88 protein-coding genes (2 of these 88 cut by a window edge) are annotated in these 115343 nt (G+C 45.4%); 45 read left to right on the top strand and 43 right to left on the bottom strand.

Going from position 1 to position 115343, the window contains the following annotated elements; all coding sequences use genetic code 11:
- The 6 genes from L5M28_RS00890 to L5M28_RS00865 all read left to right on the top strand — a co-directional run.
- Positions 1–1741: the 3' portion of a glycogen/starch/alpha-glucan phosphorylase gene (locus L5M28_RS00890; protein ID WP_263196255.1), read on the top strand. The gene continues 794 nt to the left of window position 1, outside the view; only the last 1741 of its 2535 coding nucleotides appear in the window; the start codon falls outside the window, past its left edge; its stop codon occupies positions 1739–1741.
- 192 nt (positions 1742–1933) lie between these two features.
- Positions 1934–3196, top strand: a complete 1263-nt coding sequence (gene glgC / locus L5M28_RS00885; RefSeq protein ID WP_006085131.1) for a glucose-1-phosphate adenylyltransferase — start codon at positions 1934–1936, stop codon at positions 3194–3196.
- 103 nt (positions 3197–3299) lie between these two features.
- Positions 3300–4919, top strand: coding sequence for a glycogen synthase (locus L5M28_RS00880; RefSeq protein WP_263202123.1), 1620 nt, complete (start codon positions 3300–3302; stop codon positions 4917–4919).
- A 128-nt stretch (positions 4920–5047) separates the two neighbouring features.
- Positions 5048–8095: an EAL domain-containing protein gene (locus L5M28_RS00875; RefSeq protein ID WP_263202122.1), complete on the top strand. Its 3048-nt coding sequence runs from the start codon at positions 5048–5050 to the stop codon at positions 8093–8095.
- A 129-nt stretch (positions 8096–8224) separates the two neighbouring features.
- Positions 8225–9643, top strand: coding sequence for a DEAD/DEAH box helicase (locus tag L5M28_RS00870; protein WP_263202120.1), 1419 nt, complete (start codon positions 8225–8227; stop codon positions 9641–9643).
- A gap of 255 nt (positions 9644–9898) precedes the next feature.
- On the top strand, positions 9899–11005 hold the full coding sequence (locus tag L5M28_RS00865; RefSeq protein ID WP_219250126.1) for a CobW family GTP-binding protein: 1107 nt from the start codon (positions 9899–9901) through the stop codon (positions 11003–11005).
- 78 nt (positions 11006–11083) lie between these two features.
- Here L5M28_RS00865 and L5M28_RS00860 read toward each other — a convergent pair whose 3' ends face one another.
- Positions 11084–11845: a substrate-binding periplasmic protein gene (locus tag L5M28_RS00860; RefSeq protein ID WP_263202118.1), complete on the bottom strand. Its 762-nt coding sequence runs from the start codon at positions 11843–11845 to the stop codon at positions 11084–11086.
- A gap of 384 nt (positions 11846–12229) precedes the next feature.
- Here L5M28_RS00860 and L5M28_RS00855 point away from each other — a divergent pair, with 384 nt between their 5' ends.
- Positions 12230–12754, top strand: coding sequence for a DUF3087 domain-containing protein (locus L5M28_RS00855; protein ID WP_219253093.1), 525 nt, complete (start codon positions 12230–12232; stop codon positions 12752–12754).
- 99 nt (positions 12755–12853) lie between these two features.
- Here the strand turns inward: L5M28_RS00855 and L5M28_RS00850 are convergent, their stop codons facing one another.
- Positions 12854–14395, bottom strand: coding sequence for an MFS transporter (locus L5M28_RS00850; protein ID WP_028760700.1), 1542 nt, complete (start codon positions 14393–14395; stop codon positions 12854–12856).
- Positions 14396–14795: 400 nt separating this feature from the next.
- On the opposite strand from L5M28_RS00850, the gene L5M28_RS00845 reads away from it, so the two are divergent.
- From L5M28_RS00845 to L5M28_RS00830, 4 genes are all read left to right on the top strand, one after another.
- The gene (locus L5M28_RS00845) at positions 14796–16151 is read left to right on the top strand and encodes an MATE family efflux transporter (RefSeq protein WP_028760699.1); all 1356 of its coding nucleotides are present in this window, start codon (positions 14796–14798) and stop codon (positions 16149–16151) included.
- A 388-nt stretch (positions 16152–16539) separates the two neighbouring features.
- A complete protein-coding gene (locus tag L5M28_RS00840; RefSeq protein WP_263145081.1) occupies positions 16540–18051 on the top strand; it encodes a hypothetical protein in 1512 nt (503 codons plus the stop codon).
- 121 nt (positions 18052–18172) lie between these two features.
- Positions 18173–18640, top strand: a complete 468-nt coding sequence (locus L5M28_RS00835) for a DUF6386 family protein (protein ID WP_263202117.1) — start codon at positions 18173–18175, stop codon at positions 18638–18640.
- Positions 18641–18752: 112 nt separating this feature from the next.
- Positions 18753–19103, top strand: coding sequence for a hypothetical protein (locus tag L5M28_RS00830; RefSeq protein ID WP_249195660.1), 351 nt, complete (start codon positions 18753–18755; stop codon positions 19101–19103).
- Positions 19104–19114: 11 nt separating this feature from the next.
- Here the strand turns inward: L5M28_RS00830 and L5M28_RS00825 are convergent, their stop codons facing one another.
- The 7 genes from L5M28_RS00825 to nadK form a co-directional block, all read right to left on the bottom strand.
- Positions 19115–20293 carry an AAA family ATPase gene (locus L5M28_RS00825; RefSeq protein ID WP_263202115.1) on the bottom strand — a complete coding sequence of 393 codons (1179 nt, stop codon included), beginning with the start codon at positions 20291–20293 and terminating at the stop codon, positions 19115–19117.
- Between the two features lie 635 nt (positions 20294–20928).
- On the bottom strand, positions 20929–21498 hold the full coding sequence (locus tag L5M28_RS00820) for a lactate utilization protein C (RefSeq protein WP_263200278.1): 570 nt from the start codon (positions 21496–21498) through the stop codon (positions 20929–20931).
- 1 nt (position 21499) lies between these two features.
- Positions 21500–22894: a lactate utilization protein B gene (locus tag L5M28_RS00815; RefSeq protein WP_131522986.1), complete on the bottom strand. Its 1395-nt coding sequence runs from the start codon at positions 22892–22894 to the stop codon at positions 21500–21502.
- Between the two features lie 10 nt (positions 22895–22904).
- Positions 22905–23648, bottom strand: coding sequence for a (Fe-S)-binding protein (locus L5M28_RS00810; RefSeq protein ID WP_113941022.1), 744 nt, complete (start codon positions 23646–23648; stop codon positions 22905–22907).
- Between the two features lie 310 nt (positions 23649–23958).
- Entirely contained in the window at positions 23959–26763 is a 2805-nt protein-coding gene (locus L5M28_RS00805) for an FAD-binding and (Fe-S)-binding domain-containing protein (protein WP_263202112.1), read from the bottom strand.
- 77 nt (positions 26764–26840) lie between these two features.
- Positions 26841–28484 carry an L-lactate permease gene (locus tag L5M28_RS00800; protein ID WP_049821741.1) on the bottom strand — a complete coding sequence of 548 codons (1644 nt, stop codon included), beginning with the start codon at positions 28482–28484 and terminating at the stop codon, positions 26841–26843.
- A 1016-nt stretch (positions 28485–29500) separates the two neighbouring features.
- A complete protein-coding gene (gene nadK / locus L5M28_RS00795; protein WP_081729057.1) occupies positions 29501–30379 on the bottom strand; it encodes an NAD(+) kinase in 879 nt (292 codons plus the stop codon).
- Positions 30380–30479: 100 nt separating this feature from the next.
- Between nadK and grpE the strand changes: the two genes are divergently transcribed.
- Positions 30480–31100 carry a nucleotide exchange factor GrpE gene (gene grpE, locus L5M28_RS00790; protein ID WP_028760692.1) on the top strand — a complete coding sequence of 207 codons (621 nt, stop codon included), beginning with the start codon at positions 30480–30482 and terminating at the stop codon, positions 31098–31100.
- 127 nt (positions 31101–31227) lie between these two features.
- Here grpE and dxs read toward each other — a convergent pair whose 3' ends face one another.
- The 3 genes from dxs to xseB are packed head-to-tail and all read right to left on the bottom strand — an operon-like array spanning position 31228 to position 34241.
- Positions 31228–33096 (bottom strand): 1-deoxy-D-xylulose-5-phosphate synthase, encoded by a 1869-nt coding sequence (gene dxs, locus L5M28_RS00785; protein WP_263196244.1) that lies wholly within the window; start codon positions 33094–33096, stop codon positions 31228–31230.
- 21 nt (positions 33097–33117) lie between these two features.
- Entirely contained in the window at positions 33118–33999 is an 882-nt protein-coding gene (gene ispA / locus L5M28_RS00780) for a (2E,6E)-farnesyl diphosphate synthase (protein WP_263196242.1), read from the bottom strand.
- Between the two features lie 2 nt (positions 34000–34001).
- Entirely contained in the window at positions 34002–34241 is a 240-nt protein-coding gene (gene xseB, locus L5M28_RS00775; RefSeq protein ID WP_006080884.1) for an exodeoxyribonuclease VII small subunit, read from the bottom strand.
- 296 nt (positions 34242–34537) lie between these two features.
- Here xseB and pomA point away from each other — a divergent pair, with 296 nt between their 5' ends.
- From pomA to thiI, 3 genes are all read left to right on the top strand, one after another.
- Entirely contained in the window at positions 34538–35305 is a 768-nt protein-coding gene (gene pomA, locus L5M28_RS00770) for a flagellar motor protein PomA (protein ID WP_173497062.1), read from the top strand.
- A 3-nt stretch (positions 35306–35308) separates the two neighbouring features.
- Positions 35309–36235, top strand: coding sequence for a flagellar motor protein MotB (locus L5M28_RS00765; RefSeq protein WP_113941028.1), 927 nt, complete (start codon positions 35309–35311; stop codon positions 36233–36235).
- 449 nt (positions 36236–36684) lie between these two features.
- The gene (gene thiI, locus L5M28_RS00760) at positions 36685–38139 is read left to right on the top strand and encodes a tRNA uracil 4-sulfurtransferase ThiI (protein WP_028760687.1); all 1455 of its coding nucleotides are present in this window, start codon (positions 36685–36687) and stop codon (positions 38137–38139) included.
- 135 nt (positions 38140–38274) lie between these two features.
- On the opposite strand, the gene L5M28_RS00755 is transcribed toward thiI, so the two are convergent.
- Positions 38275–38511, bottom strand: a complete 237-nt coding sequence (locus tag L5M28_RS00755; RefSeq protein ID WP_028760686.1) for a hypothetical protein — start codon at positions 38509–38511, stop codon at positions 38275–38277.
- Positions 38512–38738: 227 nt separating this feature from the next.
- On the opposite strand from L5M28_RS00755, the gene L5M28_RS00750 reads away from it, so the two are divergent.
- The 4 genes from L5M28_RS00750 to rlmM all read left to right on the top strand — a co-directional run bounded on the left by L5M28_RS00750 (position 38739) and on the right by rlmM (position 41989).
- On the top strand, positions 38739–39650 hold the full coding sequence (locus L5M28_RS00750) for a transcriptional regulator GcvA (RefSeq protein ID WP_105249769.1): 912 nt from the start codon (positions 38739–38741) through the stop codon (positions 39648–39650).
- Entirely contained in the window at positions 39631–40305 is a 675-nt protein-coding gene (locus L5M28_RS00745; protein WP_263202110.1) for an alpha/beta family hydrolase, read from the top strand. Before L5M28_RS00750 ends, L5M28_RS00745 begins: the two co-directional genes overlap by 20 nt.
- A 28-nt stretch (positions 40306–40333) precedes the next feature.
- Positions 40334–40726, top strand: coding sequence for a DUF423 domain-containing protein (locus tag L5M28_RS00740; protein WP_011918954.1), 393 nt, complete (start codon positions 40334–40336; stop codon positions 40724–40726).
- A 177-nt stretch (positions 40727–40903) separates the two neighbouring features.
- The gene (rlmM, locus tag L5M28_RS00735) at positions 40904–41989 is read left to right on the top strand and encodes a 23S rRNA (cytidine(2498)-2'-O)-methyltransferase RlmM (RefSeq protein WP_011846285.1); all 1086 of its coding nucleotides are present in this window, start codon (positions 40904–40906) and stop codon (positions 41987–41989) included.
- A gap of 220 nt (positions 41990–42209) precedes the next feature.
- On the opposite strand, the gene L5M28_RS00730 is transcribed toward rlmM, so the two are convergent.
- The gene (locus L5M28_RS00730) at positions 42210–43217 is read right to left on the bottom strand and encodes an isocitrate dehydrogenase (protein ID WP_113941031.1); all 1008 of its coding nucleotides are present in this window, start codon (positions 43215–43217) and stop codon (positions 42210–42212) included.
- 254 nt (positions 43218–43471) lie between these two features.
- Here L5M28_RS00730 and L5M28_RS00725 point away from each other — a divergent pair, with 254 nt between their 5' ends.
- Entirely contained in the window at positions 43472–46306 is a 2835-nt protein-coding gene (locus L5M28_RS00725; RefSeq protein WP_263202109.1) for a S9 family peptidase, read from the top strand.
- 99 nt (positions 46307–46405) lie between these two features.
- On the opposite strand, the gene L5M28_RS00720 is transcribed toward L5M28_RS00725, so the two are convergent.
- From L5M28_RS00720 to L5M28_RS00700, 5 genes are all read right to left on the bottom strand, one after another.
- Positions 46406–46828, bottom strand: coding sequence for a DUF3192 domain-containing protein (locus tag L5M28_RS00720; RefSeq protein WP_263196234.1), 423 nt, complete (start codon positions 46826–46828; stop codon positions 46406–46408).
- Positions 46829–46938: 110 nt separating this feature from the next.
- Positions 46939–47745, bottom strand: coding sequence for a flap endonuclease Xni (gene xni / locus L5M28_RS00715; protein ID WP_263196233.1), 807 nt, complete (start codon positions 47743–47745; stop codon positions 46939–46941).
- A 21-nt stretch (positions 47746–47766) separates the two neighbouring features.
- A complete protein-coding gene (gene ppnN, locus L5M28_RS00710) occupies positions 47767–49122 on the bottom strand; it encodes a nucleotide 5'-monophosphate nucleosidase PpnN (protein WP_263196231.1) in 1356 nt (451 codons plus the stop codon).
- Between the two features lie 56 nt (positions 49123–49178).
- Entirely contained in the window at positions 49179–50735 is a 1557-nt protein-coding gene (locus L5M28_RS00705; protein WP_113941035.1) for a GGDEF domain-containing protein, read from the bottom strand.
- 151 nt (positions 50736–50886) lie between these two features.
- A complete protein-coding gene (locus L5M28_RS00700; protein ID WP_263202106.1) occupies positions 50887–53049 on the bottom strand; it encodes a tetratricopeptide repeat protein in 2163 nt (720 codons plus the stop codon).
- Between the two features lie 134 nt (positions 53050–53183).
- Between L5M28_RS00700 and L5M28_RS00695 the strand changes: the two genes are divergently transcribed.
- Complete coding sequence (locus tag L5M28_RS00695; protein WP_263202105.1) at positions 53184–54995, top strand: M61 family metallopeptidase; 1812 nt, start codon at positions 53184–53186, stop codon at positions 54993–54995.
- A gap of 171 nt (positions 54996–55166) precedes the next feature.
- On the opposite strand, the gene rdgC is transcribed toward L5M28_RS00695, so the two are convergent.
- The gene (gene rdgC / locus L5M28_RS00690) at positions 55167–56081 is read right to left on the bottom strand and encodes a recombination-associated protein RdgC (RefSeq protein ID WP_113941038.1); all 915 of its coding nucleotides are present in this window, start codon (positions 56079–56081) and stop codon (positions 55167–55169) included.
- Between the two features lie 291 nt (positions 56082–56372).
- Here rdgC and L5M28_RS00685 point away from each other — a divergent pair, with 291 nt between their 5' ends.
- The 5 genes from L5M28_RS00685 (at position 56373) to L5M28_RS00665 (ending at position 63530) form a co-directional block, all read left to right on the top strand.
- The gene (locus tag L5M28_RS00685; protein WP_263202104.1) at positions 56373–57341 is read left to right on the top strand and encodes a porin; all 969 of its coding nucleotides are present in this window, start codon (positions 56373–56375) and stop codon (positions 57339–57341) included.
- A 186-nt stretch (positions 57342–57527) separates the two neighbouring features.
- The gene (gene phoB / locus L5M28_RS00680) at positions 57528–58217 is read left to right on the top strand and encodes a phosphate regulon transcriptional regulator PhoB (RefSeq protein ID WP_006085167.1); all 690 of its coding nucleotides are present in this window, start codon (positions 57528–57530) and stop codon (positions 58215–58217) included.
- An 80-nt stretch (positions 58218–58297) separates the two neighbouring features.
- A complete protein-coding gene (phoR, locus tag L5M28_RS00675) occupies positions 58298–59596 on the top strand; it encodes a phosphate regulon sensor histidine kinase PhoR (RefSeq protein WP_105249762.1) in 1299 nt (432 codons plus the stop codon).
- 495 nt (positions 59597–60091) lie between these two features.
- Positions 60092–61063: a PstS family phosphate ABC transporter substrate-binding protein gene (locus L5M28_RS00670; protein ID WP_113941039.1), complete on the top strand. Its 972-nt coding sequence runs from the start codon at positions 60092–60094 to the stop codon at positions 61061–61063.
- A gap of 613 nt (positions 61064–61676) precedes the next feature.
- Positions 61677–63530: a M1 family metallopeptidase gene (locus L5M28_RS00665; RefSeq protein WP_219234251.1), complete on the top strand. Its 1854-nt coding sequence runs from the start codon at positions 61677–61679 to the stop codon at positions 63528–63530.
- 1015 nt (positions 63531–64545) lie between these two features.
- On the opposite strand, the gene L5M28_RS00660 is transcribed toward L5M28_RS00665, so the two are convergent.
- The gene (locus L5M28_RS00660; RefSeq protein ID WP_263196789.1) at positions 64546–65031 is read right to left on the bottom strand and encodes a glutathione peroxidase; all 486 of its coding nucleotides are present in this window, start codon (positions 65029–65031) and stop codon (positions 64546–64548) included.
- Between the two features lie 151 nt (positions 65032–65182).
- Here L5M28_RS00660 and L5M28_RS00655 point away from each other — a divergent pair, with 151 nt between their 5' ends.
- From L5M28_RS00655 to L5M28_RS00645, 3 genes are all read left to right on the top strand, one after another.
- Complete coding sequence (locus L5M28_RS00655; protein WP_263202103.1) at positions 65183–66553, top strand: magnesium transporter; 1371 nt, start codon at positions 65183–65185, stop codon at positions 66551–66553.
- Positions 66554–66644: 91 nt separating this feature from the next.
- Positions 66645–67163 carry a GNAT family N-acetyltransferase gene (locus tag L5M28_RS00650; RefSeq protein WP_263202102.1) on the top strand — a complete coding sequence of 173 codons (519 nt, stop codon included), beginning with the start codon at positions 66645–66647 and terminating at the stop codon, positions 67161–67163.
- A 166-nt stretch (positions 67164–67329) separates the two neighbouring features.
- The gene (locus L5M28_RS00645) at positions 67330–67869 is read left to right on the top strand and encodes a YfaZ family outer membrane protein (protein WP_028760670.1); all 540 of its coding nucleotides are present in this window, start codon (positions 67330–67332) and stop codon (positions 67867–67869) included.
- An 81-nt stretch (positions 67870–67950) separates the two neighbouring features.
- Here the strand turns inward: L5M28_RS00645 and L5M28_RS00640 are convergent, their stop codons facing one another.
- The gene (locus L5M28_RS00640; protein ID WP_263202101.1) at positions 67951–68784 is read right to left on the bottom strand and encodes a DMT family transporter; all 834 of its coding nucleotides are present in this window, start codon (positions 68782–68784) and stop codon (positions 67951–67953) included.
- Between the two features lie 245 nt (positions 68785–69029).
- Between L5M28_RS00640 and L5M28_RS00635 the strand changes: the two genes are divergently transcribed.
- Positions 69030–70703 (top strand): diguanylate cyclase, encoded by a 1674-nt coding sequence (locus tag L5M28_RS00635; RefSeq protein ID WP_263202099.1) that lies wholly within the window; start codon positions 69030–69032, stop codon positions 70701–70703.
- Between the two features lie 163 nt (positions 70704–70866).
- Here the strand turns inward: L5M28_RS00635 and L5M28_RS00630 are convergent, their stop codons facing one another.
- The 5 genes from L5M28_RS00630 to L5M28_RS00610 all read right to left on the bottom strand — a co-directional run bounded on the left by L5M28_RS00630 (position 70867) and on the right by L5M28_RS00610 (position 77678).
- Positions 70867–73989 (bottom strand): NAD(P)-binding protein, encoded by a 3123-nt coding sequence (locus L5M28_RS00630; protein WP_263202097.1) that lies wholly within the window; start codon positions 73987–73989, stop codon positions 70867–70869.
- Positions 73990–74224: 235 nt separating this feature from the next.
- The gene (locus L5M28_RS00625) at positions 74225–74386 is read right to left on the bottom strand and encodes a hypothetical protein (RefSeq protein ID WP_006080915.1); all 162 of its coding nucleotides are present in this window, start codon (positions 74384–74386) and stop codon (positions 74225–74227) included.
- 288 nt (positions 74387–74674) lie between these two features.
- The gene (locus tag L5M28_RS00620; RefSeq protein ID WP_263196784.1) at positions 74675–76066 is read right to left on the bottom strand and encodes an RsmB/NOP family class I SAM-dependent RNA methyltransferase; all 1392 of its coding nucleotides are present in this window, start codon (positions 76064–76066) and stop codon (positions 74675–74677) included.
- Positions 76067–76304: 238 nt separating this feature from the next.
- A complete protein-coding gene (locus L5M28_RS00615; RefSeq protein WP_113941046.1) occupies positions 76305–76973 on the bottom strand; it encodes a glutathione S-transferase family protein in 669 nt (222 codons plus the stop codon).
- A 78-nt stretch (positions 76974–77051) separates the two neighbouring features.
- Positions 77052–77678, bottom strand: coding sequence for a glutathione S-transferase family protein (locus tag L5M28_RS00610; RefSeq protein WP_263196782.1), 627 nt, complete (start codon positions 77676–77678; stop codon positions 77052–77054).
- Positions 77679–77873: 195 nt separating this feature from the next.
- Between L5M28_RS00610 and L5M28_RS00605 the strand changes: the two genes are divergently transcribed.
- Positions 77874–78470, top strand: coding sequence for a TetR/AcrR family transcriptional regulator (locus L5M28_RS00605; RefSeq protein ID WP_131525344.1), 597 nt, complete (start codon positions 77874–77876; stop codon positions 78468–78470).
- A gap of 93 nt (positions 78471–78563) precedes the next feature.
- On the opposite strand, the gene L5M28_RS00600 is transcribed toward L5M28_RS00605, so the two are convergent.
- Complete coding sequence (locus tag L5M28_RS00600; RefSeq protein ID WP_263202095.1) at positions 78564–79277, bottom strand: DUF2461 domain-containing protein; 714 nt, start codon at positions 79275–79277, stop codon at positions 78564–78566.
- Positions 79278–79629: 352 nt separating this feature from the next.
- On the opposite strand from L5M28_RS00600, the gene L5M28_RS00595 reads away from it, so the two are divergent.
- Together L5M28_RS00595 and L5M28_RS00590 are read left to right on the top strand one after the other, a co-directional pair.
- Positions 79630–81849, top strand: a complete 2220-nt coding sequence (locus L5M28_RS00595; protein WP_263196780.1) for a TonB-dependent receptor — start codon at positions 79630–79632, stop codon at positions 81847–81849.
- A gap of 134 nt (positions 81850–81983) precedes the next feature.
- Positions 81984–82547 (top strand): PhnA domain-containing protein, encoded by a 564-nt coding sequence (locus tag L5M28_RS00590; RefSeq protein WP_011790067.1) that lies wholly within the window; start codon positions 81984–81986, stop codon positions 82545–82547.
- A gap of 98 nt (positions 82548–82645) precedes the next feature.
- Here L5M28_RS00590 and L5M28_RS00585 read toward each other — a convergent pair whose 3' ends face one another.
- Entirely contained in the window at positions 82646–83851 is a 1206-nt protein-coding gene (locus L5M28_RS00585) for an MFS transporter (protein WP_263196778.1), read from the bottom strand.
- A 230-nt stretch (positions 83852–84081) separates the two neighbouring features.
- Between L5M28_RS00585 and L5M28_RS00580 the strand changes: the two genes are divergently transcribed.
- The gene (locus tag L5M28_RS00580; RefSeq protein ID WP_173497081.1) at positions 84082–84660 is read left to right on the top strand and encodes a MarR family winged helix-turn-helix transcriptional regulator; all 579 of its coding nucleotides are present in this window, start codon (positions 84082–84084) and stop codon (positions 84658–84660) included.
- Positions 84661–84785: 125 nt separating this feature from the next.
- Positions 84786–85799: a succinylglutamate desuccinylase/aspartoacylase family protein gene (locus tag L5M28_RS00575; RefSeq protein WP_028760658.1), complete on the top strand. Its 1014-nt coding sequence runs from the start codon at positions 84786–84788 to the stop codon at positions 85797–85799.
- A 26-nt stretch (positions 85800–85825) separates the two neighbouring features.
- On the opposite strand, the gene L5M28_RS00570 is transcribed toward L5M28_RS00575, so the two are convergent.
- Complete coding sequence (locus tag L5M28_RS00570) at positions 85826–87853, bottom strand: methyl-accepting chemotaxis protein (RefSeq protein WP_263196776.1); 2028 nt, start codon at positions 87851–87853, stop codon at positions 85826–85828.
- 207 nt (positions 87854–88060) lie between these two features.
- Here L5M28_RS00570 and L5M28_RS00565 point away from each other — a divergent pair, with 207 nt between their 5' ends.
- The 3 genes from L5M28_RS00565 (at position 88061) to L5M28_RS00555 (ending at position 89971) form a co-directional block, all read left to right on the top strand.
- Positions 88061–88687 carry a fumarylacetoacetate hydrolase family protein gene (locus tag L5M28_RS00565; RefSeq protein WP_131525338.1) on the top strand — a complete coding sequence of 209 codons (627 nt, stop codon included), beginning with the start codon at positions 88061–88063 and terminating at the stop codon, positions 88685–88687.
- Positions 88688–88710: 23 nt separating this feature from the next.
- On the top strand, positions 88711–89322 hold the full coding sequence (locus L5M28_RS00560) for a Crp/Fnr family transcriptional regulator (RefSeq protein ID WP_263202094.1): 612 nt from the start codon (positions 88711–88713) through the stop codon (positions 89320–89322).
- A gap of 139 nt (positions 89323–89461) precedes the next feature.
- Positions 89462–89971: a YgjV family protein gene (locus tag L5M28_RS00555; RefSeq protein ID WP_028760654.1), complete on the top strand. Its 510-nt coding sequence runs from the start codon at positions 89462–89464 to the stop codon at positions 89969–89971.
- A 130-nt stretch (positions 89972–90101) separates the two neighbouring features.
- Here L5M28_RS00555 and L5M28_RS00550 read toward each other — a convergent pair whose 3' ends face one another.
- The 4 genes from L5M28_RS00550 to L5M28_RS00535 all read right to left on the bottom strand — a co-directional run bounded on the left by L5M28_RS00550 (position 90102) and on the right by L5M28_RS00535 (position 95375).
- A complete protein-coding gene (locus L5M28_RS00550; protein WP_263202093.1) occupies positions 90102–90344 on the bottom strand; it encodes a hypothetical protein in 243 nt (80 codons plus the stop codon).
- A gap of 161 nt (positions 90345–90505) precedes the next feature.
- Positions 90506–93247, bottom strand: coding sequence for a family 20 glycosylhydrolase (locus L5M28_RS00545; RefSeq protein WP_263202091.1), 2742 nt, complete (start codon positions 93245–93247; stop codon positions 90506–90508).
- Entirely contained in the window at positions 93244–94086 is an 843-nt protein-coding gene (locus tag L5M28_RS00540; protein ID WP_263196767.1) for an ROK family protein, read from the bottom strand. The genes L5M28_RS00545 and L5M28_RS00540 overlap by 4 nt, the downstream gene beginning before the upstream one ends.
- Positions 94083–95375, bottom strand: coding sequence for an MFS transporter (locus tag L5M28_RS00535; protein WP_263196766.1), 1293 nt, complete (start codon positions 95373–95375; stop codon positions 94083–94085). Before L5M28_RS00535 ends, L5M28_RS00540 begins: the two co-directional genes overlap by 4 nt.
- A 467-nt stretch (positions 95376–95842) precedes the next feature.
- Between L5M28_RS00535 and L5M28_RS00530 the strand changes: the two genes are divergently transcribed.
- The gene (locus L5M28_RS00530) at positions 95843–96772 is read left to right on the top strand and encodes an AraC family transcriptional regulator (RefSeq protein WP_263196764.1); all 930 of its coding nucleotides are present in this window, start codon (positions 95843–95845) and stop codon (positions 96770–96772) included.
- 9 nt (positions 96773–96781) lie between these two features.
- On the opposite strand, the gene L5M28_RS00525 is transcribed toward L5M28_RS00530, so the two are convergent.
- Together L5M28_RS00525 and L5M28_RS00520 are read right to left on the bottom strand one after the other, a co-directional pair.
- The gene (locus tag L5M28_RS00525; RefSeq protein WP_263196763.1) at positions 96782–98332 is read right to left on the bottom strand and encodes a tryptophan halogenase family protein; all 1551 of its coding nucleotides are present in this window, start codon (positions 98330–98332) and stop codon (positions 96782–96784) included.
- A gap of 69 nt (positions 98333–98401) precedes the next feature.
- Positions 98402–101038: a TonB-dependent receptor gene (locus L5M28_RS00520; protein ID WP_263202090.1), complete on the bottom strand. Its 2637-nt coding sequence runs from the start codon at positions 101036–101038 to the stop codon at positions 98402–98404.
- Positions 101039–101369: 331 nt separating this feature from the next.
- On the opposite strand from L5M28_RS00520, the gene L5M28_RS00515 reads away from it, so the two are divergent.
- From L5M28_RS00515 to L5M28_RS00505, 3 genes are all read left to right on the top strand, one after another.
- Positions 101370–102509 (top strand): polysaccharide deacetylase family protein, encoded by a 1140-nt coding sequence (locus tag L5M28_RS00515; protein WP_263202088.1) that lies wholly within the window; start codon positions 101370–101372, stop codon positions 102507–102509.
- A gap of 213 nt (positions 102510–102722) precedes the next feature.
- The gene (locus L5M28_RS00510) at positions 102723–103499 is read left to right on the top strand and encodes a hypothetical protein (protein ID WP_105249748.1); all 777 of its coding nucleotides are present in this window, start codon (positions 102723–102725) and stop codon (positions 103497–103499) included.
- Between the two features lie 129 nt (positions 103500–103628).
- Complete coding sequence (locus L5M28_RS00505; protein WP_263138089.1) at positions 103629–104033, top strand: DUF3224 domain-containing protein; 405 nt, start codon at positions 103629–103631, stop codon at positions 104031–104033.
- A gap of 249 nt (positions 104034–104282) precedes the next feature.
- On the opposite strand, the gene L5M28_RS00500 is transcribed toward L5M28_RS00505, so the two are convergent.
- Positions 104283–104837, bottom strand: coding sequence for a BON domain-containing protein (locus tag L5M28_RS00500; protein WP_105249747.1), 555 nt, complete (start codon positions 104835–104837; stop codon positions 104283–104285).
- A 294-nt stretch (positions 104838–105131) separates the two neighbouring features.
- Entirely contained in the window at positions 105132–105587 is a 456-nt protein-coding gene (locus L5M28_RS00495) for a hypothetical protein (protein WP_028760642.1), read from the bottom strand.
- Between the two features lie 246 nt (positions 105588–105833).
- Between L5M28_RS00495 and L5M28_RS00490 the strand changes: the two genes are divergently transcribed.
- From L5M28_RS00490 to L5M28_RS00480, 3 genes are all read left to right on the top strand, one after another.
- On the top strand, positions 105834–107204 hold the full coding sequence (locus tag L5M28_RS00490) for a sigma-54 interaction domain-containing protein (protein ID WP_263202086.1): 1371 nt from the start codon (positions 105834–105836) through the stop codon (positions 107202–107204).
- Positions 107205–107313: 109 nt separating this feature from the next.
- The gene (locus L5M28_RS00485; protein ID WP_263202085.1) at positions 107314–108390 is read left to right on the top strand and encodes a major royal jelly family protein; all 1077 of its coding nucleotides are present in this window, start codon (positions 107314–107316) and stop codon (positions 108388–108390) included.
- 213 nt (positions 108391–108603) lie between these two features.
- On the top strand, positions 108604–109263 hold the full coding sequence (locus tag L5M28_RS00480; RefSeq protein WP_263196759.1) for a hypothetical protein: 660 nt from the start codon (positions 108604–108606) through the stop codon (positions 109261–109263).
- A gap of 50 nt (positions 109264–109313) precedes the next feature.
- On the opposite strand, the gene L5M28_RS00475 is transcribed toward L5M28_RS00480, so the two are convergent.
- The 5 genes from L5M28_RS00475 to L5M28_RS00455 form a co-directional block, all read right to left on the bottom strand.
- Positions 109314–110993, bottom strand: a complete 1680-nt coding sequence (locus tag L5M28_RS00475) for a diacylglycerol kinase family protein (protein WP_263196757.1) — start codon at positions 110991–110993, stop codon at positions 109314–109316.
- A gap of 144 nt (positions 110994–111137) precedes the next feature.
- Complete coding sequence (locus tag L5M28_RS00470; RefSeq protein WP_028760637.1) at positions 111138–111332, bottom strand: hypothetical protein; 195 nt, start codon at positions 111330–111332, stop codon at positions 111138–111140.
- A 23-nt stretch (positions 111333–111355) separates the two neighbouring features.
- Positions 111356–111532 carry a DUF1328 family protein gene (locus L5M28_RS00465; RefSeq protein ID WP_028760636.1) on the bottom strand — a complete coding sequence of 59 codons (177 nt, stop codon included), beginning with the start codon at positions 111530–111532 and terminating at the stop codon, positions 111356–111358.
- Positions 111533–111887: 355 nt separating this feature from the next.
- Complete coding sequence (gene pfaD, locus L5M28_RS00460; protein WP_263196756.1) at positions 111888–113534, bottom strand: eicosapentaenoate synthase subunit PfaD; 1647 nt, start codon at positions 113532–113534, stop codon at positions 111888–111890.
- A 119-nt stretch (positions 113535–113653) separates the two neighbouring features.
- On the bottom strand, positions 113654–115343 hold the 3' portion of the coding sequence (locus L5M28_RS00455; protein ID WP_263202147.1) for a beta-ketoacyl synthase N-terminal-like domain-containing protein. It continues 4196 nt past the right edge of the window; only the last 1690 of its 5886 coding nucleotides appear in the window; its start codon lies off the right edge, out of view; it ends in the stop codon at positions 113654–113656.

Genomic DNA, 115343 nt, shown 5'->3' with positions numbered 1-115343 from the left:
GAGATTGTGGAAGGCTGAAGCGACCGATGATTTTGATTTAGCTGAGTTTAACCAAGGCGACTACACGGAAGCCGTGGCCCGTAAAAACTTGGCCGAGCAGATCACTATGGTGCTCTATCCAAATGATGCGAGCGAGAACGGCAAAGAGCTGCGATTACGTCAGCAATACTTTTTATCCTCCGCTAGCTTGCAGGATTTACTCAAACGTTGGGTGAGTCGTCATGGTCATGATTTTACGCAGTTTGCCGCTAAAAATGTCATGCAGTTGAATGACACTCACCCTAGCATTGCCGTGCCTGAGTTGATGCGGTTATTGATCGACGAATACAGTTTGGAATGGGACAGTGCATGGGCTATTACCAGTCAGACCATGGCTTACACTAACCATACCCTGTTGCCTGAAGCACTAGAGCGTTGGCCCGTGCGTATGATGGCGCAAATGCTGCCACGCATCTTAGAAATCATTTATGAAATCAACGCCCGTTACTTAGATATAGTCGCCCACCATTGGCCAGGAAATAGTGAGAAATTGGCGAGTATGTCAATTATTCAAGATGGTCCACATCCCCATGTGCGTATGGCGTATTTGGCGATTGTGGCGAGTTTCTCGGTCAACGGTGTCGCGGGTTTACACACGCAACTACTCAAATCTGGGTTGTTTAAGGATTTCTATGAGTTGTGGCCGCATAAGTTTAATAACCGCACTAATGGTGTGACGCCAAGACGTTGGCTTGCCCATTGTAACCCTGCCTTAGCTAAGTTACTGACCGCCCATTTAGGTCAAGAATGGGTGACAGACTTAAGCCAGTTAACGGCGCTCAATGCCCTCACACAGGACAATGCGTTTATCCAAAAATGGCGTGATGTGAAGCAAGCCAACAAGGCTTTGCTGGCTAAGATGATTGTTAAGGAATGTGGAGTTGAGTTCGATCCGGCTATGCTGTTTGACGTGCAAGTGAAGCGTATTCACGAATATAAACGTCAGTTACTCAACATATTGCATGTGATTCATCTCTATCATCAGATCCAGCAAGGCCACACCGAAAACATGGTGCCACGTTGTGTATTGATCGGCGGTAAAGCGGCGCCCGGTTACTTTATGGCTAAGTTGATCATCAAGCTCGCCAGCAATGTTGCTCATATGGTCAATTCCGATCCTATGGTGACGCCTTACCTACGCTTTGCTTTCTTACCAAACTACAACGTCAGCGCCATGGAAAAAATCTGTCCGGGGACTGATTTGTCCGAGCAAATTTCAACCGCGGGCAAAGAGGCATCGGGCACGGGCAATATGAAGTTCATGATGAACGGCGCCCTGACAATCGGCACTATGGATGGCGCCAATATCGAGATGTTAGAGGAAGTGGGCTCTGAGAACTTCTTCCTGTTTGGACTCAATGCGGAGCAGGTCTCGCAGGTACGTAGTCACTATCATCCACGCAGTATTATTGATGATTCACCGGCGTTATCTGAGGTGATGAAGTTACTCAAAAGTGGTCACTTCAATCTGCTTGAGCCGGGGATTTTCGATCCCATTATTGCCGCCATCGAAAGTAGCGACGATCAATGGATGACGGCCGCCGACTTTGACAGTTACCGAGTCGTGCAAGAAGCCGTGGCGCGGGCCTATAAAGATCCGCAGGTTTGGACGCAGATGAGTATTCGCAATACCGCCGCCAGTGGACGTTTTTCGAGTGATGTGACGATCGCAGGTTATCGCGATGAAATTTGGAAACTGTAAGGGTTGGGCTCTTGGTTATAAGTCTCTTGTTATAGCGGATGAGTATAAGCGTTAAGTGTTTGAAAGGAATGCAGCAATCAATGGAAGGAATGGGGAATGCAAGTGAGAAATACTCAGGGGAGTATGGCAGTGTCTGCCGTATCGATAAGCCATTTATGGGCAATCAGTTTGCCGATTTCGGAGTAAGAGCCTATGTCTAATGTTCGTTATATCAGTAATTTAACTCGTGAAACATATGCGTTGATTTTAGCTGGTGGGCGCGGGTCTCGCTTGCATGAACTCACGGATTGGCGTGCTAAACCTGCACTGTATTTCGGTGGTAAGTTTCGTATTATCGATTTCCCGCTCTCAAATTGTATTAACTCGGGTATTCGTCGTGTCGGGGTTGTGACTCAGTACAAGTCGCATTCTTTGATCCGCCATGTGATGCGCGGTTGGGGCCATTTTAAGAAGGAGCTGGGCGAGTCGGTGGAGATTTTACCCGCTTCACAACGCTATTCGGAAAACTGGTACCAAGGCACGGCCGATGCGGTATTTCAAAATATCGATATCATTCGCCACGAGCTGCCTAAATACGTGATGGTGTTGTCTGGCGATCACGTGTATCGCATGGATTATGCTGGGTTATTAGCCGCGCATGCCGAGTCGGGCGCAGATATGACAGTCTCTTGCCTTGAAGTGCCGATTGCCGAAGCTGCGGGTTCGTTTGGGGTGATGGAAGTCGATGAAGAGATGCGCATTTTAGGCTTTGAAGAAAAGCCGCTGCAACCTAAGCATTCTCCGGGTAATCCTGAAATGTGTTTAGCGTCTATGGGCAACTATGTGTTTAACACAGAGTTTTTGTTTGACCAGCTCAAGAAAGATGCCTTAAATGAAAGCTCAGATCGCGATTTTGGTAAGGATATTATTCCTGCGATCATCGAAAAACATAATGTGTTCGCCTATCCCTTTAAGAGCGCTTTCCCGAACGAGCAAGCCTATTGGCGCGATGTGGGTACGCTAGACTCTTTCTGGCAAGCGAATATGGAACTGTTATCGCCTACGCCAGCACTGAATTTGTACGATGCGAAATGGCCAATTTGGACTTTCCAAGAACAATTACCACCCGCTAAATTTGTGTTTGATGACGATGATAGACGCGGTATGGCGTTGGACTCGATTGTTTCGGGCGGTTGTATTATTTCGGGGGCGACAGTGCGCCGTAGTGTATTGTTTAACGAAGTGCGCGTTTGTTCTTATTCGTTAGTTGAAGATTCAGTAGTGCTACCCGATGTAGTCGTGCTGCGCCATTGCAAAATCAAGAATGCGATACTTGACCGTGGCTGCATTATTCCCGAAGGCATGGTGATAGGTTATAACCATGATCACGACAGAGCTAAAGGCTTTAGGGTGTCGGAAAAAGGCGTCACCTTAGTGACCCGTGACATGCTAGGTTTGCCTGTAGGCTATGAATAGTGCTTTGATCATTAAAGTAAACTGATCATTAAAGTAAAAATGGCTTAGGTATAGGCAGCTTAATAAAAGCTGCACAGTTGAAGTAGCGGGAGTATCCAATTAATTGAAACAACGCATTTTGATGGTCGCGGCTGAAAACGGTGCCCTTGCGGGCGCCAAGGTTGGCGGTATGGCGGATGTCATCCGTGATTTACCCGCCGCTCTGGCGGGTGTTGATTTGTGCGCCGATGTGATCATGCCAAGCTATGGCTTTTTAACTGCGGTAGCGAATCAACCCCAAGATCTGGGTGAGTTAACTGTGGCCTTTGGTGGTCGCTTGGAGCGAGTGCATTTGTTTGCCATGCCCCATCCCCATGTGCCAGAGGCGATGATTTATCTGCTCGAACATGCATTATGGCAATCCGTACCTGGGCAGATTTATAGCCAAGGCAGTGCCGAGCGTCCTTTCGCCGACGATGCGACTAAGTTTGCTTTCCTTTGCGCGAGCGTCGCGACAGCATTAGTTACTGGCCGAGTGCCTATGCCGACTGTGCTGCATTTACATGACTGGCATGCGGGCTGCTTAGCCATGTTAAGAGCATTCGTGCCTGAGTTCAGTGCTCTCAAAGACATTGAGTGTGTGTTCTCTATCCACAATCTTGCACTGCAGGGGATACGTCCCTTAAGCCAAGACTCATCCTCCTTTGCGGCTTGGTTTCCCGAGCTGTTTGCCACTTTGACGCTGGGGCAAAAACAGTTAATTACTGATCCCCGTTATCCCTACTGTGTTAACCCTATGCGTATGGGCATAGTGCTGAGCGACAAAGTGCATTTAGTCTCGCCCAGTTATGCCAAAGAAGTGTTGCAGCCCTCCAAACCAGAGGCGGGATTCTTTGGTGGTGAAGGGCTAGAACATGACTTACAGGTCAAGGCCAATGACGGCAAAGTGGTGGGGATTTTAAATGGCTGTGTATATTCGTCAGTATCGGATTTACCCGCTAAGCCACCTGCGCGTATTCAAGTACCCGAGTTCAAGCAATTGCTCAGTGCGATTGAAACTGCGTTAGTGCAATGGCAGGGGCATCAAACGCAAGTGAGTGGCGTGGACATGATTGCTTTTGCCCGCACCCAAGCCCATTGGCGTCAAGCAATGGCGGAGCAAGTACCGAATCTGTTATTGACTTCGGTGGGCCGTTTGACCGATCAAAAAGTCTTACTGCTGCGCCATCAATTGCCCTCGGGTTTATCTGTGCTTGAAACCTTACTTAAAGCATTGAAGCAAACAAAACCGACGGCGCTGCTGATTTTACTCGGCAGTGGCGATGCATCGATTGCTAAGTCTTTTCAAGCGTTAGGGGCTAAATACGATAACCTATTATTTTTGCAGGGATACAACGAGGCGTTATCCGAAGCGCTGTATCAGCATGGCGATCTGTTTTTGATGCCAAGTTCCTTTGAGCCCTGTGGCATCAGTCAAATGTTGGCCATGCGCGCGGGACAGCCATGTTTAGTGCATAGTGTAGGCGGTTTAAAGGATACCGTTGAGGATGGCGTTAATGGTTTTGCTTTTAACGGCAATAGCTTAAATGAGCAGGCCGAAGCGTTTCTGCAAAGGTTGACGCAAGCCATTGCTTGTTTCGAGGGGAAAACATGGCCACAAGTGCGTGCTGCGGCCATGGCACAGCGTTTTGACTGGCATTCTATTGCAGAGCAATATCGTCAACAACTCTATTGCAAAATGTAATGTGGTAAGTCCAAAGTGTGATGCGGCAAAGGGAATTAACGCATGATTTCTAAGTGATTCTGCTACACTTGTGGGGGAATGTTAAAATGGTATCAAGCCCCCTCATTTTTGGAGTCGCTCTCTGAGTTATGGATAAAGGTATTCTCTTTCCGTTAGTACAAAATGCGGCTTTATTGCTGGCGTTGGTCTTTTTGTACGACGTGATTCCTAAAAAGCATCAGCGGCAGTATTTTTTACTGTGGCGCATCATTATTGGGATGCTCATCGGTGGTATTGGTATCACTATTATGAGTACGCCTTGGGTATATTTGCCTGGCGTTTTCTTTGATACCCGTTCAGTTATTCTCTGTATTTCTGGTCTATTTTTCGGTGGTTTACCGACCTTAGTGGCTGTCGTGATGACGGCGCTGTATCGCATCAGTATCGGTGGCGCTGGTATATGGATTGGCGTCGGCGTGATAGTGTCATCCGGTTTAATCGGGGTGATCTGGCGTCAATATCGTAAGTCTCTGTTAGCCAATATTTCAGGTGGAGAAATTTTTCTCTTTGCCTATACCGTTCATATCGTGATGTTGTTGTGGTTCTTATTTCTACCCGATGGCATAGCAATGCCATTGCTCGCCAAAGTGACCCTCCCAGTATTGACCATTTTCCCGATAGCGACTTGGCTATTGAGCCGCTTGTTATCGCGACGTTTTGAATTAGAGCGTGATGAACAAATTCGTCTGCAGGATGATTTCCTTTTTCGGAGCCAATTCAACGCGGGCAATATTGGTATTGCAATAACGGGGATAGATCAAAAGTGGATAAAGGTGAATCCACGGTTATGTCAAATGCTCAAGTATTCAGAAGCTGAATTGCTACGGATGACGTGGGCACAAATTACTCATCCCGATGATTTAGAAGCGGATGCCCTGAAATTTGAGCTTATGCTGCGGGGGGATATCGATAATTACGAGATGGATAAACGTTTTATCGTTAAAGACGGTAGCGTGGTTTACACCCATATGACAGTCGCCTGTAAGCGTGGTGGTAATAATGCCGTGTTGCTTGTTATTGCTGGATATTTAGATATCACCTCACAGGCCATTGCTGACCAAGAGGTGCTCGCTAGCCGTGAACAACTCGAACTGGTGTTAAGCAGTAGCGATCTTGGGGTGTGGGATTGGGATATTCGTCATGATCGTATTGAACGTAACGCCCGCAGTGCCGATATTCTTGGCTGCGATGTTGATATGCTCAACGCTAATAGTCGCCAATGGATGGATGCGATAGTCGCCGAAGACAGGCCTAAAGTGCTGCATTCGATTGAGGCCCATATTCGTGGCGAAACGGCGCAACATAAGATGGAGTACCGCTTAAATACCGTAAACCGTAAGGTGCGGTGGATCCTTGATACAGGTAAAGTCGTGAGCAGAGATGCAAACAACAATGCTCTGCGTATGTGCGGAACCTATACCGATATTACCGACGCAAAACTTATCGAAGAATCCTTAAAATTGTCGGCACTGGTTTACGATAACAGCTCAGAAGCCATGAGTGTCCTCGATGAAAAGGGTGTGATTATTACCGTCAACGCCGCCTTTAGTGTGATGACGGGTTATCGCGAATTTGAAGTGCGGGACCAACATATTCGGCTGCTTTATTGTGACCTCAATGGCCGCGATTTTTACACCAAAATGAATAATGATATCCGCGAGAAAGGCCAATGGCAGGGGGAAATGTGGCAGCGGCGCAAAAATGGCGAGGAATATGTCATCTGGTTAACCATCAATACGATTAATGATAAAGAAGGCCATCCCTATCGACGTGTTGCCCTGTTCTCAGACATTACCGATAAGAAGCAAAATGAACATCTGATTTGGAAACAGGCTAACTACGATACGCTGACGGGGTTGCCTAATCGGCGCATGTTGTTGGAGTATTTAAGCAGTGAAGTGAAAAATGCCGACCGCAATCGCAACCACTTTGCCTTATTGTTCTTGGATTTAGATTTCTTTAAAGAAGTGAATGACACCTTAGGCCATGCCATGGGCGATTTACTGCTGATAGAAACCGCGAGTCGTTTGAAATCCTGTGTGCGTGATGCCGACGTCGTGGCGCGTCTTGGCGGCGATGAATTTACTGTGGTGTTAAGTTCGATGGAAGACCATAAGGGGATTGAGCGCGTCGCCGAGAATATTTTGCGACGAATTGCCGAACCCTATGTGTTAGGGGAAGAAACCGCTTATATCAGCGTCAGTATTGGGATTACTTTATATCCCGATGATTCGACCAGTATTGAAGGGCTTCTCAAGCATGCGGATCAGGCTATGTATGCGGCGAAAGATCAAGGGCGTAATCGCTTCAACTATTTCACCCCATCGATGCAGGAATACGCCAAATACCGCATGCGCTTGATCCAAGACTTACGTCAAGCGGTCGTGAATAAAGAATTTGAACTGCATTATCAGCCGATTGTTGCCTTAGCAACGGGTGAAGTGACCAAGGCTGAAGCCTTGATCCGCTGGCATCATGCGGAGCGTGGTGCTGTGTCGCCTGCAGAGTTTATTCCTGTTGCGGAAGACACCGGCTTGATTGTTGAAATCGGCAATTGGGTGTTCGAGCAAGCCGCTCGCCAGAGTGCGGCGTGGCGTCATGAATTAGGGGTTGAAATCCAAATCAGCGTCAATAAATCCCCAATCCAATTTCGTGATGAAGGCACGCTGCTCAATGATTGGTTGAAGTTATTGCAAGATCTTAATATTACAGGCGCGGGAGTCTGTGTTGAAATTACCGAAGGCCTGTTATTGGACGCCAGTATGGGTGTAACCGAAAAACTACTGGCCTACCGCGATGCGGGTGTGCAAGTGTCGCTGGACGATTTTGGTACGGGCTATTCGTCACTCGCCTATTTGAAAAAGTTTGACATTGATTATCTTAAAATTGATCAATCTTTTACCCGCCATATCGATACCGATTCAAACGATCAAATTCTCTGTGAGGCGATAATCGTGATGGCCCACAAGTTGGGAATGAAGGTGATTGCCGAAGGTGTCGAAACCGATGCGCAGCGGCTAGTCTTGTTGGCTGCAGGTTGTGACTACGGCCAAGGTTACTTGTTCTCAAGACCTGTGCCTGCGGGTGAATTTAGCCAAAAATACTTACAGGATCCGCTTTTAGTCTCCCATGTCTGAGGAGATATTAACTTAGTGGCGATAATTGCCTATAAAAACGCCGCGGATTTTGCTAGACTCCGCGGCCCCGCGTTGGGGCATTGAGTATCACCTCGCATCAAAGTTTTACTACTTAGCTAAAGAGTCCCTATGAAATTTGAAACACTCGGTTTATCTTCTCCTATTTTGAATGCGATAACTGAGTGTGGCTATCAGCAACTCACTCAAGTGCAAGAGAAAGTGATCCCGCTTGCCTTTGAAGGCAAAGACATTATGGCCTGCGCCCAAACGGGTACAGGTAAGACGGCTTCCTTTGCTCTGCCTGTACTTGAAAAGTTGGCGGCTGAGTCTTTAACAAACGACAGCAATGATAAACCGATTTTACGCGCGTTGGTGATGACGCCAACCCGCGAACTTGCGATTCAAGTCTGCGAAAATATCCAAAAATACAGCCAGTTCCTACCACTGAAAACCTTAGCGGTTTACGGCGGCGCCAACATGAATCCCCAGCGTAAAGGGGTAGAGCAGGGCGTTGATATTTTGGTGGCAACTCCTGGTCGTTTATTCGATATTATCGGCCAATTCCAGTTAGATTTATCGAGCGTTACCACATTAGTGATCGACGAAGCCGACCGCATGTTAGACATGGGTTTTGTGCGCGACATTGAAAAAGTGAAACGCTTAATTGCGCCGCAGCATCAAACCATGTTGTTTTCAGCCACATATAGCGATGCTGTCAAACAACTCGCCGAGAAAATGCTGAATGAACCTCAGTGGGTGAATGTTGCTGACACGACTACCGCATCCACAGTTGTGCAGGAAGTCTATCGCGTTGATAAACGCCGCAAAGCCGAGCTGTTGTCAGAACTCGTTGGCCGCAACAATTGGCGCCAAGTGCTGGTGTTTGCCAGCACGAAAGAAAGCGCCGAGCATTTATTACAAGAATTAAAGCTGGATGGCATAGCCGCAGGTGTATTCCACGGCGATAAAACACAAGGCGCCCGTAATCGGGTGTTGGAAGAGTTTAAAGCCGGTAAATTGCGGGTGCTGGTGGCGACCGATGTGGCCGCTCGTGGTTTAGACATTCATGCCTTGCCTATGGTGATCAACCTTGAATTACCTTTCCTCGCCGAAGACTATATCCATCGTATTGGTCGTACTGGCCGAGCAGGATTAACGGGTCGCGCGATTTCGTTTGTTTCACCTTCTGACGATGAAATGCTCGCTGAAATTGAAGCCTTGATTGAGCAGAAACTGCCCGTGTCGGTACAACCGGGTTATGAAGAAGGCACGCCTTTGCCTGCCCGTTACCGTGATGCGCCCGCGGCACCGATTAAGCCGATTGGAAAGTGGAGCCATAAGGCGCCGCAGGATCGTACTATTGGCCAGTCTCGTCAGGGTAAGTACGCGAAAGGTAAAGCGCAGGACAGCAAAACCGGTGGCGATAAATCCTCTAGCCGTGCTAAGCCAGCTTCTGGCTCAGGTAAGCCGTTTAATGCGACTAAACCTAAGTCGAATTTGGTGAGCAATAAGTCAGGTTTTGGCTCTCGCACCAATAAGTCAAAATAGGCTAAGTCAAAATAAGTTAAGTCAAAATAAGCTAAGCCCAACAATCAAGGCTAATAAGTGCAAAGTGCCTATTAGCTTAGCCGTCTAACGGTTGCCTAGTTTGTTGATTTGACTGTTGGATAGTCAGTTGCATATTTTGCTACATAGCCTGTCGCTATTCTAAAAGCGCATCCTCACCGATGCGCTTTTTGTTGAGCTTCGGAGCCAATACTTCTACACTCGAGCGCCAAGCTTTCTATTCGAGCGAGTTTCCTTATGATTATCAAAGCGATTCCCACCAATATCATTACAGGTTTTTTAGGTGTAGGTAAAACCTCTCTGATTAAGCAATTGTTGGCGACTAAACCCGCGGATGAAATTTGGGCAGTGCTGGTCAATGAATTTGGTGAGGTCGGCATTGATGCGGGGTTACTGAACTCCTCCGATAACGGCATACAAATTCGTGAGGTTGCGGGTGGCTGTATGTGCTGCGCAGCAGGCGTACCGACACAAGTGGCCATCAATCAGTTGATTGCGAAAGCGAAACCTGACCGCTTATTGATTGAACCGACTGGGCTTGGGCATCCTAATGAAATCATTAAAGTATTGAGTGCGCCCCATTATCAGAATGTGATTTCACTGCGTAGCACCCTATGTTTGGTGGACGCGCGTAAGATCCACGATCCTCGCTATCGCGAACATGCAAATTTTATCCAACAGTTGCAAGTGGCCGATGTGATCATCGCAACTAAGTCTGACTTGTATGATGCTGAAAATACTAAGTTACTCTATGAATTGCAGACTTATTTAAGCCATATTGAACGTACTGATATTCCTGTAGTGAGCCACTCAAATCAACAGCCTTTACCTAGCGCTTTGCTGGACTATCTTAACCAACCAAGGCGCGTGTCACTCAATATAAATGGGCATGCTAGCGCGGGCCTAAAGCTGGGCAGCCTACCGACGACGGCTCCAAGCTTGTTTCGTGCTGGTGGTTCTCGCTTGAGTGAGTTGAGCCTCTTTGCCGAAGGTGCAATCGAAGCCGCACTTGATTTTGATGATCGCGGTATAGTGCGAAAGCAGAATCAAGGTGAAGGTTGTTTTAGCTGCGGCTGGGTGTTTGAACCGAGTCAAGAATTTGATTTTGATAAATTAATGGATTTTATTCAGCGGCAAGCTCAGTCATCCAACGTTGGGCAAGTGTTGCTTAGATTAAAGGCCGTGATGATCACTACTGATGGAATTGCAGGATTTAACTGGATTGACCATGAGTTTACTGTGGTTGAACTCGATGACACCTTAGATTCCAGACTAGAAATGATTACCATGGACGACGTCAATTGGAACGAGATTGAGCTGCAGTTGATTGCTTGTCTTAGCTAACAGAGTTCCCCATCACTCTTTATTACAGGTGTGAGCAAAGATAAGAGGGGCGGGTTTGGTGGGAACAGTAAGATTGGATCAGTAAGGCAAGGTCACGCGGTATTTTTGGCCGAGTGTAGTGAGTGTGCCATTTTGGATCATCTCCTCGAAGAAGCTGTCAAAACGAGTTCTTAGCGGATCAAATTTAGCTTGTTTCGGAAAAGCCATAAAGCCGTCTCGCACATCGATTATCGGCATGATTGGCGTAATTGCTTTAGGGATTTTGATTTGGGCGAGCACTGCATTTGTATTGCGACTATTGGTGGCGAGTAAATCTAAATCACCCCGCGAAAGCCGTTCTATGCCACTTTTAATATCGACAAATTCATTGATATTTAATGATTTAGTTTGTTCAGTAAACCTTGTGCCATAACTCCAGCCCTGCATTTTTCCAATCCGTTGTGTTTTAATACTGGCATAGTCGCCATTCCACACTATTTCATTGTCTGCCCGAGCATAAAACACCATATCATCGCGGTAAAATGCCTTCGCCGCAAAAACCAAGTTGGCATTACGCTCTGGGGTATCGTAGGGACCAATAAGAATATCCGCTTGGCCACGTTCAACCATAGAGATAGCGCGGCGCCATGGGGTAATTTGATAGTGAATGTTCACACTTTGCTGCTGGGCGAAGCGATTCAAAATATCGACACCTAAGCCGGTATATTCGCCATTGGCTTGTAGTTCAAAAATTTGACTGAAACTCGAACCCACTGCGAGCAGGTCTTTAGCCTGTGCAGTCAAGCAAAGGCTGCTGAGCGCCAAAAAGACGACCTGTGCAAAGCCTTTGCTGAGTATCATGGTATTCCTTGTGTGGTTTGAATGCGGGAGGTTAGAACACAGTCTCTCGTAAAAGCGGCGATATTATTATGCAATTCACTAGGGTTAAGGTTAGCAAATTTTACCCAGATTTGATTGAACGTTAACATTTTAATGTTTTGAAATAACTGGAAGATAAATCGTAAGGGCATTAAGCCGTTGATCTTCAATCGATACATCATCCTATCCCTCAGCCTGCTTAGTTACGCTTAAAGGTTTCAGTTTGTATCATTTGTAAGTGAGGATGAGAAATGTATTTTCCTTATGCGTTTAAATCAGTTAAGGCCGAATAAAGGGGATTGGGGTATGCTCTGCCATTCATTGATTTATACGCCAATGCTGGGCGGTTTATTTGAGCGGGATGTTATGAAGCTGCAGGAAATAGATAAAACCTTGTATCGTAAAAACATGAATTTATTCATTGTTATTCTAGTTGTTAGTTTAGTCGTGTTATCACTGATTTTTGGTACTGGACTTATTGCGCTGTTTGGGGCGACGCCAGTGCCAGGTGAGCCAACAGGTAATTTTCACTTGAATCTCTTAGGCGTGATTTTCAGTCTGGGTCTGTGTAGCGCAGTGATTTACAACTTGAAGGATAAATCCTTCTTCAGCGAAATTTATTATGTGTGGCAATTAAAGCAACTCCATAATCGTATCTATCGCAAGTTGATAAAGATTAAAGCCGCTGCGGCGCAAAATGATGTTAATGCTTTGATTATATTGCTTTTTTATTACACCAGTTTAAGGCAAGTGTATGTACTCGATGACAATACGCTGACCTTGCCGGCACTGACTCAAGATCTCAATCGTCTGAATGCACAAATCGAAAGCCTAGGCTTATTGTTGTCGCCTGAACAATTTACGCCTGAGCTGCTGACGCGTCCTTTTTGATACTGATATGGCAAGATGAGGATCGCTCCTCACCTTGCCATATCTAGCCCTTATCTTGTCTTTGTCGTCCTTGCCCAAAATGAGGTCAGCGAGTGTCACTTAGGCGGCTTGCTGGGCTCTTTGTAGTGTGAGTAACCACTTACCATAGATGTAAATCCCTACCGCTGAGATAGTCCCTATGGCGGCTATGATGTACCACGCCATGCCAATGTTATGGCTGTGGTACAGCAATTGGGTGAGATCGTGTGCGTTTTCACCTGTGTAACTCACCAAGGTAGTAAAGGCTTCACCTTGAGGAATGGCGCTGACCTCAGTGCTGTTCATGCCACGCTCTAGCAATAAATCCCGCGAAAACAATTCCTTTGATGCATAAATCTCGTAGAGTTTAGGGCCAAAGTAGCCTTCTAATCCCCAGCCGATCCCTTGGGGCAACATCACAAATCCCAAGTACATGGCTTTTTTGCCTTCGGGAGCAATATTACCCATAAACTCGTTTTTCTTCGGGCTAATCATCATTTCGCCAATGGAGAACATGGCAATCGCGAATACGATAAACCATGCCGCATGGAAAGCACCGATAAACACAAAAGCTAAAATACTCAGCAAACAACCAATAAACATGGCGGTAGTGATACGGTATTTAGCCGTCAGTGCCGCGACGATAAAACAGCAGGTCATAATCAGGCCCGCATTAAGGTTGAGCATGCCTTCGGGCATCACCTTAGTGCCTTCGTTATTGAGGCCAAGCCAAAATTGCAGAATGCCGTTACTGGTGCCTTCGCTGCCAAAGAGGGAGGTGACGATTACGCTGGTATCGACCCATTCGGAAATATGGATAGGCAGCACATCGAATAGGGCATTAAACAAGAACCAAAATCCTGAAAAAACGAGCATATAGTAGATCACAATGGGCTTTTTCAGCTCACGCCAAGCATCACGCCACAGGGATTCTTGTTCGACTTCACCCGATTTTATTTGCTTATTGCGTTCCAGTCGCTCGGCTTTACCTGGCTCGGTATAGGTGAGTAAGAATAAGAAGTTGAGTGAGATAATCGCGGCGCAGGCGAAAAATACATTGTCCCACGACAATTGGCGCATATGCACAGCAACTAAAGGCCCTAGGAAACCGCCAATGTTTACAACTTGGTAAAAAATGCCCCAAGCCATTGAAGTGTTGTTGCGATTAGTGGACAGCACTAAGGTGCCTTGAATGCCCGGTTTAAATATCCCTGTGCCTATGGCAAGGAGTAATGCACCGACAAGGAAGCCCCAAAAGCTGGGGAAGAATGCCATGACGAGATAGCCAAAGATTTTAATGATGGTGGAGCCGAAGATGGTTTCTTTGTAGCCCACTCGGTCAGACATGCCACCGGTGAACACGGGCACAAAGGTTTGCATGATCGCCCAGAGGGAAATAATAATGCCGTAGTCACTCAGGCTGATCCCAAGGCCGCCCGCAGACTCTGGCGCTTTAGCGTACAGTCCAGCACTGGCTTTAACACCGTAGTAGGCGATACGCTCGACTAACTCCATACCACCAACTAACCAAAACACATAACCTAAGCTAGTAATGGAGGCCCACATGCCGAGCTGTTTGACTTCTCGCAGATCGTTGCCTGCATTTGGACTATTCTGACTCATGTCCTTCCCTTATTATTGTTATTGAATTTATTTCTGTTTAACCCATTAATTATCAAAAGCTTAAATTTATAAAGTTAATGATTTCATCTTGCTTAAATACGTTAATGGGCTTGCTTGAACGGATACTTTACCTAATTCGGCCTTAAACACCAAAAAAGTAGCAGAAAATGATGAATTAACCCACATCTGTTATTGAACTGTACTGAGTTTGTCATTTGGCTGAAATTGGACTGTTTCCGCTTAAGTCATTGTGATGATTAATCTTTATTGTTAATTATTCATAATGAACATGCTTTGAGTTCTCGCTATTTTTAGGTACAATCCATTGTCGCATTTTTGTTCACCCGATCATTTTTCTAAATAGATACGACTCTAGCCCCCCTTTTTGTGAGAAACGCTAATGACAGCAACAACATCTAATCATGCTCCTGCGGATATGAGCTTGCTCGAGGAGCCGATTGCGAAGCTTTTTTGGCGCTATACCATACCCACCATAGCCTCTATGTTGGTCACGGGCGTATATGTGACAATTGATGGCATCTTTGTTGGCCATTATTTAGGTGAAACAGGGCTGGCGGGGATGATGCTAGCTTACCCTGTTGGCGCGATTTTATACGCTATTGGCGCCATGATAGGTATGGGTAGCGCGGCATTAGTGTCAATCAATCTTGGCCAAGGTAATGTAGTCAAGGCCCGTAAACTACTGGGTAATGCCTTTACGTTATGTTTATTAACGGGATGCTTTTTTGCCCTTGTTGGTGGGATATTTTCGCGAGATATTTTGGTTGCTCTCGGGGCGCAAGGGGAGATGCTCGAAAACGCTAACGAATACTTATTCTGGTATTTTGCACTGTGTCATTTCCCCATAATTTCAATGACCTTTACCACACTGCTGCGTAATGATGGCAGGCCATCTATGGTGACTTGGGTGCTGATTTTGGGTGGTGTATTAAACACTTTCTTAGACTGGCTGTTTATTGTGGTTTTCCCCTTTGGTTTAGCAGGTGCAGCGATTGCGACTATGTTGTCGCAGGCGGTAACGGGGCTTTTGTGTTTACAGCATTTTTTCAGTCCGCGCACTCAGCTTAAAATCACTTTTGAGCAGATGAAGCTCAAGCTCGATAATTGCCTTAATATAGCCCGCGTTGGTTTCCCCAGCTTTTTGATGAATCTGTATTTGTCGATAGTGTTAACCCTGCATAATACGGCTTTTTTGTGGGTTGGCGGTCCATTACATGTGGCCGCCTATGGTGTGGTGAGTTACACCGAAGCGTTTTTCTATCTGATTTTTGAGGGCATTGCGCTTGGTACTCAACCCATTTATAGCTTTAACGCGGGAGCTGGGCGTTTTGACAGGGTTAAACAAGCGCGCAATATTGCCTTTGGTATGACGTTACTTACCGCAGCTTTAGGTTTAGCGCTGATTTATTCTCGCCCTGAATGGTTAGTGTATTTGTTTGCCGGTGATAATCCGAATTTAACCCCAGTGGCGATTGAAGGTATGCGCTGGTATTTTTGGGGCTTGCCTATGGAAGGCTTAATCTTAGTCGGTGCGAGTTTCTTCCAAGCGATTAACTGTTCGAAACAAGCTTCTATGCTGACGGGCGCTAAGCTTATTCTTATCGCTGCGATCATCTACTGCTTTGCATGGGCGTTCGGCGTGATTGGTGTGTGGGTGTCGCTCGCGACCTGTAGCACTATCTTGACGATATGGATGTTTTACGCCATGAAGCGAGTCGAGGCACGTCTGCATTAATCCTTGCTTTGGGTTGTATTGGTTTCGCCTGATATATTGACAAGACAAGGGGCGAGGCAAGTAACCTTTAGCCGAGGTATAAGTGTTTATTTTTACGTAAATTTTACAATTGGGGCGATTAATGGCCCCGATTGTAATTGCCCACATATCTTTCGTCGTTAAACATGACTTAGGGCTAGCGTGGGATGATGGCCTCTGGTACATTTCGCTGGTTTAATCTGCAATCAAAAATGACTTATCCATGCGTGCTCTTAAGTCGAGGCTATAGTCCTCAATTAATAGACTGAGTTCGCTTAGGCTTTTGGGTCGATTGATCGTTGATATAACTGGGTATTGAGCCGAATGACTCGCTCGTTGATTTTAGTAATTTATGTTTTATGAGGCCCTTATGCGCACCACTTCAGTCATTTCTATGCTGTTGCTTGGCGTGTTAACGACAGTTAATGCCAGTGCCAAAGAGAATGAGTTAGTGTTTGCCAGCGACTTCGAAGGCAATCGTTTATCTCAACCTTGGTCGTGGATCATGGGTTGTCAATTTGAAGGCGCTGAACCTCACACAGGTGAAAGTGCGCTGCTTTGCGTCGAAGGCAATAGCAGTATCGTCAGTAAGTACCCTATTTCTGAAGCGGGTCTATTAGAGTTTTGGGTCAAAACCCAGAATACTCAAACCCAATATCGCATCAATGTATTGACCTCTCCAGTATTAAAGCTCGATGCCCAGTGGCAGCATGTTGCTTTAATCGATATCACCCCTGGGGCTAACGAATATTTAGCACACCGAGTGTCTATTGATGATCCGAGTCGCCAATATATCCGTCTTGATATTGAGGCTATTAATGGCCCTATCAGTTTGGACGATTTGAGCTTAGGTAAAATTCGCCTTGATATGGCCCTGCAAAAAAATGAGCAGAAAATTATCGGCGGGATTTTAGATAAGCTGAAAGCTGATAAGAATTACGAAGTGCAGTCTGAGTCATTTCGTACTTTAGGTAAAAATTATGCCGCCCAGCTCGAGAGCCAAAGACAATACCTCGAGTACTCGAATGCTATTTATTCAAGTATCACCTTTGTGTTGGCGACGTCTGAGCGCAATAAAATGTCTAACCCTATGGGATATAACACCTTTAGGTCGGTTTTAACTGACGCTAAACGTGTGGCATCGCCTCTCCAACAGGCGCGTTTAGGCTCTATGGTGAAACCCTTTGGTGACTTAGCTACTGCCACCTTAAACGTGGTTAGTGCCGGTGCGTATTCCGCCTTTGCCGAACCCTTTAAGTCATTCTTAGCTGCGACTTTTGATCGCTCTAATTATGACAACAGTGACTTAAGCCGTAGTGATAAAAAGTTTGCTGAAGAAAATGGCCTGAAAATTTATCAGCAGGCCGAACGGTTTATGTCTGAAATCGAAAAAGAACTGCAACAAGTCACTGCACTCGACAATGATTTAGTCAGTATGCAGAAGAACTTAGATAATTTCCGTAAGGATCTCGATAAGCATCTGCGCAGTTACTTACAGCATGCCAGTATTGCCCGCACACCTGAAAATTACAGCCGAGTGATGAGTAAAGACGAGCAGGCACGCGCGCTGGTGATTGCTGAGGCGAGTGCCAATATCAGTGCTAAAGCTGAGGCGCTATTGGCTTCGAACAGCAATGCAGAGTTAGTGCAGTACATGATTAAAACCACTGAGAAGATTGATGAATTTCAAGAGTTCAAGGAACGTTTTAATCAGATCACTTCGGCCATGCTGACCTTCTACGACAAATTTGAGCGCTCAATTGCCGCCGAGCAAAACCCCTTTACCGATCCTAGCGACCGCGCCGTGTGGGAGCAGCACGCCAAAAGCGCCCGTAACTACATTCGCCAGTCGAAGGAAGCGTTCACTAAAGCCTTTATGTAAAGGATTGTTGTAAGTAAGTGGTAGTAACGGCCTAAAATTATGGCGATTTTTCTATTTTAGGTTTGGAGTTATCAAGGATAAAACAGGTAGTCAGAATCATTTCTGTTAGTGGGCAAGGATGATGAGTAAACCCTATACAACAACTCGGTTTGACACAGATACCGCCACAATGGCGATATTTGATCCCGCGGCATTAACTCATCGCTGTGAAGATACGGCTGATTGGTGGTCTGTGCCGAGTGACGAAATTTTGGAAATCAATCAAGGTCATGTGCTATTCGTAGGACTTGGCGCCGATGGCTGTTATGAGGTTGAAATTTTCCTTAAGCTAGGTGAGGCTGGGCTCAATTCGAATTATCTCTCTGCAAACTTAACAGTATTGTCAGGGTGCCTGTATATTGGCGCCGCCGAGCAAGTTCCAGCAGGAGATCTTGGGCCTGAAACAACCTATGGCGGCGCTTTAATTTATGCTGTGCGAGGGAATATTGAGGTGAGAGTGTATCGGCTTACACCCCATAAACTGGTGGTTGAATATGAGTCAACCTCAGAAGATGTACTAAACGAGTTTACGTCTAGCCCATTACTTTAAGCGGCTTACTTTATTCGCTACCATTTTTAATCCCTATACGGGCTGTTAAACACCAAAGGTAACTTGTTAATCATCAGGGGTAAAAAAGCAATTTAACATTATGAGTTCTATGATGAATAATACTAAATGGCGTGAATGTATGACGCTGTTAGCTTCTCGTCCTGTGTATTTGCAACTACAGTTGGTCGGTGAAGAGGACTTTCCTCTCGATTATGAAGCCTCAAATCAAGTGTTATCCGAGATCATGGCTACTGATTGTCTTTTTGTGCAAAGGCGTATTCGCTATAAATCCATTAACGCGATTAGAATTGCGAAAACCGTTTTTCCCGCCGGTTTGGCGGATGACAATGTATTTCTGCTTGCTGAATTAAAAATCAGATTACAGCAACTCGGCCAGTTACCACTAATTGAAGACGATCAGTTTATTGTTATTCATGGCTATCATGACCTCATGGTTTGTTGAATCCAGAGCATCTACACTGGCTTACAACACACACCATATCTTAAGTTCGCTCTGCGATGGAGTTCATAGACTTCACAACCTAACAATGGCTCAGTTCTATTAAGAACTGCGCCAAAACGTTCAAAGTAGTCTTCATTAACTTGTTTTGCACTTATAAGTGGTACTTCAATACTGACATCTACACGACCTTTACGTATCAACGCTGGGTCAAGATTATCAGGATGATTTGTGGTCATGATTACAAGGCAGTCATCAAGAGGAATGATTCCGTCTAACGCGTTTAGAACGCCACCTAAAGTGAGTGGTGGGTTATCTGCATTGCTTTCTGCAGTACGTGATACCGTAGCCTTTACACAGTCACAGTCCTCTATTAACAACATAGCTCCGGGCGGTACCTTTCTAATAGCCTTATGAATAGTGGCATCATTTACAGTCGATAGATTCAATATGTATAGATCGCGATGATACTCAACAGCTAAGGCTCTCGCTATACCCGTCTTACCAGTACCCGTTTTTCCATGTAACAGTATGGTTAGCTTACTTACAACCGATTTCCCTCTACTTGCGAAGTTATCAACTTCTCCCATCAACTTCTGCTTAAACCCTTCATCTAGCACTAATTCACTAAAACCCGATGATTTCAATGTGCCATAGCGACACCATTCGGTTTCTTCGAAAATATTAACTTTTGGCTCTGTAGAGATGTCTCCACGAGTATCTTCTAAAAAACTATATAGTTTATCTTTTGCCCACCATGGTGCACTTACAGTAATAGTATCGTATGCCATCGTACTATCGACCTTAGAGCGGGTAGCCAACATGAAACAACCACCGTATTTAAATAGGTGCATACCGTAGCCGATAGACTTAACACTGACACGCCCGTCGTAACTCACACTATAGTCATAGTACACAGCCTCAGAGATAGAGCGTGAAAAAAACGGAATGGTAGTATTACTGATCAAAAAGGACAGTTTATTGAATACCTCTGTGCGCGCCTGATGGCTATCGTCTATAGTGAGCCGCACAAACAGCAGACTACTGAGCCAACTTAACAGCTTCGCGGGGACATCTTTTAGCATATAGCCTACGAGTCCAATTAACGTTAATGTTGATACTCCAACAATGACAGCCGTCAATAAAGGATCACCATTGGTGAGCGCCTTTATTTGTAGTAATACCTCGTTCATTTACTCACCTTTACTATAAATGCCTCATGGACATAATCGAGAATACTATCAACCGAGTCGAGGATACTACCAAGGTATCCTCAGTATGTGCGCTATCGCACGTGGTTAAAGCGACTTGATAAAGATCCCCTGCTTATCACTAACGATTGTCTTAGAACGTAGTGATATCACAATTTAAATCAACATCTTAATGTTGGATTTATATTTAAGTGTTCACTAACGTACGCAGATAAATATCAGAGATGGCGCCGTTCATCAAAGAGCAGGACGGGGCGACCCTGCATCCACGGATTGACTTGAACAACATCCGCGTTTAACTGCCAGTTCGCCATCTGACAGGCAGGACGCCTGAATGTCGTGCAATGCAGGGATGCATGAGAACTACCATGGCTCTCGTTCATAAGCTTAGAAACCCTAGGTTTCTATTCACCGAGTCGGCGAGTGAATGCCATGGCAAGCCTGTAAACTGTTAGTCAATAAACGTTAATTGGTAAGCTGTGTTAGTGGTTTATCAGCCTACAACTCAAATATCATTCAGCGAAGTCTCAATAAGAAAGCCGCTAATGAAGGCGGCTTTTGTGTTTCGATTATTCCATAACCCTTGAATTTTCTTGGTTACATTAAATCTCGAGGCATTAGAGCAAATACACGTTCAAGCTGCAGGCGCCGTGGGCGCCGACGACGAGGGCTTGTTCGATATCGGCGGTTTTTGATGGACCCGCGATAAACACCCCGAACTCACCTGAGGCTAACGTGATTTCTTTAGCTGCCTGATGTAGGGTCGGCACAATCTTATTCGTTGGCAGGGCTAAGATCAGGTTTTCACAGATAAAAGGTGTCACTCTGTGGCCTAGATTCTTATTGTTAACCCAAATGGCACCGTTTTCGGCAACGCCAATGTCACCTGGGATCACTGCATAATCTATGTTTTTGAGCTCGTGGGCAGTGGGTGGCATTTCACGGTTTGCCGTGACACCCTCTACAAGGGAGATGACCTGTAACCCTTGGGCGATAAGTTCATTGACTTTGGCTTGCAGGGCTTTGATGCCACCTTCTTTATGCAGCGTACCCGCGACAGTATTGAGGTTGGTCTCGAACTGGCCGACGAGATTTTCGACTCTTGGCGTCACATCTATGCTTGGCATAGGATGATTTGTTAAGGCCGACAGTTTGAGCGCATTGAGAATTTCAAGTTTACTAGACATCTTATAGGCTCCTGTGTTTCTTAAACCAAGCTTCGAAGCTGGAGTTCGGGGCAACGGGCAGTTCACGGTATTTACCCCATGCACCGCTAAAGGGTTTTAACAGACTACCCGGTAGAATGCGCAGCGCAGTTCTCGCCACACTCATAGAGCAGTTCAGCATGGTTTCGCTTGCCATAAATTTACCCACTAATGGCATGTAACTGTTTTTGCCATAGGGGAGTTTTCCGGCTTCAGCCTTAAGGCGTCTGTGGTGGAAAATAATCTTATCGAGCGGCACCTTAGTTGGGCAGATATAGGTACAGCTGCCACACAAGGTACAGGCCCAGGCAATCGAGTTCGTGTCATCAATCTTAGCGCCCACTGCGATACCAATTGGGCCAGGGATAGTGTAGTTGTAGCTGTAACCGCCGGAGCGACGATACACAGGACAGGTATTGAGGCAACCACCACAACGAATACACTTCAATGATTCTGCGAGGATTTTATCCTTGAGCATCTCAGTGCGGCCATTGTCGACGATAATAATGTGCATCTCACCTTCGGGCTGTGGGCCACGGTAAAAGGCGCTATAAGTCGTGACAGGTTGGCCTGTGGCGTTGCGTGCCAGTGTTCGCAGTAAAACGGCTGCGCTATCGATATCGGGCACCACTTTGTCGATGCCCATTGAATGCAACTGCAACTTAGGCAGGTTAGCACCCATGTCGGCGTTGCCTTCGTTCGTGCAGACCACCACGGCGCCTTTATCGGCAATTGCCATGTTCACGCCTGTCATCGCGGCATCGGCGCTAAGGAACTGTTCACGCAGGTGGGCACGGGCGGCGCGGGTTAAATACAAGGGATCGGCTGCCCCCGCTTTAGTGCCGAGTTTTTCATGGAAGAGTTCGCCGACTTCTTCCTTTTTCATATGGATAGCGGGCACCACAATATGCGATGGTGGCATTTTAGCGAGCTGAATAATCCGCTCACCTAAGTCGGTATCTATGACCTCAATGTTACGTTGTTCTAAGTACGGATTGAGGTGACATTCCTCGGTCAGCATAGACTTAGACTTCACCAACTTTTTGACTTTATGGCGGGATAAAATGTCATGCACGATACGATTGTGCTCTGCGCCATCTTTCGCCCAATGGACTTGTATGCCGTTGGCGATACAGTTTTGTTCAAAGGTTTCAAGATATTGAGCAAGATGGGTTAGCGTGTGGAGCTTAATTTCTGAGCCAAGCTGGCGCAGTTGTTCCCATTCTGGGATGCTACCCGCGGCGCGGTCGCGTTTTTCTCTGAGCATCCATAGTGCTTTTGAATGCCAGTCGACACGGGTTTCGTCGCGGCAAAAAATATCGGCTTTATGGGCATGGACTTGGGAGCCATTAGCTCCGTGATTATGATTGTAAGCCATGGTGAGTCTCCTAGAGCGCGGCGTTTAGCACTTGCGCTATGTGGCGAATTTCAATCGGCAATTGCTGTCTGCGGATCATGCCATCGAGGTGCAACAGGCATGAGGGATCAAAACCCACCACATATTCAGCACCCGTTGCAGCGTGGGCTTGGGCCTTGTCTTTCCCCATCTTAGCCGACACTGCGCCTTCATCGACGGCGAAGGTGCCACCAAAGCCGCAGCATTCGTCACGGCGGTCTGGATACACTATGTCTATGCCTGCAATATTGGCCAATACAGCTTCGACTTTGTTGAATCTTGGTCCCATTTGCTCACTTGGGGTGGCAAGGCTTAACATGCGAATGCCATGGCAACTCAGTTGCAGGCTAATTTTGTGCGCGAAGGGCTTGGTAAAGGCGGGGATCGGCGCGATATCGTGTAAAAACTCAGTCAGTTCATAGAGTTTGTTGATCACAGCTTGTGCTTCTGGGCTGCTATCAAACTCGTGGAAGTTTTCTTTGGCGGCCACTAAGCAAGAGGCGGCAGGGCAAACAATAGCGTCGCATTCCACTCCCTTAAAGGCGTTGAGCAATTTAAGGGTGGTGCTGCGCGCTGCATCGAAGCAACCCGAGTTTGTCATCGGCTGGCCACAGCATGTTTGACCCGCGGGTAGAATCACTTGGTGCCCGAGTTTCTCTAATAATTCCAAGGTGGCAATCGCGACCTCTGGCATCATTTGATTGACTAGACACGGGATGAAAAGGGCGATTTTCATTGTGTTTTCTCTTTCTTGTTAGTGAACGACATTGCCTTGCAGTGTGACCCAATATCCACACTAATGCTAAGGTAGTTGATCAAATATAGGCCTATCTTAGCGGAATAAGTAGCCCTAATTTAGTAAATGAGTTTGTAGATTTTTTCAAAAATGAGAATATTTTAACTTGATGATTACATTGGTTTTAAAATGTATTTATTCAGGTTTGAAATTCTCAAAAAATACTTAATGACAAATAAATGAGAATAGTTCGCTTATATAAACAAACGGGGCTAAAAATAGCCCCGTTGTTTACTACTGACATACCAGATTAGCGGCTGCACTCTTCGAGCAGATAAGCTAAGTGGCGGTAGGAAATGCCGCTGTGTTGGGTCAAACCGACTTCGCACATACGGTTGGCGTAATAGCCTTCCTTAATCTCGACAGGAATGAGCTTTTTGATATTACGCAGTGCGCTGGCGTTGATTTCAGGCTTATACAAGCCTTTTTCACCCGCGTAACCGCAGCAGTCAATTCCTGCAGGTTTGAGCACTTGTGCAGAGCAGGCATCAGCGATTGCTTGCATCTTAGGTTCAAGTTTCATCTTGCGTGCGCTACAACCTAAGTGCAGTGCCACATTGACTTTTTTGCTGATGTTGAGCTTAGTCAGTAGCTTGTCGTGCATAAACTCAACTAAGTCGATAATTTGTACTTTTGGATTACCTGACAAAGTGCGGTAGGTGCAAGACAGGGCATCGACGATCACTGGCAGCTTGCCACCATTAGTCATCTTGCTCACTGCATCGATAAGTTCTTGGCGTTTGGCATCGGCGTTTTTAAAGTCGCCCTTAGATTCCCACATCTGGCCGCAACATAAATCGCGGGTTTTTTCTGGCGTGATGACGTTATAGCCAGCACGTTCCAGCAGCGTGACAACCACCTCTGGCAAAGTGCGGTTATCGGGATCTTTTGGCGTCGGACCAAAGGTTCTGCCGCCACAGGCTGGGAAGTAAACCACTGTTTCTTGGCCAACTTTAGCGGGTGATGGTTTTGGCAATTTGCCGCCTTTCGGGAAATCGGGGTTCCAATAAGGCACTTCTTTTGAAATCAAACGGCCGGTTTTCATTAGGGCACTGGTAATGCTATCGCCAGTGATCTTGTGGATCACGCCAAGCATGTCAAAACCTGAACTGATAACCTGGTTAACTGCGCCAAAGTGTTTGGCTTGGAAATCTAAGACTTTTTGTTCAGTAGTGCTGATGTACGGCGTGCGCAGTTTACGCACCAGTTGGCCCATGCTGTTATCCACTGGGCAAGCAATAGTACAAAGCTGGCAGGCGGCACAGGTATCAACTACATCGTATTTAGCGGCGGCGCGCATTTCTGCTGCGGCGGCTTTATCACCGGATTGTTCTAAACGTTCGATTTCACGCAGAGTCGCAATACGCTGACGAGGTGAGAAGTTGAGTGCCGATGTTGGGCAGGTTTTTTCACAGAAACCACATTCGATACATTTATCAACAAAATCATCGACCACAGGGCAGGGCTTGATGTTTTTAACGTGGACATTGCTATCGTCGTTAAGAATAACGCCTGGGTTTAGAATACCCTGTGGATCAAATACTTGTTTGATGCTCTTCATCAAAGTGTAAGCATCTTGTCCCCATTCTTTTTCGACGAACGGCGCGACAGCACGGCCAGTACCATGCTCGGCTTTCATTGAACCGTCGTACTTGTTAATCACCATGTCGGCAATATCATCCATAAAGGCATGGAAACGATCGATATCGGCTTGAGTCGAGAAGGTGGGGGTAATGATAAAGTGGAAGTTACCCGCAAGAGCATGGCCATAAATACAGCCTTCAGGGTAACCATGTTTATGGAAAAGCTCAGTGATATCGTGCGCCGCAGCAGCAAGGTGCTCTAGTTCAAAGGCCACGTCTTCGATGATAACTGAGGTTCCCTTTGGACGCTCACCACCTACAATCGGGAACAAGCCTTTGCGCATTGCCCAGTATTTGTCATAAACCGCTGGATTAGTACTAAATTCCATTGGGCGGATAAAGTCAAAGCCGACGAGTTTCGCGGTGACATCTTGAGTATAATTTTCTAAGGTTTTGTCGTCATCAGCACGGGATTCTATCAGTAGAATAGCGGATAGGGCCGGTAATTCTGATAACCAATCTGGCATGCCAGGCTTGCCCGTTACTGCTTTGATTGATGGCCAATCAAGGAGTTCAGCAGCAGAAACGCTTTCACCGTTTATCAGTGGTATGGCTCGTGCGGCATCTTCCATATTATGGAATACGGCCATAGCTGAGGCTTTAAATTTAGCTTCATTCACTGTGTGATAAGTGACTTCATTAATAAAGGCTAAGGTGCCTTCCATCCCCACCATTAAGTGGTTGATGATGTCAAATGGGTCGGTAAAATCGAGTAACGAATTGATGCCGTAGCCGGTGGTATTTTTAATGGAATACTTTTTACGAATTCTGTCCGCTAACACTGTGTTATGGCGAGTCATGTGCGACAGTTCTGTCAGCGCATCCAGTATTTTTCCATGGGATTTAACAAAGGCAGCTTTTGATTTTTCACAGCCTGTATCGAGTTCAGTACCATCTGCAAAAAGAAGTTTCGCGGAAGCGATAGTTTGGTAACTGTTTTGCGCAGTACCACAGCACATTCCCGAAGCATTGTTTGCCACAATACCACCAATTTTGGCGGAGCCTATGGTGGCGGGATCGGGACCAATTTTGCGGTTAAGCGGCGCGAGTACGGCGTTAGCGTCGGAACCAATGACTGCAGCACCTAAGGTGATCTGTTTGGCATCGCTACTGACTTCAATCTTTCTAAAACCATCATGGCCAAGGATCAACAAAATACCTTCACCGATAGCTTGGCCAGATAAACTGGTTCCAGCGGCCCTAAACGTGACTGGTGCATCATGCTTACGGGCAACGGCTAATGTGAGCTTTACCTGTTCTAGGGTTTCTGCATGGACAACCACTTCTGGGACTATCCTGAAGTAGCTTGCATCGGTGGACCAGGCAAAACGGCGAACGGGATCATCCGTCACGGGATGATCACCTAATTGCGTTCTTAGATCATCGATGACCAGTTTATAGTTAATCGACATAGCATCACTCTCTTTATTAATAGATTAAAGCCGAAGTCACTGGGAGTGACTTCGGGCATTCAATAAAATAAAACGGCTTAGAATCCACCCCACAGGGTAGCTATTGTGCCCGCCAGTAAGGCATAACCAATGGCAACAGGCATTGTTTTACGGATAATTTCTGATTCTCTACCTGCCATACCCACTACCGTTGCAGCGGCAACCACGTTCATTACGCACATCATGTTACCGGCGTTTGCACCGATACCTTGTAGTGCCAATACCAGTGTGTGGTTCATGCCAATATTGTCGGCAACGCTGTATTGTAGGCTGGAGAACATCATGTTTGAGAACGTGGCGGAACCCGATAAGAAGGCACCAAAAATCCCCACGATAGGCGCCATCCAAGCCCACACAGCGCCCATGGAACCTGCCAACATATCCGCTAAAGCGACAGGCATTGAGGCAAGACCTGCACCATTCGCGCCTGAGTTTAAGAAGATTTTTACCATAGGCACTGATGCGCCTAATGAAATAATGGTTGGCAACATGGACTTACATGAAACACCGACCGTTTGCTGAATCGCAGGGCTTTTCATTTTGAACAGGAAGAAACCTAAAATACACACGGCAACAAAGAAGGCACCTGGTGCATATAAGGTTGCGAAGCTGGCTTTAAGCTCAGTGCCCATTAGGCCTGTCCAGCTGATGTTAAAGCTTGATAACCATGCTTTTAACGGTGCCACTGTACGCGACAGTACCAAAAGCGCAGCCATGATGATGTAAGGTGTCCAAGCGGCAATTTGGGAAAACTTAGCCGTTGTTTCGACTTTTCCGCTTTCTTGACTGTCATTCTCTGCGAAATCATTCCATGGCGTTTTAGGCAGTAAGTAGCCTTTACGCGCAACGGGGATCACTAAGGCCATACCGATCAATGAACCGATAACCGAAGGGAATTCTGGGCCTGCAAGGTAGTTGATGATCCATGCGGGGACGGTAAAGGCAAGACCTGAGAAAATCGCAAATTTCCAAATTGCTAAGCCTTCCTTAAAGGATTTATTGCGACCAAAGAATCCTGTCAGCATGGTCACCATTACGAGAGGAATTAATGAACCTGTGATTAAATCGATAGTGATCATATGCATGACGATATATCGAGCATAACCAGCATAGTTACCGCCATGGGCAGCAAATTGCTCCGCCGCCATGCTCACGCCACCTTGGATCAGACCCTGTTCCATCCCAAAAAGTACGGGTAGACCAATCGCACCGAAGGATACACAGGCCGAGTCAGCAATTAAAGCCACGACAGCTGCGGCAACGGGTGGTACACCAAGCAATACCAGTAGTGGTGCGCCAATGGCTGCGGGAGTACCAAAACCAGCACTACCTTCAATAAAGGCACCGAATAACCAACAGATGATGATGACTTGTACACGGGCATCGGCACTGATGTTAGTAAACCCAGCACGGATAGTGTCCATGGCACCTGAGTATTTCAGGGTATTGAGTAGGAATACGGCGCCAAAAATGATGGTTAACGGTGTGATGGCTGAGAGCAGTCCTTCGAGGACCGATGCCGCCAGTAATGTGGTATCCATTTGCCAAATAAACACGGCGGCGAGCGCTGTGATTATCATGGAGATAGGCATAGCCTTAGATGCAGGCATTCTGAGTAACACTAGAAATAGCATTACACTGAGCACTGGCGTCAAGCTAGCGAGGAGTTGAAGTATTGTCATGCTTGCCTCTTCATAAAGTGGTCTGTCTTATTATTGATATTAGGATTTTTCATCTGCCTTCATGTCGACTTCCCAGACCAATAAATCAGCAGTTAATACTGCAAGTACTTACGGTCTCGACATTCTGTGTTGTGTACTAGACGCTATTGTGAGCTTGACTAATATGATCTAGATCATCTTGGCTGTTATATGAAATGCTAATTTACAGTGCTGCGGGGTGCTTCTCTCGGGGGATTTTCTTATATGTGACAATGATCACTTAGACTGTTGGGTGTATATCTACTTTGGTTATATTAAATTAAATTTGTTGTTTTTCTGGTTATTAAAAGTAGAGCTATCACTCATATTCATCGTCATTATTGCAATTAACTGATCCATTTATTTCATTAATAGTCTGTTATTGGTTTTTTCAGTCATTTTTAAGGTGTGATTAAAGTCGCATAGATTGTTGTGGCTAGATTAACTCATTTACTTCTATTTTCATCAAGCTATTGTAATGTTTGCCTAATATGTCCATTTTGGAATGGTTTTTTATAGTGATCTAGAGCACGTTTTAAAATGGTGGGATTTTATTGTGATGGATATCACTTAATGAATTTTACTTTAATATGAAATTTAATAACCATTGTTTAATTTAGTTTCAGTTTATTTGAGCGAACAGCCAGCCCAAATATTCAAGTATATTGAGCGAATAACAGAAAAGTTGAAATAAAAAGTGACCGCTTCTAATGGGTTAAGAGGAGAAATTGAGAGAACAGGGTGAAATTGAAGCAGAAATTTTAAGTAACAAAACTAAAAAATACTGTTTGAACTTTTATCAAACTGGTTAGTGTCATTAATGCTTAAACGTCATTAATGTGAATACCTGCCGTTTGTGAGAGGTGCTAAAAAGTTCACCAAAGACTGTGCAGGGGAAAAGATAAGGCTTTAATGGCAACCTTTTAGGTTAAATTTACAAAATAAAAAAGAGACGTGATATGTCTCTTTTATTGGGGATTTAATCAAAAGATACAGACTTAAAACAACTTGCTGCCCCAGCCTAATTTGGTCCGCAGCACGTGGAAATAGTTGTGTCCTTTAGGATGAATAAGCCGTAAACGTTCAGAGCTGCGGCGCACTATAATTTCATCGCCGGGTAACACGGCTAAATGCACGTGGCCATCACAGCTGACTTCGAGGTTTTCGCCATTTTCAGGTGACACAACCATTTTTATCGTGCTGCACGCATCGACAACAATCGGGCGACACGACAGAGTGTGCGGGAACATAGGTACTAAGATTAGGGCCTGTAAATTAGGCGTCAGGATAGCGCCGCCAGCGGAGAGGGCGTAGGCCGTTGAACCGGTAGGTGTTGACACTATCATGCCGTCGGCACGTTGGCTGTACATGAACTGATCGTCAATATAGACCTCAAACTCAATCATGTGGGCAATTTTACCCGGATGGAGTACGGCTTCGTTGACGGCGGTGTTGCTCGCCTTGAGCATACCGTGGCGATAGACTTCGGCTTCGAGTAAGAATCTATGCTCGGTATCGAACTCTCCATCGAGTACCTTGGCGAGCGCCTCTTCGAAGGCATCGGGCGGCAGATCGGTTAAAAAGCCTAAATTGCCGCGGTTAACCCCAATCACGCCTAAATCGAAGCGGGCTAATACCCTTGCCGCGCCGAGCATGTTACCGTCACCACCGACGACTATGGCTAAGTCGCAACGCGCGCCAATTTCTAGTAAATCGACCGCTATGATATTGGGTCCTAATTCGGTAGCAACACGCTCTTCCACTAAGACTTCAAAGCCCTGCATTGTCAGCCAATAATGCAGACGTTTTAAGGTTTGGTTGGTCCCTTGGTGGTGAGGTTTGCCGATAAGGCCGATAGTATGAAACTTTGTGGTCATATTTATGCTAGATCTGGCCTTAGGCCTTGAAACGTCAAAATTGATCCCCATAATATGCCCAGAGTATTTCAGAAACAAAGCATTTTTAGCTGGAGTGAAAATGAGCAACGAATCGATTAAAGCAGAACAGGATCTGATCCAAGAGGGTGTAGAGTCTGAAGTATCTACCGCAGAAGCAAGTCTGATCGATGAGCTTACCCAGGCCAATTTCCGTATTGAAGAGCTGGAACAGTTACTCGCTGAAGCTTTGGCGAAAGTTGAAGAGCAGAAGGATTCAGTCATCCGCGCCGCAGCCGAGGTCGATAACATTCGTCGTCGTGCCGCAATGGATGTGGAAAAGGCGAACAAGTTTGCCTTGGAAAAGTTCGCCAATGAGCTTTTGCCTGTGCTTGATAACATGGAGCGCGCGCTAATGGGTACAAACCCAGAAGATGAAGCGACTAAAGCGATTTATCAAGGTGTTGAGTTAACTCAAAAAAGCTTACTCACTGCGGTGGCTAAATTTGGTGTTAAGCAAATTGATCCACAAGGTCAGTCATTTAACCCTGATCAACATCAAGCGATTGGCATGCAGCCAAGCGCCGAGTTCCCTGCGAACACTGTGATGTTGGTGATGCAAAAGGGTTATGAGCTGAACAGTCGCTTGCTGCGCCCTGCTATGGTGATGGTGTCACAGGGTGGCCCTAACCAAGAAAGCGCAACGATAGATATCGAAGCTTAAGCTTTATTGGATCAGCCGCGGTTATATAAAGACAGCAACAAAAAAGGACTGCAATAGCAGTCCTTTTTTATGGGCGGAATTTTTTATTGATAAGATTTAGCGTCTTAACGAGATAAGCAAGTTCAGCCTATTGCGCTAGATAAGCATTGATTTGCGCCAGTATGCCTTTGGCATCCAGTTGCAAATCGTGGATGACTTCCTCTGGCGAGCCATGTTTAATGAACTCGTCTGGCAAACCAATTTGGAGTACGGCTTTAGGCATTTTTAGCTTTTGAAGCTGTTCAAGCACTCCGGCACCCGCACCGCCTATAATGGCATTTTCCTCCACAGTGACTAACACTTCATGGGTTAGTGCCATTTCTTTTATCAGATCAACATCAAGTGGTTTCACAAAGCGCATATCGACAACCGTCGCATCTAAGCTTTCGGCAGCGGTTAATGCTGATGCGAGCAAGGTACCAAAGTTAAGTATGGCAATACGCTTACCGATGCGCTTAATGACACCTTTACCAATTGGCAACGCAGTCATGGACTCGACTTGCATCGCTCCCGTGGCACTACCCCTTGGGTAACGCACCGCACTTGGGCCCGCATCATAGCAATAGCCAGTGTAAAGCATTTGACGACATTCGTTTTCATCGGACGGCGCCATGATCACCATATTAGGGATACAACGCATAAAACTTAAATCGAATGCACCTTGGTGGGTTGGACCATCGGCACCGACGATACCGCCACGGTCAATGGCAAATAACACGGGCAATTGTTGTAGTGCGACATCGTGAATAAGCTGATCATAGGCGCGTTGCAGGAAAGTCGAGTAAATCGCGACGACAGGCTTGAAACCTTCGCAGGCAAAACCCGCCGCTAAGGTGACTGCATGCTGCTCGGCAATCGCTGCATCGAAATATTGTTTCGGGAAGCGCTGGGAAAACTCCACCATGCCAGAACCCTCACGCATCGCAGGAGTAATCGCTAACACTTTCTCATCTTGTTCGGCAATGTCGCACAACCATTTACCGAAGACTTGAGAAAAGGTCGGCAAACCGGGTTTGGTGGCCGGCTTTTTAAAGAGTGATGGGTCAAACTTAGGCACAGCATGCCAACCAATAGGATCTTTTTCAGCAGGTTCATAACCACGACCTTTTTTGGTCATGATGTGCAGCACCTGTGGACCTTTCAGATTACGCATATTGCGCATGGTCTCGACCAGAGCGTCTACATCGTGGCCGTCGATAGGACCTATGTAGTTGAAACCTAACTCTTCAAATAGAGTGCCAGGAACGACCATACCTTTGAGGTGTTCCTCAGTGCGCTTGGCCATTTCTTTGATGACTGGCATACCTTTCAACACTTTTTTGCCGCCTTCGCGCAGTGTGGTGTAGAAACGGCCTGACATCAGTTGTGCTAAATGATTGTTGAGGGCGCCGACATTTTCTGAAATCGACATTTCGTTGTCGTTCAGTACCACGAGCATGTCATTGTGCAAGTCGCCCGCGTGGTTCATGGCTTCAAACACCATGCCGCCGGTCATAGCGCCATCGCCGATGACAGCGACAACTTTACGACCTGCTTGTTCTTTTTCTGCAGCTATCGCCATCGCCAGTGCGGCGCTAATCGACGTGCCTGAATGGCCAACGCTGAAAGTGTCGTATTCACTTTCTTCACGCCATGGGAAAGGATGTAAGCCATCTTTTTGCCGAATGGTGTGCATTTTGTCACGTCGACCCGTGAGAATTTTATGGGGGTAGGCTTGATGGCCTACGTCCCAGATCAGTCGATCAAAGGGGGTATTGTAGACATAGTGCAGTGCCACAGTGAGTTCTACTGTGCCGAGCCCAGAGGCAAAATGTCCGCTGGACATGCCAACAGACTTAAGAAGGAACTCGCGCAGTTCATCGGCTACTTGTGGTAAAAGTGCCTGAGGAAGCTGGCGGAGCTCATTGGGGGTGTTGGCCTGCGCCAACACGGGAAACTGAGAAATGTCCAAACTCATAGCGAGATACTTCGACTCTTATTATATTCTTCGCTCAATGATATAGCGGGCGAAGTCTGCAATTAACTGGCTATTGTATGGCAATTTAGCCAGCGCTGATAGTGCCTCTTGGATCAGTTGTTTGGCGGTGTCTTGTGCACCTTGTAGTCCAAGTAGTTGTGGAAACGTACTCTTATTCGATTCAGTATCAGAGCCTTGCGGTTTACCTAGCTCTTCGGTGGTGGCTACGATGTCAAGGATATCGTCTTGTACTTGGAAGGCGAGTCCGACCGCACGAGCAAAATCCATCATAGCAGCATACTGATCTTTTGGCGCGTTTGCGGCGATCAAAGCTAACTCAACGGCGCAGCTGATAAGGGCGCCAGTTTTCATATTATGTAGCTGAGTTAACGCTTTAAGATCAATATGTTTATCGGTCGAGGCTAAGTCTATCGCTTGGCCTCCACACATACCACGATAACCTGAGGCTTTGGCTAATACTCTTACCATAGCAATATGTTGTTCGCTGCTGATCCCTGCTACGGCTTCGGTGACAATTTCAAAGGCTAAGGTTTGCAGAGCATCCCCCGCTAAAATGGCCGTCGCTTCATCAAAGGCGATATGCACTGTCGGCTGGCTACGGCGCAGCTCGTCATCGTCCATGGCGGGTAAATCGTCGTGGATTAATGAATAAGCATGGATACATTCAATGGCTGCGGCGCAAGCATCTAACTTTTCGAGTTCGACCCCAAACATGCGTCCTACACTGTATACGAGGAACGGTCGAATGCGCTTCCCTCCCAATAAGGCACCGTAAGTCATAGCGGCTTTTAATTGGGGAGCGGTATCTTCAAGCGTACTAAAACGCTGTTTTAATTGATCATCAACTCGTTGTTGATATTCTTGAATGGTACTGACTAACACGCTTATTCGCCCTCAACGGCATAGGGGGATAGGGGCGCATTTTCGTCTTGTTTCAGTAAAATGGCCACTTTTTGTTGGGCTTGTTCGAGTTTTGCTTGGCTATTTCGAACGAGATTGATGCCACGTTCAAATTGTTTTAACGCGTCATCGAGGGAGATATCGCCTTGTTCTAGATCGGCAACGATGCGTTCAAGTTCGCCAAGGGATTCTTCAAAACTAAGATTTTCGGGTTTCTTCGCCACGTTCAGGTTTCCTTTGATTTAGCGGACACAAGGTATATCAGGGCGGCGTAAGGGTCAAATTCAGACTAAAGATATTTGCTCAATAGCACGCTTTGTTACTGAAATTTTTCCAGAAAATATAAATTGTCGCTAAACTTGCTTAGTGTGTGTCCGATAACTGACAATAGTATCATCATTTGTATGGTAATTTTTAACTGGATAAACAAGGCTCGTATGTGTGTCGGTAGAATAACTGAGTGTTCTTGCTTACCCAGAGTAAGTATTATGTCGTTTATTACGAAAATTGAGGAGCCGTTGTGGATTTAGCAACAATAATCGGAATTGTGGGAGCCTTTGGTTTTATTCTCGGCGCTATGGTGACCAGTGGCGGCTTGATGATTTTCGTTGATGTGCCCTCGATCCTGATTGTGTTCGGTGGGTCCTTCTTCGTGGTAATGATGAAGTTCACTCTTAAACAGTTTTTAAGCGCCGTTAAAATTGCTTTGAAAGCTTTTGTATTTAAGATTGATAAACCAGAAGACTTGATTGAACAGTCAGTGACTATGGCAGATGCTGCCCGTAAAGGGGGGTTTTTGGCATTAGAAGAGGCGCAAATTAGCAATACTTTTATGCAAAAGGCTGTCGATATGTTAGTCGATGGTCATGATGGTGAAGTAGTGCGTGCAGCTCTAGAGAAGGACATCGCTCTAACGGAAGAACGTCATCGTACGGGGATTGGCATATTTAGAGCCTTTGGCGATGTTGGGCCAGCGATGGGGATGATAGGTACACTCGTTGGTCTCGTGGCCATGTTATCAAATATGGCGGATCCTAAATCTATTGGTCCTTCGATGGCGGTTGCGTTGTTAACCACATTATACGGCGCTATGGTTGCTAACATGGTTTGTCTTCCTATCGCGGATAAGCTAACGCTTAGGATGGGGGAGGAAATGCTCAATCGTAACCTTATTATGGATGCGGTATTGGCGATTCAAGATGGACAAAACCCGCGGGTGATTGAAGGCTTTTTGAAAAACTATCTTGCTGAAAAAAATCGTAAAATCGATACAACGGACGGAGAGTAGCCCATGGCTAAGTGCAATTGTCCACCGCCCGGAGCACCGCTCTGGTTGGCAACATTTGCCGACTTGATGTCGCTGTTGATGTGTTTCTTCGTATTGTTATTGTCATTTTCTGAAATGGACGTGATGAAGTTTAAGCAGATCGCGGGCTCAATGAAGTATGCCTTTGGTGTGCAAAATAAGGTGGAAGTTAAAGACATTCCGAAAGGGACTTCTGTCATTGCCTTAGAATTTAGACCCGGTCGCCCCGATCCGACTCCGATTGAAATCATTAACCAGCAAACGAATGAAATGACTGAACCTGTATTGGATTTCCAAGCGGGTGAAGACGATAGTGCTGGCGGCGTGCAGCAGCAAAATGGTTCTCAGCGGGGTGGCGAAGCGAGTGCTACGGCGCAAGAAGTGGCCGATGCGGTTAAAGCGGAAGCAGCAGCGGCGCAAGAAAAGATCAATCAGCAAGTGAAGAAGATGGCGCAGGAGCTCAATAAAGAGATCACCGATGGAGCGATTGAAATTGAGTCATTAGGTCAGCAGATTATTATTCGTATACGTGAGAAGGGGTCATTTGCTTCTGGCTCAGGTTTCTTACAGCCTCGATTTAAACCTGTGGTGCGCTCAGTCGGCGAATTGTTAAAAGATGTGCCAGGTGTCATCACAGTGTCAGGTTACACGGATGATATGCAAATAAGCGATGAGCTCTATAGTTCTAATTGGGATTTATCCAGCAAACGTGCCGTAGCAGTGGCCCATGAGTTAGTACAGGTCAGCGGCTTTGATTCTAATCGAATGAAAGTGGTTGGTATGGCGTCTAACAATCCGATTGTGCCTAACGATTCTCCGGAAAATCGTGCCCGTAACCGCAGGGTTGAAATTGCTATTGAGCAAGGTAAAGCGAAGGAGTCTGAAGAAATTCAGATCGGTAATTCGCCTTAAGTGTTTAGATACTCCCAATCTAAAGCCGCAATAATCTTGCGGCTTTTTTATCGAGCTAATGTGGACTTTTCCCTTTTTAGTTAACGTGTTATGCATCAAATCGCTGTGGTTGATTTAAATCCATTTGGGCTTTACGTTAATCACATTGAGTGTGTAATCCCTAAGTTTCCTTAACCATCCCTCAACGACTTATTGTTAATGATTCATCTCAAATCACTTATTTTAAGCAGAGCAATTCAAACCACTCGAATAGGCTTTAGTAACATTATTTCAGCCTAATTAGCTGCCGTGATTTAGTCATTAATACGCAATGAATACGCCACAAATATGGCCTGTGTCGCTGTTGGCTATGTGCGCTGAAACTCGCCTTTTTAGGTTGCTTGGGTATATAATCCCCCGATTATTCTTTTAACCAATTTTGCTGTTTTAAAATTGCCCGCGGAAATCCCATGAAGTTTATTGTAAAGCTGTATCCAGAAATCATGATGAAGAGCAAGCCTGTACGCATGCGCTTCACCAAAATGCTCGAAACTAACATCCGTAATGTGCTTAAAAAAGTTGACGAAGATGCAAAAGTGCAGCGTCAATGGGACCGCATTATGGTGATGGTACCAAAGGATAAGCCTGAATTGGCACAAGCTTTCGGTGAGCGTCTGGCGTGTATTCCTGGCATTGCACACGTAGTGCAAGTGGATGAGTACAGCTTTGAATCTGTTGATGATATTTATCAGCAAGTCTTGCCTGTTTACCGTGACCAACTCGCGGGTAAAACCTTCTGCGTGCGAGTAAAGCGTACTGGCGATCATGATTTTAATTCTATTGAAGTTGAGCGTTATGTCGGTGGTGGCTTAAACCAGTTTACAGATGCGCTGGGCGTGCGTTTAAAGAATCCGGACATTACCGTTAATTTAGAGATTGAGCGCGATAACCTTTATATGGTGACTAAGCGTATTGAAGGTCTAGGCGGTTTTCCGATGGCAACACAGGAAGATGTATTGTCCTTGATTTCGGGTGGTTTTGACTCTGGCGTCTCTAGCTATCAATTTATCAAAAAAGGCGCTCGTACCCACTACTGCTTCTTCAATCTGGGCGGTGCACAGCACGAAATTGGTGTTAAACAAGTGGCTTACCATTTGTGGAAAACCTACGGTGAATCCCACAAAGTGAAGTTTATCTCTGTGCCTTTTGAGCCTGTGGTTGCTGAGATTTTAGAGCGTATCGATAACGGTCAAATGGGCGTTGTATTGAAACGCATGATGATGCGTACCGCGGCGCGTATCGCCGAGCGTATGGGCATTCAAGCCTTAGTTACCGGTGAAAGTTTAGGCCAAGTGTCTAGCCAGACCCTGACCAACTTAAACGTCATCGACCGTTGTACTGAGTTATTGATTCTACGCCCCTTAATCGCCATGGATAAGCAAGACATTATCAACGAGAGCCGTAAAATCGGCACCGAAGATTTTGCTAAATCAATGCCTGAATATTGCGGCGTAATTTCGCAAAAGCCGACGGTAAAAGCGGTATTAGCTAAGGTTGAAGCGGAAGAGAAAAAGTTCTCTGAGGATTTGATCGATCAGATCATCGCCCAATCTGTCACTATCGATATCAGGGAGATCGCAGAACAAATGGATACTCGGATTACTGAGACAGAAACGGTTGCCAGTATCGATACTAACCAAGTGGTCATTGATATTCGTGCCCCTGAAGAAGAGGAAAGCAAACCGCTGCAAATTGAAGGTATTGAGATAAAGCGCATCCCATTCTTCAAGTTAGCGACTCAGTTTGCCGATCTCGATAAGCAAAAGACTTATTTGCTCTATTGTGAGCGTGGGGTGATGAGTAAATTGCAGGCATTGTATTTAATCGAGCAAGGCTACACGAACGTGAAAGTGTATCGTCCATAAGTCGGGCGAAAACTTGCCCATTGCCGTATATCGTCAGTGGGATTGATTTGCTATTCAAGTACAAAAAAGCCGCATATTAATGCGGCTTTTTCTTTGGTCTTACTGAGCGCGACCTGAGTTTCAGTGTCGTTTAGGTTATTCGGCTTTAACGACTTGCTGATGAGATGCGACATCGTCTGTGGCAATCAACAGAGTGGCTTCTTGTAGCACTTCTTGGTGCATTTTATTCATTGCAGCGGTTAAATCTGCAGTGATATTGGCTTGCAAGTCGCTTGTGTCAATGACGATTTCGTCAACGAGTACATTTGCACTGGCATTAAAGCTGAGTGCTGAGACTAATATTAACGCAAATGCCGATTTTAAATTGAACATAGTCGCCTCCGGGCTGACAAATTAACGCTGTCAGACATTCCCATCACCAACTTTGAGATTGTCTAACTTAGGTATTTCATAGCTATGGATGTTTCATCGCTATTGGTGTTTCGTTGATAAGCTGTTTCATTGGCGCAAAATTTAACCAAAAACGCTGGCCTTTACAAACGATTAAATGTAACAATAAGGATTAGAAAAACTAATTAAAAAACGAGACTGAGATCACTATGTCGAGACGATTACCACCGCTTAATGCGGTTAAAGCTTTTGAGGCAGCCGCGCGGCATTTGAGCTTTACGCGGGCAGCGGAAGAATTGTTTGTTACACAGGCTGCGGTGAGCCATCAAATAAAGGCATTAGAAGATTTCCTCGGATTAAAATTATTTCGTCGAAAGAACCGTTCTTTGCTATTAACCGAAGAAGGGCAAAGCTATTTTCTCGACATCAAAGATATCTTTATTCAGCTTGCCGATGCTACCGACAGATTACTCGCCCGCAGTGCGATTGGTTCGCTGACGGTCAGTATGTCACCCAGTTTTGCGATTCAATGGCTAGTGCCACGTTTGGCTAAATTCAGTGAGAAAAATCCCGATATCGATGTGCGAATAAAGGCCGTTGATACCGAAGCGAGTTCATTAACCGATGATGTGGATGTGGCTATTTATTATGGCTTAGGTAATTGGCCTGGGCTACGTGCAGATAAGCTCAGAAACGAAGTGCTTATTCCCGTGTGTTCGCCCATGTTGCTCAACGGTCCTAAACCACTCTCAAAACCGAGCGATTTAAAGTATCACACGCTATTACATGATATGAATCGTCACGATTGGCAGGCGTGGTTTAGGCAATGTGGCATTACCGATATTAATGTGAATCAAGGACCTATTTTCAGTCATTCGTCTTTGGTATTGCAGGCGGCGGCCCACGGTCAAGGGGTTGCTCTGGGTTACAGCGTGCTGGCTCGCCCCGATATCAAAGCTGGGCGACTTGTGTGCCCATTCCAAGAAGTCTTGGTCAGTAAAGATGCTTACTACTTAGTTTGCCAACAAAACCATGCTGAGCTGGGTAAAGTGGTGGCGTTTCGTGAATGGATGTTAGACATGTTTGCCGAGGAGTCTCGCAGTGAGTTGTTGCCTGGATAAGCCGAGTTATGTATTAGAAGGGGAGACTGCGAGTACTTTGATTTTATTGGCCCACGGTGCGGGTGCTAACATGGATTCTGATTTTATGCAGGCCATGTCGGCGGGATTAGTTGCTCAGGGCTTCCGAGTGATGCGCTTTAATTTTCCTTATATGCAGGCTAATGCAGTCGATGGTAAACGGCGTCCACCGGACCGTGCGCCTAAATTGCTCGCGTGTTTTACACAGATGCTCGATATCGCCCGCTCACAACCACAAGTTGAACGTGTGATGTTAATGGGGAAATCTATGGGCGGTCGTATGGCGGCCCTATTAGCCTGCGATCCTGCATTAGCGGCGCACATCGATAGGGTGATTTGTTTAGGTTATCCTTTTGTGCCACTCAAAGGCGGCGAGCCTAGATTGGAACCTTTGAATGAATGCCAAGTCCCAGTATTAGTCGTACAGGGTGAGCGGGATAAGTTTGGTGGCAAAGCGCAGATCCCAAGCTGGCCCTTGAAAGCTGAGATAGGATTGGCTTGGATAACCGACGGCGATCATAGTTTTGTCCCAAGAAAGTCGTCAGGCACCAGTGAAGCCGCTAACCTTGCACGTGCTATTGATTTATCAAGTGATTTTATTCGTGAGCTTGATGTTGAGCGAATAAATGTTGAATGAGTTAATCCCATTCCAGCAGGAGCGTTAAATGCGTAAAGGTTTATTGTTACTCGCCGCCGTGAGCGGATTCTTAGCCGTCGCCTTAGGGGCTTTTGGTGCCCATGGTTTAAAAGCGGTCGCGCCACCAAACTTAATTGAAGTCTTTAACTTAGGTGTGCAATATCATTTCTACCATACCTTTGCCCTCATCATGGTTGCCTTCTCGGGCCAATGGTTAACCTCGCGTTTACTGGACTGGTCGGCATATCTCTTTGTCGCAGGCATAGTCCTATTTTCGGGCTCACTATATGGACTGGCCTTGTTTGGGACTAAGTGGTTAGGTCCTATTACGCCTATGGGTGGTGGTTGTTTCTTACTCGGTTGGTTATTATTTGCCGCCGCGGTATGGCGTCACAAAGTTATCGACGGCCATGAGTCTTAATCGCTGATGCTTATGTGAGTTAACAGGCTTAGGGCGCACCTAAGCCTTTTTTATTTCTCTAATCGCAATTCAAGGTTCAGCAGTAGGCAAATAGGGCATTTGTGGATTGAAATTGGTATACTGGCGCCCAAATCGATAGTCAGCCAATGCTTTGGCTTGGATTTCTCAGGGATCCCCATGAAAAACCTATTTTTATTTTGCCGCGCAGGCTTTGAAAAAGAATGCGCTGCAGAAATCCAACAGCGAGCCGGTGAGCTCAATGTGGGTGGCTTTGTTAAGGCCAACAATAACGACGCTTATGTTGTATACCAATGTTTTGAAGACGACGCTGCCGATACGTTAGTCAAACAATTACCTTTAGATTCGCTCATTTTCGCCCGCCAGATGTTTGCTGCTAGCGACTTGTTAGTCGACTTGCCTGAAAATGACAGAATAAGCCCAATCGTTGCGGCGCTCAGTGACGTCAGCAAAGCGGGTGAAGTGCGGGTTGAAACACCTGACACTAACGAAGCGAAAGAGCTCTCGGCTTTTTGCCGTAAGTTCACTGTGCCTTTACGCCAGCATTTGAAAAAATCGGGTAGCTTGCTCGCGCAGGAAAATCCAAAACGTCCGATTATCCACGTGTGTTTTATTGGCCCCGGCCGTGCCTATGTGGGTTATTCCTATAGCAATAACAGTTCGCCACATTTTATGGGCATTCCACGCCTTAAAATGGCGGCGGATGCACCGAGTCGTTCTAGTTTGAAACTTGACGAAGCCTTTGGCCAATTCGTGCCTAAGGAAGAGCAAGAAGAGCGTATTCGCAGTGGCATGAACTCAGTGGATTTGGGCGCTTGCCCTGGTGGCTGGACTTATCAACTGGTGCGTCGCGGCATGTTTGTGTCGGCAGTTGATAATGGCCCTATGGATGAAAAACTGATGGAAACGGGCCAAGTGAAACATTACCGTGAAGACGGTTTCCGTTTCGAGCCACAGCGCAAAAATATCTATTGGCTAGTGTGCGACATGGTTGAGAAACCAGCGCGTGTTGCCGAACTGATTGAAGCTTGGGCGATTAACGGTTGGTTTAAGGAAGCGATTTTTAACCTTAAATTACCGATGAAGAGCCGCTATAAAGAAGTGACTGCTATCCTTGAGACCATGCAGACGATTCTTAAAGAGAATGGTGTGACCGATTTTAAAGTACAGTGTAAGCATCTTTATCACGACCGTGATGAAGTGACAGTGCATTTATGGCTACGTCCTAATACCGCGTGGAATTAATTCCAGTGCTAACCCTGCGATGATCTTGTTGTCGCTAGAATGGTAATAGTCATGCGGGTTTAAAGCCACGCAGGTTTAAAAGCTAGATAACAAAAAGCCCCAAAGGAAACTTTGGGGCTTTTTCGTGTTTATTCATTTGAGTTTCAAGCGCTTGCTTCTTTTAAACTTTTGCATGAACAAGCGCGTTATAGACTCGTCTTAAACGCGCTCAGCATTGAGATCACAGACGCTCAAGCACAGCTTGCGTGAAGTCAGTCGTGCCGTGAGTGCCGCCTAAATCGCGAGTCGTACGGTCGCCTTCTTCAATGACTGCAGATACCGCTTTACGGATTTGCTCAGCTTTGTCAGCCATACCTAAGTATTCCAGCATTTGGATAGACGCTAAAATCACTGAGGTTGGGTTTGCGAGGTTTTTGCCAGCGATATCAGGCGCACTACCGTGAACGGCTTCGAAAATCGCAGCATCACGGCCAATGTTTGCGCCAGGTGCCATACCTAAACCACCCACTAAACCGGCACACAGGTCCGATAAAATGTCACCGAATAGGTTAGTCGTCACGATCACATCGAAGTTTTCTGGGTTCATCACTAACTTCATGCACGTTGCATCGACGATCATTTCTTCTGTCTTGATGTCTGGGTAACGTAGGCTCACTTCGCGGGCCACTTTCAGGAACAGGCCTGACGTTGACTTCATGATGTTAGCTTTGTGTACAATAGTGACTTTCTTACGGTTTTCTTTACGGGCCAGTTCATAGGCGAAAGTGGCGATTTGCTCAGCACCTTGGCGAGTGACGATACTGGTCGCTTCTGCCGTTAAACCATCTTCAGACACTTTTTGACCATGGCCAGAATACATGCCTTCGGTGTTTTCACGTACTGTGATGATATCGATATTTTCGTAACGGGCTTGGGTACCTTTGAAAGACAGTACTGGGCGTACGTTAGCATACAGACCGAATTTCTTACGCAAGGTTACGTTGATAGAAGTAAAGCCTTCACCAACAGGAGTCGTCAGCGGCCCTTTCAGTGTGATACGGTTTTTTTCAATGAGTTCTAAAGTGCGTGCTGGCAGTAACTCGCCTTGCTTTTCAAGTGCAGTCAGGCCGGCATCGGCAAATTCATATTCAAAATCACAGCCCGCTTTATCAAGAATTTTTAAGGCTGAATCAATAATACTTGGGCCAATTCCATCACCTGGAATTACGGTTATCGTTCTTTTTGACATGGAGAAGTCCTTCCACGGTTCGTCGTTACTGCAATTGTCTGCCCCAGTGCTAACTGGATAGCAGGACTATGAATTTGGTATTTTTTCTGCCTATTATTTTAACCATCTTTGGTCAAACTTCACAGGAAATAGTGAGCAATATCACGATTTTTTATGTGGTATAACTTGTAAAAATACTGGGTTCTCACCATGATGGAGAGCCAATGGTTAAAAAAGTCTACTTTAGTCTAACAAATATATAAAAGAGGAAGACATTGAAGTTAATCCCTATCACATCTCTGGTTTTGTTATCCCTTGGAATATTGCCAGCAGTGCAGGCTGAAACCAGCACTAAACCGCTCACCCTAACAGACATTATGCATTTTGAATCCCTTGAAAAGCCGGTTATCTCAGATAAGGGGCAAGTCATCGCGGTCGAGTCTGCGCCCGATCGCGGGGATAGTCACGTCATTGTGAAAAATGTCCTGTCGCAGCAAAGCTATCAAATCGCGGGGGGGTCAGATCCCTTGGTGAACCACGATGGTCGTTATGTAGCTGTGGTGGTTAAACCGAGTTTGCTCACGCGTGAAACGAGTGATGCCAAGGCGAAGAAAAAACTCAAATCCGACATGGTGTTGCTCGATACTCAAACTGGCACGCAAACTCGCTTCGAGCGTGTGAAGGAATTTGTGTTCAGTGATGACGGTAAGCATCTGGCGATTTGGTTTGAGGCTGATGAAGAGTCCAAAAAAGATGCTGAGCCTAAAACTACCGAAAAACTCGCTGAAGCAGGCACACAAAGCCCTGCGAATATTGATAAGCCAAAGGTCGATAAGTTTGACCAAGGTCGACGTTTTACGTTGCTCAGTTTAGAAGACCAAACAAAGCGAATTGATGTCGAGCAGGTTACTGGCTATGTTTTTGATAAGGCAAGCCGTAGACTCGCGCTGGCAGTGAACGATATCACCAATAAGCAACATCAATTGCAGTTAGTCGATTTAAACACTCACAAAAAAACCGTTGCCTTTGATTCGCCTAGCCAACAGATTGGTGCGTTAGCGCTGGCTAAAAATGGTCGTTGGCTTGCATTTACGCAGGGCAAAGACAGCGAGTTACCTTATGGCCGCACCTATCAGTTATCGCTGGTCGATTTGCAGTCTGGCAAAATCAGTACCCCCCCTGAGTCACCCGAGTGGAAACTTAATCGCTACACAAGTTTAAGCTTCTCATTGGACAGCGAACGGTTGTTTTTTGGCCGCGTACCTGAGGTGAGTCAGCTGCTCAGTTTGCAGAAGATCACCGAAGAAAAAGACCTGTTCGATACAAATATTGTCACCGGACAGCGTGGACTTAAGGTATGGCATGGGGATGATCCTCGTATTAAGCCTAATGAAATCAAGCAATATGAGGATGAGCAAAAACGCACTTACCTTGCGGTATTGCATTTAGGCTCAAATAACGTGGTGCAGCTTGGCGATAAAACTGTTCCAGATGTGACGATTTCACAACATAAACGTTTTATGTTGGCCAGTTCAGATTTGCCCTATCGCAAGATGGCAACTTGGGCAGGGTTCTACCAAGATTATTATCTGGTCGATATTAATACTGGCAGTAAAGTGCCATTTTTGACACAACAGCCGAGTGATGCCGAGCCTACGCTGTCGGGAAATGGCAAGTATGTGGCTTATTATCAGCAAGGTAATGTGTATCTCTATGATATTGCACAGGACCGTCGCACTAATCTCACAAAATCCCTAAAGGTCAGTTTTGCCGATGAAGACCACGATTATCCATCCAGTGCTCCAGGATATGGTTTTGGTCCTTGGCTTAAAAATGATGCGGGTTTCTTGGTTTACGACAAATACGATGTTTGGCAGTTTAATACCGAATCTAAGGCGGGTTTTGCCTTAACCGCAGGTAAAGGACGCACCCAGAAAATTCAATATCGGCTTGAGGGCTTAGTCGATAATCCCGATGAGCCGACAGAGCTTGCCTATAACGCCACGGTTTTACTCCACGGTTATAGTGATAAAACCAAGGCCGATGGTTTTTATCAAGCCACCTTGGGCGAAGCGGGTGTGAAGACGTTGATGCAAGGTGAGTATAAGCTGACAGTATTGGGACGCAGTAAAGACGGCGATACTATCGTGTTTTCTAAGGAGCGTTTTGACTTATTCCCTGACGTGTATACGGCCAGCTATAGCGCACCGCAAAATGCAGTTAAGCAAACCGATTTAGATAAGCAGCGTCAAGCCTTTAACTGGAGCCAATCCGAGTTAGTTCACTGGACAAATGGCGATGGTAAACTGTTAGATGGCGTGCTGATTAAGCCGACGAATTATCAAGAGGGTAAGCGCTATCCTGTACTGGTTTATTACTATCGCTTTATGACGGATAGACTGCACGCCTTCCCGCAGATGAACATTAACCACAGACCTAACTTTGCTTGGTACATCAATAATGGCTATGCGGTGTTCCTACCGGACATTCGCTTTGAAATTGGTTACCCAGGGGCGAGTTCAGTACAAGCGCTCACGTCTGGCGTGCAAAAGCTGATTGAGATAGGCATTGCCGATCCCGATGCTATTGGTTTGCAAGGTCATTCTTGGAGTGGCTATCAAACGGCGTTTGCCATTACTCAAACTAGGATGTTTAAGGCGGCGGTTGCAGGTGCTCCAGTATCGAACATGACCAGTGCCTATAGCGGTATTCGCCACGGCACAGGTATTGCGCGTCAGTTCCAATATGAAACCGGACAGAGTCGTATTGGAGCAAGTTTGTTTGCCGCGCCGCAAAAGTATATTGAAAACTCGCCAGTATTTTATGCTGACCGTATTCAAACGCCTTTGATGATCATGTTTGGTGATAAGGACGATGCAGTGCCTTGGGAACAAGGTGTTGAAATGTACTTAGCCATGCGCCGTGCGGGTAAAGAGGTGGTGTTCTTACAATACGAGGATGAGCCGCATCACTTGAAAAAGTACCCGAACAAGCTCGATTACAGCATTCGCATGATGCAATATTTCGACCATTATCTGAAGGGAAAACCCGCGCCAGAATGGCTCAGCAAAGGCGAAGCCTATGTTGAGTATAAGGCCGATGATGAATAGGAAATTGGCTTAGTTGTTTTACAATTGAGTCAATTCGTTGATTGTCAAAATAAAAACGCTACCGATTCGGTGGCGTTTTTATTTAACTGTCAGTCGTATTTATTTACTGGTTAATGTCTCTTGGGCAGAGTTGAGGGCTGTGTCAGTATCTGCATCGAGATATTGCTTATAGGTATCTTGACCCCAAGCAATCAATTGATCATTTTTAAAAATAAGTGGGGTACATTCCTCTTTCGTGGTCACACCGTCTGATTTTTCATGGTGAGTGCGATAAAAGAGCACCTGTAGCTTGGTTTCTTTTACGGCTTTGGCCTCTGAAAAGTCAGCTTTACCTAGTAACTGTTTTACTGAAATGATATTTTGCCCTAGCGCTAACTCGTTCATTTTTTGGCTGTTATAGGATTGTCTGTCCTCCCAACTCATGTCATCTGGCGTAGGTTCATAAACGAGTACCACCACCGCGACAAAGGCGACGTAGGCGGCGAAAATGCTACCGATGATTACCGAAACTTTTGATTTCATTTACAGTTATTCCTTTACCTCATTAAATGAGTCACGTTATTACGTCCATAAAATACGCTTTTGTTGTTCTAAGGTAAATGCGTTAATTGCAACTTTATATTAACAGATGTTTAGGCTGGATTGATTGGGCTTTCAGGCAGGCAGTTATTATCAGGCAAGGAGTTCATCACGCGAAAATCTTTTAAATTAATATTGAGTGGCAGGTCTGTTTGTAACTGCGCGAGTTTATAGCTGAGTCTTGCCATCTCCTTACCTTCGGCAAGTTTTTTGGCTTGTTTAGCGCCTAAGTTAGATAGCGATGAAAACAAGGTTGGTAAGCTTCTAAAGGTTTTCAATAATTCGGCGGCTGATTTAGGGCCAATGCCTGCAATACCGGGAATTTTATTACCGCTATCGCCCGCTAATGCCATCAAGTCGAGAAATTGACTGCGTTCGACACCGAGTTTTTGTTCCAATGCAGCGATATCTAAGTACTGCTGATTAAAGTGATCCCACTGGCTGATTTGGCGATGATTGAGCTGACTAAAACCTTTGTCGGTGGACACAATTATGGCTTCACCCTGCGCTTTGGCGGTTTTTATCGCTAGAGTGGCAATCACATCATCGGCTTCAGCCGCCGCATAAATAGAGCCAATGTTCATCATGGTTAAGTGATCTTGCAGCGCAGCAAGGCCTTTTGCCAGCGGCTCTGGCATAGGTTTACGGCCTTTTTTGTAATCGGGGTAAAGCTGTTTACGCCATGAGATTTCATCACCGTCCCACACGATAGCTACATGGGTAGGGCGATGCACCCGCAGCAGTTTAGTACACGCCAAACTGACGCGCTCTGTGAGGCTTTGCATATCGGATTCATCGGGGATCGCCGCATAGATGCGGCGAACCAAGTTGAGACCATCGATGATTAAAAACTTGTTCATGGGGTGTTGTTGCTTCGCTCTCTATTTCACTATTTGATAGCAAGGAATATAGGCGCTTCCTGGAAGCTTCATTCTTTGTTGTTGTACAAATGCACTCAAGAGTTTATCCATCATATCCATGAGCTTGGGATCGCCTTTTAATTGGAAGGGTCCATCACGCTCTATGTGCTTGATTGTTTCCGACTTGACGTTACCCGCCACTATACCCGAAAACGCTTTACGCAGGTTGGCGGCTAATTCGGCTTTGTTGGTTTGGAAGTGTAGATCTAAGTTTGCCATCACTTCGTGGCTTGGGATAAAAGGTAACTGAAACTCAGACTCTATCTTCAGTGCCCACTGATATTGGTAAGCATCACCTGTTGAGCGGCGATAGGCTTTTACTTGCTCCATTCCTTGCTTCATGATGCGTGCCACTTCAGTGGGATTATCTATGATAATTTGGTACTTTTTCTGAGCTTCGGGTCCTAAGGTTGAGGCAATAAACTCATCAATCTTAATGAAGTAATCTGCGCTCTCCGTTGGGCCTGTGAGTATCAGCGGGAAAGGCGTTTGTTGGTTTTCTTCGTTAAGTAAAATACCCAATATATAGAGCAATTCTTCAGCTGTGCCAGCACCGCCAGGGAAGATAATAATACCATGACCTAAGCGCACGAAAGCTTCGAGGCGCTTTTCAATATCGGGTAAGATCACCAGTTCATTGACAATTTGATTCGGTGGCTCGGCGGCAATAATACTTGGTTCAGTTAAACCAATATATCGTGCATTTTTAATCCGTTGCTTGGCATGGCCTATCGCCGCACCTTTCATCGGACCTTCCATCGCACCTGGACCACAGCCAGTACAAATATCTAATTCCCTCAGGCCAAGTTGATAACCTACCTCACGTGTGTACTGGTATTCGATGGCATTAATACTGTGTCCGCCCCAACAGACGACCACATTAGGGTCTTTCATCGGTGCTATTGCCCGCGCATTACGCAGAATATCAAACACCACATTGGTGATATGGTGGGCATTGGTCAGATTAATGTGTTTTAGTGAGTCATATCTATCACTGATATAAAGGATATCGCGTAAGACTGAGAACAGATGCTCTTGAATTCCCGTGATAATTTGACCATCGACAAAGGCTTGTTCGGGGGGATTGATCAGTTCTAATTTTACCCCGCGCTCCCGTTGTAGAACGTTGATGTCGAAATCATGGTATTGCTCGAATAGGGCTTTAGAGTTGTCGTTTTTTAAACCCGCGGCAAGCACTGCTAAGGAGCAGTTGCGGTACAGTTGGTATAGGGCACTTTTGGCACTATTTTTGAGTCGATCAACTTCAAGTTGCGAAAGCTGATCCATGCTGCCTTTTGGGCTGACTTTTACTATCATTTACCACTCCTTCGTCATGACAGGAGTGATTAGAGGAGGCGTATAGTGGGGCTTAATTATACGTCAATCACAACCCTGTCTCTGCTTTCGTGTTTCGCTTTGTAGAGTGCTGCATCGGCGCGTTCAAAGGTCTCATGTATGAGTTCACTTCCCATAACTTGCGCAGCCCCTATAGATACTGTAACTGTAATTCTCTGATTTTTAAATTTAAATGGAATATTTTTTACTTTCTCGCGCACTCTGTTTAAAAGTTGAGCGATATCAGCAGGGGCCACATCAGGTAATAGCAGTACAAATTCTTCGCCGCCATAGCGGGCTACAAATTCTGTATCTCGCAGGGAGTTTTTCAATGCCATTGCTATAACTTGCAAGGTTTTATCACCTGTGCTGTGACCAAAACTGTCGTTGATGGTTTTGAAGTGATCGATATCGGCAACGGCAACCCACAACGGGGACTTATGCCGTTGATAGTTACGGTATTCTAGCTCCATGCGCTCTTCTAATGCAGCACGGTTAGGCAATTGAGTTAAGCTGTCGAGTAAGTTGAGTTTTTGTTGTTCAAACAAACGCTCTTTGTAGGTGTTAGCCTCACTACTTAACTCATTAAGCTCTTTGCGCATTGTCTCCATCGACTTGCGAAGCAAGGCTTGCTCTCTTTGCTCTAGGGCTTCTTTACGGGCTAATGCCGAGCGGATAGAGTTAAGTTGCTCTGTTAGTTGAGCTTTAAGGTCAACGACGTCTTCCACATCGATAATGATTTCACCTGCGTTATCGACGCGGGTGTTAATCTCACGATTTAGCTGGGTTTTTAATTGGAAGCTACGTTGATTGTGATTGTAAGATTCGCTCACCACCTCACGCACCGCGGTTAAGGCATCATTGAGTGCAAACAAAAACTCTTGGGATGCCGATTTCTCGCGGGCGATGTTATCAAGCAATAACGCTAAAATGGTTTGGTAGGCTTCGAGCAAGCTATCAACTTCAATCTCAGAAGAGAGTACTTCTTTGATCACTAATACTTGGTCACGTTGATCTTTACGGAACTCGATTTCCGAAATCATCTGCGCCAGCTCATGGGCTAGCTGCCTGTGTTTTGGTAAGACATCAAGTTTTTCAGATTCGCTAAATTGTAGCTGTAATATGGTTTCGTAGAAGCCAATGATTTGCTTAACTTTAGGTATATATTCCCACACAGTATGAAAAGGTTTTGCTAGATCTTGCTTGAAGTAATTGACTTCTTTTTTGAGCTTTTCAGGTGCAGAGTTAACGCGTTGGATCTGACGGATCACCTGTGATAAACCAGTACGACTCTCTTCGAGTTGTACCATCACATGGTGATATTGGCCTTTTAGCAGGCGCTCGACATCAACTAATTCTGGCAATGCCTCATCGACTCGCTCAAACGTATTTAAGTTATGGCGAAGTTTGGCGAGTTTATTATCCAGCTCAAGATTTTGCCCTTTACAGGCGAGGCTTAAGTGACCAATAAATTGGAGTAATGTCTGTAACTTTGCATTTCTATCTTCATTAACTTCATCAAGGGCAAGTTTGGCCGAATGGAGTTTCTGTTGCAGCAAGGCAAGTTGTGAAACTGTAGCGCTTGAATCCTTCATCCTGAGTATTGTCCTAACTCTGCAAGGCTAAAAAACATGACAATCCTATGTCCAGATTAGCTGTTAACTCATATGATACTAATGTTATAACACTGGGCGTAGAGTGCAAATGCGATTTACCAGTGACTCTGTGATTAATTACCGATATTGATCAAATATTTTCCAGTAATTGCCTATCTTGGTTATTTTCCCAGCAAGGCCAGCGAATATCCTCTTTATTGCCGTTGGTCTCTAATCTGATTAATCCACGCTCAATGCCTTTTTCAAGGTGCAAAAATAACGGATTTGCAAATAAGCTCAAAGGAACAAAGTCGAGGGCTCTGAGAGCGACATAATAGTCGTTATTACCACCTAAACTACGGGCACAGGCAAGCGCCATCTGCACTGTTTCAAATTTTAATTTCGCGGCCATTTTAATTTCTGATTTAGCTAAAAGTGGCAAATGCGCAAAGCCAAGACGGAAATGATGTGTGATTTGCTGTTCATCGAGTTTCAGGCGTACTTGGCTGAGTATTTGTGTCGGCTCAATAGGTTGCGTGAACCGAACCGCAAATACCCCTTGGCGTACCACATAAACAGATGCTGCAAGTGCATCCGTTAGATGATTGGCAATTTGCGCTGTTACTGCATCACTAAAATATTGGCCATAGTCCAGATCCGCCGTAAGTTGGGTGGGAAAGGCGATAATCGCGAGTGCCGTTGTGGATTCCTGACTTTGATTATGGCTTAAGTGCGCTAATAATGCGGCATACCCTAAATTGTGAGTGAAGGGTTCCTGCAGCGTTAATTGAGTTAATGCCGCGTTTTTAGCCATTATTTTGCGACGATTTTGTAGCATGAAAATAATCACGAGCAGCAAGAGTCCGGCAATAAGGCTGCAAATGAGCAGTAGCGTGTGAGTGTTGTTGCTTTCTTTCACTGTCTCAACGAGTTTTCCCTGTAGCATGTTGAGCTCAAGTTTTAGCTGTTGCTCTGCAAGGGCAGAGGCCGACATTGGGGAGTCTTTATCTGTCTCAGCTGGCTTTTTACCTAGCTCAATGATACGGGCTTGGGCATCGATGGTTTTTGATAATTCACCTAATTTCTTCGCCGCCGAGGCGATAAGTGTGAGTGCGGATTTTTGTTCATCGACCAGTTTTAAATCGACCGCGAGTGCTAATGCGATATCGGCATGGGCCATCATCAGCGGCCAATCTTGGTTGGTTTGGGCGATTTCACCAATTAAGAGTTCGTTATAAACTTGATAGTGATGGCTTTGTTTTTCTTTGAATATTTGATTGGCCATCAGTAAATATTTTAGGGCGTTAACATTGTCTTTAATATTTGAGTAGGCTTGTCCTAAATTATGGAAATTAAGCCCCTGTGCGATGTAGTTACCGCGTTTTGCATCTAATTGCTGGGCATTTAGGTAGTAATCAATCGCTTTATGCCAATCCCCTTGTTCGCCATAGACCATAGCGATCACTGTCATACAACTTGAAAGATAAGTGTCATTGCCCATTTTTTTAAATCCAGCCGCGGCTTCATGAGCGTTTTTAAGCGCTTCATCCCACTGCTTTAAATCACGATATACCTTAGAAAGTTGTAATTGCAGATTGGTTTTCATTGATGGGTAATTAGAACGATTGGAGATCCGAATCGCTTCACTATAATGCTGTAATGATTTTGTAAGCTGCTGATTAAAATTGTAATAAAAGCCAAGCCTCGCTTCAGCCGCCGCGATTAAGTAATCGTTTCTGAGTTTATAGGCAATGTCGCGGTATGTGTGGAAGTGCATCAGTGCAGGCACTTCCTGGCGGATCAATAAATGTAAGCCACCTAGATGTTCATGAATATTGTGTTTAAGAATTAATGCTTCGATGTCATAGCTGTCGTTGATGCGGGTGAGCGCTTCATTATAAAGACCAATCGCTTCTTGATATTTCTGTTCCGTACGGCCAAGGTAACGGCCATTTAACATGGCGACCATGGCAAGTTCGTAGGGCGATTGCGCCGCAGTCGATAGGAGTTCAATCAAGCTTTTTGCGTTTTGAAAATCGACCTTGGTTTTAACGTTTGGCTCCATATTGAGGCGGGCCAGCAAATACAAAATCTGTTCAAATTCGAGTGGATTGTAGCCTTGCTCTTGGGCTGCGCGCTCAAATTGGTCACGGTTTTGAAAAGCGAGGGGAAAGGAAATCGTTTTGTTGAGCGCATCATACATTTGCTGTGGTGATTCTCTTAACTCAACCTCATCCGCTTCGAGATCTCGGCTTTGGACTGTAAAAGGCAGTGACAGCAACAAAGTAAATAAAATAACCGTGAGTTTTTGCATTTGAACTGTGATTCCTCATTCCTTTAGTCAAGGAACTTATTTTGTTAGCTTTTGTTAGCGCCTAATGAGGATGCTACATCGACTTGTTATACTTGGAAAAATCATAAGAAGCATAATAACAGAAGGAAGCAAGAGTGAAACCCAACAGACTATCAATCTTGATATTGAGCGCATTATTTTCGGGTCAAGTATTGGCCGATGTGAAATACCAAATCGACCTTATTAAACCCGAACACCATATTGCCCAAGTGAGTGTCACTTTTCCTGAAGTGAAGACGAACGATTTTACGGTGAATCTCCCTGTGTGGCGGACGGGCAAATATCAAGTATTGCCTTTGGCCGATGGTGTGCGCTTATTTAGTGCTAAAGATAGTCAAGGTCATGAACTGCAATGGAAGCGCACCGCGAGCGGTGAATGGCAAGTGGCGCTCACGCAGCCAACCCGTGTTACCGTCAGTTATCAATTGTATGCTAATGAATTAGGCCAAAGGGTGCGCCATATTGACGCGAGCCATGCCTATTTAGATGCTAGCGGTGTGTTCATGTACAGTCCGCAATTTCGCTCTGAACCAATATCCGTAGAATTAAAAGTGCCTAAAAATTGGCAAAGTTACTCTGGGATGTCATCGGGTAAGGCCGCTCATTCCTTTATTGCCCCTAATTATGATGTGTTGATCGACTCCCCGATTGAAACTGGTGTGAGTACTCATAAACAATTTAGTGCTAATGGTAAAAACTATGAATTGGTGTTTTGGGGGGAAGGTAACTATGACACGGATAAAATAGTAAAGGATCTTAAAGCCTTAAGCGGTCAAGCTAAGGTGATTTGGGATGATTATCCTTTTGATCGTTACGTTTATATGGTGCATGCAACGAGTGGTGCCAGTGGCGCGACAGAACATTTAAACTCTACTGTCATTCAACTGCCGCGCTTTAGTTTCCGTGAACGCAAGGACTACCTGCGCTTTATTAGCACTGCATCCCATGAGTTTATCCATACCTGGAACGTGAAGGCTTATCGCCCCGAGGGATTAGTTCCCTACGATTATCAACATGAAAACATGACGGAATTACTGTGGATGGCTGAAGGTTCTACCAGTTATTTTCAAGATCAGTTGCTGTTGCGGGCTGGAGTGATAACAGTTAAAGAGTTCCTCGAAGATTTAGCCAAGCGCGTCGAGAAAAACCAACTCAATCCAGGTCGTGAAACTCAATCTGTGGCAGAGGCGAGTGCAGGGGAGTGGAGCAGTATCGGTGGCGATTATGCCATTAACCACAGTGTAAATATTTACTCAGAGGGTTACTTAACCTCTTTAGCCTTAGATTTTTCATTACTGCAAGACTCCGAGCTTAAGTATTCATATCGCGATGTGCACCGTCGTTTATATCAAGAACATCGCGTACCAAAAGGCTATGGTGTTAGTGATGTTCAGTACATTCTTAAAGACTTATCCGGCAAAGATTATGCACCTTGGTGGCAAGTCAATGTGAATAGTCCCATGAGTTTAGATTTCCCAGAATTATTATCACAGGCTGGGTTAAATCTGTCCTATGGTAAAGATTCAAAAGCTGAGGCATTTGCGGGAATGACCTTGAGCAGCACCCATGGCTCTTTAGTGTTAGACCAAGTGTTGCGTAATGGTCCTGCTTGGCAAGCGGGCATAGTTGCGGGGGATGAAGTATTAGCGATTAATGGTCTCAAGGTGACTGCTGCGGGTTTCTATAAGCGCATCAAAGACTTTAAGGTTGGCGATAGTGTAGAGGTGACATTATTTAGCAACGATAAAATCAAGCAAGTACAGCTCACCCTTGGCGAGCAACAAAGCGGTAAGCTAGTGCTCAAGGGGGATGCAAAAGCGACTAAACAGCAAAAAGCTTTCTTCAAGACTTGGTTAGGCATTGATTGGCCGTTTGACAATAAAGGCGAGTTAGCGACTAAAGCTTAATGTGGTTATGACTTCATATTTAGCATCTAAATGCCTTTGTCTTAAAGCCACCTAAAGTAAAATCGTCATAAAAAAGGCGCAACCATTATTTTGATGGGGGCGCCTTTTCTTATCTTGTACGGCTCAGTCTAACAAGCGAGTTGCAGAACTCGTCTGCTTAACGAGTTTTGCTTAAACTTGTGCGTCTTCGAGTCCACCAAGGGCGGCCACGAGTGCATGCATCAAGGCGACTAACTCGCTGCCCATTAGGGCAAAGTCTGCATCTAAACGAGCCATAGGATCGTCAGTGCCGACTTCATCGTTCCCTGCTCTAAATTCTTCAGAGAATTTAAGGCGCTTCACGCTGGCATCTGATTGCAATAATAGTGCAATCGATTGGCCGAAATGCAGCGCTAACTTGTGTACTTGCTTACCTGTAGCTAAGTGAGCTAACACTTCGTCTTCTTTCAAATCCTGCTGCTTAAAGCGCACAATTCCGCCTTCATCAGCTTCAGATTTTAGCTCGGCTTCGTCTTGCATTTCAAAGGGTAATGGTGCGCTGCCAAGTTTTAGCCATTCAGTTAAATTGGATTCGACTGGCGCTTTAAAGCTCAGTGGGATCACAGGTAAACTGCCGAGCGCTTTACGTAATAACGCTAATAATTCTTCGGCCTTAGTAGCACTTGAACTATCAACGAGGATCATTTCTAGCTCAGGCAAAATCAAGGCGTGGGTTTGGCTTCGGCGCGAGAAAGCGCGTGGCAGTAGGCTAGTGATGATTTCATCTTTTAGCGCATCTTTTTCTTTTTTCGCCAGTTTACGATTTTCTTCATCTTCAATGAGAGCCACTTTTTCTTCTAAGGCTTCTTTGATCACTTGGCCTGGCAGAATTTTCTCTTCTTTAGTCACGCAGATCAGATGGCGATTGTCAGCGCTATGGACCAAAGAACTGCCTTTTTTGCCTAACGCATTTGAGAAACCAAATTTACTGACATCTTGGCTTGAGCAGGGGGAGAAAGTGAAATCGGCCAACGCAGTTTCTAGCGCTTCGGTTTCGACGGCAAAAGGTTTATTGAAACGATAAAGAGTAAGATTTTTAAACCACATAAGAGGCGCCCATTGAAAATTAAAGTGGCAGTTTACGGCATAGTTTGGGCGGGGTAAACCTGTGTTCAATAGCTGATTTTTAACTGAGGATCAGAATTCATTAAACTGTAACATAATAATTAGCTTAGCTGCAGCCCTCATTTTTACTGGGTTTTATGCCTGGCTTCGCGTCAGCTTTTTTGCATGCCAACGTTAATGGTCACAATTGAAATAAAATTGAAACACATTCATTGCAAACTTTCGGTCGTTCCAAACCAATAACCAAGACGAACATAACGTCGAAAGGATTAAATGATGAACGTTTTTTGTAAAACTCTACTTGCTTCTGCGCTAGCTTCTGCAACTCTGGCTTCAGCTAATGCCGCTGAGCCACTGACTGTTTATGGTAAGTTGAATGTCACTGCTCAATCAAATGATGAGAAAGGTGATGCTACAACAACTATTCAAAGTAATGCTTCTCGTTTTGGTGTGAAGGGTGATTTTGCGCTGTCTAGCTCGCTGGAAGCTTTCTACACAGTGGAATATCAAGTTGATACAGGTGCAGCATCAAGCGATAACTTTACTGCACGTAACCAATTTGTTGGTTTGAAAGGCGCATTTGGTTCGTTCTCTGTGGGTCGTAATGATACCTTGTTGAAAATTTCTCAAGGTGATGTTGATCAGTTTAACGACCTTTCAGGTGACTTAGGTAAGCTGTTCAAGGGTGAAGTTCGCGCTGCTCAAACGGCGACTTACCTTACGCCTTCCTTTGGTGATTTTGTATTCGGTGTTACCTATGTTGCCGAAGGAAATGATGTAAAAGGTCAATTTGCTCAAGATGGTTTTAGCTTAGCGGCCATGTATGGTGATGCGAAACTGAAGAAAACACCCGTTTATGCATCTCTTGCTTATGACTCAGATGTGTCTGGATATGAGATTGTTCGTGCCAGCTTACAAGCTAAGTTAGTCGGTATTAAACTGGGTGGTATGTACCAGCAACAAGAGCAAACCTATAAATTTGATTCTGCAACGTCGATGCCAGTTGAAGTCACTGCAGAAAGTGCTAACGGCTATCTATTAAGCGCTGCCTATGATATCGATGCTGTTACTTTAAAAGCTCAGTTCCAAGATATGGAAGAACTTGGTGATTCATGGTCGGTAGGTGCAGACTACAGCTTAGGTAAGCCAACTAAACTATTCGCTTTCTACACGAACCGTTCGTTAGAAGCGTCTACAGATGATGACAAATACATTGGTGTTGGCTTAGAACACAAATTCTAAATCCAGCATTAAAACTCAATTAAGGAGGCATATAGCCTCCTTTTTTATTGCTATAAACAAACAGTTATATAAACTTATTATGACAAATATTACTACTATATGGCTCAAGCGGCGTGCTTATTCATAAATCTGTAATAAAAATGACTAATAATAGCCGTGTTGACATTCACTGACAGAAAATCACTTATGACTGCAAGGATATTGATAGTAGAAGACGAGTTGGCCATCCGCGAGATGCTGACTTTTGTAATGGAACAGCATGGGTTTACAACCTCTGCGGCGGAAGATTTTGATTCGGCCATTGCGCTGCTAAAGGAGCCTTACCCCGATCTGATTTTATTGGATTGGATGTTTCCTGGCGGAAGTGGTATTCAATTGGCGAAACGCTTAAAGCAAGATGAGTTTACGCGCCAAATTCCGATCATTATGTTAACCGCCCGCGGTGAAGAGGAAGATAAAGTCAAAGGCCTCGAAGTTGGCGCCGATGATTACATCACTAAACCTTTTTCCCCTAAAGAGCTGGTCGCACGTATTAAAGCCGTATTGCGTCGCAGTGCACCGACTCGTTTAGAAGAAACCATTGATGTACAGGGCTTAATGCTCGATCCTGTGAGTCACAGGGTGAGTGTGGGTGAAACTGTATTAGATATGGGCCCAACCGAATTTCGTTTATTACACTTTTTCATGACCCATCCTGAGCGTGTTTACAGCCGTGAACAGCTGCTCGATAATGTGTGGGGCACCAATGTGTATGTTGAAGACAGAACCGTTGACGTGCATATCAGACGCCTTCGTAAAGCCGTTGAAGAGTCTGGTCATGATCGCTTGATCCAAACGGTTCGTGGCGCTGGTTATCGTTTCTCTACACGCATTTAGTGCTGAATAACTGTTAGGCACAAGTTAGCTTTTACGCTATCTTGTGCTCCTCTTATTTAGCCTGATGTTTGGGTTTATTTATGTCTGACTCTTATTCAGGGTATCGGTTGTTTACGCGCTTAGGTTTATATCTACTGCTTTGCGCGCTAATAGGTTTATTGGTAGGGAAACTTCTCTGGATACTTTTTATCGGCACGCTAGGGTTAGTTTGCTGGCATTACCGACAATTATCACGGCTTAACTTTTGGTTATGGCGGGATAGGAAACTCACGCCGCCGCAGGGCAGTGGGAGCTGGGAAGGTGTATTTAACGGTATTTATCGCCTTCAAGGGAAGAATCGTCGACGTGTCGGTCAACTGGCCGCACTGCTGGCACGATTCCGTCAAGGTGCAGAGGCGTTACCCGATGCCGCTGTCGTGCTTGATTCAGAACATAATATTTTATGGTGCAACAAGTTAGCGCAACTCATTCTCGGTTTTGTGTGGCCACAGGATAATGGTCAACGAATCGATAATTTAATCCGTCATCCTGATTTTTCTGCTTACATTAAATCCGCACAATACAAAGAGCCGCTGGAGTTACCTTCGCCGGTATCGGATAGGCGTTTGCTTGAAATCCGTATCATGGCTTACGGTGACAGGCAGCTACTGTTAATTGCGCGGGATATCACTCGTATACGTCAGCTTGAGGGAATGCGAAAAGAGTTTGTCGCGAATGTGTCGCATGAATTAAAAACGCCGCTCACTGTGCTACAGGGTTACCTCGAAATGATGCAAAGCATGGCTGAGCCTGATTCGATGAACGTCAAGCCGTTAGCATTGATGCAGCAGCAGACACGACGAATGCAATCTATGGTCGAACAGCTATTGATGTTATCGCGAATTGAAGATGCGGCGGATATTAACCTCGAAAACACTGTGAATATGACGCAGTTGATGGAGGTGCTCAAGGAGGAAGCTAAGGCGCTGGCACAAGATAAGTATGAGTTGAGTTTCTATTGTGAGCCTGGACTTGATTCTCACGGCAATGAATTGCAGCTGAGAAGTGCCTGTTCTAACTTGATTTCTAATGCGATTCGTTACACAGAACCTGGCGGGAAAATTACAGTGCAGTGGTGCAGTGTGGCTACGGGTGCCATCTTTAGCGTAACGGATACGGGTGAAGGTATTGCGGCTCAGCATATTGGTCGATTAACAGAACGCTTTTATCGGGTAGACAGTGCGCGCTCAAGGCAAACCGGTGGTAGTGGTTTAGGTTTAGCGATAGTAAAACATGCGCTTAACCACCATCACAGTAAGCTTAAAATCAGCAGTGAAGTCGGTAAAGGCAGTACTTTTAGCTTTATTATCCCTTTGCATCTTATCGAACGTAAGAAATAGTATGTGTGAGTGAAATATTTACAATAAATAATAAAAACAGGCCATTAGGGCCTGTTTTTATTTCTAGATTTATTGAGTCTTTATTATACCAATAGTATTAAATATCTGTTCATTCAGCGGGGATTCAACGCGCTTTAGACAAGGCGAAGGCTTGAAGGCAGAGTGGTGCTCTGTCGAAAGCCTTTAACGCAGTATAAAGCGCGTTGCCATGCCGTTAACATCAGCCGCCCTTCGGGAGCCACACAGGCATCCCACTCCGGTGTTGCATGAATGACCATTTCTGCGTCAATGCGCCTTGGATTGAAATGCCTGTGAGGCTCTGAACTGATTAGATATTTAATGTGATTGGTATTAATGACAGAAAAAAGCGATAAATAGTGCATTGTCATTTAAGTGTCATATCACGGACATAGAATTGTCATTGTAGCGATTGATACTGGCTGCGTCTGAAGAAACTTAAGTTACAAATTAGTTAGCTTACTACTGGAGCACATAATGAAACTGAAAAAGCTTGTCGGCGCGATTACTCTAACAGCCGCTGGTGTATTCTCTGCCACTGCGATGGCATCGATTGATCCATCTTTGCCTACTTATGAAAAAGCGAGCGGTGTATCTGGCAACTTATCATCTGTAGGGTCAGATACCTTAGCCAACATGATGACACTTTGGGCAGAAGAATTTAAACAAATGTACCCTAACGTCAACATTCAGATCCAAGCGGCGGGTTCTTCTACTGCGCCACCAGCGTTGACTGAAGGCACTTCACAGTTCGGTCCTATGAGCCGTAAGATGAAGCCTAATGAAGTTGAAGCGTTCGAAAAGCATTTTGGTTATAAGCCAACTGCGATTCGTGTTGCTATCGATGCTTTAGCCGTATTCGTGCACAAAGATAACCCAATCAAAGGCTTAAGCGTTGAGCAAGTTGATGGCATTTTTTCTTCAACTCACAAATGTGGTAGCAGTGACATCCAACGTTGGGGCGATTTAGGCTTAGACGGTAACTGGTCTGCCAAAGACGTTCAACTTTACGGTCGCAACTCAGTATCGGGCACTTACGGTTACTTTAAAGAGCACGCGCTTTGTAAAGGTGACTTTAAAGCTAACGTAAACGAGCAACCTGGTTCAGCTTCTGTTGTGCAATCTGTTTCTCAATCTTTGAATGCGATTGGCTACTCAGGTATCGGTTACAAAACTGCAGGTGTTAAAGCTGTTGCCATCGCTAAGAAAGGCAATGAGTTTATCGAAGCTACAGCTGAAAACGCGGCTAATGGTACTTACCCACTATCACGTTACTTATACGTTTACGTGAACAAGCAACCAAACAAAGACTTAGCACCAATGGAAAAAGAATTCCTGCGTTATGTGTTGTCTAAGCAAGGTCAGCAAGTGGTAGAGAAAGATGGCTATGTGCCAGTGCCTAATAGCGTAGTTGCTAAAGATTTAGAGCAAGTAGGTATTCGCTTGTAAGTCAAATGGCTTGTTAATTAAGGACCTCTCAGGAGGTCCTTTTTGTTTTTGTGGTTTTAAATGTGTAATGATGTCAGGTTTAGACCAAATTAAAGGCATAAAAAAAGCAACCTAAGTAGGTTGCTGTAAATTCCAATTCGGAATCTTGGGACGGTCGCGCTAGAAACCATCTAAAGGAGAATGATGATGAACGAAGAAACTCATTACAAAGATTCGGTTCATAATATCTGACTCAGCATCATCAAATTAGTTCAGGGAAAGTGCGAAATATTTTAAATAATTTTGCATTTTGTTTTTATAAAAAGAGGCTGACTCGATTTTTGCCAAGTTTGCACGTCTCAATTTTAGCTGCTTCTACTGTGACTACCGATAAATCCAGCAAGCTAGAGATAGCTTATTGCAAACTCGGTACCTACACCCAAAGATGAACTGTTACAAAAAACTTGTTCCTAAGGAGCTCTAGAGCTCAGTTACGATTTGCCTCTGAGTAAATTTGCAGTCGATAATACCTCCCAATGATTAGTGATAAGTTATCAAGCCCGTCACCACAGCAAGGTAACTCATAACCCACTATTTAGAACATACCGCTCAAAACTTGAATATCGAGGCGACAGTGTTGCAACCAACTAAGAGTACATTAGCTGATGTAGCCCCTTGGGATTTAACCCGAGATTACCATTCTTTTGCGAATACCGAACAAGTGCAAGTGACCCATGTCTCTTTGGATGTCATGGTGGATTTTGACGCGCAGCGTCTTTTCGCTAAAGCGACGCTGTCCTTGGATTTTCTTGAGTGTGATGTAACAGAGCTTTGGCTTGATAGTCGAGATCTAACCATACTCGCTGTGACTTGTTTTAATGCTACAGAGGGGGTGAATGTATTAACAGAAATGGATGAAGAACCGCTCGATTTTGTGCTTAATGAAGCTGACCCCATACTCGGGCAAAAATTGTGTATCACGTTACCAGAATCTCCTTGCAAGCAGATTTGTATTCACTATCAAACCTCTCCGTCCGCCCAAGGATTACAGTGGCTAGCGCCTGAGCAAACCGCGGGTAAACAGTTACCTTACCTCTTTAGTCAATCGCAACCGATCAATGCCCGCAGTTGGATCCCATTACAAGATACGCCTAAGGTGCGGATCACTTTTGATGCTAAGGTGCAAGTGCCCAAAGGCATGCGCGCCGTTATGAGCGCGATGAATCATCCCGATACGCCACTTAATGGTGTGTTTCACTTTGAGATGGAACAGCCTATTCCGACCCATTTAATGGCCTTGGCTGTGGGTGATATTGCCTTTCAAGCGATAGGTCCAAGATGCGGCGTGTATACCGAGCCGAGCATGCTAGCGGCCGCCGCAAAAGAGTTTGAAGATACTGAATACATGCTCGACGTTGCCGAGTCATTGTTAGGTCCTTACGTATGGGGCCGCTATGACATGATTATCTTGCCGCCGAGTTTTCCATTCGGTGGAATGGAAAATCCGCGTTTAGCCTTTTTAACGCCCACGCTCATTGCTGGTGATAAAAGTTTAGTGTCAACCGTTGCCCATGAGTTAGCGCATTCTTGGACGGGTAATCTGGTCAGTAATGCGACTTGGCGTGATCTCTGGTTAAACGAAGGTTTCACGACCTATTTTACTAACCGTATTGTCGAGGCTGTCTACGGCAAAGAACAGGCAGAATTAGAATGGGTGATAGAGTTTGGTCGCTTAAAAGAAGAAATAGCGTCTTTGCCTACGGGTAAGCAAACTTTACCCGCTAATGTGCAGCAGGACGATCCTAATCTTGCCTTTAATCGTTTTACTTATGATAAGGCTTCGATGTTTGTCCATGATTTAGAGCGTAGGCTAGGGCGAGTAGAATTTGATAAATTTTTACTCACTTATGTGAATCATTTTGCGTTTAAAGCCATTACCACTGAAGTGTTTGTCGAGTACGCAAAACAAACTTTACTGCAATTACATGCAGATAAAATCACTGAGGCTGAACTATTAACGTGGATTTATGGTGAAGGCTTACCTAAGGGCTATTGCGGACCAACATCCATGAGTTTAGATAAAGTCGATGATGCGCTGGCGTGTTTTCTACAGGGAACAGCAGCGGGCAGATTAAGTGTTAAAGATTGGCGAGTGCACCATTGGCAATATTTTCTGACCCAATTACCTGAAGTCGTTAGTCAAGTTCAATTGATGGATCTGGATGAAACCTTCCAATTAACCCAATCGACTAATGCAGAAATTGCCTGTGATTGGTTTCGAGTCGCTATTCGTAATCATTATGATCCTGTGTTGCCGGCATTAAGTGCCTATTTAGTGCGTATTGGACGCGGTAAATTTGTGCGGCCACTCTATGCTGAGTTACAAATTGCGGGATATCACTCTGAATTAAAAGACATCTATACAAAGGCTCGTGCAGGCTATCATCCTTCGATTCAAGTTCAATTGGACAAATCACTCAGCTTATAGAAATTTAGGTAAAAAAAATGGCAACCTATGGGTTGCCACAAAGAAATCAGTGCGGGATACAAATAGAATTCAATGCGCTAGCGTGTTTTCTATTGTGTCCCAAAAGGGAGATGATGATGAACGACCAACCAATTCGACTCAATGCGATAAAACAGAAACTGTGTCATTTGAGGGTATGAAACTGCGACTTCACATATTTCATTCTCAAGGTGCATTTAATCTTATCTGTTAATCCTTACCTATACTCAGAGTCACCATTTTTAATTAAGTTCACTGATATCAGAAAAAAATCCCAAAAAGTTTAAAAAAGATTTTATGGGACATTTTTCTGGGGAATACTGAGTACTCACACTTAAGTGTTACATTTTTTCTACATTAAAATCATGGGGATAAAAAATTAAACGCGTGTCAGTTTATTAATCTATAAGCTAGCGTTAGCGCTTGTTGAAATTTGAGTAAAAAAATGGCAACCTAAGGTTGCCACAAGGAAATCAGTGCGGGATACAAATAGAATTCAGTGCGCTAGCGTGTTTTCTATTGCGTCCCAAAAGGGAGATGATGATGAACGACCAACCAATTCGACTCAATGCGATAAAACAGAAACTGTGTCATTTGAGTGCATGAAACTGCGACTTCACATATTTCATTCTCAAGGTGCATTTAATCTTATCCGTTAATCCTTACCTATACTCAGAGTCGCCATTTTTAATTAAGTTCACCGATATCAGAAAAAAGACAAAAAAAGTTTTTGAGAGATATTGAGTGCCCACACTTAGTTGTTACATTTATATTACATATAAAATAAAGGGATAAAAAAAGGCAACCTAATGGTTGCCTAATGACCTATTCCTAGGTCAAGGGGACTGCGCTAGAAGCCCCTGGGAGATGATGAACATGAAAAAGACATTCACTGTTCAATACATTTGAGGGGCCTTGTACGGTTAAAGTTCCATAAAAAATTAAAATAAATCTAAATTTTTATAAATTGCAAGATTTCAAATAGATAGTGATTAAATTATTTTAGCAAAGCAGCAATTTTACTTTCTAATGCTTCGGGTTTGGTCGTTGATGCAAATCTTTCGATTGCTTCGCCTTGGCGATTAACTAAAAATTTAGTGAAATTCCATTTAATACCTTGAGTGCCTAATACGCCGGGAGCGGCTTTCTTAAGGTATTGATAAAGTGGATGCGTATGTTCGCCATTCACTTCTATTTTAGAAAATAGCGGAAACGTCACGCCAAAATTCAATTCACAAAAGGCTTGAATGCCTTGTTCATCGGCTTTTTCTTGGGCGCCAAATTGATTGCAAGGAAAGCCTAAAATCACTAATCCTTGATCTTTGTATTTTTGATATAGCGCTTCTAATCCTTTGTATTGCGGTGTAAATCCACATTCACTGGCGGTGTTGACGATTAAGAGTACTTTGCCCCGATACTGCTCTAAGCTTACCGTGTTGCCTTGAATGTCTGTTGCTGATTGGCTGTATATATTCGTAGTCATGTTCACCTCCGTAGGATCTTAGCCAAACAGCATAAACCTTAAAATAATTTTTAGCAATATAATTGCGCGCAATTTATTTTGTGAGTTTGCTAATTTACTTAATTATCAATATAGTTACAGCAATTTTGTGGCTAAAGAAAAGGGCATCTGTGTGATAGAAAATGACGCAGAATACGAAACAAACATGCAAGCGGATGTGGGGCAAGTAGTTCAACAACTCACTGAAGTTGAAGGCGAAGAACAGGCTGAAGTGTTTAGTGAAATTCTGAATGACTCAGAACCTGGAACCATAGCCTTAGCGCTTGAGTCCTTGCCCTTGGATGAGCGTTATGAGCGTTGGCAGCAAGTTGAATTTGCTGACAGAGTGACTGTGCTGAGCCTGATGCGTGCCGATCCACGCATGGGGATCCTGAAGCGGATGCCTGACAATGAAGTGGATCTGTTATTTGCGCAATTAAGCCCTGAAGATTTAATTGAGTGGAGTGATTATCTTCCTGAAAGTTTTACCGATCGTGCCTTGGCTCAGATGGGGGAGCGTCAGCGACAACGATTCGAACTTTATGATCAATATTCTGAGAATGAAATCGGCCGTTATACCGATCATCAAATGTTGGTGCTCAGTGATAAGGCGACAGTTGCTCAAGCGCAGCGCTTCTTTCGCCGTATAGAGCTCGATTGTAACGACAATTTGTTTATCGTTGATGATCTGGATAAGTATCAAGGTACTGTTCGTCGTTATGATATTTTTAAACATAATCCCGATGAATTATTGATTTCACTTTTGTCTGAGGACTGCCGTGCGTTATCCGCCGATACGAGTCTTTTAGAAGCGGCCGAAGCGATAGAGCACAGCCGCGAAATTGAATTGCCTGTGATTGATGAGTCCGGAGAGTTAATCGGCCGCGTGACGCTACGAACCGCAACGGCATTAGTGCGTGAGCATTATGAGGCGCAGTTGATGGCAACAGCGGGTATGGATGAATCCGACGACTTGTTCGCCCCTATTATGAAAGGTGCTCAGCGCCGTGCTGTATGGCTTGGGATCAATTTACTGACGGCTTTCCTTGCCTCAGCGACCATTGGTTTATTTGAAAATGTCCTATCACAAGTGGTTGCATTAGCGGTGTTGATGCCGATTGTTGCTTCTATGGGCGGTATCGCGGGGAGCCAGTCTCTAACGCTAATGATCCGCGGCATGGCCATGGGACAGATTTCGGCGGGTAACTTGTTTTCGCTAATGAAGAACGAACTCGGCATTGGCATAGTTAACGGATTTTTGTGGGCGATAGTGATAGGTTTAGTCTCTGGCTGGTGGTTCGGTGAAGTGACGATAGGTATAGTGATCGGTTGTGCGATATTGATTAATATGGCCGTTGCAGCCATAGCTGGGGTGATAGTGCCTATGGTGTTACAGAAGTTTAATCAAGATGCGGCGTTATCGGGTTCAGTGATCTTAACGACTGTGACCGATGTGGTGGGTTTCTTTACTTTCTTAGGTATGGCGACGTTGTTATATCTGTAGCGTGGGCTCTTGGGTGAGTTTGGAAGATGAATGCACGGCAATTTGGTGTGCATTCACCGTATGTTGGGAACATTAACGGTTTAATCTGGATATGAATAACATTCAGTTTGTTATAGGTGAAAAGCCGGAAGAATTAGCGCTGGCGGCACAATTAATTGATGGGCGTGATGATAATGCTCATCCGTTGGATCATCAGGTCTTTTTCCATTCCCGTGCGGTGATCTTAGCGAAAACTATCGAGGGTGAGATAGTGGGTTGCGCTGCGATAAAAGCTGGTAAAGGCACTGTCGATAAAGGCACTGTCGGTGAATTGGGTTATCTGGTGGTGTCGCCCCATTATCGGCGTCAAGGCATAGCACAAGGTTTAACGCAAAAACGTATCGAAGTGGCTAAGGCTTTGGGGATCTTGATTTTATACGCCACTATTCGCGCCGAGAACACGTCGAGTCAAGCTAATTTATTGAAGGCAGGTTTTCAGTTTTGGCGTAATTATTTGAGTATCCGTGGCACGGGAAATACTGTGGGTTGGTATTACTTAGCTTTAAGCGTTAATGTCGATGCTGAAGCGATAATGCAGTCTTTAGTTGGCGATCGTACCCCATCGGTCTAATTGTGTTGTAAGTGAAAAGACTTAGATCTTAATGTGTTTTCATCTTGTTCTACATTTGTATATTCCTCGCAAATAATCCCTCTTTATACGCAAATAGGCTGATTTTCTTTATTTATTCGGTATGATCCGCGGCTATTACCCACAGTCATTATTGAGGTGTTTTTTTATGGCTAAGTTCAGAGTAGCAAGTGTCTTATTATTGAGTGCAGCAGCGCTGCAAGTGAATGCGTCAGAATTTAATCTTGGGTTGAACAACGATGTGGTTTCAACTGAGTTAGAACTGCAATTGAACAAAGATACTAACGCAGTTTTGGGTTATATCTATGCGGATGAAGGCGGCCATATCGCTCAAGGTGCAATGCACATGACCCATGATGCGGGTGTGCATCACTTTGAGGTTGGTGCTCAGTTAAGCCAGCTTTGGTCTGACTATTCACCCAATGGCAGTGCCGTTTCTGTTGGTGGTCGTTATGCACTATCAATGGGACCCAATATTTCACTGCACGCTGCGGCTTACTATGCACCGTCTGTATTGTCATTTGGCAATGTTGATGGTCATTATGAATTAGACTCAAAGGTGCAATACCGTATAACGCCAAACATGGCACTTTATGTTGGTTACCGCAAGATTGCCTTCGAATACGATGATGCCCGCAATTTTACTTTCGAAGATGGTGTGTATATTGGCGGTAAATTCCGTTTCTAAGCACAAGGCATATTGATTTAGCTGTATTGCGATCGTGATGTCGAATTAAAGAGCCGGCCGAGGTTAACTTCGCCGGCTTTTTCATTTCGCCTTTAGCTCACAGTAGCTTGGCAATATGGATGAGAAAATGACCAATCCAATACCGATTAAAATCACTAGGCTGAGTTCTTCATCGAGTATCCACCAGCCTAACAAGGCTGCAAAAATCAATCCTGTATATTCTACTGGTGCCATTTGGCTCGCATCGGCACGTCGATAGGCATGGATGATGAGATAGGTCATGGCAATGTAAAATAGTCCCAAAGTCAGTCCCACTTGCGCCACTGGTAAACTAAATTCGGCGCCTTCGTATAAGGTCGCAGGTATCAGAAATATCATCGCAAAGGCATTAGACCAAAAGAGCATGGAAAAAGGATGTTCATGGGTCGAATAGGCCTTTAAAATCAAACTATTCAACGCTGATGTCATGGCACCGAAAAAGGCTAAACCTATGTACAGGTTAAATTCTGTTGGTTGGCTGATAAGCAAAATGCCGCTAAAGCCGATAAGACCTGCGACCGTGCGTCGATAACCAATTCGTTCATTTAAAAAAATGGCCGATAGTACTAGCAGTAACAAGGGTGAGGTATAAATCACTGCTGTTACTGTTGCGAGCGGAAGATGCAGAATAGCAAGCATAAAAATGGCGTTGCCCAGTCCAATCAATAGCGCGCGGGCGAGATGCACTTTGTAAAAAGGACTGAGTTTAAGATTACCCTGTAAGTGCCACACAAAAGGCAGTACAAGCAGAGTGGCAAATAATTGCCTGTAGAGCACCAGTTGAAAAACAGGCACATTGGTTTCAAGCAACTTAACCAATAGGTTACCGCTGGCAATCAGTAGTTGTGCGGCTAAAATCATCAATAGAGGCTGCATAGGATCCCAGCAAAAATAAGTCAGTATTAAGGTGTATCTTGAATTTCATGCCGCAGTTTGGACTTTGAGACTAAAATAGCATCATAAGGCATGGTATATCCGACTAATTTAGCCTAACTGATTGTAAAAAACTAAATGTAGCCATAAAGTTAACCTACAAATCCAACTATCGACTAAGATTGACAGCATTAGCATTTTCTTCATAGCTGTAAAAATGATCTATGGCCCTTTAACTAAATAAGCCGATGAACAAACTTAAACAAACTCTATTTGGGTGTTTTTTACTTTTCTTGTGGACATTAAGTCCCTCTGTATTAAGCGCTGAAATTGCGTTGGACTCCCCGTATTTGTTCCATGTTAAAGCGGATCAACAGCCTCCTGAGCGGTTTGAAACCGTGCCCCATTGGATGGGACAACTCGACGAAGCTAGTTCGGTCAGCTTAACCGGTGGCGATTATTGGATGATTACACCTGTGATGGTCAATCAACGTCAATCAAACTGGGTAGTGGATGCAAGTAATTCGATTATTGAATCCGTAGATTATTGGATACTCGGCAGTGACGGCAGCGTACAACATGCCCACAGTGGCTACAGTGCTCCATACCAGTTTTTATTCGATTATGGCCGTAAGGTCACCTTGAATATGGGCACGGATTATTGGCTGGTGGTGAAGCTGAGTAGCCGTTATTACTCCTCTCCCCCTGAGATAGCCTTGCAAAGTGTGGCGGATCATCAACTTATGTCTGACCGTCTCGCAATGGCAGTGCTGTTGTGTTTGGGCGGTTTATTGTTTATCGCCTTATATAATATTTTGATTTATATATCTATTCTTGATAAAGCCTTTCTCTACTATGGCCTTTACGTATTTGCCTATTTTGGTGGCTGGGCACTGACTTTCCATTTGCCCGCACACTTATTTAATTTTCATTACCTTGAGTTGCATCATCTGTTTTTCATCAGTTTGCCCATTTTTAATATCATGTTTTACAAGCACTTCCTGCAGTTGCCTAGTTACTCACCGCGGCTGTGGCGTCTTAGTCAGTATTTAATGTTTGCCTGTATTGTGGCTCTGCCGACCAGTATTTGGTTGTTGTCCTATACGGCAATTATTGCCTCTGTACTGATCATGCTATGGATTGCTTTAGCGATTACCTGCGGTAATGTGTGCTTGATGAAAGGCTTTGCTCCTGCGCGTTATTTTATTCTTGCCTTTACTTGCTTGCTGTTGCCTGCGGTGATTATTTTACCCGGAAATATGGGGTTAACCCCTGATTTTATCGAACATGCTGAGCTGGCGACACTGATGGGCGGCACGGCCGATGCGTTGCTGCTGTCCTTAGCGTTAGCGAATAAGCTGAAATTACTTGCTGAGGAACGTAAGGCGCATATTGAAGAGTTAGCGATTGCATGGGAAAAGGCACGTTTAGATGGATTAACGCGAGTCGGTAATCGTTATGCTTTTGACGAATATATGAACTCACAATTAGGATTTTCCGATAAAGTCGTGCAACCGATGGCGTTAGCACTATTGAATATCGATAGTCTGAAAAGTGTCAATGAAACACTCGGCCATCAAGAAGGCGATAGATTATTGCTGTTGATAGTGCAGTTATTGCAAGCAACAGACTTAGCGCACATGAAGGTTTATCGTATTAGTGGTGACGAGTTTGTGATTGTGACGCCTTCTGCTGGTATCCAGTTATTACAGAGTGCTTTGAGTGGCTTAGGTGAAGAATTAGCAAGCCATGGTTTTAAAGATTGCCAGTGTAGTTTTGGGATGTCGTTAAACACTGAGGTCGCAGATCCCCATGAGTGGTTGCGTTCTGCTGACACTCACTTATATCAATCGCGTATGGATAAGCGTCGTCAAGAGTATGCAGATACTCGCGGTGTCGATGTGAGGCTACATTTAAGCTAGCTATTGAAAAACTTAAAGTAATGGTTTAAGTAGAGCATTAGAAAACATAAATGGCGCAGAATTTATCTGCGCCGTTTATGTTTTTATCTTAGATTTATTAGCTTCATCTTGCTTGGATTGAGCAGTGTCCAAGTTTGCGACTTAGCTAGATTTAAGGACGAGCTTAGAAGTCTTTTTCGCCCTTAATCACTGCAGGATGACCCGATATCGCTTTTGATGTGTACATTCCCGCCATCGTCGCCGCTTCGACGCAGCCCGCATTAAGGCCTGTCTTTATCCAATCGCCCGTCATATACAGGTTATCTATCCCTGTGCCATCTGTCGTGATGCGATACTGCGAGCTGTCTTTAACCGATAAGACATAACGCTCGGATGGGTCTACATTTGCGCGCCAATATTGGCTATCGAAGCGGGCAACTCCTTGACGGCCTTGTTCATCGTGTAACCATTCCCAAGGGAAGCTATCACCGACATTTTGCCAAAGTTTATGGATTTCGGTATTGAGTTGATGGATAGCACCCGCTTTTGCTTCTAAGGTTTTCCGTTGTTGGAAATCTACATCCGAGCTTGGTGGATAGGCCTCGACAGGCAATGCCGAGCAAAAGTAACTGGCATTTTTAGGTTCTAAGCCGCGCCAATCTTCTTTGTCTAGTAGTTGGTTCATCGATGCCCAAGTATCGAAGGGTTCGGTGAAGCCCGATAATACGGGTTCCTCGCCATCTTCAGAGTAATTAGGCCAGCCTATTCCATTCAGATCTTGGTTCATCCACAGTTGATAGGCTTGAGTGGCGACAGTTTGCACCTTATCAACGCAAAGCTTGAGGGCTGGGCTTTGTGCCATGACTTCACTCGCCACGTGGGGCACAGAACCTATGGATAGACCGAAGATCACTTTGTCGAAATCTACGCCTTTGACTAAACGCTTTTTCGGCAGGGCTTTGCCAAAGTGAGTTTCATACACGCTGTCCCAATCGCTCCAGAAGTGTTCAAGATTGATATTATGGGCTTTAAGCAGTGCAGCTTGTTCAGGCTCAAGTTGCTCATAATTGGGCGTACTCGGCCAGCAAGCGAGACCTTTCACATCGACTAAAGGAGCATAGTTTGCGACAGTCGGCGCCAGAGCTACTTGCTCAGTGATCTCAATCGCTTGAACGCTTTGATTACGGCATTCGAGATTATCGATGCGATTGAAGTAGTGGAAGTTGACTCCGCGGCGTTTGAGCACTTCGTAAAAAGGTGTAAACACAACATCACCCATACCCGCCTGCATTTTCCACATCACGCCACCTTGATAGCACAGGGCAATACGCAGCATAGCGCGGATAATTGTGCCCGCTTCGACATTGGGTTTGTCGAAGTTCCCTTTCTCATAGGCAAACACTAAGTCGTAAAAACCACGCACTGGCGCACTGTCGACTGTATACTTAAGGCTTGCACCATGTTTGGTTAACCATTCGCGATAATCATAGCCATTGATGGCATCAAAGCCTTTTTCAAATACATCGTCGGCAAACATGCCCTTGAGGATCGTGAGGCCCAGATCGGCGGCTATATATAAGTGGCGCAGTTCGTCATTATTATCTAAATGTCCGCTAAAACGTTTCACGAGTCTTTGATGCAGGGCATCGACAGCTGATTCTACAAAACCATCGTCACTTTCACTGTGTACATGCTCATCGCACTCGCGGCCAATCATTTGATTAAAATGGCATTCAAGCTTATCACCGAGCGCGTCGAGTGATTCTTTGGCATCTTCGACCGAATCCTCTAACTTATCTTTTAAGCGTTCAAACCAGCTGCTATCGAGCCAGTTTTTAGGTGTTCCCATGGCATTTTCATCTGCATCGAGCAGGTCATCCATGTCTTTGAGCCATTCTTTGATCCACGCAAAGGCGACTTTAACGACTTTCCAGAAGGTGAGGGTTTCGGTGCCATCACCTGGGATGCCTGGTAGCATTGGGAAAGTGATTGGCCAACTCACAGAACGGCCATCAACTTCTTCCTGTAAGACGATGAAGTTATGCGGTTTAAAGGCATCAAAAAAAGTTGCAAGCGGCGCGTTTACTGGCCTATCCAATTCCTCATACGCTTTACGCATTAAGGCAAACGCGTTTTGATAGAAACCAAACCAGATGTGTAAACCATGTTCTTCGATGCGCTGTCCCATAGCGGCATTGCGGCCACTAGCCCCTTTACCACCGATACGCCAGCCGAGTTGATAGACATCAATCTCATATTGATTCTGCCAGCCGGGTTTATCGGTTAGATAACAGGCTGCTGTCATTGCCGCGACACCGCCACCGAGAATGGCTATTTTCTGTTTTTTGATTTCGGAGTTATCGACTAATACCTCGCCGGGCGGCACTTCAAAATCGAAGTTCACATGGTAAGGGAGTAAAACGTGCTGCTCACCAATCTCGACCCCGAGCGTATCCTTTAACGGAAAGCTGGCATTATCAAAAATGGTCGCGACAAAATCATTTTTTAGCAGGGCAACACTGTGCACTTTATTCACTTGGGCTGGCGCGGCAACGATGGCTTGATAAATGGCTTTTTGCCCTGACGAGTCGGGGAACTGTTTTAGAAATACTTGATCGATAGCGGGTTTAAATAACAGATGAAATAGCTGCTCTTCGCCAAGCTGGTCAAGTTCTGGAATAAAATCGGTTTGTTCTTTAAAGAGTTGCCAAGTTTGAGCTATCGCTTCAAGGGTTGAAAGCTGTGCCTCGGGTTTGGCATCGCAATTCACTTCAATTAATGGATGCAGGGCAAGTTCGGTTTCGGGTGAGAAATGTAAAAAACTTTTGGTATCAAGGGATAATCGCGTCAGAGGCTCGCCAACCGCTGGCATAGTGTATTCACATAAATACTTAGGATAACCAAAGAGTTCTCTGCCATTAATCAAGGCCATGGCATCGTTCACCCAAATGTGTAGTGGCTGAAAATACACTTGGCTGATTTGTTTACTGTCGCTGCTATCTTGGCGCCCGACCATGATCCAAGTGATGATGTCCGTTTCTTGGATCCAGCCCTTAGCTCTGTCCTCTGGATAAGCGGAATATGCTTTTTCAATTTGAGTGAAGGTTGTCAGTACGTAGGGAGACAGCACCTTAAAATACATTGCGCTGCCGGCAACTTGATTCAGGGTTTTATCGATAGAGCGTTGCAGGTTTTCCCGTTTCCCCTTAAGAAAAAAACCGTACATATCGGCTTTATTTAGCACTAAGGGCGAGTGCATCAACATACTGCCTTGGGGATAAATAAAGTCGGGGCGCTGTTTTTCCATGGTGTTCATCCTTAAATTTCAGTGTAAGTCCAATGGCTTGGGAGTCATAACCCAAAAAGCATAGGGCAAATAAGCCATTAAGCCCATTGATTTTACAATTGAATTTTTAAGAATTTGAGAGGGGATAAGGGGGTTGAGTAGCAAGTTGGATATTATCCAACTTGCTCAGATTTGGCAGGCTTAGCGCTGAACGAATTCGTTAAACAAACCCGTGGGCTAGGGTACTTAGATTCAGTTACTTCGATTTATTTTGGTAGAAATCCACCTCTGTATTATCGTCCGAGTAACGTCGCTTAGTATCCCTGCGGCGCTGTTTCACGCGTTTATTCTTTTGCTTACCTTTGACGTTATCGCCCCATGGCGCATCATCGTCGTCAAATTCATAGGAGTGTGACATGGTCAAAATTCCAAAAATACCTGTGCCATTCGCAGCACCCGATCTTTTTACCCAAAGGTGAGATGAAGCTAAAGCGAAATATTTCATCACTGATGGTGAAAAGTTTTGTCCAAAGGCTATATCTTGCCACTGAAATGGCCGTATCTGAGATTTTAATGGGGAATGTGTGGATTATCCTTATGATAATTAAAGGGTAAGTGTAATTATCATCAGAAATTATATTATATGATTGAAACTGGCGCCCAGAATGAAAGGCGCCAAGTTTTGATACAAAATAATGAGTTAGTGTTACTTGCTGCGCAGCATACGCGCGACAAACATACCATCACTATTCGCTTCAAAGGGCCATACGGTCAACATTTCTGTTTGTTCACCCGTAAAAGGATGGCGTATTGGCGTGAGCGTGAATTCTGGATGTTGCTGTAAAAACGCCGTCACCACGTCTTGGTTCTCGAGCGGCGACAAGGAACATGTGGCGTAAACGAGGATGCCGTCCGCTTTAACTGCGTGGCTACTACGGCTTAAAATATCGAGCTGTAACGCGGCTTTATCTGCCACGGCTTCAACACCATCCAACCAACGCATATCGGGATTACGTCGCCAAGTGCCAGTGCAACTGCACGGGGCATCGACTAACACACCGTCGAAATGATCCGCTGGTACCGGCAGGGCATCGCTCTTCCAACGGGCCACGCTAATGCCGTTAAAGTGGGCTCTTTGGGCACGTTTAGTCAGTTCTTCTAGGGCATTGGAGCGAATATCTGACGATATAATGCTGCCCGTAGAGGGTGTTTTATTATCAGCAGCCTTAGTCAACATCAAAGAGCGTAGCTGCAGGGTTTTGCCGCCTGCACCACTGCAGGCATCCCACCAATGGGCATCGGGTTCTGGCGCGCAAATTTGCCCTATGACCTGTGAAGCCAAATCTTGGATCTCGATGTTACCGTCTTTATACAGGGCGATTTCATTAAGATTCATACTCTTGCTGCCAAGGTTAATGGCATCGTTAAAGTAATGACCATAACTAGCATCGATACCTATCGCTTGCAGTTGTGTCGCCACATCTTGGCTAGTGATCCCCTGTGCGCGGCCCCAAATCGGCGGGCGACTGGACATAGCAGCAATTAATTGCGTTTGCTGCGCCGCATCTATAGGGCACACTTGCCAGAACCAGTCGGGTAATAAATCCTGTGGTTTAAATTCAGTCGCGGGAAATAAATGCTGCATTAGCGTGAGTTTGTCGTCGAGACTGTCAACGGCAAGTGCTTGAGCCTGTTGATAATCGATAGGCGATTGCGATAACTCATGCCAAGCAGTGGCGATATCTTGCCAGGCATGGGCTTCCAATAACGCACTGGCGCTTAGGCTGGCAAAATAAGTCGCTGATTCTTGTTGATCGCCTATTCGCTGAAACCAACCCCACCAACGAAATAGACTAAACAAAGATTCACGGATGACTTTACGATCCTTCGAGCCGTGTTTTTTATGTTCTCTAAAGTAATTTGCCAGAATACGGTCTGCGGGCATTTTACTGCTTTGAATTTCATCGAATAATTGCTTAATTGTACTGGCGTAACTGAGCGCGCGTTTTTGCGCTGGGGTGCTTGCCTCTGCATTTAATGCTGACGATGTGTTTGAGTTGGATGCTTTACCGGAAGAGAAGCTGCTTGGATTACCCATAAATTTAGCCTGAATTATGCTCTCTGTGGCTGCGCCTTATGTAGGAGGCATAACTGTAACAGAGGGGAAAAATAAGTGGCGCAGAGTGTAGCAGTTTTGCCCGATAACAGGCAGAAAAAAAGCCCCAAAGTCGCATCAACTTGCGGGGCTTTTTGTGGTTGAGTCACTGAGACTCATAGTGCATTCAGTACCAAAGGGTTATTTGCAGACTATCACTCAATTACCGCTTGGAAGGTGATTATTTCGTCACCATTTTTTGGATTTGCTTAGCCCGTTCTTCATCGCTCATTTCCACCGGTGGCGGCGTGATTATGCCTTTTTGGCACGCAGGTCTGAGCGCTAACTCATCTAACCAACGTTGCAAATGTGTCAGACCTTCCATATTGATGCCGCTCCACTCGTGGATCCGCACCCAAGGCCAAGTTGCGATGTCGGCAATCGTGTATTCGTCACCAGCAAGGTATTGATTTGTAGCTAGTTGAGTATTCATAACCTCGAATAAACGTCGACCTTCTTTTTGATAACGGTCAATGGCTGCGGGGATTTTTTCAGGGAAGTACCTAAAGAATACGTTGGCTTGTCCCATCATGGGACCGACGCCGCTCATCTGGAACATTAACCATTGGATCACCTGCGAGCGTTTTTTAGGATCGGCTGGCAGGAATTTACCTGTTTTTTCGGCGAGATACAGCAGAATCGCACCCGATTCGAATACCACAAAATCCGCGTTATCGCGGTCGATAATGGCGGGAATGCGACCATTGGGATTGATGGCAATAAACTCGGGCTGTTTTTGCTCATTGGTGCTGAAATCTAATTTGTGGACGCGATATTCAAGTCCCATTTCTTCCAGTGCGATGGAAATTTTAAAACCGTTAGGGGTCGCGGCTGTGTATAAATCTATCATGATAATTCCTTTAGGTTATAACGCTTATAGCTACTCACTTTAGTGCCCATGAATATTCATTATCAGGCATTAGCGCCGCTATTTTTTAGGGGTTAACGATACTATGGCAGGACGCTGCGCCATAGTGTTGAACCAAGCCTTGAGATGCGGCAAGCTGTCAGTGACTTCAATATCTAAATTCTTAATAAAGCTGATAAAAACGTAAGCCGAAATATCGGCAATGCTGAATGCATCGCCTGCCACAAAGGGTGACTTGCTCAATTGTTGGTCTAAGGTTGGTAGGAAGTCAATGACCCTTTGGCGTGATTCTGCGCCCCAAGACTCGACACAATTTTCCCTGTCTTTATAGACGCCGCTTAAATTACGAAAGGCTTGAAACCCAACCATTAATCCTTGTAACTCTATGATACGTTGCCACATTTCTACTTTGGCGCGCTCAAGTGGCGTATTGCCAAACAGTGAACGTTCACTCGGGTGGATTTCGTCTAAATAGCGGCAAATGGCAACAGATTCACACAGGTAGCTGCCATCATCGAGTTCGAGCAGTGGAATGCGGCCATTTACACTTTTGGCTTTAAACTCAGCGCTTAAATTATCCCCTCCACGGATATCGACGTTCACTCTTGGCACTTCTATGCCTTTTTCCGCAAGAAAAATACTGACGCGGCGTGCGCTGGGAGTCGGAGCTAATTCGTAGAGTTTCATCTAAAGTCCTTTAGTTTTTATCAGTGCTTTATGCTCGATTTGAGCATATAAGGCTTTAACGGAACGATCGGTTAGGTTAGAATTTACGCCATATCTAAACGATCAGTCAAGAATGTTTTCTCCTCAACTTTCTGTAGTAAAGAGGAATGGTGAAGCTGAACGTGAACGCGTATTCAAGAGATTAGGTCGAAGGCTATGGCACGGAGTTGTAATTTTGATCGGCAAGAAAAACTCATATTGGCGATGGAGCTTTTTTGGCAAAAGGGCTTTGCCGAAACCTCGATTTCCGATCTCGTCGGCCATTTAGGCATTAATCGATTTAGTCTCTATAACAGTTTCGGCGACAAGCAGAATCTTTATCGCGAGTGCCTCAGTTTCTACCTTGATAACTACTCTTTTGGTGCCTCAGATACTTTGCTGCATGAAAAAGCGGGCTTAGCTGAAATAGAAGCTTATTTAGCGCGCTTTGTTGCTTTGCAGCGGGAGCAAAAGTATGGCTGTTTTATGCAAAATGCTGTGCTCGAAAAGAGCCTTAACGATGAAAGTGTGCTGCAGGAATGTCAGCGATTATTTTGTCGATTACAGACCTCATTCACCCAAGTGTTACAAGTTTGCCAAGCGCGTGGAGAGCTATTAGCCCATGTGCAACCACATCAAGTTGCTGCTTTTTTAGTGCTGCAATTACAAGGGATTAGAGTGTTAGGCAAGGCGGGCGAATATGAGTTGTTAGACAATGCGTTTGTTGTATTGCAAGACTATTTACGTAGTTTGAGTGCTAATCAGACGGCATAACTGCAAATGACATAGTTTGATTGGCCTAGTTTTTTGCCTAGGCCATGTTTTTTAGAAATCTATTTTTTAAAAGTTTATTTTTAAAAGCTATTTCTAAAAGTCCAAGTCCAGCGCAAAACACATATAGGCCATCAGTTGAGTGCAGTGTGCAAACTGCTCGGCACAAAAACTGGCTGCATCTGGGCGGCAGAGTTCCTCAAAGGCGATATTTTTAACTGCGATAAAATCTTTTCGTTTTAGCTCTATCAGCATAGGGTGGTTTTTATCAAATCCCTTTGGTGGTCGAGTTAAGCTATCGCCATCCATATTAAATCCATGACTTTGTAAGGTTTGTAGCGCCTTTTTATAGCCGTTGGGATTCTCATCGATGCAAGTGCGAATGGCATTTAAGGCTTTCGATTCTGGGTGCCAAATCCCTGCTGCAATAAAACAGCCATCTTCGGCAATGTGTAAATATAGTCCCGGCGCATGCACGTCTTTGCCCTGAAAATGGCGAAATTGAATGCCAACATTGGTTTTATAGGGTGTTTTATCTTTGCTAAAACGGCTGTCTCGCTGGGGACGCATCAAGCTGCCGCCGACTTTTTTTGGTACGGCAGTGAGCCTAGGTGAGAGGGCGAGAATACTGGGCTGCATTTGTTCGATAAACTGCAGCGCAGGCGTTCGCACTGTTTCTTCGTATTCCGCCTGATGGGCTTTAAACCAGTCGCGGGAGTTGTTTTGTGCCAGTTGATTTAAAAATTGCAGGCTCGCAGCGCTGAACGTTGCACCAGTCGCAATAGGGATTTTAGTTGTTAGAGTGGCCATTATCAGGGAACCTTATTAATGCAGATAAACCGAGCATAAGCAGTATTAATGCCGATTGAGGAGCAAGGTGAGTTGTGCTGACATATCCTCCCGTATCGCCCGCTCGTTCTTACTCACGATAGTTAAGACACTATAGTTAAAACACGATAGTTAAGACTGCCAAGTTGGGTGTCAATACTGCCATCCTTCGGCAAGATCTTCACTTAAATTTTTGCATTGTGCCGCTTCTACCTTGTTTTCAATAAGTCGGTTATTTACACGTAAAGCTAAGTGAGAACTATTCTTATCTTGTTCGTTAGTGCCTATAATGCCGCCCTATTTTTAGATTGGTTTGTTAATAGGATGACGTTGAATGGGTTGCCTGCCTAAGTGTGATAAGTGGAAAGCGAATAGAAATCTGTCGCTTATGGGATTATGTATATTGCCCTCAATGCCGTTGTACGCCGCTGAGGTATTGGGCGAGCCTAAGGTTGAGCCGATTGAGATCCTGCAGGTTCATGGGCAGCAATATCGCAGGGCCATCACAGTCGCTAAACCCGGTGAAGCGATTATTTCCATGGAACAAATCGAGGAGATGCAGGCGACAACTTTCGCCGAAGTGATCGATGATATGGCGGGGGCGCATATCGATGGCGGTACCCGCAGTGGCGGTGAGCGGATTAATATTTGGGGCTTTGGCGAGACGGAAGATTTTAACGTTTATGTGGATAATGCTCCGGTGGGATTTGAGCAGTATCGTTACGGATCATTTTTCCTCGATCCTGATCTCATCAAGCGAGTGGAAGTGATTAAAGGTGCCCATGATGTGCGCTCGGGCAATGGCGGTTTTGGTGGTGCCATGTATGTGGTCACTAAATCGGCCGATGATTTTCTTAAATATGATCAATCCCTTGGCGCTCGAGTCAAAACCAGCTACGCCAGCAATAATGACGCTATGGGTTATACGGGGACCGTTTATGGCCGCGTGAATTCACATCTATCTGGCTTGCTGCATCTTACGCGTCGCGATGCGGGGGATGTCACTTTAGCCAATGGTGAAGAGTTTGAATATTCGGGCTATGAGCAAGATAACTACCTAGGTAAGATGGATTATGCGCAGGGCGATCACCAATTAGCCTTGAGCGTGACCCATTATCTTGATGAGGGCCGCAAACCTTGGGCTAACCGCCGTGGCCCTATGCCTGCAATTTCGGACTACAACATCAAAAAGTACGGTTCCTACGAGCAGGCTCTGTATGCCACAACCGCCTACAACACCTATGAAGACAACACTTGGTCGGCAAATTATCGCTATTCGCCGAGTAATCCCCTGATCGATACCCAAGTGGTGATTTCCCATTCGGCGAATGCACGCCACTGGGTAAGACCCGATATCGCGTGGGAGAAAATGACGGTTTCCGTAGGCAACTTCGGTCACGAATCTTGGCTAGACTATAAACGTGACTACATTGATATTAACAACTTGAGCTTGATTGGTGACCATGAGATCACCACAGGATTACAGTACCGTAGTCTCGACCGCACTTCGCTCGTGTTTAACAAAAGTTATGAAACAAATCCCGAGAAAAACTTTGGCTGGTACACACCTTACTACCAACCTGAAGGCCGTCAAGATACCTATGCTGCCTATATTCGCGATGCAATTCATCTTACTAATGACTTAACTGTGACTCCCTCGCTGCGATATGACTTTATCTACAGCATAGGTCGACCAAATATTGCACCAGATTACAATGATATTGCTGCGGGCCATGACTATAGCTCAACCCATCATTCGGGGTTCTCACCCAGATTAGGCATAGATTATCAACTGACAAATCACGCTCGGTTAAACTTTGATTACGCTTATAGCTTGCAAGCCCCTGTGGTGGATGAGATTTATGCCGTGCAATACGCTAAAGCCAGCATTACCGGCACGAGTCGCGACATTGATGTCGAACGCTTACATGCCTTCAAATTAGGCCTAATGACGCAGCATCAGCATGTACTTGCCAATGAGGATGCTTTGTCGACGCAAATCACCCTGTTTGCCAATTTAGGTCGTGATGATATTGCCCAGCGCCGCGGAGCTAAGTCTGATAAAACCCAGTTAATTCAAAGTGGTTATACAAATCTTGATGGTTACCATATTTACGGTGCCGATTTTGAAGCCCAATATCGCTATCAAGATGTGTTCAGTGATCTTGCGGTTTCATGGCTGCAAGGACAGCACAATGGGTCACTCAGAGACAGCCAAGATGACGATGAATATTTAGCTAACATAGCCCCGCTCGATATTCGTTTGCGTTTAGGCATGTATATCACAGATGACATTTCTATCGCTTGGCAGGGCGCTTGGTATGATGCGCAAACCAATGTTCCCCACGGTGATATCTTTAATGCCGAGTCGCCAAGCGAGAATTATTTCCTACAGAATGTGTATCTCGCCTATGAACCTCAAGCCATCTTAAAGGGATTAAGTGTGCGTTTGATGGTAAAAAATCTTACGGATCTGCAAGTGGTGCCGTTTCTCTCCGATGGGATACCCGCCGCAGGGCGTGATGTTCGTTTGAGTTTAGCCTATGAATTTTAAAGACTAATCACCAAGGCTGTGTGGACTAGGCATATATAGCTCATAAAAAATAGGGTTATATTGCCTCAGCCCCCTGCCGAAAAATGCCAGTTTATGGCATAATCCGCGTTTTACTAGGCATATAGAACAGAAAAATGACTGAAAATGAATTGCTAAGTCGCTGTGGCGGCAAGTGTGAACTGTGTGGCAGCGAGCTTGAACTCTCTATTTATGATCTGCCAGCCTCCGATGGCCGTGACAATGAGATCATGATTTGTGAAACCTGCAGTGGCCAAATTGCGGCACCGGATACCATGGACATGAACCACTGGCGTTGTCTGAATGACAGCATGTGGAGTCCTGTACCGGCAGTTCAAGTGATGTCATATCGTATGCTTAAGCGCTTAAATGGCGAAAGCTGGGCGCAAGATTTGCTGGATATGCTTTATCTTGAAGACGATTTAAAAGCGTGGGGTGATGCCGAAGTTGCCGCAGCAGGTGACGATGCTACGCCAACGTTAGACAGTAATGGTGCAGTGCTCAATGCTGGCGATACTGTGGTCATCATCAAAGACTTAAACGTGAAAGGCACTAGCTTTGTAGCTAAGCGTGGCACAGCTGTGCGTAACATTGCTTTGACCAACAACCCAGAGCATATCGAAGGCCGCGTTAACGGTACTCGTATTGTGATTCTGACGTGCTTCGTTAAAAAGTCTTAAGTTTCGCTTAGTGTGAGCGCGATTTATTTAGCTCAACACAATAAAAACCGCCATGATCGTTAGCCGACATGGTGGTTTTTTTATGTTGAGTTAGGTAGTTAAGATACGCAGCGGGTGATTTGATATTGGCGTGCATAGCCCTGCGGATTAAATTGCCAAGATAATATCCACGTGATCACACTTAAGCCACCGAGTAATAACCAAGCACTGTTAAAGCTGTTGAAATTATCGCGAATTAATCCGGCAATCCAAGGCGAGATAGCCGCTATGGTATATCCCACACCCTGCACGAAGGCGGTTAATTTACCTGCTAACATAGGATTCTGTTGATGATCCATAGTGACAATCAGCCCGAGTGGAAAAATCCCGCCAATACCTAATCCTGCAAGTCCCGCCCATAAAAATAGCGATACTTGAGGGGCGAGTGCCAGTCCCATAAAGCCAATGAGTTGTAGCAAGCAGAGTAGGGCTATGATGGCGCGTCTGTCCGTCGACTTGCTGGCAAGCCAAGGAAACACTAAGCCCGCGATCACTTCCATGCTGGTTAAAAAACCTAACACTAATCCAGATTGAGTTTGGCTATAACCTAGCTCGACCGCGTAGGGGGCTAACCATGCAAGTACGCAGACATAACAACTTGTGCCTAATGCAAAAAATATCGCCAATAGCCAACTGCGACGAAAACGCCAAAAGTTAAGCTGCAAAGCTTGCTCTTTTGCTTGGCTCGGTAGTGCAGCTTTATGTTTAATCAGGAGCCACAGCACGAGTGCGAATATGCCTAGCCAAGTCCAATGACCTAGACCCGCGCGCCAACCTAAGTTCATCCCGATAAAAGGCGCACTGCTCGCCGCTAATGCGGCGCCGCCCATAATGGCGGTGACGTAAAGCCCCATCATTAAGGGGACCCGTTCACCGAAATTAAGCTTAATCATGGCGGGCATGATGGTTTGAATGAGGGCGATTGCGACCCCTGCCAGTAATGCCGAGCAGATAAGCCAATTGGCATCTATCGCCCAGAAGCGCATTGCAGTAGCGGCGATCAGCAGTAGCAATGATCCTGTCATTACGGTATTGAATCCTAAGCGTTTGGCGATACTAAAGCCTGCAAAACAACCCAGTCCCATGGCGAGCACAGGCAGCAATGTCAGCATAGACGCTAAGGTAAAACTTAAACTGATATCCTTTTGTATGCTGGGCAGTAAAGGCCCAACGGAGGCGAGAATGGGCCGTAGATTTAGACCAATAAGGATGAACGCGAGTCCGAGCAGCAATAAATTCACTTTCTCTGTCAGGGGGGATCGCATGGATTGTCTCCAAAAATAAGCTGAGTTTGATTTGCTGAAAAAGTGATTTGTAGCAGCATTTAGCATACTCATGATGATTTCCTTTCAACAACAGTAGGTTGAAACCACATCACTACAATTCAAAAAGAATCTCTTTCAGATGTATCTTGATATAAAGATATTTTAATTCTGCGAGAAAATGACTAAGATGTAAAGAATGATGTAAAGAATCTTTATATTGAGATAAACCTATGACAGCTAAAATGACGCTAACTAATGCCAGTCCTGCGGATACTAACGCGAGTTCTACGGATAAAAAGAAAGCGGATTCGAATACTAAAGAAGATGGCCTCGATAGAATTGTTGAACAGTGGCAACAGCAAGGGGTTACTGAGGATTTGATCCCTATGGCTGTGCTCGGGCGAATCGCTCGTTTAACGAAATATATCGAAGTGGTACTGCTGCAATGCCACGCCGAATTTGGCTTAGGTCAGGGGGAGTTCGATGTGCTCGCGACGTTAAGGCGCTCGGGAGAGCCGTTCACACTCTCGCCTTCGCAACTTTATCAGAGCATGATGCTAAGTTCTGGCGCTATGACCAGTCGTTTAGACAGACTCGAAAATAAGGGGCTGATTGAGCGGGAGCACAGTAAGGAAGATCGCCGCGCCGTCCATGTTTCGTTAACTGCTGAGGGTAAGGCGCTCATTGATAAGGCATTACCGCAGCATATTCAATGTCAAAGTGCGTTGTTCGCGGGCGTGAGCGTTGAAGATAGGCCTGTATTACTGCAGATTTTAAAATCTTGGCTGAACCAATTTGAGCCGCAATAATTCGTTTAAAATCCCACTTTTGTCTTTAAAGTAGGCTGATATGCAATAGCGGATCATTTTGGCAAAAATGCGGTAAACATGAGCCAACCGCGCGGGATAACATTTGATAGAACAAGGGAGTTGCCATGGTAAAAAGACGTGAAGCATTTGAATTAGCGGGAAAACGAGTCACAGCTGGGACGCAATTAGGGATCAAGCTGCCAGCCGCTAAGTTGTATACCGATACGCAACTCGATATTCATGTGGAAGTGTTTCACGGAGCCAAACCTGGCCCGACTTTACTGGTTTGTGCCGCTATTCATGGGGATGAACTCAATGGTATCGAAATTTGTCGGCGTTTATTAGCCAGAGTGAATCCCAAGAATCTGACGGGCACGTTAATTGTGGTGCCAATAGTGAATGTGTTTGGTTTTATTCAGCAATCCCGTTATTTACCCGATCGTCGCGATTTAAATCGTTGCTTTCCTGGTTCTAGCAAAGGGGCGCTCGCAAGCCGTTTAGCTAATCTGTTCGCCACTCAGTTATTAGTTCATGCAACCCATGTGATTGATTTACATACAGGGGCCGTCCATAGGGATAATTTGCCGCAAATTCGCTGTGATACTAATGATGAGACTATGCTCGCCATGGCGAATGCCTTTGGTGCACCGCTTATTATGCATTCTAAAGCGCGCAGTGTTTCTATGCGAGGTTATGCTAATCAACAGGGCATTCCTTGCATTTTATATGAGGCTGGAGAGGCGTTACGTTTTAGCGAGTTGTCGATAAAATCTGGCCTCAAAGGTGTGCTCAATGTGATGCGCAGTTTAGATATGCTTAAAGGGCGAGTGAGTAACAAAGGCGCGAGTGTCAGTGCTATTCGCAGTTATTGGGTTCGCAGTGAATCCGATGGTTTAGTGAATATGAAGCTTAAACTCGGCCAGCGGGTGACTAAGGGTTATATCATTGCCCATATCGTCAGCCCCCACGGCGGTGACAGTGTGGCCATTCGCGCGCCAACCGACGGTATTATCATAGGAATAAGTAATATCCCTGTGACTAACGAAGGTGAGGGTATGTTTCATATCGCCCAGTTCGAAGGTGACGAAATTGAAATTGCCAACGAACAACTCGATGAATTCCTGATGGAATATGCCTAGAATCTAGAACCTAGGTCCCATCACCTCTACAGTTTAAACCGCTCCACTGAGCTGGTGAGTGAATGGGCAAGCAGAGTGACTTCGTTGCTGCGTTTGGCCATGTCCATGGCTTCATTGGCATTTTGGTCTGCAGATTGTGCCGCCTCACTCATGCTCGACTCAATCCGTTGGCTGTAATCTAACTGCTCGTGGGCGGCGTGGGTGATCTCTAGACTCATTTTATTGAGGGTATGTAAGGTGCTTTCTATGTGAGCGATAGCATCCTGCAGGGTTTGGCTTTGTCCGACACACTCATTTGCTTGATTTTGCCCCGTAGTAATTGCATCGGCTGCCGTGGACGTTTCTTTTTGCAGGGCCGTGATCATGGTTTGAATTTCGGCGGTGGCGGCTTGGGTGCGTGAGGCAAGTGATCGCACTTCATCGGCTACGACGGCAAAACCACGACCATGTTCCCCCGCTCTGGCGGCTTCAATGGCGGCGTTCAGTGCCAGCAAATTGGTTTGTTCGGCAATGCTGCTAATGGTGGTTAAAATGCTGCCAATATTATCGCTTTGAATGCTCAAGCGAGACATGACTTCAACTGAGCTACTTAAACGGGCGCTCAGTTCGGCAATTTTATTGCGATTATCATCGGCAATTTGCTTCACTTGATTACCGTATTTCGAGGCTTGACTGATTTGTCTCGCCGACTCACTGGCCTGTTCTGTCACTAGATTTGAGCTAGTAAACATCTGTTCTGCTAAGGCTTTCGTTTCATCGACTCGACTGATTTGCGCCGTTGCGGCATTGGCGATGCGCTGACCTTGCTCATTGGTTTGGGTGGCTGAGCTGTCCAATGAATGGGCATTTTGGCTGATATTGGTTAAGAGCTTGGCAAGATCGTCACTCAAGGTATTCATGTTATCAATTAGGGCGCCAAATTCATCATCATGGCGTTTGTGAATGCGTTTAGATAAATCCCCACGGGCGATGCTTGCGAGTGCGCCATTCACTAAGGCTAATGGATTGAGCATGGCCTTGGAGGTGAAGAAGGAAATAAAACTCACCATAACGATAAACACCAATGCGAGCACTATCGCTAAGGTTTGCCCTTGCTCAATGGCATTGCTAGCAATAGTTTGCAGGCTGCTAAATCGGCGATCGGCTAAGGTGATTAACTTGTCTAAGGCGAGATTATTCGCATTAAATTCTTTATCGGCATCGAGGTAATGTTGCTCGGCTTGAAGCTGCGCCTCAACCACGGCTTCTTGTGTTTTATAAAGCTCGGCAGGGGCTGCGAGTAAGGTATTGATAATCGCATATTGCTGTTCGAAGGTTTGCAGCAAGCCTAATGTATCAAGCCCATCAGTTTGTTGTTTTAAAAAGGTAAAGTTAGTGGTGAGGTTACCCAGTAAGATGCTGACATCTTGCTGGTGCGATTGGATCACCTCCAAACTTTGAGTGTGGATCAGCTCTCCCATAGTGTTGGTTAGCGTATACAACATGTCGTCGATACGCGTGCCTGTACCGACAATCTCTTCGAGCAGAGTGGGATTATCGGGGATGGACAGGGTTTCGAGATCGATCATCGCATTACTGGCGTTGGTCTTGGCATCGTTAAAGCGTTGGAAAAGTTGTTGGTATTGCTGCTTTGCTTGTTCATTGGCGAGTTTCGCACTAAACATGGCTTGGCTTTGTTGCAAATAGGCTTGGTATCTAGCCTGCGCCTCGTGCAGGGAAGTCTGCATCTTAGATTGATCTGCCACTCGCTCCGTTAACTCATTTTCGATACTTTGATATTTCTTCTGCAGCGCCGTAAACGCTTGCTGACTTTTGGTTAAGGCGGCGGTGTCTTGCTGGCTATGGGCCAAGGTGGCAAGGCGTGACATTTTTAATAGCACCAGTTGCAAGCTATTACTCTGCTTTTGCACCGGTACGGCTAAGGTTTCGATATTTTGATAGGCGGTTTGTACTTGGGAGAGTGAATAGTAGAAAAAGCTACTACCAGCGATGAGCAGCGCGCCGATGGCACTAAAGCTAAAAATGATTTTTTGTTTTATGGTAAGCGTTAACATAGTGCGAAAACCTCTTCTATGACTGTCCCTGTAAAATGGGTTTATTAATGGTTAGATCGCTGTTTTCGTTGAAATATTGATTTAAGTGTAGCAGAGTTCGTCATAAGTACAGTGATTAGTTCAATTGAACGTTTAGATTTAATTTAGGTTAACTAGTTGGTTTTATTATTTAAAATAATTTCAACCCTATCTTGAAAAGGATTAAAGATGAAATCAGTCGTGTTAGGTGAAAACCTTATCGTACCGACAAAAATTCTCTGCATTGGGCGTAACTATGTTGAGCATATCCATGAATTAGGTAACGAAATTCCCGAGGATATGGTGGTATTTTTAAAGCCCAACTCGGCCATTTCGACTGTGCTTCATTCTGAGCATCAAGGGGAAACCTTGCATTATGAAACCGAGCTGTGTTTTATGTTTCAAAATGGCCGTTTCAGTAGCGTCGCCGTCGGTTTAGATCTCACAAAACGTGATTTGCAAACTAAGTTAAAAGCTAAGGGATTACCTTGGGAGCGAGCAAAAGCCTTCGATGGTGCTGCGTTATTCAGTCCGTTTGTGGCGATTGATGATGCAGAGGCACAGCTGCATTTCACCTTGAGTATCAACGATAACTTGGTGCAAGAGGGGCATATCGATTTAATGATCTACAAACCTCAGACTATATTGTCCGAGCTACAGGCATTTATCAGTCTCGATGAGGGCGATATTGTAATGACAGGCACGCCTAAGGGTGTGGGAAGCATTCCCGCTAAAAGTGTATTTAACGTCACGCTGAGCCGTGGCTTGCAAGCGAGTGCTGAACCCTTACTCGAATGGCAGTGGTTAAGTGTTTAGTGATAAATCGCTGAGTAGCTCGCATGATTGAACCTGATGACGTAAAAAAGACTGCTGTATTGCAGGTGCCAACTTGCCAGCCACTGCAACAATATTTGATTGCGTTAGGGGCGAGTCAAGCTGCTGTTGAACGTTACTTACCACAGTTTAAAGCGTTGAACGTGCCGGCGGGAGAGGTGCTTCTTGGCCAAGGAGATGAGCAGTCACAGGCATATTTTGTTGTGGATGGTATAGTGCGCGCTTGCCATTATACTCAGGATGGCACAGAGCGCTGTAAGGAGTTTTATTTCGAGGGTGAATTGTGTTTTTTGTATGTCAGTTGGCTGAAGCAAATTCCCGCTCGTTACCAATTAGAAGCTTTAAGCGCCTGTAAACTTATCCAAATGCCGTTATCCGTGTTGGATGATACTTCGCTGCAGCCCGTGCAACTTGGGTTACTTAAACAGCAATTATTGTATAAAGAACAAAAGGAAGCCTTTTTACTGCTGCACACACCTGAGCAACGTTATCTGTATTTACGCGAACATTCACCACTTTGGCTTGAGCGGTTAAGCCAAGGTCAGTTAGCTAATTATATTGGCATTACGGCAATCAGTTTGTCGCGTATGCGTCGACGACTTCAAGACTCTTTTTAACGTTTTTTGCTCCCAGTTAACTTAAGTTAATGCGCTAAAGCGCGATTCCTATGATGCTGCGCCTTAAGTTGCGCCCTCAAGTCTATAAGGCTTCCAATCAGAGTGCGCATTATTGCTTAAAGCTAAGGGGCTTAATAAGTTGACTGCGTTTACTTTGTCTCAAATTTTGGTGGCGATAGCCATTATCTTCGATCTGATTTCGTTTCAATTTAAAGCGCGGGAGCGGATAGTAGCCTGCCTTTTTGTGTCTGGCATCTTGATTTCAATTCATTTTTGTTTGCTGGAGCAATGGACTGCCGCAGGCTTAATGGGCATAGCCACAGTGCGTTATCTCACCAGTATTTTTACCACCTCAAAAGTAGCCCTATGGTGTTTCTCTATTGCTGCACTTGTGATGAGCATTGTGACCTTTAATGGGGTAACGACTGTGATCAGTTGTATAGGCACCTTGTTTCAAACCCGCGCCGCATTCTGTCAAAGGGATAAAGATCTCAGACTGCTTATGATAGTCGGAACCAGTTTTTGGCTCGTTCACAATGCCTTAGTGGGATCGCCTGTGGCAGTGTTAATGGAGGTACTCTTTATTGGCAGTAATTTGGTGGGCTATTATCGACACTATTTTCGTGGGCAGCTTAAGCAACTGCCGTGATCAGTTTAAATAATCTCATTGATAATTAGAAAGATATTTATTTTATAACGGCTAATCACAGGGGACTGTTGTAATCGTCGCTTGGCCGTCGATGTGAAGCTAATGCCAGTGTGGGTTGGATCTGGAATGATTAGAGTCCCGCGACGGCTTCCATATCGAGTTCGATATCTGTGCAGCCTTTAGCACAGTAAATTCCTGCGGCTTGTTTTGCCTTTGCCTGCTCAGGCAATATGACTTTAAGTGTCTGTTTACAGCTAGGACATTGCACTGGCTTACCTTTAAATACCCGTTTAATCAGATTTTTCTGTTCATTAAACGAGGTTGCTGTGCTTTGGTTTAACACGGCAAAGGGGCTAGTAGAAGCAGTTGTCATCGGTTGGCAGATCCTTAGGCTTGATAAAGTATTATCACGAGAGTGTCATCGCGAATAGCGAGATTATAGCCTGAGTTGCGCTGTTATTGAAAAGCCTCAATGTAAGCTCATGCTTAACCCATCGACCATCACGTGTGATGGTCGACTTCTGTGAGTAATGATTAGAGGGTGTTTTGCCAAGTCGATGGGCGAGAGTAACGTGCGCCATCTTTGACTCTAGCGCGGATGTGTTTGACATCATTAAGCTTGAAAGCTTGGCGGTAGCTTAGCCAAGGTCCTGAGTCGAGTTGGTATTCCAACTCGGCATTGGGATATAAGCTATTGAGCACTAACTGCTGATGTTCAACACGTATTCCAGGCGGTGCTATGCGGTAGAAAACTCCCGCTTTTGCTAACTTAGGCTGCACTTTATTGGCGTAAACCGCAGCGAAAATTTGCCAATCCTGTTTGAGCACTTGCTCGGCTTGGCCATTGAGTTGGCTGGCAAAATGTTGAGTTTGCTGGCTATAGATTTTACCTTGATAATCATAGGCTAATTCCCATGGCGCCCTATGCCATGCCCGTTCGGCGAGGGCGACCATGCGCGGGAATAACATGTATTCTGCTTGCTCGTCCGATTGCACCATTTCGCTCCAAAGATGCCCCTGCAAGCCGTAAAAACGGTGTCCCGGTTTGAGCTGGCTGTGGCTATCGTCCGACACAAATGGCTGATTTAAGCTATTGTGCCAGCGCTCGGCATGGGCGGGCAGGTTATCGGGCATAAAGCTAAACACCTTAAAACTGTCTATTGCCCTCGAGGCCCAATGATTGCCGCGCTCATCTGGATGGCTAGCATAGGGGAAATCGAAATAGGTGACTTCTGGCGTTGAGATAACGACCTTCCAGCCAAGATTTGCTTGCTTATGTGCGATTTGATGGCCGTTGTTTGAAATCTGCGACCAAGCGTTAGATTGCACTTGGGCGTTCATGTTTTCGGGGCGCACTTCACCCATGCCATCATTCCAACCTGCGGCAATAATCCCTTTATCTGCCAGCATATTAGCGACGCGCTCGATAAAGTAACCATTGAGCGAATGCAGTCCGGCTAACTCATCGGTTTTTTGTTGCTTCATTGCGATACACGCTGGAGATTCGACCCAAGCGCCCGCGGTTTCATCGGCACCTATGTGGTAATGCACTAAGGGAACGCCTACGGCTTGGTGCATCTTTTTAACTTCATCAATCACAGTATCGATAAAGTGGTAGGTGCTCGCCAAGCACACATTGAGTGTATTGTCGTGATAATACTGAATCGACGAATATTGGGTTTTATCTGCAAATTCAGTCAGTAAAAACTCCTCCGCCTTAGCTTTATCTCCTTTTGCTAGGTAATGGTGATAACGCGCCTCCATGGATTTTATTGCGGCGCGTGAATGCCCCGGCATGTCCAGTGAAGGGATCACTTCGATATGGTGAGCATCAGCCAGTTGTAATATTGCTTGGTATTGCGCCACGGTTAAGTAGCCATCGACGGGGTTTACGTCCGCTATGCCACTGCCCAGTTGTGGCAATAAACAGCTTTGCTCGGTTAAATCGAAACAACGTTTTGCACCCACATCGGTCAGTTCAGGTAAGCCGGGTATGGCTAAACGCCAGCCTTCATCGTCGGCTAAGTGCAAATGCAGCTTATTGATTTTATAGGCGGCGAGCTGTGGAATAATGCGTTTGATAAAATCGAGCGAGTGGAAGTTACGGGCTAAATCGATGTGCAGGCCGCGAAAGGCGTAGCGAGGCTGGTCTTGGATCTCGATGGCGACCAGTTGATCGTCACTTAAACTGATCAGCCCAGCTAGGCTTTGTATGCCATAGAAGAGTCCCGCTTCACTGCTCGCTCGAATACTGATTTGCTCGGCCGTTATGGTTAACCGATAGGCTTCGCTGTTTTTAATTTCACTATCATGGGCTTCAGTGCTGGCGACTTTAGGAGCTTGAGTATCGAGTTGCAATAACAGCGGCGTGCCTTTGTCCTTGGCCGAAAAGCCTAAAGAATCGAGGTAATCCAACGCCGCCTGCCGGCCCTTAAAATCGACAGTTGCAGCCGCGAGTCGATAACCTTTAGCAAGGGATAAAGGCGCCGAGTTTAGGCTTTGGCTATGAAGTGGCGTGGGGATAAGTTTGCCGCTAATGTCAGGTGCTTTGTCTGCGGCTAAGGCTTGATATTGCTCGGCTAAATACTGGCCATCGGCAAAGGGGGTTGCATCGTTTTTTGCCAGTAAGAATTGTTTCTCGGCATTAAAAGGCGCCAGGTAGTCTTGCTCGGCTAAACCCGTTTCTGGATCTCGCCTTGTTTGAGTGCTCTTTATTACCTGCGCCTTATAGCCCATAGCGACAAAGAAGTTTGGCATAAACTCGGAACGGGTGATTTGGCTGCCTTTGCTATAAAACTCAATACGATAAACTTGATTGGCGACGAAACCCTTAAAACTGGCTTTAGGAGTGATTTTGTGTAAATCGCCATTGATATGTTCAATGTTAAAGTCACCCGCATCGACAAAATAAACGGGCGATAGTTGGCTGAAATAAATTTGCCAATCGCCATGATTTAGCTCTTCGTTGGATAACTTGTCGTTGGATAGCTGAGTGGGCAGGGTTAGCTCAATGGCAGAGCGATAGCATTGGGTTTCTTTAGCGGGACAGGTTTCAAGATAACTGGCGGTTAACTGATAACTTAGCTGAAGTTTATCGGCCAATTGATTAAGTGCGACATGATTTGCCTCCTGCACGGCGTTGGCGGCCTGTACCGATGGCATAATAAATATTGAAAGCACTGGCCCCAAGGGAAGCACTGCCATTATGCCGCTGACTAAGGCCGTCTTAATCCTCTGCCACTTTATTTTACCTTTCCCTTTCGTTAGTCCTTTCACTTAACTGAGTCCTTTTGTTGTAAAAACCACTGCGCCGCACCTATGAGTGCTGCATTGTGATGTTGACTGGCTGAAATCGTCAAGTCCGCCAGTTGCGGGCCATAGACTAAGCTCTGCAATTTTTGTTTAAGCGCCTCAATAAAAAAGGGAAAGCTTTGACTGACTGAGCCGCCAAGGATGATATCTTTGGGATCGTATACCAGTAAGGTTTGGGCGATCATGTGCGCCAAGTGTTCACCAAAATGGACGAAGGCTTGCAGCGCTTGGCTGTCACCTTCACAGGCTTTTTGGTACAAATGCTCGCCACTCATCTGGTGATGAACGGTGAAGTATTGCCCCGAGCAGTAGTGCTCAATAATGCCATCGCGATAACTCAAACTGCCGATTTCACCTGCGGCGCAATGTTTACCCGAATACAGCTGACCATTAAAAATCACCCCAGCGCCCACGCCTGTGCCTAAGGTAATCCCGAGCATGTCTTGATTGCTGTTGAGCACAGCTTCGCCAAGGGCAAAGAGGTTAGCGTCGTTATTCACAACAACATCCATTTCAAAGGTATTTTGCAGCTGCTGGGCTAACTGCGTTGCCGTCAGCGCAGGGATGTTGAGCACTTCGAGTAAAGTGCCGCTCTGCATATCCACCATACCGGGTATCCCGATGGAAATACCACAGGTTTCAGGCGTGAGGTGACTGTGGATACAGGTCACGAGGAAATCGAATAATTGTTCAAAGTTGCCATCGGCGGGAACAGGATACCGCCAAGTGTCGAGTAAGGTTTTACCTTCCACCTGTGCCAACATCAGTTTAGTTCCCCCAAGATCTAAACATAGGACGCTCATAATAGCTTGTTGCCTCTCGTGTTGTTTGTTGCCATCGGCTCGTCATTCTTTGAGGCCGCTTTTGTTGAAAATAGGGTGGTGTTTTTAATCAAGGGGCGAGCCGTTAGGGCCACATAACCTATGTAAGCCATAGGGATTAACAGCACTAACATCCCGAGCCGTAATTCGCCGGATAGCTCGCTGATAACACCAATGATCGGCGAGATAAACGCGCCGCCGATGATGCCAGTACAGAGAATGCCGGCGAATGATCCATGATCTTGAGTGCGCGAATTGAGCGCCAGCGAGAAGATCACCGACCACATGATAGAAATGAAAAAGCCAACCAATGGGAAACAAATTAATGCTAGTTGGCTCGGTCCCCATATCGCCACCAGAAAACATACCAGTGAACTAAGGGAAAAACTGAGCAGCAAGATCTGACTGTCGATAAGTTTAAGTAGCAGTAAACCGAGTAGGCAGCCGAGCGTCATGTAAAACCAAAAATCGCTAACCACATTGGCGCCGACACTTAAGGTGTCAAGACCATGATATTGCAGCAAAAAGACTGAGATACTGTTAGCGAGCCCTTGCTCAAGCGCAACGTAGGCGGCGATAGCGAAGAAGAATTTCAAAACGGTTTTATCTTTGAAAAGGCGTAAATGGGTCTCGAGGGCACCTGCCGACTCATCTGCCAGTTTATTCACTTTGGGCATCTTCACTAGGCTGGCAAAGAGCACCATGGCGAGCGCGACCACGGCGAATAACCAATACATGGCGAGCCAACTCATGTTCTCGGGCAATAGCTGTTGCACATAGTTGGCTGATGCAACACTGGCTTGATCTAAGGCGACAAAATGCTGATACACCAGCGGCGCTAAGGTCGCGGCGCCGCCAAAGGCAAGTTGGGCCAGTACGGAGAAAAAGGCAAAATGCTCTGGCCCCGCAGCTTGTCGCAATAAGGGATTCACTGCTACCTGCAATAAACTCATGCCAGTGCCAATACAAAACAGGCTAAACATGGCGATGCTAAAGGTGGGCAGACACACAAAAGTCACGGCGCCGATAAACGCCAGGCTAAAGGCTAAGATGATCACCCGCTTTTCACCGTACTTGTCCACCAAAATCCCCGCAGGAATCGATGTCACGCCGTAGGCGATAAAAAACGCAAAGGGAAATAACCCCGCCAACGTCAGGCCGATAGCATAACTGTCAATTAACGCAGGGAAAATCGGCCCCATGCTGTTGGTCATCAAGGAAATCACAAAGAAAGTGCAGAGAACAAACAGAATGATGAGTTTGTGTTTCATGTGCTTAGCCAATTGAATTAAGTGAAATTCATTGTGGCTTGACGCTCGCCTTGGTGGTGATACGAATGGTGCCTCTGTCGATACTTTTCTCACATAGTCAAATCGTGTTTGCGCTGATTGACTTCAGGTGCAGTTAATACGGGCGCTAGATAGTGTGTTGCAAGCAGTACATCGCTGCTGCTGATAACCTGTGTACTTGTAAAATAGTTACCTTTAATTAACATTGGATAGAATAGTATCGAAGTGGCGGATTTTAGTATCACTGCAAGGCTGGCTTGCTATAGACAATAGTGCGCGAAGGCACAGCGATTTCGCCGCGCTGATAGGTCAAAGCTGGTATTAAAAATAAGGTCTAAGTAATTGAATAATTTAACAGGTTGGCATAACAGCTAGTTTTAATGAATGGCGTTGAACTATAAGAGCTGATTGAAGCTTAGGTAAAGGAATGAGCAATGGGAGTTTAATGGATGAAACCTCTGTGTGAAAAAGTGATCCCCGATGAAAACAGTTCTTGGCGTTACTTTCGTTATGAATGGGAGCACATGGATCTCAACTGGCATTATCACCCCGAGTATGAAATCTGCTTAACCCTCAACAGTTATGGTATGCGTTATGTGGGCGATCATATTGCCCGTTATGGCGATTATGATTTAGTGATCATCGGCCCAGATATGCCTCACGGTTGGCAATCCGAGGCTAACCTTGGTGTTTTAACTGACGAGATATCAAATGGCAACGCGCTAAAAGACGACACTTCGAATGCGAGAGTGCAGGAAGTTGTTTATGTGGCACAAATTCCAGCGGTCTGGCTACACCAAATTGTGAATGAGCAACGTGAGTTAGCGTCTTTGCATTCACTTTTGACCCATGCCAAACGAGGTGTGTTGTTTAGTGAGGAAACGGCGCGTAAGGCCCATAGTGTGTTTATCGCGATGGAGACGGCCAATCCTTTTAGACGCTATATTTTGTTATTGGAATTATTAGCGTTATTACAACAGGATAGTCAGCAAGAACTCTTGTCGAGCACCTTGTTTACCCACGGTAGTAAACTCGACTTTACCGTGAAAAAGCTCGATAAAGTGATTGAGCATATTTATGACAATTACACTCAGGCCTTGTCGGCACAGGATTTGGCAAAGTTGGCGCATATGAGCACCAATCATTTCCATCGCTTCTTTAAAAAACGCACCGAGAAAACCTTAACTGAGTTTATCAACCAACTCAGGATCGCTAAGGCGTGCAAGTTATTACTCTCGAACCAGAGCCCGATTTCAACCATCAGCGATCAGTGTGGTTTCAACAATTTATCCAATTTTAATCGGCGCTTTATTCAATTTAAAGGTGTCACGCCGAGTCGTTTTCGTCAGTGCTTTAGCAGTAAACAAAGGGCAATTTAACCATTCTTATCACGGATGCTTAGGTTGAAAATACTGCTCCACTAAGGTTTGGCTGTAGCGTATCGCTTGCGCCGTGATCTCCGCTGAAATCGGCTCAAATGGGCGCTTCAGTTTTGGGTCGCGGTAATCCATTCCCGCTAACAGCGCATACCAAGAAGGGCGAAAGTAGGCGAGTTGCTGATCGTATTGGTAAAGCAGTAAATCAAAGTCTTCCCCTTGATACCAAGCTTGCAATAGTTGCGTCAGCCTTCGGGAAATGGTGACTTTTCTCGCCGCCAACCAATAGGGTTCGCTGCGCTGGCTGGTGACATAATGGGCCTGAATATAATCCTTTATGCCGAGCACTAACTGCATGACCGCCTGATTGAGTGTTTGTCGACTTAAGGTCTCTGCCTGCTTATTCAATTGATAGCGCTCGAATAACGACATAAATTTTTCAAGGGTAAATTGGGTCATCATGATGGACGTGGCTTCGAGTGGTTCGATAAAACTTTGCGCGAGTCCTATCGCCAACACATTGTTGTGCCAAGCCTTGTCACTGACACCGACCCGCATCTTGAGAAACCGTACTTGGGTTGATTCAGGCAGATCAACACTGTGCAATAATTCTTTGGCCGCGGCATTGGCACTGAGGTGGCGACTGCTATAAACATAGCCATTGCCAAGCCTGTGGGTGAGTGGGATTTGCCATAGCCAGCCCGCACTGAGCGCCGTTGCGCGGGTATGGTACTTGGCTTGCTGTGCTTGGGTTTGCAATGCATGGTTTTGTAGATCATGGGTTTGCTGTGTTTGAGTGGAGTCCATTAATGCTGGTACAGGAGCAGTGACGGCGCTGTCGTTGAGCAGTTCATTGGCGAAGGATTGAAAGGGTACGCCTAGGGTTTTATGAATTAACTTAGCGCTAAAACCGCTGGCATCGATTAAAAAGTCGGCGTTAAGTCGTTCGCCATTCGCCAGCATTAAGGCGTCTATATGTTGGTTTTGGGTTGTTGAAACTTCAATGACATCGCCGATGAGGTGTTTTACGCCGCGTTGGCAAGCGTATTCTTTTAAGTAGTTGGCCAGTTCAGTGGCATCGAAGTGATAGCCATATTCGTTAGCGTAGGGCAACGCTTTATTCGGCCTTGGGCTGAGATTGCGTTTCGCCAGTACGCCGCTGGAGAAAAACGCATCGGGTTTTACTGCACTGCCATGACCGCGGCGTCTTGCATTGGCGTTGATAAAGAAAACTTCAGCGGGTTTCACATCCATTTGGCAATAGAAGGGGTGAAAGTATTGCTGCCCGTCGCCATTCCAATTGATGAAATCGATGCCGGTTTTATAGCTGGCGTGGCATTGTTCCATCCAATCTTTTTCGCTAATGCCTAAGTTGTCCATAAAGCGTTTTAAGTGTGGCGTTGAACCTTCACCAACGCCTATGGTGCCTATGTTGTCCGATTCCACTAAACAGAGCTCAATGGCGGCAAATACGGGGTTATTCGCGAGGGCTGCCGCTGCCATCCAACCTGCGGTGCCACCCCCTAAGATAATGATTTTTCTGATGGCTTGCTTCACTTTCATGGTTTATCCCCCCTCTGCATTATCAACGCAAAAAGCCGACCCTAAGGTCGGCTATGCTGTGACTCAAGTTTAGAATTTGTAGCTGGCACCGACGAAATAGCGTGAACCAAATTCGATGGTGTTTTGCGTCAATCCATATTTAACATCATAGGATTGCACTACTTCATTGGTTAAGTTTACCCCTTCGAGTGAAACATCTAAGTTCTCCATCGCATGCCAAATAATCGAGGCATCGACTTGTTGATAGCTGTCGTTTAACACGTTTTGAATGTTACCCACGCCTAAGTATTCTGAACGCCAGTTATAGGCGATACGGGCGCTGAACAGATCATCTTCGTAGAAGAGTGAGCCGTTGAAGGAGTTTTCTGATACGCCTTCAATCATCTGCTCGGTGCCATCTGGGCGAGTGCTTTTACTGTCAACATAGGTGTAGTTGGTTAAGAAGCCAAAACCGCTTTCAAAGTTATGTTGTAACTGGATTTCAAGCCCAGTCACTGAGCCGCTACCGCCGTTGGCTGGGGCTGTGACACGGCATTTATCCCACTCGGATTCTGACGCGCCGCAACCTTCAATGTATTGAGTCGACTCAGTGACAAACACTACGTTATCAATATCTTTGTAGAACAAGGCTGCCGACAGCATAGAAGATTCAGTGAAGTACCATTCGATGCCAAGGTCGGCTTGGTTCGCCTTATAGGGTTTTAAATTGGGATTACCGCCGGTCGCAGTACCAAAGTTTTTCGCTATCGCTAACCCAGGTTTAAGATCGCTGTAGTTGTTACGCGCCATCACGGCAGAAGCCGAGGCACGTAGGATTAGATCTTCTTGCAGATCAAAGGCGACGTTGATGCTCGGTAGCCAATTATCGTAATTGACGGATTCATTGTAGGGCTTGCCATCGGCAAAACCAGTTGAGGTTTGGTCTGTGTTAACGTAACGCAAACCAAAGTTGCCACGATAGAATTCGCCGCTAAAATCCGCTTGGGCGTACAGGGCCAACATATCCTCTTCGACAGAGAAGGTGTTACCGAGATCGGCGACTTCCACTAACTCGCCATTGGCGTATTTCTCGCTGATAAACGCCCACCATTTGTCTTCATCTAACTTGGCATAGGAGTCGAGTACATTGCCGCCACTCTGGGAATGCAGGCCAGAAAGTACGCCATCGCTCCAGTTGGCTAGGTTGCCATTGGGCACGAAACCTAGGATTTCTGCGGGGTTACGGTTGAAGGCATTACGCTCGAAATCACTGGTGTTGTACTTAATCCCGACCGCAATTTTATTAATAAAATCATGATCGAGTTGATATTCGAAGTCAGACTGTGCGTAGGTGACTTTATGATCTTGCACTGTGGTTTCGTAGTTGGCTTCCTGCGCATGCTTGAACTGGCTAGCATCGTTGGCATCTAGGCTCGTGAGCACCACTTGATAGGGACCTGTGGCATCGTAACTAAAGCCACCATCTACACTGCCTTGACCATTAGGGAAGGCGGGATCGCCAATTTTGCCGCCTTGGTCCGTCGCAGGGATCCACCAAGAAGATGAGCCGCCTTGGGTGCCGCCATCTGAGGTCGATTGGCCAATGACGCCGCTAAGGGTGAAACTGTCCCCGACGTATTTTCCGGTTAAGTTGAGTACGTCAGACTTCATATTAACCGCGTGGCGTACCACAGGGTTATAAATAATCGACGCATACGCTGGCAGAATTGTTGCCGATGCTGTGCCGCCTTGGGCGTTATTTACTACGTTGGTGGAGCCCGAACCGCGGGCGCCAACGGTTAAGAAGTTATGGTTTACGTGGGGGATATCGAGTTCAAAATTAAAGTAATCTAAAGTGAACTCTGTTTTTTCAGTCGGTGCAAATTGCAGTGTGACTTGGGCACTGGTCCGTTCGCGTTCGGCCCTAAATGCCTGTGAGCCAATCCCCCACGCCCCGACAGTTGATTCTTGGTCTTGTGCAGGATCGGCAGCGAAGTATTCATAATAACCGCTGAGCGATTCCAGTACTTGGCGGCCGCTGGTAATTTTCTCTACTGAATAGGCGCCTAAAATGCCGAACTTTTCATCGTCATTTTTCCAGCTTCCGACGAAAGATCCACTCGGATCTGTTTCATCGTACAGGCTGCTTTGGCTCAGCTCGCCAGCGACTTGATAGGTGTGGGCATCGAGATCTAAGGGCTTACGGGTTTTGAGATCGACAGTGCCGCCCAGCGCACCTTCTTCAAGGCTAGCGGTTGGCGTTTTGTGGACTTCAACCGCACTGACTTGCTCGGCTGACAATAATTCCATGTTGAAGGTACGAGTGGCAGGACCAAGATCATACCAAGAGGTGCTCGCAACGGTTTGACCGTTCAGCAAAATACGACTCTGTTCTGGCGCTGTACCACGAATGGTGACCCCACTCACTTCACCGTATTGCCTATCGACCGTCACCCCAGAAATTCGCTGCAGCGCATCACCGATATTTTTATCGGGAAACTTACCGATATCTTCCGAGGTGATAGCATCGACCGTGGAGTCGGCGAAGCGTTTGGTATTCATTGAGGCTTCAATCGAGCGACGTATGCCGCGTACTTGGATTACCTCAATATTTTCTGCTGTTGCCTCTTGTTGCTCCGCCGCGACTGCGGTTGAGCTCATCCCGAACAAGGCGTTAGCGATACATAATGCGAGCAAAGAGCTCTTAAATAGTTGACCTTCTGACATGTTATTGCATCCCTGTAGTGCTTTTATGTTGTTTTTTTCTCCAGTTAACTTACCTGTTATCGAATTGTTGATGCGGTACTTTTCACACTAGGATTGGTATTTTTCTATTGTCTTTGAAGGGGATGGTTAACTGGGTGCAAAGGCAGGATTTATCGACTTAGCGTAGAAAAGTATGGCTTGTTGCTAGGATGGTATAACTAATGCCGGCGGGATTACTCACTATAGATAAGCTAAACGGATGAGTGAACTCGCTGTCTACAGGTTATGAATTAACCAGTGCGTAAAGAGAACTAACTTATTCATCTTTAAAAATTATTTATAGGATGAAATCATGAAACTGAAATCGATAGCCGTTGCAGTTGGGCTTTGTGTTGCGAGCTTGAGTACTGGCTTAAGTGCGGCCTACGCCAGCGATAAAACCATTTACCTTACCTTTGATGATGGTCCAATTGACGCGACCTTAGGGCTGTTAGATGCGTTAAAGGATGCCAATATTAAGGCGACGTTCTTTATTAATGCGTTTCATATGTATGGCGAAGGAGATGAAAACGAGGCATTAGCGGCTGTCGCCCTACAACGTTTGCTAGACGATGGTCATATTCTGGCAAACCACAGTTACGATCATATGCTGCATAACTGCACTGATGGCGTGCAATCTGGGGCGGCATATTGTAATCAAGTTGGACTCTGGCCTGTAAAATCCTATCAAGATGCGGCCACCGATTTCACCTATTTTGTGACGAACACGGCCAAAGTGGTTGAACTTATTCCTAATGCCGCCAGTTATCCCAATAACAAGATGACTAAGTTGGCACGTTTGCCTTACACCAATGGTTGGCGAGTGACCAGTAAACTCAAAGGCGACGGCTTGTGTGCGACATCCGATACTGTGCCGCCTTGGGACCCAGCTTTTGCTTGTACCGCAGAAACCTCGACCAACAGTTCGCAAGTTGCGGTGCAAATTCAAAACATGCTCGCCGAGAGTGACTATAAAATATTTGGCTGGGATCTAGATTGGGGACCTGAGGATTGGGGGGTTGCCTTTCCTGCTGAATCTATGGCCGATGGGGTTGAGCTGGTGGCAAAAGTCAATCAAGTGATCAACACCTGTGCGGGCACCACAATGAACCCTCTTAACAGTCGCACGCAGAACTTAGATTGCAGCGATGGTTTGCACGACGGTAAAGTGGTGATCTTGACCCACGACTTCCTGTTTGAGAATGCTCACCGCGGACAAGGTGCAACCATCAACTTGCCTAAAATTAAGCGTTTTGTTGAAGAAGCTCAACGTCAAGGGTATCGTTTTGATACGCTAGATAACTATGCCCCTGCTTGGCAGGATCAGCATAATTATCAACTACCTGAGTTTGTGTCCTATCAAGATAAAATCTATTCCTTAGTGCAAGCGCATTTCTCCCAAAGCAATTGGCAACCAAGCCAAACCCCAGCCTTGTGGAAAAACGAAAAGTAGTGATGTATTGGGCTGAGTATTTACTCAGCCCATCATATTGGTCGAGTAAAAGGCATGTTGCTGAACTTAGCCTGACAAAATTCAAAATAGCGGCATTTTCTACACTTTACCCACTTCGCTTTAACTCAGTATCTGTAATACTGCTCCGACATTGATTTGAAGTTTATCGGTGTTAGAAAAGTAGCGCATAACGAGCGCGATTGGGGAGAGAAGATGAGTACGTTTGTAAAATTAACCATAGCGGCAACCTTAGTGGTATTAGCCTTACTTGCTGCGGGTATTTACCGTTTCAACATGACCAATGATGATATTTATATGGTGATGGAAGATGGACAGGTGATGCAATACGATGAAGCCATGGCGCATGAAAAAACTCAGGCTCAGGCGAATGAGATCGAAACTGTGACACCTTTTGAGGTAAAGCCTGTGGCGAATGCATCGGAAGTGATGCTCAAACTCTTTAGCTTAAATACCGCCAATCCTGTTGAAATAACGCTGCCTGAGGGCGGCAAGTCCGTTGCACTGACACATTTTATTAAGATCAAGCAAACAGAGTTTGCTATGGGCGACTACCAAGATGGTGAGGTAAAAGGTCGAGCATTACTCGATTACTTGCGCATTACACCGTTAAATTTCGATCCCGCTCTAGAGCCGGACACCCAAAGTGACGCACCGATTCAAGATGATCCTAAAATGCAAACTATGCCCTTTGTGGCGCCCTTTATTGTGACGACTCAAGGTTCAGGCGTATTTTGGTATCTTGGATTGTTTAATCTGGATTTTAAACACAATAGCTTGAAACACTTAGGCAGTGTCATGCTTGGCGATCGAATCGAAGTGGATAGTATTGAACCTGTTTATCCTTTTGAAGCCCCATTCAAAATTGCTGTGACTTATCGCGATAGAGCGTCTGACCAACCTATGTCTGAAAGCCCTGAAATAGTCAAAACCATAGAGATGGTAGTGAGTGAGACCAGCATACATAAGTAGCGTGTAAATGCCATTATGGATCTGCGCAGGCTTATGCTAAGTTGTTTTTCGGTCTGTGGGTGATGTTTGCTTCAATAGCAAGCGTTAGCAGGTAATAGGTCAGCATAAGATTTCGACAAGGAGAGTGTCATGCAAGTTAGCAAAATCACTGGGAAATTTGATGTTAAGCTCACTCCAGATAGCCCCTATGCTACTGGCATTGGTGGTGTGACCTTAGGGCGTATGGGCTTAGATAAAACCTTTTATGGTGAGCTTGAGGGGCGCAGCAAAGGGGAAATGCTCAGTGCTATGACGTCAGTCAAGGGCTCAGCTGGCTATGTGGCTATTGAACAAGTGGTTGGTAATTTGTGCGGTAAGCAGGGCAGTTTTGTATTACAACATTTTGGCATTATGACCGATGGACAAAATCGTCTGATCTTAGAAGTGATACCCCATTCTGGGGCGGGGGAGTTGCTGGGGTTAACTGGCACTATGACCATCAATATTGAGAATGGCCAACATTTTTATGCATTCCAGTTTGGCTTTGAAGCTTGAGTAACGCCTGCGTTTTAGCTCAGTTTTCTGTAACTCTTCTCCTTTATGATCATTCGAGTCATCTTAATTCACTCCTCTTAATTTAAGTGAGTAAGTCTTTTCGATTGAGTCTGAAAATGGACATAAAAAAACCAGCTGAGGCTGGTTTTTTTGATTCTTTTTTCATAAAGCACTATCGAACCTTGAGTCTAGATCGGCGTGCTGTTACTTAAAATACGTTTAATTTAAAAAATGCCGTTGTCGCGAGAGTTAAGACACTTTTTTAACAACTTTAATTTTATCAACGACCTTTTTCACATCGTCGGTATTTTCGGCAATTTTCAGTGCTAGTTGACGTTCGGCATCGCTGGCAACTTCACCTTTCAATGTCACTATGCCATTGGCAACATCCACATTAATTTGGGTGCCGGATACGTCAGTTGAAAACAGTAAACGCGTTTTGATGACAGTGGCAACTTTAGAGTCAGTTAAGGTGGCAACAACTTCACTGGTGCCTTCTTTTTCATTCATCACAGTGAGTTGGTTATCGACATCTTTCACCCCATCTAAACTCTTGATGAGCTCTGTGGCGAGGGCTTTATCCACACTGCTTTCCACTTTACCTGTTAACGTCACTTTACCATCTTTGACATCTGTAATGATGTCGAAGGAATTGAGATTCGTGTTGAGCAGTAAAGTGGTTTCTGCTTTACCATCGATCCACGCATCCTTGGTTCCGCCTTTCCAATCTTGGGCGGCAGCCACATTTAAACTGATTGAACCGACAAGTAAAGCCACTAGTACTGATGCTGTTGTAGTTTTCATAATCATATCCTCCGTTGTTTTCTCGAAGCTAGATAATGCGCCAATCGTGCCAATGTTTTTAAGGTAATGATTTTTAATGTTTTAATTGTTTTAATTGTTTTAATTGTTTTATTTGGCGTTTTTATACCTTAGCGTTTTCCTTTTGGTCGGTCTTTTTTACCGACAAAATGTAATTTTTTCTGGCATGCTGAGCCATCATTCGAGCATAAAAAACCGCACTCATCAGTGCGGTATTATGTCTGTAGTAAAAGTGGAGGGGAGTCGGTTAAATATGGCTCACTTAGCGACAGGGAATTAATGGTGATTGAGCGATCCCGTACCGTCGTAACTCATTTGCAGCCAAGCGGCACCCTCTGCAAGTTGGTTTGCAAGTTGTGGCTGATGCGCTTGCCTTACTGCTTGTTTTATTTGGATTAGCACTTGCTGCTCTATATCGACAAGGGCGGTCATAGCCTGCGAGATTTGGCACTGTTGCAGCAATTCTGTTGCTTGAGTATAAGTGACGGGCACGGTGTGACTTAGGCCATTAATTGGCTCGTCAGCCAAACGTCTCAGCTGTTCAAACCGAGTTAACATTCGTTGGTGGATGTTAGCTTTGGCGGAAAAAACACGCTTAAGATTATAGTCTTCGACATACCTCCTCGCTTGGTTGTAAAATGTGAGTCCTTCCTGATTCAGCTTGATGATTTCATCGATCAACATGATATCGGCGCGGATATCAGTCTGATGTTGCACAACATTAGACTTCATTATGGGCCTCCTAATGCCAGTGTTCGACATAGATTGTTTAACTGCTTGGGTAAACTGATTTTGTTTCGTTCAGCTACCATGCATATTCTGTTCTCGTTTTTAATGATATTTTAACAGGCTGATTTTTAGACTGATATTCTCAGTTCATCGAGATATCATCTTAGAACATCGGCAACTATTACCGTTGCTGTTGTTAAAATTTCATGACTGACATACAGTAGTTTTTCATACAGGGAGTAGATACGCATGGCTCGACTGACACTTTTTTATCACTTGCAGGATGTTGGCGCCGAGCAAGCAATCATCGAACTTGCTGGCGCTGCTGACTTTAATAAGCTACGCAGTGTCGATGACTTGCCTTGGATAGAGCAGCTAGGGGCAAATCACGTCGATGTTGCCATTATTGAGTTATCCAGTCTTAGTCGTGAAGATTACCTTGTGCTGCTGGATAATGCGCCCATGTCAAATATTGAGTTTATTTTTCTCTCCGATGGTCAGCCAAACCCTAATCTTGATCAGTTAATGTCTCATTTTGCTGGTTACCACTTTCGCAAACCTTACGATATGCCGCTAATCAGCGAAATTTTTGCTGATTTTGCACAGTATTTAGCGTCATCGCCTAATCGACTGCATCCTTTTGCTAGCGAGCTAGACCAATACGGTTTGCTTGTTGGTTCATCAGCTCCTATGCACAAGCTATACCGCACAATTCGTCGCGTCTCTGCTACAGGCAGTAATGTGCTGATTATTGGGGAAAGTGGGGTCGGGAAAGAACTGGTTGCTAATACCATACATCTTGCCAGCCCTAGGGTAAACGAGCCTTTTATTGCAATTAACTGTGGTGCATTAAGCCCTGAATTGGTCGACAGTGAGCTGTTTGGTCATGTCAAAGGTGCATTTACGGGGGCGAATCGCGATCACAAAGGCGTATTTGAACAGGCTGAAGGCGGAACCTTGTTTCTCGATGAAGTCACTGAAATGCCGATTGATCATCAAGTGAAGTTACTCAGAGTGTTGGAAAATAGCGAGTATCGTCCTGTGGGTGGCGACAAAGTGCAACGTGCAAACGTACGTATTGTGGCAGCGACTAACCGTGATCCCATAGTGGCGATAGAGGCTGGGTTATTTCGAGAAGATTTGTACTTTCGTTTGGCTCAGTTTCCCATTCGCGTTCCGCCCTTACGGGAACGTGGCGAGGATATTATTGGGCTTGCGCAGCATTTTCTTGCCTATCGTAACGTGGCCGAAAAGCAGAATAAGAGCTTAGCTGAAGACTGTATTCAGATGATTGCTAAGTACCCTTGGTCTGGTAATGTGCGCGAATTAAAACATGCTATTGAGCGAGCCTATATTCTGGCCGATCAGGATATTTTACCCAGCCATTTACAGCTACCTCAGACGAATGAAGTGGGTTTATGTGGTGGTGAACAAGTTGTTATCCCCCAAGGCATGCGCTTAGATGATTTAGAGAGAATCGCTATTTATCAAGCACTAGAAACCACTCAGGGTAATAAAACGGATACCGCCGAACAACTGGGGATCAGCGTTAAAACCCTCTACAACAAGCTCAGCAAGTACGAGCAGCAAGTCGAGACCGGTGAAACGACTGCTGAATAAACATTAATTATCAAATTAATATTGAAACAGAGCTAAACTTTATACTCTTTTTTTTGTAAATAATAACTCCTATTCTACAGCCCTTAAACAGAAAAAGCGGAGATAGAATATGAAACACTTATTAACAACAGCATTATGGCTTTCTTTGACAGCCAGTAGTTTTGTGAACGCCACCCCAGCAGTAGGAAGTCTTGAAACAGTCGCTGAATTGCCAATACGACCTGGCAATGTCAGCGTCACTGCACAAGGTCGGATTTTTGCCACAGTACATCCATTTGATACACCATCAGGTTTGCAATTGATTGAAGTTAATCGTGAGACCAACGCTTATAAAGCTTGGCCTTCAATGGATTTGCAAAAAACATCGACAGCCAATACTGCTCAATTTGATACCTTATTAGGTATTGCTCAGGACAAGGCTGGACACCTCTGGACCGCAGATATGGGGTTAGAATTAGGCCAGACAAGGATTTGGGGATTTAACATTAAGGACGGCAGTCTATATAAACAAATCGTCCTACCACAAACTCTCGCGCCTAAAGGCAGCTTTATGCAGGATCTGGTTGTCGATTCACAAAAAGGCTGGATTTATTTAGCCGATATCGCCAACCCTGGCCTCTTAGCGGTGCGTATCGACGATGGTCATACAATACGTTTTTCAGGTCATAGCTCGCTGCAGGCCGAAACGGATGCAGTAATGAACATAGATAACAAAACAACATTGTTTAATGGCAAAGTCGCCAGTGTCGCGGTCAATCCAATCAGTTTATCTGCCGACGGAAGTACACTCTATTATGGTGCAATGAATGGCACTCACTGGTATCAGTTATCGACTGCGGCTTTACAAACAGGCAACGATGATAAAATTATCGCCACGGTAAAATTAGTCGGAGCTAAGCCTGTATCAGATGGCGCAGCAACGTCCAAACAAGGTAATCATTACTTTACCAATTTGAACCACAATGCCATTTCCATGCTAGATAACAAAGGCACGCTAACAACAGCGGTCAGTTCTCCACTACTGGATTTTCCAGATAGTGTGCAATTTGGTGAAACAGGCTGGTTATATATTTCAGTGAATCAATTGCATAAAGCAAAAGCCTTTAATGGAAAAGCCGAAACCGCCAAACCGCCTTACCGTATCATGCGACTCTGGACCGGTGAGGATACTGCTGCGGGTCAATAACACCTTAGCTGCAACTGCAAAGTTGCAGCTTATATTTGCAGTATGAGTTATATCGCAACTGTTTATTTACGTTGATGTGAGTCTTTGGTTTAACTCGAAAGCGTCTAGAAATGAGTTAGGTGTTGATTGTGCAAACTATCAATGCCTCTTATTGTTACTGGCACAGGTCAATATTGAATGGTGAGATAATTTTTGGAACAAGGAACAAGTTCAGTGAAATTCAATCAACCTTCTAAAAATGCATTTTATATTCAAACTCTGAGTACTCAGTACCGACCTCTATTATGGCTGTTTGCTGCTGGGTTATTACTGCTTGGTTTACTCTGCGCCAGAGCAACCTATTTACAACCCGATCCGATACTACAGCTCGTTCTCGGCTGGGTAACACTGTTTCTATTGTTACCCGTGTTACCGACTGCGTTTGTTCAGCAACAGTGTTGGTTAGATGTCGAACGACAACAATTGTGGCTTGGCAAAGGCGTTATTAATGGCAAATCGCTTGGCTTATGGCGCTGGCGGTCCTATGCCTTTTCGGATATTCACTCCGTGCAACTCTATCTGCTGCAAACAACCCATTGGCACCAGTTCGAGCGTAATCGCCAAGCAGAAGATATCGTTGAGCATTATCTCGCTTATCTACAATTGCAGCAGCCTAAGGGCGCGCAACTAAAATTGGCTAACAGCACTGATAGAAAGGAATTACAACAAGCGTTGCAGCAATGTGCGCAGGCAATAGACTGTAAATTTCAGGATTTTAGTAACACCACTCAAAAATCACTTCCCAAAGGTAGTGAATTTAATTTCATGCGGGTACTGGTTCTGCTGGTTATATTTATTTTGTTGAATATTTTATATTTTTTGTTCGTTCTATAAATGCTCAGTCATCCAGCCTAAAAAGTTAGGCTGGATGTCCTCCACAACGATCACTCATCTTGCCCAGTGGTTTCCTGATAAGGAACAAACACTTTAAGAGATGCTGGCTGGACTTCAATAGTGAGATCCGCTGGCTCAAATACTTCACCATCAATCACATATTTACACTTAGGCTGGCTGCTGATAGTGACCTTTTTAGCATGGGCATGATGGACTTTACTTGCACTCGCTTGTTGATCTCGCACATTTTTATTGCCTTCTTTCATCCATCCTGCAATCGCTAATTCAGCGAGGCTAAGCAACTGCTCTTTGGGTTCATCGCCAGCATCCAACCAAGTAATGTCGAGCAACCCGTCGGTCATGTTTGGTTCGCCATCGCCCTGCGCCAACACGCTGGTAAACGGTGCGGCATTGGCAACGATTAGGCTATGGGTCGTCAATGTTGTGGGTTTTGCATCATCTAAGCTGAGCTGGATGGTTAAAGTGATATCGGCATTCACTGCGCGCCATAAGCCATCGAGGTAGGCAAACTGGCCGAGAGCATTTTTACGCTCACGGTTTGCGGATTCAATCATTTGTTGCTCAAACCCTATGCCTACAAGCAACAACACTAACGCCTCATTACAACGCGCGGTATCAATGGCTTGGCAATGCCCTTGAATAATATTATCCAGCGCCTGAGAGATAGGAATAAGCTTACTGCCTAAACCAAAGAGGGCATGACTGAGGGCATTAGTTGTGCCAAGAGGAATGATGCCTAAGACGATATCCGTATCGACGATTTGAGAGGCCACTTCAGTCACAGTACCATCGCCACCACAGGCGATAATGATATCAGCGCCTGCATTACGGGCTTGCTCGGCGAAGACATTTGCGGTTTCGTCTGCTGTTGTGAGTTTTAAAGTCAGGTCAAAATAGGCTTTGAGTTCATCTTGGATTTGCTCGCGGTATTCTTGCCATTTCCCGCCACCAGAAACTGGGTTGGCGATAATCCACGCCACTTTGTGGATGTTAATTTTCCCTTGACTGAGCATGCGATCTAGCGCGCGTAATTGCCATTTGTTTAAGCCAGCGGTTTTGCGGATTTGCTTTATCTGTTGCAGTACTTCGGCGAAGTGCTGTTGTTTATCTTTACAAACCAAATAAGCGGCGAGTACAAGCACTGAGCGGCCACGACCCATAGCACAGTGAATGAGTACCTGTTTATTGGCGCGCACTTGGCGGTGCAGCCAGTTAACGGCTTGATTGAGTTGGGCGCTGGTCGGTACGCTATGGTCGAGGATGGGAATATTTAAATACTCGATATGATCTTCAAATTGCGACCAATCTAAGCCATCAAATTCAGCGGTGACATCCAGAATGGCAGTGATCTTATTGGCTTTAATCGTTTCCAGATCTGCGGAAAAGAGTCTACAGCCGAGATACAGATGTTCATCAATCCTCTGCATGGGCGGTACTGAATCGTATTTTCTGGCCCAGTGATTATAGAGTCGACTGCCTAATAAAAAGGGAATAAAACCCCAACGAATATACCAAGGAATAGTGCCATCTTGGCGTTTTCTAAAAATACTGGCGAGATTAAACCAATAGGCTGAACCGACTAAAAACAGTGACAGACTTGTCCATGCACAAATGAAAGTGAGCAGGGGAGAAGTGTCTGTTACTGCAAAATAGGCTAACAATACTGCACCTGCAGTGTACAAATATTTGATGTGGATCTTCGTTAGCATGCAAGTCCTCCAATGCCATTGTTCTTGGTTAAAATCGTTGCACTTGAATGGATAGATGTCGAGATGAGAGATGCAGAAATGAGCGAGTCTAAACCAAAAGGGTGGCAGTAGACGAGTCTATTGCCACCCTAAAGTGAGGTTTGTTTAGCACTTAGTATCTTTAGCTTTAACACCTTCTTTGACTTCTTCACAGGCATCTTCGATGGCATTACCTGTATCAGTCATTACTTCATCGATTTTTTCGCCCGCGTCTTCGGCTTTGTTATCACTACAGGCCGTTAAACCTAGGGCGAGTAATAATGCGAATGCAGCACTTGTCATCAGGGTAAATGGTTTCATATCTATCTCCTTTTCTAAAAAAATTATAGTCGCGGTGATTTACCCTTAAGGGCATTGATCAGCAGAGAAATCACTAATAACACAATAAATATGAAGAAAATGATTTTCGCTATTCCCGCCGCTGCGCCAGCAATCCCAGCAAATCCTAACAACCCGGCAATCACGGCAACAACTAGAAATACTAATGTCCAACCTAGCATAATAACCTCCTGCCCTTGTATTAATCCTTCTCATGACCGTTTGTGTCACTTGTAAGGTAACGGCTAATGGCTCTTACTTGATTGCGATCTTAATGCCAACTTTAAAAATTTTAAGTAGTTAATTGATTTTAAATATAATTTAAATCATTTTATTTAAAATGGTGTGAGTGAATTAAAAGAGGGGTAGGCAATTTTTACCTAAGCTTCGGTAAGAGTTTCAGCCTAATACGTTGAATCAAAGACTGTGAGCTGATGTCGTCCATAAGTAAAGACAAATAAAAGCCGACACTGTGAGTTTGTGTCGGCTTGAAGATATTATGATCTTATAATACAAGATGATAGGAGCTAAATACGTTTAAAAACGATTTAATGGTTTCCAGCGCTGCAGGCTAACTGGAATGCTCGCGCCTTGGGATAACAGCAAGTTAATCCGGGATTGATACGCCGCGCCCACCATTAAATGTTTGGCTAAATCCACCGCATTACGGGCCTTATAGTCATCTAAATAACTGCCTTTCGCCCAAGCATTAAATGCACCTAGCGCTGGGCCTGCCCAAATTTGGTAATCCATTTCGCGGCCGACTTCACCTGTGTTTGACCAGCGGCTCGAAAGACCTAAATACCAGCGGAAAATCAATGCCATCTTACGTTTTGGGTTATCCAGCGCGCGCTCGATTTGCTTGGGATCGCGCTCGTTAAAGTGGGCGACTGTGCCAGCCCAAATGTCATCGAGTGATGAGCGGAACACTTGCTCTTCGAGCTTTTTACGCTCGTCCGCAGGGATGGCATCAATCGAGTCGTAACGGGTGTAGATTTCATAAAGCTTATTGGCGCGCATCGGGAACAGAGTGCCGCGCTTAACCACTTGTAATTTCACGCCCATTTCGAACATATCGGCGGCAGGCGCCATAGTCACATCGGCCATTTCTGTGGTGGCGAGTAACTTACGGGTGTGTTCGCTGGCGCCCGCTTCGACGCAAGCTTGGTTGATAGAACCTGTGACGATGAATGCCGCGCCCATGTTGAAGGTGGCTAATGCTGCATCGGGTGTACCGACGCCGCCGCCTGCGCCAACACGGATTGGCGTTTTATATTGATATTTAGCTTGGATTTCATCTTTTAGTGCCAAAATTGTCGGCAATAGCGTGACCAATGGACGATTGTCGGTATGGCCGCCAGAGTCGGCTTCGGCTGTTATGTCGTCCGCCATTGGCACAAGTTGCGCCATCGCCATTTGATCTTGGCTGATAAGGCCATCACTTACTAATTGCTGGAGGATTTTGGCAGGCGCCGGCTCCATAAACTTAGTCGCGACTTCGGTGCGGCTGATTTTGGCGATAACTTTGTTGCCAATGACGATGTCGCCATGTGCGTCGCGGCTCAAACCTGCGGCGCGGTAATAGACGATTTGCGGCGTTAAACCTAAAAATGCCGAGGCTTCGACCGTGCGCACTTTATGTTTTAAAAACAGCTCAACGCTGCCGCGCTCTAATGCGGGCTCGCTTGGGCTGTGAATTAAGTTAAAAGCGTAAGGGCCATTGGGCAGCGCTGCTTGAATGCGGGTAATGGCCGCTTCAACACGGGATGGAATTAACCCCGCCGCGCCAAATGAGCACAAAATGCCCGCTTGGCCAAGGGCGATAACCAGTTCTTCCGAGGCAATACCGTTTGCCATAGCGCCGGCGTAGTAAGCGTATTTGACACCGTGGACGCGGCGAAAATTACTGTCGCCTAAACTTTGGGTGCCAAGGGCAGGGGCAAAGGCGCTGACAGGGTGTGAGCCCAATGGCGCTTGGCTGTCACTGGTGGTCACTTCGGCCGTTTGCGCTATGCCTAAGCCTTTTTCACTGTGATTGACTAAGTAACAGGCTTGGCTTAAATCTTTGAGTTTTTTGCCTAATGAGTCGATATCAAAGCTCAGCGCTGCATCGTTGACTTGCCACGGCCAAGGGCTGAGTTTTTCGTTATTACTATTGAATTGATCTAGAGTATGGCTAGTCATCTTGGGTCTCGTTTTTAATGCTGCTGCGTTGCTATTACTTGAGTAAAAAGTTCGGGTGTAAAAAGCCAACGCAGCGGCAGGATTATTTTTAAGTGATTCAATAAATAGAATTTACCGCATTAAGCTTCTTCAATACAGATGGCGATATCTTTGACTTCATAAATCCGCAGGCCATCTTTACTCAAATTGGCATCGCCCATAATGATGCGTTTGCCATTGTCGTCTGTCACGCTGGTAATGTGCACATCCAGCGACATCTGCTTGTTTAATGGGTTAATTTGGCCGCGATACTTCCATTTGATATCCGACAATATCTGGCCAAATTTTGGACTCTTAAAACCCGCACCAAGGTCTTGGTCAATCGCATAGGTTTGCATCAGCTCAATAATGGCTTCAACCCCTAATGAGCCTGGCATCACAGGGTCTTGATGGAAATGGAATTGGAAGAACCAATCACTCGGGTCAATGGTGCGCTCGGCGTATAAATAGCCAAGGCCCGCTTTACCACCGGCTTTCACGATTTCAGCCTTGTCGATAAAGTTAAGTTGACCGCCCGCTAAACGGTAATGTGGCTGACCTTGTGGTGCATTAAAGCTGCGATGTTGTTTATCTAACAGATTGATTTGGCTATCGGCTACTATGCCATTTTGCACATGCCAAGGCTGAGTGATCTTGCCGTTGTCTATGCCGAGTTGGTTTTTCAGCGCATCGCCCTTGAAGTAACCAAACACCGCTTTACCTTGGTAGAAAGGCTCGCCATCGCAGCTTAGCTCGAAGCTAAAATTCTGGATAATGTTGCTACCTGCAATCACAGTCGATAATAGACGTGAGTCGTTCACTATGGTTTTGCCGCGTAAATCCACATGGCGCAGCAACTTACCGCTACCGTCTAAGTTACGGAAAAACAGCTCTTGGCCGGGGAAGCCCAAGGTGGTACCCATATAGCCTGAGATAAAGCCGTTTGGCTGCAGTGATATTTCCATCAGCACAGAATAGGGCATCACAGCATGATGGCTGTTTTTAGCGTAATACCAAGCGTTTGCGGGCACTTCGTATTCAGCGATACACGATGATGGCTTTTTCAGCTCGCCGCGTTTGCCGTCAATCGCAATGACACGAGTCGTGAGCTGCAAATCACCGCAGGGCGTACGCGGTGGAATTAGGCCGCGATAGATGCTGAAATCGGGGCCGAAGCAGTTTTCGATATCGCCCGTGGCAAATTCGAACATGTGATACGGCGTGAACGGCAGGGTATCGGGCACGCGGTTGGCATACTTTGAATCCGCTGGCGCGACGGGCGCAGCTACATGCTTAAGCGGTACTACGCCTTTGTTGGTTGGCGCAGTTAAATCGGGCAGCTGCGCCATCAGCGGCGCGGCTGCTGTGGTTGTAATCAGTGAAGTATTCGTATCGTTATCCGTAATATAACGAGTGCATTCGGCTTCTTCTTTGATCATCACCCCAAGGTTTTGGAAATCCACCACTACTTTACCATTGAGCAGAATATCGATATTCGCCTTCGCATAGGGGCGCGGGCTCATGCCGATTTCGGTGATTTCCATGCGATAGGTGAGCAGGCCTGATTGCGGTAACACTTGACCGCGACAACGCACTTTTTGTGATGCGTTTTCGAGCGGTTGGAAACGACCATCTTTAACACCGAGGTGCATACCAATATGCAGCATAAAGAATTGCAGTAATTGACCACAACCTTCGGCCATTAATGATCCCGCCATCACTTGGTCGCCCTTAAAATGACATGGGAAATACCAATGATCGGCTTCGAGCTGCTTATGGCCTTGAACTGAA

It is taken from the genome of Shewanella sp. SW32, assembly GCF_025653365.1.
Taxonomy (GTDB): domain Bacteria; phylum Pseudomonadota; class Gammaproteobacteria; order Enterobacterales; family Shewanellaceae; genus Shewanella; species Shewanella oncorhynchi.
The sequence above is the reverse complement of the archived record's forward strand: the minus strand, read 5'-3'. Positions and strand labels throughout refer to the sequence as shown.

What these genes read in the sequence shown, in the direction of transcription:
- glgC (WP_006085131.1), top strand. Translation starts at nt 1,934, where the DNA reads ATGTCTAATGTTCGTTATATCAGTAATTTAACTCGTGAAACATATGCG.
- L5M28_RS00875 (WP_263202122.1), top strand. Translation starts at nt 5,048, where the DNA reads ATGGATAAAGGTATTCTCTTTCCGTTAGTACAAAATGCGGCTTTATTG.
- L5M28_RS00870 (WP_263202120.1), top strand. Translation starts at nt 8,225, where the DNA reads ATGAAATTTGAAACACTCGGTTTATCTTCTCCTATTTTGAATGCGATA.
- L5M28_RS00865 (WP_219250126.1), top strand. Translation starts at nt 9,899, where the DNA reads ATGATTATCAAAGCGATTCCCACCAATATCATTACAGGTTTTTTAGGT.
- L5M28_RS00860 (WP_263202118.1), bottom strand. Translation starts at nt 11,845, where the DNA reads ATGATACTCAGCAAAGGCTTTGCACAGGTCGTCTTTTTGGCGCTCAGC.
- L5M28_RS00855 (WP_219253093.1), top strand. Translation starts at nt 12,230, where the DNA reads ATGAAGCTGCAGGAAATAGATAAAACCTTGTATCGTAAAAACATGAAT.
- L5M28_RS00850 (WP_028760700.1), bottom strand. Translation starts at nt 14,395, where the DNA reads ATGAGTCAGAATAGTCCAAATGCAGGCAACGATCTGCGAGAAGTCAAA.
- L5M28_RS00845 (WP_028760699.1), top strand. Translation starts at nt 14,796, where the DNA reads ATGACAGCAACAACATCTAATCATGCTCCTGCGGATATGAGCTTGCTC.
- L5M28_RS00840 (WP_263145081.1), top strand. Translation starts at nt 16,540, where the DNA reads ATGCGCACCACTTCAGTCATTTCTATGCTGTTGCTTGGCGTGTTAACG.
- L5M28_RS00835 (WP_263202117.1), top strand. Translation starts at nt 18,173, where the DNA reads ATGAGTAAACCCTATACAACAACTCGGTTTGACACAGATACCGCCACA.
- L5M28_RS00830 (WP_249195660.1), top strand. Translation starts at nt 18,753, where the DNA reads ATGAATAATACTAAATGGCGTGAATGTATGACGCTGTTAGCTTCTCGT.
- L5M28_RS00825 (WP_263202115.1), bottom strand. Translation starts at nt 20,293, where the DNA reads ATGAACGAGGTATTACTACAAATAAAGGCGCTCACCAATGGTGATCCT.
- L5M28_RS00820 (WP_263200278.1), bottom strand. Translation starts at nt 21,498, where the DNA reads ATGTCTAGTAAACTTGAAATTCTCAATGCGCTCAAACTGTCGGCCTTA.
- L5M28_RS00815 (WP_131522986.1), bottom strand. Translation starts at nt 22,894, where the DNA reads ATGGCTTACAATCATAATCACGGAGCTAATGGCTCCCAAGTCCATGCC.
- L5M28_RS00810 (WP_113941022.1), bottom strand. Translation starts at nt 23,648, where the DNA reads ATGAAAATCGCCCTTTTCATCCCGTGTCTAGTCAATCAAATGATGCCA.
- L5M28_RS00805 (WP_263202112.1), bottom strand. Translation starts at nt 26,763, where the DNA reads ATGTCGATTAACTATAAACTGGTCATCGATGATCTAAGAACGCAATTA.
- L5M28_RS00800 (WP_049821741.1), bottom strand. Translation starts at nt 28,484, where the DNA reads ATGACAATACTTCAACTCCTCGCTAGCTTGACGCCAGTGCTCAGTGTA.
- nadK (WP_081729057.1), bottom strand. Translation starts at nt 30,379, where the DNA reads ATGACCACAAAGTTTCATACTATCGGCCTTATCGGCAAACCTCACCAC.
- grpE (WP_028760692.1), top strand. Translation starts at nt 30,480, where the DNA reads ATGAGCAACGAATCGATTAAAGCAGAACAGGATCTGATCCAAGAGGGT.
- dxs (WP_263196244.1), bottom strand. Translation starts at nt 33,096, where the DNA reads ATGAGTTTGGACATTTCTCAGTTTCCCGTGTTGGCGCAGGCCAACACC.
- L5M28_RS00765 (WP_113941028.1), top strand. Translation starts at nt 35,309, where the DNA reads ATGGCTAAGTGCAATTGTCCACCGCCCGGAGCACCGCTCTGGTTGGCA.
- thiI (WP_028760687.1), top strand. Translation starts at nt 36,685, where the DNA reads ATGAAGTTTATTGTAAAGCTGTATCCAGAAATCATGATGAAGAGCAAG.
- L5M28_RS00755 (WP_028760686.1), bottom strand. Translation starts at nt 38,511, where the DNA reads ATGTTCAATTTAAAATCGGCATTTGCGTTAATATTAGTCTCAGCACTC.
- L5M28_RS00750 (WP_105249769.1), top strand. Translation starts at nt 38,739, where the DNA reads ATGTCGAGACGATTACCACCGCTTAATGCGGTTAAAGCTTTTGAGGCA.
- L5M28_RS00740 (WP_011918954.1), top strand. Translation starts at nt 40,334, where the DNA reads ATGCGTAAAGGTTTATTGTTACTCGCCGCCGTGAGCGGATTCTTAGCC.
- rlmM (WP_011846285.1), top strand. Translation starts at nt 40,904, where the DNA reads ATGAAAAACCTATTTTTATTTTGCCGCGCAGGCTTTGAAAAAGAATGC.
- L5M28_RS00730 (WP_113941031.1), bottom strand. Translation starts at nt 43,217, where the DNA reads ATGTCAAAAAGAACGATAACCGTAATTCCAGGTGATGGAATTGGCCCA.
- L5M28_RS00720 (WP_263196234.1), bottom strand. Translation starts at nt 46,828, where the DNA reads ATGAAATCAAAAGTTTCGGTAATCATCGGTAGCATTTTCGCCGCCTAC.
- xni (WP_263196233.1), bottom strand. Translation starts at nt 47,745, where the DNA reads ATGAACAAGTTTTTAATCATCGATGGTCTCAACTTGGTTCGCCGCATC.
- ppnN (WP_263196231.1), bottom strand. Translation starts at nt 49,122, where the DNA reads ATGATAGTAAAAGTCAGCCCAAAAGGCAGCATGGATCAGCTTTCGCAA.
- L5M28_RS00705 (WP_113941035.1), bottom strand. Translation starts at nt 50,735, where the DNA reads ATGAAGGATTCAAGCGCTACAGTTTCACAACTTGCCTTGCTGCAACAG.
- L5M28_RS00700 (WP_263202106.1), bottom strand. Translation starts at nt 53,049, where the DNA reads ATGCAAAAACTCACGGTTATTTTATTTACTTTGTTGCTGTCACTGCCT.
- rdgC (WP_113941038.1), bottom strand. Translation starts at nt 56,081, where the DNA reads ATGTGGTTTAAAAATCTTACTCTTTATCGTTTCAATAAACCTTTTGCC.
- L5M28_RS00685 (WP_263202104.1), top strand. Translation starts at nt 56,373, where the DNA reads ATGATGAACGTTTTTTGTAAAACTCTACTTGCTTCTGCGCTAGCTTCT.
- phoB (WP_006085167.1), top strand. Translation starts at nt 57,528, where the DNA reads ATGACTGCAAGGATATTGATAGTAGAAGACGAGTTGGCCATCCGCGAG.
- phoR (WP_105249762.1), top strand. Translation starts at nt 58,298, where the DNA reads ATGTCTGACTCTTATTCAGGGTATCGGTTGTTTACGCGCTTAGGTTTA.
- L5M28_RS00670 (WP_113941039.1), top strand. Translation starts at nt 60,092, where the DNA reads ATGAAACTGAAAAAGCTTGTCGGCGCGATTACTCTAACAGCCGCTGGT.
- L5M28_RS00660 (WP_263196789.1), bottom strand. Translation starts at nt 65,031, where the DNA reads ATGACTACGAATATATACAGCCAATCAGCAACAGACATTCAAGGCAAC.
- L5M28_RS00650 (WP_263202102.1), top strand. Translation starts at nt 66,645, where the DNA reads ATGAATAACATTCAGTTTGTTATAGGTGAAAAGCCGGAAGAATTAGCG.
- L5M28_RS00645 (WP_028760670.1), top strand. Translation starts at nt 67,330, where the DNA reads ATGGCTAAGTTCAGAGTAGCAAGTGTCTTATTATTGAGTGCAGCAGCG.
- L5M28_RS00640 (WP_263202101.1), bottom strand. Translation starts at nt 68,784, where the DNA reads ATGCAGCCTCTATTGATGATTTTAGCCGCACAACTACTGATTGCCAGC.
- L5M28_RS00635 (WP_263202099.1), top strand. Translation starts at nt 69,030, where the DNA reads ATGAACAAACTTAAACAAACTCTATTTGGGTGTTTTTTACTTTTCTTG.
- L5M28_RS00630 (WP_263202097.1), bottom strand. Translation starts at nt 73,989, where the DNA reads ATGGAAAAACAGCGCCCCGACTTTATTTATCCCCAAGGCAGTATGTTG.
- L5M28_RS00625 (WP_006080915.1), bottom strand. Translation starts at nt 74,386, where the DNA reads ATGTCACACTCCTATGAATTTGACGACGATGATGCGCCATGGGGCGAT.
- L5M28_RS00620 (WP_263196784.1), bottom strand. Translation starts at nt 76,066, where the DNA reads ATGGGTAATCCAAGCAGCTTCTCTTCCGGTAAAGCATCCAACTCAAAC.
- L5M28_RS00615 (WP_113941046.1), bottom strand. Translation starts at nt 76,973, where the DNA reads ATGATAGATTTATACACAGCCGCGACCCCTAACGGTTTTAAAATTTCC.
- L5M28_RS00610 (WP_263196782.1), bottom strand. Translation starts at nt 77,678, where the DNA reads ATGAAACTCTACGAATTAGCTCCGACTCCCAGCGCACGCCGCGTCAGT.
- L5M28_RS00605 (WP_131525344.1), top strand. Translation starts at nt 77,874, where the DNA reads ATGGCACGGAGTTGTAATTTTGATCGGCAAGAAAAACTCATATTGGCG.
- L5M28_RS00600 (WP_263202095.1), bottom strand. Translation starts at nt 79,277, where the DNA reads ATGGCCACTCTAACAACTAAAATCCCTATTGCGACTGGTGCAACGTTC.
- L5M28_RS00595 (WP_263196780.1), top strand. Translation starts at nt 79,630, where the DNA reads ATGGGTTGCCTGCCTAAGTGTGATAAGTGGAAAGCGAATAGAAATCTG.
- L5M28_RS00590 (WP_011790067.1), top strand. Translation starts at nt 81,984, where the DNA reads ATGACTGAAAATGAATTGCTAAGTCGCTGTGGCGGCAAGTGTGAACTG.
- L5M28_RS00585 (WP_263196778.1), bottom strand. Translation starts at nt 83,851, where the DNA reads ATGCGATCCCCCCTGACAGAGAAAGTGAATTTATTGCTGCTCGGACTC.
- L5M28_RS00580 (WP_173497081.1), top strand. Translation starts at nt 84,082, where the DNA reads ATGACAGCTAAAATGACGCTAACTAATGCCAGTCCTGCGGATACTAAC.
- L5M28_RS00575 (WP_028760658.1), top strand. Translation starts at nt 84,786, where the DNA reads ATGGTAAAAAGACGTGAAGCATTTGAATTAGCGGGAAAACGAGTCACA.
- L5M28_RS00570 (WP_263196776.1), bottom strand. Translation starts at nt 87,853, where the DNA reads ATGTTAACGCTTACCATAAAACAAAAAATCATTTTTAGCTTTAGTGCC.
- L5M28_RS00565 (WP_131525338.1), top strand. Translation starts at nt 88,061, where the DNA reads ATGAAATCAGTCGTGTTAGGTGAAAACCTTATCGTACCGACAAAAATT.
- L5M28_RS00560 (WP_263202094.1), top strand. Translation starts at nt 88,711, where the DNA reads ATGATTGAACCTGATGACGTAAAAAAGACTGCTGTATTGCAGGTGCCA.
- L5M28_RS00550 (WP_263202093.1), bottom strand. Translation starts at nt 90,344, where the DNA reads ATGACAACTGCTTCTACTAGCCCCTTTGCCGTGTTAAACCAAAGCACA.
- L5M28_RS00540 (WP_263196767.1), bottom strand. Translation starts at nt 94,086, where the DNA reads ATGAGCGTCCTATGTTTAGATCTTGGGGGAACTAAACTGATGTTGGCA.
- L5M28_RS00535 (WP_263196766.1), bottom strand. Translation starts at nt 95,375, where the DNA reads ATGAAACACAAACTCATCATTCTGTTTGTTCTCTGCACTTTCTTTGTG.
- L5M28_RS00530 (WP_263196764.1), top strand. Translation starts at nt 95,843, where the DNA reads ATGAAACCTCTGTGTGAAAAAGTGATCCCCGATGAAAACAGTTCTTGG.
- L5M28_RS00525 (WP_263196763.1), bottom strand. Translation starts at nt 98,332, where the DNA reads ATGAAAGTGAAGCAAGCCATCAGAAAAATCATTATCTTAGGGGGTGGC.
- L5M28_RS00520 (WP_263202090.1), bottom strand. Translation starts at nt 101,038, where the DNA reads ATGTCAGAAGGTCAACTATTTAAGAGCTCTTTGCTCGCATTATGTATC.
- L5M28_RS00515 (WP_263202088.1), top strand. Translation starts at nt 101,370, where the DNA reads ATGAAACTGAAATCGATAGCCGTTGCAGTTGGGCTTTGTGTTGCGAGC.
- L5M28_RS00510 (WP_105249748.1), top strand. Translation starts at nt 102,723, where the DNA reads ATGAGTACGTTTGTAAAATTAACCATAGCGGCAACCTTAGTGGTATTA.
- L5M28_RS00505 (WP_263138089.1), top strand. Translation starts at nt 103,629, where the DNA reads ATGCAAGTTAGCAAAATCACTGGGAAATTTGATGTTAAGCTCACTCCA.
- L5M28_RS00500 (WP_105249747.1), bottom strand. Translation starts at nt 104,837, where the DNA reads ATGAAAACTACAACAGCATCAGTACTAGTGGCTTTACTTGTCGGTTCA.
- L5M28_RS00495 (WP_028760642.1), bottom strand. Translation starts at nt 105,587, where the DNA reads ATGAAGTCTAATGTTGTGCAACATCAGACTGATATCCGCGCCGATATC.
- L5M28_RS00490 (WP_263202086.1), top strand. Translation starts at nt 105,834, where the DNA reads ATGGCTCGACTGACACTTTTTTATCACTTGCAGGATGTTGGCGCCGAG.
- L5M28_RS00485 (WP_263202085.1), top strand. Translation starts at nt 107,314, where the DNA reads ATGAAACACTTATTAACAACAGCATTATGGCTTTCTTTGACAGCCAGT.
- L5M28_RS00475 (WP_263196757.1), bottom strand. Translation starts at nt 110,993, where the DNA reads ATGCTAACGAAGATCCACATCAAATATTTGTACACTGCAGGTGCAGTA.
- L5M28_RS00470 (WP_028760637.1), bottom strand. Translation starts at nt 111,332, where the DNA reads ATGAAACCATTTACCCTGATGACAAGTGCTGCATTCGCATTATTACTC.
- L5M28_RS00465 (WP_028760636.1), bottom strand. Translation starts at nt 111,532, where the DNA reads ATGCTAGGTTGGACATTAGTATTTCTAGTTGTTGCCGTGATTGCCGGG.
- pfaD (WP_263196756.1), bottom strand. Translation starts at nt 113,534, where the DNA reads ATGACTAGCCATACTCTAGATCAATTCAATAGTAATAACGAAAAACTC.